The organism is Nonomuraea sp. NPDC005650 (genome assembly GCF_040605375.1).
GTDB lineage: Bacteria > Actinomycetota > Actinomycetes > Streptosporangiales > Streptosporangiaceae > Nonomuraea.
In genome coordinates, this window is record NZ_JBEXCR010000010.1 from 227,385 (window position 1) to 329,962 (window position 102,578).

A 102,578-nucleotide genomic window follows, 5' to 3' on the forward strand; every position below is an offset into this window, starting at 1 on the left:
TGGACGGCGGGCTGGGCGGGGCAGAGCGCGTAGGGGTAGGACTCGCCGTAGGCGTTCCTGACGGTCAGGTCGGGTGCTTCGCGGCCCAGCACCGAGGAGTGCGTGAGCACCATCCAGGCCTCGGCCCGCAGCCCGGCCCCCGCCAGCGCGGCCAGCGCCGTGCCGAACCTGTCCTCGTCCGGCACCCCCCAGCCCGGCGGGTACGGCCGCAGCCGCCCGCGCCAGCGGTCGGGGCGCAGCCGGAAGTAGGCCGCCGCGTGGTCGGCCTGCACGATGCGGTGGCTCGGATGCCATGGGGTGGTGGCCCGGACCGAGTGGTACGCGGCCTGCAGGGTCACCGTGCTCACGCCGAGCTCGGCGATGCGCTCGGCCGCCGCGGGGTCGCCCACCAGGTCCCAGGTGTAGGCGAACGCCCCGTGCCTCATCTCCAAACGGACTGTCACCCCTTCGTGGCGCCGGCCAGGCCGCGCGTGAAGTAGTTCTGGAAGAACAGGAAGATCATCAGCATCGGCAGGAACGAGATCGTCATCCCGGCGGCGAACCCGGTCCAGTCGGTGGCGTGCTCGCCCTGGAAGGACAGCATCCCGACGGCGAGGTTCTGCAGGTCGGGCTGGCCGAGCGTGAACACCAGCGGGATGTTGAACTCGTTCCAGCTGCTGATGAACTGGAAGATGACCACCACCGCGATGACCGGCTTGGCCAGCGGGAGGATGAGCCGGAACGTCTTGAGGAAGCCGGCCCCGTCGAGCTTGGCCGCCTCGAACAGGTCGCTCGGGACGCTGGAGAAGAACCCGACGAACAGCAGGACGTAGAGCGCGCCGGCGCCCCCGGACATGGCCAGGATGACGCCGGCCCGCGTGTTCAGCAGGCCGAGGTTCTCGAGCAGCACGAACTGCGGGACGATGATCGAGGCGACGGGGATGAACAGGGTCCCCACGATCATCCGGTAGAGCAGGGTGCGGCCGGGGAACTCGTACCTGGCCAGCACGTAGCCGCACAGGGCCGCCTTGACCAGCTCGATGAGGGTCGAGGCGACCGAGTAGAGCACCGTGTTGAAGAAGTATCCGGAGAACCCGGCGTTGACCCAGGCCCGCACGAAGTTGTCGAAGTTCAGCTGGTCGGGCATCAGGCTCGCGCCGCTGGTGAACATCCCGGCCTGGGTCTTGAACGCCGCCGAGATCGTCCACAGGAACGGATAGACCCACACGAGCCCGACGACCAGCAGGATCGGCAGGGCGATGAGGTTGGCCCGGACGGCATGGCTGCGCCGGGGGGGCTGGGTGGTCGTCGTCATCAGACGCCGTACTCCTTCCTGAGCCGCTGGGCCCGGCGGACGGCGACGCCCTGGGCGGTGACCAGGACGAAGGCGATGACGGAGAACAGCAGCGCGGCGGCCGAGGCGTAGCCGTAGGCGAACGGCACCGCGCCGAAGGCGTTCTGGTAGATGAAGTACGACACCACGTACGTGCTGGTGCCCGGCCCGCCCGCGGTGAGCGTGACGACGAGGCCGAAGACGTGCATGGCGTTCACGAGGCCGAGCAGGGTGATGATCACGGCGACCGGCTTGATCATCGGCAGCGTGATGCGGGTGAGCTTCTTCCACTCGCTCGCCCCGTCGATGGCGGCCGCCTCGTAGACCTCCTCCGGCACGTTCTGCAGCGCCGCGATCCAGTAGATCATGTACTGGCCGAAGATCTGCCAGACGGAGACCAGCACGAGCACGAGCAGCGCGCTCCACCGGTTGGCGAACACGTCGAACCCCTGGTCGACCAGGCCGAGGTCACGCAGGATCGCGTTCAGCGCGCCGTTGGACGGGTTGAGCAGGTAGGTGAAGACCAGGCCCGCCATGGCGACGGGGATGATGAGCGGCGCGAAGAACATGGTCCGGAAGAACCGCTTGCCGCGCAGCCACTTGCGGGTGAGCAGGATCGCCGCCACCAGCGAGATCGGGAGCTTGATGACGGTGGTCAGCAGGGCGAAGACCAGCGTGTTGGCGACCGAGACCCAGAACAGCGGGTCGACCAGGATCGAGCCGTAGTTGCCCGCCCCGACGAAGTTCTCGATGGGGCCGATGCCCGACCAGTCGAAGAAGGAGTAGTAGACCGTCGCGGCCAGCGGCCAGATGGTGAAGCCGAGGTAGAGCAGGAGGAAGGGGGCCAGGAAGACGAGCAGCCAGACCCGGTCGAGGCCGCGGACGCGCTCGCGGGAGTGATCGGCGCGTTCGGGCGCGCGCCCGGCGGGCGACCGGTCCCGGTCCGTCACCTTCTCCCTGCCCGGGGCTGGGGCGGGGGCGGTGGTTGTCATGGATGTCCTCACGCGGGAGAGTCAGCTCGGGTACATGTCCTTGGTGTAGTCCTTCGTGTAGTCCCAGTCCGGGAACGTGTAGCAGTCCATCGACACCTTCAGCCCGCTGGCCGCCTCCTGCTTGAGCCCTTCCTCCAGGGCGGCCTGCCGCTGCTTGACGATGGCGGCGCCCGTGGACGCCAGGGGCTGGCCGGTGACCAGCGCCTCGCCCATGGCCGCCCACTCCCCGTCGGGGTTCTTGGCCAGCGCGTTGACGTACGCCTTGGACTTGGCGATGTCGGGGCACTTGAGCAGCGGGACGGGAAGCTGGACCCGGTAGCCCGGCGACGCGCCGATCTTCATGATCTGCCGGAGGGCCGGGTCGGTGACCATCTTGTCGTTGTCGACGTAGGCCAGCGTGCCGAAGGCGCTCTTGTAGTACTGCTTGACGAAGTAGCCGTCGGGGTCGGTCATCCACTGGATGAACGTCCACATGGCGTCGGGGTTCTTGGTCTGCGAGCTGACCCAGTACTTGTTGGTGTCGTATCTGCGGCCGGCCGCGCCGGTCTGTCCCCCGTCGGGGTTGAGGCGCGGCGCCACCACGTACTTGTCGCTGGTGAAGCCCTGGCTGGCCCACACGCTCGGCAGCCAGGTGCCGTCGAACATGATGCCGGCCTGGTCGGCGGCGAACTGCTGGCGGGAGAAGTTCTTGTCGTTGGTGCCCGGCGCCAGGTATCCGGCCTTGTTGAGCTCCTGGATGAAGGCGAAGGCCTTCTGCTGCCCAGGTTCGGTCAGGTCGAACTTGCCCGTCTTGTAGTCGAAGAACTCATCCGTCGAGACGCTGCTGATCAGCCCGAACCAGATCCGCTGCATGTCCACGCCCTTGGTGGGCGCCGCGATGCACTGTGCCTTGGTCTTGGCCTTGATCTGCGCGCAGGTGTTCTTGAGGTCGGTCCAGGTCTTGGGCGGGTTGTTGACGTCCAGCCCGGCCTGCTGGAAGACCTGCTTGTTGAGGAACATGTAGCCGGAGCCCCAGTAGAGGTTCTCCGAGAACGGGAAGCCGTACGTCTTCCCGCCCTGCATGTTGATGCCTTCGAGGAAGGACCCGTCCGGCCAGCGCTTGGCGAAGTCCGCGGGGACTGTGCCGCCCGGGTTGAGCGGGCTGATCCACTTCTGGTCGAGCAACTGGGACAGCCCGGTCGCGTTCCAGTAGAACATGTCCGGCGCCTGGTTGCTCTGGAAGGCCAGAGGCAGGGTCTTCATGTACTCGGCCTGGGTGATCGAGCGCCAGTCGATCTTGATGTTCGGATGTTCCTTGGTGAACTGGGCGCCGATGTCCTTGTGGAAGTTCACCTGTTCGGCGGAGAAGTCCCAGATCTGCAGCGTGGTCTGCGAGCCGCCGCCACCACTGCTGCTGTTGGTCGATGTACCGCAGGCCGCCACGAGCAGTGACGCCAGGGCTGCGGTGATCACCGCGGGCCGATGGGGGTTCATGAAGCCCTCCCGAGAGACGGAGGCCAGAGGGGCGCTCGGGCACTTGGTAAGCGCTTGCCCGAAGGTGGGTCGAGAGTAACCCCGGTCACAGTCCGATTCAAGACTTGTGAGAAAGCGGTTTCAGATCGATGCTCGGTCATGGGGCTGTCCGCCGACGGCCCCTGCCGTCGATCTACTGCTCGTTTTACTGGCATTCTTCGACTCCAGCGCGCCGGCGATCGGCGCGCTGAAAGAATCCTTACAAGCGCTTTCTGACTTTGGGAGTACGTGTGCGCCTGCTCGCCTTCACCAAGCCCTTCGGCCCCATCGGCCCCGCCGCGCTGGCCGAGAACCTGGCCTCGCTGGGCGTCGACGGGGCGGACCTCGTCGTGCGCGAGGGGCAGACGGTCAGCCCCGCCGACCCCGGCGGCATCGCCGTCGTCGCCGCGGAGCTGAAGAGCCGCGGGCTCACCCTCGACGTCGTCACCACCGACCTGCTCGACGTCGGCAAAGACGCCGAACGGATCATCGCGGCCTGCGGCGAGAGCGGCGTCCCCCTCGTACGGGCGGGCTTCTACCGCTACGACCCCGCGGCCGGATACCGCCGTCAGCTGGAGGAGTCCAGGGCCGCGCTGTCGCGCCTGGCCGACCTCGCCGCCCGGCACGGCACGCGGCTGGCGGTCCAGTTGCATCACGGTACGATCCATCCATCCGCGTCGCTCGCCCTCGCGCTCGCCGGCGACCTGAACGACGTGCGCTTCTACGCCGACCCCGGCAACCAGGCCAAGGAGGGCAGCGAGGCATGGGCGCTCAACGTCGACCTGCTGGGCGATCGGATGGCCTGCATGGGAGTGAAGAACGCCGTCTGGCGCTCCACCGCCGACGGCTGGGTGTGCGAGTGGCAGCCGTTCGCGGACGGAGGCGTGGTCCCCTGGCCGGAGATCGTCCCCGGGCTGCGCGCCCGCGGCTACACCGGGTCGCTGTCGCTGCACGTCCACTACCCGACGGCCGACCCGACGGCGGCCGTGCGGCGGGATCTTGACCATCTACGCGGGCTGCTCGGCTGACGGGCGCTCCACGGGGGGAGGAGGAGCGGGTGCGTAATCTGCGGCAGGGCCGGCCGGCCCGGGTGACGATCAGCGACGTCGGGGCGGCGGCGGGGGTGTCGCCCTCGACGGTCTCCCGCGTGCTCAACGGCACGGCCAAGGTCGACCCCTCGCTGGCGGCGCGCGTCCACGACGCGGTCAGGCAGCTCGGCTACCGGCCCAACGCCGCGGCGCAGGGCCTGGCCCGCGGGGAGTGGGGCACGGTCGGCGTGCTGGTCCCCAACCTGGCCAACCCCTATTTTCCCGACGTGCTCAAGGCGGTCTCGGCCGTCGCCCGCTCCCACGGGCGCCGCGTCATGGTCATGGAGTCGGACGACGACCCCGCGATCGAGCAGGACCTGGTCGAGGACCTGATGCGCAGCTGCGACGGGGTGCTGCTCTGCTCCTCCCGCATGGAGCGCGCCGACCTGGTCGTGCTGACCGCCCGGGACCACCCGCTCGTCCTGCTCGACCGGATCGTCCCCGGCCTGGCCGCGCCCGCCGTCTCCGCCGACTTCTTCGGCGGGATGATGCTGATCTGCGGCCACCTGGCGCAGCTCGGCCACCGCCGGGTCGCCTACCTGAGCGGGCCCGAGGTGTCCTGGGCCAACTCCGAGCGGATCAGGGCGCTGGAGGCGGCCAAGGCGTTCGGCATCTCCGTCACGATCCTGCCGTGCGGGTCCACCAGCCGCAGCGGGTACGAGGCCGCCGCCGAGGTGGCCGGCACCGGCGCCACCGCGCTCACCACCTACAACGACCTGGTGGCCCTGGGGGCGGTGACCCGGATGCGCGAGCTCGGGGTGCGGGTGCCCGAGGACCTGTCGGTGGTCGGGTTCGACGACATCGCGCTGGACCACGTGGCGCACACGAGCCTGACCACGGTGTCGGTGCCCCGCGGGCAGCTCGGCGAGCAGGCGGCCGAGCTCCTGGAGGCCCTCATGACCGAGGGGCACGACGGGGAGCCGGTCTACCTGCCGATGGAGCTGCACGTGCGCGACAGCACGGCACCGCCACGTGATCGCACGGTTGACAAGTGAGGGCGGCGGCGGGAAACCTGTCTCTGAAAGCGCTTTCCAGCGGAGAAGAGGGAGCCCGTGGACACCGACGACCGCGCAGGACGGCCTGGCAGCGACCGAGACGACCTCCGGCGTCAGGTTCTTGACCTGGTCGAACCGCTGCTCACCCGGTTCAGTCCGGGCGGTGGGCGGCTGCGGCTGGGGTTCAACACGGCGCACTACGACCAGGCGTCCTCCGAGCTGGAGGCGTTCGCCCGCCCGCTGTGGGGGCTGGCCCCGCTGGCGGCCGGCGGCGGGACATTCGACCACTGGGAGCTCTGGCGCGCCGGGCTCGCCGCCGGGACCGACCCTGAGCACCCCGACCACTGGGGCGCGGCCTTCGACCGGAACCAGCGGCTGGTCGAGACCGCCGCCATCGGCCTGGCGCTCGCCCTGACCCCCGAGCAGATCTGGGACCCGCTGACCGGCCGGCAGCGCGACACGGTCGCCGCCTGGCTGCGGCACTCGGTCACCGTGGAGCCGAACAACAACAACTGGCTGTTCTTCCCGGTCATGGTGGGGCTCGGGCTCGACCGCGTCGGGGTCTCCTACGACCGCGACGCCAACACGGCCAGGCTCGACCGGCTGGAGCAGTTCGACCTCGGACGCGGGTGGTACTCCGACGGGCCCACGTGGCAGCGCGACTACTACATCCCGTTCGCCATGCACTACTACGGCCTCATCTACGCGGCGCTCGGCGACGACCGGGCCAGGGCCGAGCGCTTCCGCGCGCGGGCGGCGGCGTACGCGCACGACTTCCAGCACTGGTTCACCAGCGAGGGGGTCGCCGTGCCGTTCGGCAGGAGCCTGACCTACCGCTTCGCGCAGTCGGCGTTCTGGGGGGCGCTGGCCTTCGCCGGGGTCGAGGCGCTGCCCTGGGAGGTGACCAAGGGGCACCTGCTGCGGAACCTGCGCTGGTGGGGCCGTCAGCCCGTCCGCGACACCTCGGGGCTGCTCACCATCGGCTACGGCTACCCGCAGCCGCACATGGCCGAGCAGTACAACGCGCCCGGCTCGCCCTACTGGGCCATGAAGGCGTTCCTGCCGCTCGCCCTGCCGGCCGAGCACCCGTTCTGGGCGGCCAAGGAGGCCGACGCGCCCCCGCTGCCCGAGGTCAGCACCCAGCCGGAGGCGGCCGCGGCGCTGATGCGCTGCGAGGAGGGGCGGCACGTGGTGATGCTGAGCGCGGGGCAGCGCAACCCGTGGGCGCGGCACGGCGCGGCCAAGTACGCCAAGTTCGCCTACTCCACGCGGTTCGGCTTCAGCGTGCCCGCCGGGACGTACGGGCTCGAACAGGGCGCCTTCGACAGCACGCTGGCGCTCAGCGAGGACGGCGAGCACTGGCGGCCGTGCGAGCTGCCGGACCACGTCTCCGCCGCCGACGGCGTGCTGCACTCGCGCTGGACGCCCTGGGACGACGTGGAGATCGAGACCTGGCTGGTGGCGCGGGCGCCGTGGCACGTACGGGTGCACCGGATCAGGACCGGGCGGGCGCTGCGCACGGCCGAAGGCGCCTTCGCGGTCGACCGGGACCGGCCGCCCACCCGCGTCGACGCCGGTCCCGGGTGGGCCAGGCTCGACTCGCCGGACGGCCTGTGCGTGATCGAGGACCTGTCAGGGCGGCGGGAGGGAGCCCTCGTCACGGCCCTGCCCGGCACCAACGTGCTGGTCCCGCACACCACGATCCCCACCCTGAAGGGCGACCTGCAGCCCGGCGAGCACCTGCTGGCCTGCGCGGTCCTCGGTCTGGAGGCGGGCTCGACTGCGGCGGGCTCGACCGCGGCGGGCGAGGGCGGGTGGCCCGAGCCTCCAGCGTGGGAGTCCATCGAGCCGCTCCTCGGCCCGGCCTGAGGCCCGCCGCCCCGGGCGCGCGGGGGTGGCAGCGCGATGAGGGCGCGCGGAGGTGGCGGCGGTCATACGGCGACGGGGAGGTCCGCGCGCTGGTGCAGGGACTCGGCGGCGTTGATGAGCATGTTCGTCGCGTGGGCGAGCAGGGGGTTGGGGTCGGTGGCGCGGCACACGGTGAAGACCCTGCGGACCTGGGAGGGGTCGCCGAGCCGGAACACGCACACGTCACGTGACTCGATCATCGCCAGCTCCGGCACGATCGCCACCCCCAGCCCCTTGCGTACGAGCTCGAAGGGCAGGTTGTAGTCGTTGGTGCGGAACAGCACGTCGGGGTCGAAGCCGCTGGCCGCGCAGATGTGCGACAGGTTGAGCGCGGCGTCCATGCCCTCGGTGTAGGAGATCCATCGTTCGGCCGACAGCTCGCCGAACTGGATGCGCTTTCGGGTGGCCAGCCGATGCCCGGTCGGCACGAGCACGTAGAGCGGCTCTTCCATGATCAACGTCATGGTCAGGTCCTTGGGCCGGGTGTGCGGCACCATGCCGTATTCGAAGACCACGGCCAGGTCGAGCCGGCCGTCGTTCACGGCGGGAATGGTCCTGTGCGGATCGCCCTCCTCGTAGCGGATGTCCACGTTGGGACGGTCGCGCAGGAACTCGGCCAGCACGGCGGGCACCAGCCGGAACCCGGCGGACCAGAAGCTGCCGAGCCGCAGCCTGCCCCGGTGGGCAGTGGCGAAGGAGCGCATCTCCTCCTCCGCCGCCTCGAGATCGGCCAGCAGCCGGGTGGCCTTGCGGGCCAGCTCGGCCCCCGCCGCCGTGGGCCGGATGCTGCGCGGCAGGCGCTCGAACAGCTGGACGCCCAGGGTCCGCTCCAGCGAGGAGACCTGCTGCGAGATGGCCGACGGGGTGAATCCGAGGCGCTTGGCGGCGGTCCTGAGCGAGCCGGTGGCGACCACCTCACGGATCGCCTGCAACTGGGCCGGGGTAAGCATCGGCCCAACTTAACAGTCCGGCCCTGAGCATCACCAGACCGCGAGCCTCATGAGGCGGCACGACCGATCACCGAGGTCGGCGAGCTGGGGAGGCCGGAAAAGAGGATAAGGAAGACTGAACAGGATGTGCACCAATGCGCATGCTCGCTGGCCTTGTCGTATCTAAACGGACCCCCAATATTGGTCTCTACGAAACGCAGCACCAAGCGCGAGAGGGGGTGTCCTGCGCGATGCGGTTCACCCGAACAGCCGCCGCATTCGGCCTGGCGGGACTCCTGTCCCTGACAGCCTGCTCCGGAGGGGACGCTTCCCAGGCGGCCGCCCCGGCACAGCAGAAGAGTCAGGAACTGAACGGCCTTCTGCCCGACAAGATCAAGAAGAGTGGCACGCTCAACGTGGCGGCGGGTCACAACTACCCGCCGCTGGTCTTCCTCGACACCGACAACAAGACCGTCATCGGCCTGGAACCCGAGCTGATGAAGGCCATCGGCCAGGTGCTCGGCGTCGAGGTGACGTTCAACCAGGCCAGCTTCGACAGCCTCATCGCCGGCGTGCAGGCACGCCGCTACGACCTGGCCATCCAGGCGATGCTGGACAAGCCGGAACGCCGCGAGAAGGTCACGTTCGTCGACTACTTCAAGACCAGCAGCTCGCTGCTGGTCCAGGACAAGGACGCGCAGGCGATCCGGTCGCTGGACGATCTCTGCGGGAAGACGGCGGCCGTCGAGCAGGGCACCGCCCAGGCCGACGACGCCGAGCAGCAGAAGAAGAAGTGCACGGACGCGGGCAAGCCGGCGGTCCAGGTGCTGGTGTTCCCCGACACGGTCGGCTGTCTGCAGGCCGTCTCCACCGGCCGGGCCAACGCCTTCATCGGCGGCACCCCCACCATCACCTACCAGGCCGCCCAGTCCGGCGGCCGGATGAAGCAGGTGGGCGAGCCCTACCGCTACCTGCCGTACGGGATCCTCGTCAACAAGGAGGACCAGAACCTGGCCAAGGCCGTGCAGCAGGCGCTGCAGAAGCTGATGGAGAACGGCTCCTACGCCAAGATCCTCGCCAAGTGGCAGATGTCGACGGGCGCCCTCGACAAGGCCGTGATCAACGGCGGCGAGTCGTGACCACGACCGGGCAGACCGCTCCTGCGGCGTCGCAGGAGCGGATCCAGGCCGTCCCGCTCCGCCATCCGGGGCGTTGGGTGAGCGCGGCCGTCCTCGGTTTCGTGGTGATCTTCCTGCTGCAGGGGTGGCTGGCCAACCCGCGCATGGAGTGGAAGGTGGTCGGCGAGTACCTCTTCTCCCCCGCGGTCCTGAGCGGGCTCGGCACCACGCTGCTGCTCACGGTGCTCGCCATGGTCGTCGGCGTCGCGGGCGGCGTCGTGCTGGCCGTGCTGCGGATGTCGCCCAACCCCCTGCTGTCGGCGCTGAGCGGGTTCTACATCTGGGTCTTCCGCGGCACGCCGCTGCTGGTGCAGCTGCTGTTCTGGTACTTCCTGTCCGCGGTGGTGCCGAAGATCGGGCTCGGCGTGCCCTGGGGGCCGACGTTCCTGGAGTTCGACACCAACCTGATCATCACCCAGCTCACCGCGGCGGTGCTGGGTCTCGGCCTGCACGAGGCGGCCTACATGGCCGAGATCGTGCGCGCCGGCATCACCTCCGTCGACCACGGCCAGACCGAGGCGGCCCACGCCCTGGGCCTGACCCGCTTCCAGACCCTGCGGAAGATCATTCTTCCCCAGGCCATGCGGGTCATCATCCCGCCGACCGGCAACCAGGTGGTCTCCATGCTGAAGACCACCTCCCTCGTCTTCGCCATCGCCGTGCCGGAGCTCCTGACCTCGATCCAAGGCATCTACTCCCGGAACTTCCAGCAGGTCCCGCTGCTCACCGTGGCGTGCTTCTGGTACCTCGTGGCCACGACCGTCCTGAACGCCGGGCAGCACTACATCGAACGCAGGTTCAGCAGATGACGGCCCTCGTCCGCGCGGAAGGCGTGCACAAGCGTTACGGGACGCTCGACGTGCTCAAAGGCATCGACCTGGAGGTCGCGGAGGGAGAAGTGCTGGCCCTGATCGGCCCGTCGGGGTCCGGCAAGTCGACCTTCCTGCGCTGCATCAACCACCTCGAACGCATCGACGCCGGCCGCCTCTACTTCCGCGACCGCCTGATCGGCTACGAGGAGCGCGACGGGAAGGTCTACGAGCTGCCGGACAAGGCGATCGCCGCCCGGCGGGTGGACATCGGGATGGTCTTCCAGCGCTTCAACCTCTTCCCGCACATGACCGCGCTCGAGAACATCTCGATGGCGCCGATCATGGTCAGGAAGGAGCCGAAGGCCGAGGTACGCGAGCGCGCCCACGCCCTGCTGGCCAGGGTGGGGCTGGCCGGCAAGGCGCACAGCCGCCCCGACGAGCTGTCCGGCGGCCAGCAGCAGCGCGTCGCCATCGCCCGCGCCCTGGCGATGCGGCCCGATCTCATGCTGTTCGACGAGCCGACCTCGGCCCTCGACCCGGAGCTCGTGGGCGAGGTCCTGGACGCCATGCGCGACCTCGTACGCGAGGACGGCATGACGATGATCATCGTCACCCACGAGATGGGATTCGCCCGCGAGGTGTGCGACACGATCGTCTTCATGGACGACGGGATCGTCGTCGAATCCGGGCCGCCCGGCGCCGTGCTCGGCGAGCCCCGCCACGAGCGCACCCGGGCGTTCCTCAGCAAGGTCCTCTGACCCCCGAAAGAAAGATCTCCACGTGTCCCGCGTCATCGTTCTCGGCGCCGGAGTGCTCGGCGCCTCCGTCGCGTACCACCTGGCCGTCGCAGGGGCTCAGGTCGTCGTCATCGAAGCCGGCGGCCCCGCCGCGGGAACCTCCAGCGCGACCTTCTCCATGGACGTCACCCATCTGAAGACCCCGCGCGCCTACTACGAGCTGAACCGCGCCAGCGCCGCCCTGCACGCCACGCTGGCCGAGGAGTTCGGGGGCCCGTCGTGGCGGCACCCCATGCCCGCCATCCAGTGGGGCGACAGCGAGGAGAGCCGGCGGGGGCTCAGGGAGCGGGCCGTCCGCCTCAGGTCGTGGGGCCACCCCTGCCGCATCGCCGACCCGTCCGAGCTGCGCGAACTCGCCCCCGCCGTCGACCCGGCGGCGTGCACGGCGAGCGAGCTCGTGGTCCACGACCAGAGCGCCTGGTACGACGCGCCGCTCTTCGTCCAGCGCCTGCTCGACCGCGCCGCCACGCTCGGCGCCGACATCCGGTACGGCCTGCGGGCGCACGCGCTGATCCGCAGCGGCGACGCCGTCATCGGTGTCGAGACCGGCACGCGGCGCTGGGAGGCCGACTGGGTGGTCAACTGCACCGGCCCGGACGCCGACCGCGTCGCGGCGCTCGCCGGCACCGTCCTGCCCATGACGCGGATCCCCGGGCTGGTGGGTGAGAGCACCCCCGTGCCCGGCCTGCGGCTCGACGCCATCCTGGCCACACCCGAGGTGGACCTGCGCCCCGCCCCCGGGGACCGGATCTGCTCCATCTCCTGGCCCGTCGACGCGCTGCTGCCCGGCCAGGGCGACGACGCCCTGGCCGAACGCCTGCACGCCGGCGGCCAGCGCGTCCTCCCCGCGCTGCGCACCGCCCGGCTGGCCGGCGTCCGCCTCGGCGTACGGCCGGTGCCCGCGGACGGCCTCCCGCTGGCCGGCACCCACCCCGGCGCCCCCGGCCTGTACCACCTCGTCACCCACAGCGGCGTCAACCTGGCACCCGAGCTCGGCCGCCTCGCCGCTCAGGAGATCATCGGCGGTGACGGCCCCGACCTCGCCGACTACCGCATCACCCGCGGGATCGCCACATCCGTGCAGGACGAAAGCCTGACCCTCATGACCACCCGCTAGCCTGCCCCGCCCAGACCGCCCCCGAGGTCACATACGCAGCGTGCGGCCTTGGGGGCATCCCCGCGGGCGGGCGGACGCGGGAGGCACCCAGGGATTTCCTCAGGAACCCCGGCCATGTTCCGGTCGTTGATCGGCCTGACGATCCCTCCGGACAGAATGAGGAACCTTGTCAGCGCTCAGATCGCGATTAGCCTTCCTGGTTCCGGCCGCCTCCTTGATTGCCGGATGCACGAGTGCCACCACGACCACGACTCCCAGCTCTGCCCCCAGCCAGGTGGCCGTCATGCCGCCGCCCCAGGAGACGGCAGAGGAAAAGGGGTTCGTCGAGATCTGTGTCGTCAAGAAGACGCGGGTGCGGGCCGACTATCGCGCCTGCGATGACGCCGAACCGGGCTACTCCTGGTACTTCCTGGCGATGGACGCGCGAGTTCCCGCCACCGGATCAAAAGCGAAGAAGGGCTCGTTCAAAAAACCCGCCGGTGGCTGGTACAGGGCGCCCGCGAAAGGCGGCCTGGCCTCAGACGTGCGGACCGAGGACGTCGAGGACCGCGTAGAGGTGTGCGTGTCGCAACGAACGCGCATCCGAGTGTCGGACATCAGATGCGACGACGACGAAAAAGGCTACGCGTGGTACTACATCCGCATCGACGGATATGTTCCGGCGGTCGGGAAGAAAGGCGAGGAGGGTTCTTTCAGGGCACCGTACTCGGACGCGTACCGCGCTCGCAGGAAGGGCGGCGACGCCGTCGAGGCGGCAATAGATTACGAGGATCCCGACGCGCCCGAGGAGGAAGAGGAAGAGGAGGAATACTGCACCACGACCATCAATGACGAGTGTGTGGAGACCAATCGCTGCACGGAGACCGTCAACAGCATTTGCACCAAGACCGAGGACGGCCCTCTGGGATCGTTCTCCAACAGATGTCGTAACGTCTTTGCGAACAAGCGCTGGACACAGCGCTGCTGAGCATCCCGCGGACCACCTCCGACAGGACACTCATCAATCCATGGGGCTCGCCGTGAAATGTGCGTGGGTGCCGCGGTCGCCCAGGTGGTCGAGGGCGGCCAGCCAGCTCGCTCCCGCCGCGCCGTCCCGGGCGGTGGCCACCTCACGGTCGCCCAGCAGCCCCAGAACCGCCGTACGGACCGGGCCGTCCGCGGTCAGCACGCCGCCCGCCAGCACGATCGGGCCCTCTCCGGCCACCCGGCCCGCCGTCGCCACCAGCCGCCGGGCGGCCTCGTCGACGATCTCCGCCGCGCGCCCGTCCCCGGCCGTCGCCGCCTCGGCCACGAGCGGGCAGGCGGCCGCTACCAGCGTCCGGTCGGCCTGCGCCAGCCGGACGATGCGGTCGGCGCGCCCCCGCGGCTCGCCCGTCACGCCGAAATGGGCGCAGACCAGGTCCATCAGCGGCCCGTACGGCAGACCGCGATCGAGCGCGTGGACGACCGCGCGTACCCCGGCCCGGCCGATCCAGAACCCTCCGCCCTCGTCGCCGAGCAGCCATCCGAGACCGTCGGCGACGGCGACCACCCTGCGGTCGGCGAAGCGGGCGGCGGCGGCCCCCGTTCCGGCGAGCAGCAGCGTGCCGGAGGGCGCCGGCGTGCCGGACGCGTAGGCGATGACCACGTCGCCCACCAGCCTGGGCGGCGCCGCGATGCCGCACGCGGCCCAGACGCGGCGCAGCACCTCGGCAAAGCCGTCGTCCGCGCCCGCGACCCCCGCCACCGAGGCGGCCACCCGTGAGGGGTCCTGGCCGTCGAGCGCGCGGCGCAGGGCCTGCTCGATGGCCGCCCCGGCCGCCGGGGCGCCGTACGCGGCCGGGTTGCCCGGGCCGGCGGTGCCGTACCCGAGCCTGGTCCCGTCCGCCGCGTGCAGGGCGGCGCGGGTGGCGGTGCCACCGGCGTCGACCCCGGCGAAGAGGGTCATCGGACCAGGCGCGCGGCGCCGGGCGCGAGGGTGAAGGCCGGGCCGCAGGGCTCGTAGGAGCCGGTGGCCGGGTCGAACGCCTCGGTGATCCCGCCGAGCGCGACCTCGACCGGCTCGTCGAAGCGGGCGTTGCAGACGAACCGCAGCCGCTCGCCGTAGCGGCCCACCAGGACGTCGCCGGCCCGCTGCCCGACGCGGTCGACCGACGTCCAGCCGGACAGCTCCGCCGCCACCGGGCGCAGCCAGCGGGTGTTGAGGTCGCGCACGATGCCGAAGCGCTCGGTCGGCACGCCGTCCCCGTCGATGAGCGCCGGCTGGAAGCTCTCGCCGCGCGCCGGGTCGGGCGTCCAGTAGGTGAAGTACTGGATGCCGGTGTAGCCGTAGGCCAGCGCGGTGTTGACCTGCCAGGCCAGCTCGGCGGCCGACGGCTCGCGGTGCCCCTCGTAGGCCAAGGTCTGCACGTACATCCAGGCGGGCAGGCCGGCTCGGCGCGCGTGCTCGCGCACCGTCGCGAGGTCGGCGAAGTAGCCCTCGTCGGAGCCTTCGGAAAGGAAGGGGTAGCGGTCGAAGGAGAGCACGTCGGGGCGGACGAATTCAGCGAACTCCCCCACGTACGCGTCGTAGGGGCCGGTGGCGTGGCTCGGGAGGAGGTTGGCGTAGGCGAAGACGCCGGCCGCGCGCACGGCGGCGACCCCAGCCGCCACCCTGGGGAACTGCTCGGCGTGCGGCTCGTCCATGAGGCTGAGGCCGCGGAAGGAGCGGTACGCGCGGTAGTCGTCGACCACCCGGCCGAGCAGCGGCGTGGGGTCCACGTCCAGGTCGCGCATCAGCACGTCCACGCGCGGGTCCGAGGCGACCAGCACGCCGAGCCCCGCCTCCTCGGCGCAGGTCAGCGCGTGCCGCAGGATGACGCGGTCGTTGAGGTAGTTGCCGGTGATGACCAGGTCGATGCCGGCCTCGGCGATCTCCCGGTAGCGGGCGACCGTCGTCTCGTGGGGAGGCGGCGGCCAGAAGGCGGCGATCGTCAGGCTCACAGCGCCCCGACCCTGATCCGCCCGGCGTAACGGGTCACGAGGGCGTCGTTGTGCGCGTCGGCGTCGGGGATGTTGGCCGACAGGTAGACCGGCGGGACCGTTCCCTCGGCCAGGAGCAGGCCGATCGCCTCGGCGACCATCAGCTGCACGATCAGCGCCGAGGTGATCGAGGAGATTCCGCAGACCGGGCCGTGCTCGGTCGGCAGGACGGCGTCGCCGTACGGGGCGAGGTTGTCGATCACGATGTCCGCCAGCTCGAACAGCCGCTCCCCGGACGGATGCCGGGAGGTGATGGCTCCGGAGTGGGCCAGGGAGGTGATCGCGATCAGCGGCAGGCCGCGCTCCTTGACCAGCCGGGCCATCTCCACGGTTGAGCCGTTGCCGCCCGAGTTGGAGGCGATGATGAAGGTGTCGGACTCCTCGATCGTGTGCAGGGCCAGCACCTGGTGCGCGGTGTAGGGGTCACGTTCGGCCAGCGGGTCGAACAGACCGGGGTCCGCCGCCCCCAGCACCACCGGGTCGCGCAAGGTGAGCCGGTTCGTCGGGATCAAACCGCCCGCCCGGCCCGCCACTTCCAGCGCCACCGCCTCGGAGTGCCCAGTCCCGTACGCGTGCACGACGCCGTCGGCGCGCACGGTGGCGGCGATGAGCGCTCCCGCCTGCCTGATGACGGGCAACTGGTCGGCCAGCAGCCCGTCCAGGCGGGAACGTGCCTCGTCGGCGAAGGCCATCACAAGATCCATAGATTGTTTCCTCAACGGTTCATGCCGGCGGTCAGCCCGGCGACGATCTGGCGCGTGGCCAGCACGAAGAGCACGACCAGCGGGATCGTCGTCATCACCAGGCCGGCGAAGAGCGTCCCCCAATCGTTCTGGAACTGGCCGAAGAAGTGGGTGAGGCCGACCGGCAGGGTCAGCTTGCTCTCGTCCCGCATCAGGACCAGCGGATAGAAGAAGTCATTCCAGATCGGCACGAACTGGAAGACCACCACCGTCGCGAGCGCGGGCCGGACCAGCGGCAGCATCACGTGCCAGAAGGTCGCGAACGGCCCGGCGCCGTCCAGGGACGCGGCCTCGTCCAGCTCGTGCGGCAGCTGGCGGAAGAAGGCGGTCAGCACGAAGACGTTGAAGGGCACCGAACCGGCCGCGTAGACCAGCACCAGCCCGGCCAGCGAGTCCACCAGCCCCATGCTCTCCAGCAGGTAGAACAGCGGCAGCACGCCCAGGTGGGCGGGCAACGTCATGCCGGAGATGAAGTAGGCGGCGAACAGGCCGCGCCCCCGGAACTCCCTGCGGCCCAGCGGGTACGCGGCCAGCAGCGAGACCACCGCGCCCAGCAGCACGGCGCAGACCACGACGACCGCCGAGTTGACCACGTAGGTGGAGAAGGAGGCGTCCGTCCACGCCTTGGCGTAGTTGCCGAACCCGGTGGGCGGGCCGAGCGGCCGGTCGAAGATCTCGCTGGTGGGCCGGAACGAGCTGAGCACCATGACGAGCAGGGGCGCCATGGAGAAGGCCGCGTAGCCCCAGAGCAGGATCTTGATCCCCAGAGCCCTCACGTCTTCCTCCTCAGGACCCGTTCGAGCAGCAGCGTCGACCCGAAGATGAAGGTGAACATGAAGACCGCCAGCGCCGAGGACGTGCCCAGCGCGTTGACGTCGCCCGAGGCGAACGCGGTCCGGTAGAACAGCAGGCCGAGCACGTCCGTCGCGCCCGCCGGAGAGCCGTTGGAGCCGCCGAGCGCGTAGACCAGGGCGAAGGTGCCCATGCTGCCGATGAAGCTGAGAATGGTGACGGTCGCCATGGCCGGCCTGAGCAGCGGCAGCGTGATGCGCCAGAACACCTGCCAGGAGCTGGCGCCGTCGGTCCTGGCGGCCTCGCCGTACTCCTGGGGGATGCCGGCGAGAGCGGCGCTGAACAGCAACATCGGGAAGCCCACCCACTGCCAGGTGGTGATCACGATGACGGTCGGCAGCGCGGTGTCCGGGTCGCCCAGCCACGGCATCGCCAGGCCGAGCGGCTTGAGGAACGCGTTGACCGGGCCGAAGGCGGGGCTGAGCAGCAGCGTCCACAGGTAGCCGATGACCAGGGGATTGACGAGGTACGGCAGGGCGAACGCGGTCTGCAGCGCCCGCTTGCCGCGCCGCACGCGGGACAGCGCGAGCGCGAAGGCCAGGCCCAGCGTGTTCTGCACCAGCATGGTGCCGGCGAAGAGCAGGAAGTTGTGCCCCAGCGCCGGCAGCAGCTGGTCGAGGAAGGTGCCCGACAGCAGGCCGGCGTAGTTGTCCAGCCCGGCGAAACCGCCGCGCAGCGTGCCCTTCCAGGAGAAGAAGCTGTAGGTCAGGCCGGTGAACAGCGGGTAGACCACGAACGCCGAATAGAGGAGGAAGGCGGGGATCAGGAACACATACGATGATCCCCGCCGCGAGCCTAGAGCCATGTGGACACGCTCTTGTCGAGCTGCTCCGCCGCCTCCTTGGCGGTGATGCGGCCCAGCAGCATCTCCTGCAGCGCCTTGGAGAACACCGCGGCCGAGGACGGGTTGCCGTAGGCGAACTCGTTCATGAAGTAGGTCGCGCCGTGCTGGTCGAAGGCGGTGGCCACCTCGCCGAGCAGGGGCTCCTTGGGCGTGACGCCGGGTACGGCCGAGAAGGTGCGCACGGTGTCGGTGTAGAGCTGGCCGTAGTCCTTGGAGGCCAGCCAGGCGGCGAACTTCAGCGCCTCGGCCTTGTGCTTGGTCTTGACGTTGATGCCGTAGGAGCCGTCGGTGAAGCCGGGCATGAGGCCCTGGCCCTCCGGCACGGGCGGGGTGAAGACGCCCAGCTCGACGCCCTTGGCGTTCTCGGCGAAGAAGTTCAGCTCCCACAGGCCGCCGGGGAACATGGCCGCCTTGCCGGAGGAGAACAGGATCTGCGCGTCGGTGTAGGAGACGCCGGCGACGTTCTCGGGGAAGTACGGCTTGAGCTTGTTGAGCTGGTCGATGCCCTCGACGAAGCGCGGGTCGGCGAACTTCTTCCGCTTGGCCTTGACCTCGGCGATGAACTCGTCGCCACCCCAGTGGGCGGTGCCGAAGATGCTCGCCACGATCGGCAGCATCCAGTCGTCCTTGCCGCCGAAGGCGAACGGGATGATGCCCTTGGCCTTGAGCTTCTGGGCAGCGGAGATCATCTCGTCATAGGTCTTCGGCGGGGTGACGCCGTTGTCGGCGAAGATCTTCTTGTTGTAGATCACCTGCAGGGTCTGCACGGCGAACGGCACGCCGTACACCTTGCCGTCCTTGTCGCCCTTGGCGGCGCGCAGGACGCCCTCGTCGAAGCTCGCCAGGCCGGGCACGTCCTTGGTGTCGAGCGGGAGCAGCCGGCCCGCCTCGACGAGCGGCTGCAGCTGGGCGCCCGCTCGCAGCCAGGCCAGGTCGGGCCCGCTGTCGCCGGCCAGGCCGGTGGACAGGATCGTGTCGTACTCGGTGGCGGTGGTGAAGGAGCGGGCGTCGACGTCGACGCCGGGGTTGCTTTTCTCGTACTCGGCGAACATCTTGTCGTAGTTGGCCTCGGGACCCCATCCCCAGACCGAGAGGGTGATCTTGCCTTCGCTGGCACGGGGGGTGGTCGAGGGGGAACAGGCGGTGACGGCTGTCACCAGGGCGACAGCGGCGACAGCGGCGGCGATGCGCATGAGTGGCTCCTAGCGCGGGGGCAGGCGGTGCTTGGCGACCGCGCCGGTGGCGGCGGTCAGGAGTTGGTTGCTGGTCTCGTGGGTGCGCTGGACGACGCCGATGTAGAGGCAGTCCAGGACGAGCATCTGGGTGTGGCGCGCGGCCACCCCGCCCGCGCGGAAGGGGGTGTCCTGCGCGGCGGTGGTGAGGACGATGTCGGCGGCCTCGGCCAGCGGGCTGCGGGGGAAGTTGGTGACCGCGATCGTGGTGGCGCCTCGTTCCTTGGCGATGGTCAGCGGCTCGACGACCTCGGCCGTGGTGCCCGAGTGGGAGATGCCGAGCGCCACGTCGCGGTTGTCGCGCGCGTTGGCGCTGCAGACGGCGCTGTGCACGTCGGTCCACAGCGCGCAGGGCCGGCCGATGGTGTGCAGGCGCAGGTGCAGGTCCATGGCCACACCAGCGCTGCCGGAGACCGCGAAGAAGTCGATGAACCTGGCGTTGACCAGGACGGAGACCGCCTGGTCCACCGCCTCAAGGTCGAGCTGGGCCGCCGTCTCCTCCATCGCGCGCATGTCGCTGGCCAGCAGGCTGCGCAGCACCAGGCTCACGGGGTCGTCCGGGGAGAAGGCGATCAGGCTCTGCTCGCGCGGGGTGGCGTCGTTGCGTCCGAGGTCGGCCGCCAGCGCCAGCCTGAGCTCGGGGTAGCCGGCCAGGCCCAGCTCGCGGCAGAAGCGGGTGATCGTGGTGAGCGAGGTGCCGCACCGCTCCGCCAGTTCGCCGATGGTCGAGGCGGCCACGGCTGCGGGCTCGGCGAGGATCGCCTCGGCGATGCGCCGGTGGGTCGCGGTGAGGGTGGGCTCGACCCCCCGGATTCTGGCCAGGATCGGTGACATGCGACGAACCCTGCCGCTTTCCCCCATGGATGTCAATAGTTCACATTAGGCGGACGATGTTAGAAAATTTCACCCTTGTGTGACCCGTTGGGAGTATGTCACCTTCGTGACCATGCGCAACCTCCTCGTGGCGCTGGTGCTCGGGAGCACCAGCCTGCTGCCCGCCCGTGCCGACACGGTGGACATCCAGTTACTGGCCTTCAACGACTTCCACTCCGGTTTCCCGACCAGCTTCGGCATGACACCGTCCGGGCCGGTCCCGGCGGGCGGCGCCGAATACCTGGCCGCCCACATGGACCGGCTCCAGCGCGACAACCCCAACGGCACGCTGCGGCTCGCGGCCGGCGACAACATCTCCTCCAGCACCATGAACGCCACCGCCCTGCACGACGAGCCGGCCATCCAGGCGCTCAACCTGATGCGCCTGGACGCCTCCAGCGTCGGCAACCACGAGTTCGACGAGGGCCTGGCCGAGTTCCGGCGGATGGAGAACGGCGGCTGCCACCCGATCGACGGGTGCGCGCTCCCGAACTTCAAGGGCGCCGACTTCCCGTACCTGGGCGCGAACATCGTCGACACCACCACCGGCAAGCCCGCGGTGACGCCCTACATCGTCAAGCAGGTCAAGGGCGTCAAGGTCGGCATCATCGGCGTCAGCCTCAAGAACACCCTGAACGAGGCCCCCGGCCCCACCAAGCCGCTGGAGGGACGCGACGAGGCCGAGGCGGTCAACACCTACACGGCCGAGCTCAAGGCCAAGGGCGTGCACACCGTCGTGGTCCTGATCCACCAGGGCGGCGGCCAGACCGGCGGCGGCCTGCCCAACGAGTGCAACAACCTGGCCGGGCCGATCAAGGACATCGTGCAGAAGTTCGACCCCGAGGTCGACGCCGTGATCTCCGGGCACACGCACAACGCGTACAACTGCGTGATCAACGGCATCCCCGTCACCCAGACCTCGGGCCACACGCGCGAGCTCACCAAGATCGTTCTGACCGTCGACCGGGCGAGCGGCAACCCGACCGCCTCGAAGGCCGAGAACATCACCGTCACCCACGACATCAAGCCGGACGGCCAGATCGCCGCCCTGCGCCGCAAGACCGACGAGCAGGGGCAGAAGCTGCTGGACCGGCCCGTCGGCCTGCTCGGCCGCGACCTCACCGCCGTGCGCAACGCCGCCGGTGAGTCCACCGTCGGCCACGCCCTGGCCGACGCCCGGCTCTTCGCCACGTCCACCCCGGAGACCGGCGGCGCCCAGATCGCGATCCAGCCGCCCTACGGCGGCGGCATCGGCGGCGACCTGATCGTCAACCCCACCGGCAACGAGATGGCGAACCTGGTCACGCACGGCAAGGCGCTGCGCGTGCAGCCGTTCAGCAACATGCTCGTCACCATGACGCTCACCGGCACCCAGTTGGAGCGGCTGCTGGAGCAGCAGTGGTGCGGCCAGAGCACCGCCCGCGTGCTCGGCATCTCCCAGGGGCTCACCTACACCTACGACAACGCCAAGCCCTCCTGCGACAAGATCGACCCGGCGACCATCAAGCTCAACGGGGCCGTCGTCGACCCGGCCGCCCAGTACCGCCTGACCGCCAACTCCTTCATCGCGACCGGCGGCGACGGCTTCTCCGTGCTGACCGAGGGCACGGACCGGGTGGAGAAGGTACGCGACATCGAAGCCTTCGAGTCCTACATCCGGGCGAAGACCCCGCTGCAGGCCCCGGCCCTGGGCCGCGTCACCCGCGTGAACTGAGGTCTGCGCCGGCAGGGGCGACGCCGCCCCGGCCGGCGCAGTAGCCTGACCGCGTAGATCACGGTGCCGGGGAGAAGGACGATTGCTGCCGATCGGGGAGTTGCTGCGGGTGCTGGACGCGCTGGACGCCGCGGACTGCGAGGTCTGGGTGTGCGGCGGCTGGGGCATCGACGTCCTGGTGGGGCACGTCACCCGGGAGCACCACGACCTCGACCTGCTCCACCGGGCCGAGCAGGAGCCGGAGGTGATCGGCGCGCTGGAGTCGCTCGGGTACGCCGAGCGGCCCGGCGCCGTCCCCGGGCGACCGGCCAGGTTCGTCATGACCGATGACCGGGGGCACGAGCTCGATCTGCACCCTCTGCACTTCGCCGCGGACAGCTCGGCCGTGCAGCACATGGACGACCGCGGCGGGACGCTCTTCTACCCGGCCGCGGCCTTCGTCACGGGCACCATCGAGGGAGCGCGCGTGCGCTGCCTGTCCGCCGGCCTGCAGATCGCGTTCCACCAGGGCTACGAGCCCAGGGAACGCGACCTGCACGACATGGCCCGCCTGCGCGAGACGTTCGGCCTGACCACGCACTTCTGACGCATCCCATTGCTTTCGTCCGGGACGCCTGTCACAGCTCGTCGGGCTGTCCTGTCTGAGGAGTTGACCTGCACCCCGCCGTGAACGGCGAGGATCCCCGTCCCGCCTTCGGCGGGAACCCGCAGCGCAGACGCCACGAGTTGTGGAACGGGGCGCTTGGCGTTTCACAGACCCGACCACCGTCTGGAGGTCTCCACGCCCTGAGACGACCGGCCCGGCCGCCTTGCGATTTCGTTCCGTACAGGCTTGGTTATCGCCCGTGTTCAAAATAGCAAAGGTTCCGGGTCCGCGCATCGGGGTGGCGTCTTCCTGACCGCCGCGCTGATGGCGCTGCTGACCGCCGCCTGGCTCTGCGGCGCCCCCTCCCGCCGCGCGGAGACCGGGCATCACCTCCAGGATTTCGTGATCATGCCTATCCTCCTGGTGCTGACGGCGATCGGCGGGCCCTCCCTCACCGGCGCTCCGTCCGGGCACACGCATGGAGGCGGTTCGACAGCCGCGCTGGCCCTGGTCATCGGGCTGGCCTGGACCTGCGCCCGGATCATCCGCGTGCTGCCCCCGCGGAACGCGGACGGACGGGTGCGCGGCCAGGACATGTGCTCGGCCGGAATGGCGGCCTGCATGACCTTCATGGCCGCCCTGGCCCTCTGAGCTTTACGAGCGTTGTCACATATCGGGGTGCTGTCTGGTCTGAGCTGGTACACGGCCGGATCGAGCCGGCCACTTCCCTGGAAGGAAGCCTGATGAGCACCGACCACGCTCACGCGCACCACCTTGAGAACCCCGACAAGAGCGGCCCGCCGCCGAAGATCGACGTGATCGCCGCCGTCCCGGGGGCGCCGCCCGCGCCGGAGGGGGCCGAGGCGATGACGATCCTGGTCACGTTGCCGCCGAACAGCCCCGGCGCGCCGCCGCACCGGCACTCCGGGCCCGCGTACGGGTACGTGGTCAAGGGGGCCGTCAACTTCGAGCTCGAAGGCGACCCCGTGCGGGTCGTCAAGGCCGGCGAGGCGTTCTGGGAGCCCGGCGGGGACGTGATCCATTACCAGGACGGCAACCACCTCGCGGACGAGGAGTCGGCGTTCGTGGTGACGATGTTCTGCGCGCCCGGACAGCCGATGTTGATCCCGGTCAGCCCTGAAGAGCTGGAGGCTCGGCGGGACCGTCGCGCGCCGCAGCCGTGACCAGGGTCGCATTGCCGGTCATGCCCGAACGCCGCCACCGGGTGGAGGCCGTGCGGGACAGCGCCACCGCGCGCTGAAGACGAAGAGGGCGGGAACCGGGCTCGGTTCCCGCCCTCTTCGTGGCCGGACCACGGTGCGGCGGGGGGTCGCCAGCCCCGCGGGGCCGATGCCTGGTGTTCACCGTCCAGATCGTCTACGGCACCATGGACGAGGAGGTCAAGCAGCTCCTGCTGGCCGAACCGCGCGTCGAAGTGCGCGTCCTTGGCAACGGCAGCGCGCTGCCCGGCCGCGTGCACTCCAAGTACCTGCTGATCGAAGGCTCCTACGACGGCGACCGCGACGCCCACCGGGTGTTCACCGGCAGCCACAACTACAACGAGACCTCGCTGCGCCGCAACGACGAGACACTGCTCAGGCTCAACAACAAGGCGATCTACCGCCAGTACGTGGCCAACTTCGAGCGCATGCGCGCCGTCGCGCCCCTGGCCGGCTGATCCGGGCGGTTGCCGCCGCGGCGCGGTCAGCTCAGTCGCTCGTGTTCCTCGAAGCTGAGCGCGCCGCCGAGCTGGGCGCCCACCTCCAGCTGGTCGTAGTAGATGCGGTGGCTGACGATGAGCTCGTCCTCCACGACCGAGACGCTGCACGCGCGCACGAGGATGGGGCGGCCGGTCGCCTCGGCCACGCCCCCTCCCGGCATCAGGTAGGCGCCCTTGTGCGTGCCGCTCAGGGTGTACTCCGCCACCATGGTGTCGCCCGCGATCGTGAGCGCCCAAGGGGTGCATTTCGCGTCCGGGAACGCCTCGATGAACGCGCCGTAGTACGAGGCGACCTCGTCCCTGCCCTGGCCCACGCCGTCCGGTGCGACGAGGACCGCGGCGGGGGCGAAGGAGTCCGCGAGGCCGTCCAGGTCGTGGCGGTTGAAGGCCTTCCGCAACAGTTCCAGGGGGCGTCGAGGATCAGACATCGAGCTGGGCCCTTCACGAGAGACGACTCACGCCCAGCCGGGTAACACTGGGCGAAATAGCATGATTTTTCATGCTATTGGCCCTACAGGTAATCATTGGGTCAATCTTCGGCACAGAAGCCGCATCCCTCATGGCTTTGACCTCGGCCATGAATTTCCTCGAACAAGGGCGGATGCCGGAACATCCGCCCTTGCTCCGCCCCTCAGGGCACCAGAGCGGCGAACAGCCCGTACTCGATGGCCGTCGCGGCGTTGGCGGGCCCGGCGACGGTGCCGGCGAACAGCGCCGGCGCCGATACTGCCAGGACGAGCAGGAGGGAGATTCGTCGAACCATGAGCACCTCCGGTCGGGTTTCTGCCGCGCATTCGAGGACCGGACCGGCGCGGATTTCAGCGGGAGGCACCCGTGACGATGACGTTACCTTCCCGGCCCGTCAAGGCCCGCTCCGTGCGTCCGCCTACCGGATCTCGTAGATGGCGGTGGTGCCGCTCACCTCGTTGCCCACGATCAGCAGGGGCTTACGGGTCGGGCTGTCCCCCGCGGACACGAAGAAGACGCCCTCCGGGCCGACGTCACCGGCGGTCCCGTCCTCGACGGATCCGGCGAAGTCGCGCGTGTTGAGGTAGTCGACGAGGGCCGGGCGCCGGGGGTCGGTCACGTCGTAGACGACCACGCCGCTGACCCGCTCAAGCCCGGCGAACGCGTACGTCCTGCCCCGCACCTGACCCACCGTGACGCCCTCGGGCTCCGGGCCCTTGTTGTCGCTGCGGCTGTCGAAGGAGCCGTTCTCCTCGTTGTCGGCGTTGAACTCCTTGGGCAGCTCCCGGGCGATCAGCCGCTCGAGCTCGTCCCCCGAGTCCCAGACCAGCGCACCCGTGGCGGAGCGTACGGAGATCGAGCGACCGCCGAAGGCGTGCAGCTCCCGGTAGGCGCCGGAGGCGTCCTTCGGCGAGTCCGCGGCCACCGTCAGGCGGCCCAGCTCCGCGTCCTTCTTCAGCGCGGCGGCGTTCGGGAACGCCGCCGCCGACAGGGTCAGGTCCTTCACCCGCACCTCGTCCGTGTAGCAGTCCCAATCACGGCCGTCGCCCTCATTGGCGGTGACCAGGTACGTCTGCCCCCTCGAACGGAAGTGCGCGATCGAGTCGGGCATGTACATCCCCTTGACCCCGGCCCGGGGACGGATGTCGATCTTCCCGTCCTTGTCGGAGGCGTCCATACCCACCGCGCCGAAGTCCTTCAACCCGAGCGGCACGATCCGCTGCACCTTGGCGCGGTCGAGATCGACGATCGCCACCGCGTTGTTCTCCTGCAACGTCACCCATGCCGTGTCACCGTCCACGGTGATGTACTCCGGCTCCAGGTCCTGGGCCACCGTCGCGCCCGGACCGGAGATCCGCACGCCCGCGGCCCGGAGCTCGTCGGCCCGATCGTTGAACGCCCGGAAGTCGGCAGTGCGTACGGTGCCGCGCTTCACGTCGATGACGCTCACCGACCCCTCCGGGTCGTCGACCGCGTCCGCGCAGTACGACTCCGGCTCGCCTTCGTTGGCGACGACCAGCCGGCGACCGTCCTCGGTGAAGGTCACCATGTCGGGAAGCGCCCCCGCGGGGAACTCCTTGAGCTTCTTGCCGGAACGGGCCTGGAAGAGGGTCACCTTGCCCTGGCCGGTCTTGGTCGCCGCCTGCTGGGCGACGGCCACCAGGCCGCCCTTCACGGCGACGCTGTTCGCTCCGGGAGCCGCCAGAGAGGTGACCCGCTTCGGGTTGCGCGGGTCGCGGATGTCGAGGACGTCCACCGTTCCCGCCTGCGCGTTCACCACGAAAACGCGCTTGGTGGCGGGGTCGTACGAGGTGATCTCCGAGGCGCCGGTGCCGACCGACCCCGTCGAGAACCGGCCGAGGAACGCCAGGCTGACGCCCTTGTCGTCCGGCGAAATCGTCGCCTGGGCGGGGACGGCGAGCAAGGCGAGTGAGAGAGCGGCGCCGGCGGCGGCCGCGGTCAGCTGGAAGGCATGTGAGCGGTGCATTCGCCGATCGTGACGATATCCAGTGACCATTTGAGCGCCAAAGGATGTATTTGCAGTGAATTGCACCTGGGAAGACCCAGCTCAGGCCGTATGAAGGCCACCCTGCCCCGCCGTCGTGACAGCGGCTGCTCGCCTCGGTGTCACCGATCGCCTCTCCTGGTGCGGACGTGACCCTCGCGAGCGTACTCGCGCGGGCCGGGCCGTCCCGGTCTTGATTGCTTGCGGAGGTTTGGCGGGCACCTGACGGAACGCGCAGCATGCTGCGGGAAGGTGCAGCTCATGAGGGGTGTGGTGAAACGCGACGCGTGATCCGGCCCGCCCATCGGGTCGTCCCGAACGCGCTGCGCGCGCGGAGTTCATGAAAGGCATCGTCATGGCACAGGCCAGCCTCTACCAGCAGATCCTCGACCCCGCCGGCCGCGCGAACCCGTACCCGCTGTACGCCGAGCTGCGCAAGACCCCGGTGACGAGGGAAGCCGACGGCACGTACGTGATCAGCACCTACGACGGGATCGTCGCGCTGCTGCACGATCCGCGGGTCAGCTCCGACCCCCGCAGCCGCCCCGGCATGGCCGAGGCCGCGTTCGCTTCCGAGGAGAGCCTGCTCCTGCCCTTCATCAACCTCGACCCGCCCGACCACGACCGGCTGCGTGAACTGGCGATGCGCCCGTTCGGGCCGCCTCAGTCGCCGGGGCGCGTCGACGCCCTGCGCCCCTGGCTCGCGGAGGTCACCGACGGCCTGATCGACGGGTTCGCGGGGAAGAACCGCATCGACGCCGTCGACGAGTTCGCCTACCCGCTGCCTGTGGCCGCGATCTGCCACCTGCTCGGCGTGCCGCGCGAGGACGAGCCGCGCTTCCATCACCTGGCCGACGCCACCGTCGAGGCGTTCGACCCGACCACCGGAACGTTCGAGGAGCGGCAGCGCAGGAGAAGCGAGATCACCCGCGAGCTGGGCGAATACCTCAACACGCTCGCCGACGCCCGCGTACGCCGGCCGGGCGACGACCTGATCTCCGGCCTGCTCACCGACGCGGGCCCGCACGGGCCGATGTCCCGTACCGACCTGCTCAACACCGCCGGGCTGCTGCTGGTCGCCGGCCACGAGACCACCGTCAACCTCGTCGCCAACGGCCTGCTCACCCTGCTGCGGCACCCCGACGTGCTGGAACGGCTGCGCCACGAACCCGAGCTGAGCACGCGCCTGGTCGAGGAGCTGCTGCGCTACGAACCGCCGGTGCACATGCTGACCGGCCGCAGCGCCCTGGCCGACATCGACCTCGCCGGCACCACCATCCCGAAGGGCTCGCCCCTCGCGCTCGTCCTGGCCGCCGGCAGCCGCGACCCCGGGCGCTTCGCCGACCCGGACCGATTCGACCCCGACCGCGCCGACAACGCGCACCTCGGCTTCGGCAGCGGCATCCACTACTGCTTCGGCGCGCCGCTGGCCCGGACCGAGACGCAGGTGGCGCTGTCCGCGCTGGCCCGCCGGCTGGTCAATCCCCGGCTGGTCACCGACCCGCCGCCGTACCGGCCCAACCCGGTGTTGCGCGGCCCCCGCCACCTCGTGATCGAGTTCGATGCCGTCGCGCCGGCATAGCCGGTCGCGACCTCAGAGGATCTGCTGCTCCTCCAGGTCGAGCCTGCGCTGCAGGGCCTGGTGAGCGGCGTCGCCGATCTCACCGCGCCGCCACATGCGCACCGCCTCCTCGCGCTCCACCCGCAGCAGCTCCCTGCGTGCCTCGGCGTAGGTCGCCGCGGCGGTCACGGCCCCTTCGACCAGCTCAGGCAGGTGCTCGTCGTCCGCGCCGGGCCCCAGCAGGGCGTGCGCCTTGCGGGCCCGCTCCTCCAGGTCCCTGCGCAGGCGCAGCTCCACGTCGCCGGGCAGCGCGCCCTCGGCCACGATCTGGTCCAGGCGCATCAGGGCCAGCCTGGCCGTGGTGTGCTCCGCGCTCGCCTGCTCCAGCGCGGGCAGGTCGTCGTCCATGCCCGCGATGCGCAGGCGGCGGCTGACCCACGGCAAGGTCAGTCCCTGCAGCACCAGCGTCACCACGATCACCGCGAAGGTCAGGAACAGGATCAGGTTGCGTTCAGGGAACGGCGCTCCGCCCGCGGTCAGCGGGATGGCGAACGCGGCGGCCAGCGACACCACGCCGCGCAGCCCCGCCCAGGACACGATGGCGGCCGCCTGCCACGGCGGATACGGATCACGGGCGCGAATGCGCGGGAAGAGCAGCCGCGGCAGGTACACGGTCGGGAACACCCACGCGACCCGTACGACGATCAGCGTGAGGGTCACCGCGCCCGCGTACAGCGCGAGTTCGGCGGCGGAGTAGCCGTGCAGCCCCTCCAGGATCTGCCGCAGTTGCAGTCCGATGAGCGCGAAGACGACGCTCTGCAGCAGGTACGCGATCATCTCCCAGACCGCCTGGCCCTGCAGCCGCGTGGTGCTGGACACGATCAGCGGCGCCGCCCGCGCCACGACCAGCCCGGTCACCACCACAGCGAGCACCCCCGAGCCGTGCAGCGTCTCCGCGCCCAGGTAGGCCGCGAACGGGGTGACCAGCGACACGGTGTTCTCCGTCAGCGGGTCCTCGATCCGGCGTCGCACGTGCACGACGAGGAACCCCACCGCCAGCCCGAACCCGACCCCGATCACGCTGACCAGCAGGAACCCGAGCACCGCCGCGCCGTAGGAGAAGAGGCCGGTGGCCACGGCGGCGATCGCGATCCGGTACGCCACCAGGGCGGTGGCGTCGTTGAGCAGGCTCTCGCCCTCCAGGACGGTGACCACCCGGCGGGGCAGCCCCACCCGGTTCGCGATCGCGGCCGCCGCGAGCGCGTCCGGCGGCGCGACGATCGCGCCGAGCACGAACCCGGCCGCCAGCGGCAACCCGGGCACGAGCGCGTGCGCCAGGTAGCCGACCGCGATCGTGCTGGCCAGCACCAGGCCGACCGACAGCAGCGTGATCGAGCGCAGGTTGGCCCGCAGGTCCCGCAGGCTCGTGTCGAGCGCCTCGGCGTACAGCAGCGGCGGCAGGAACCCGAACAGCACCAGCTCCGGATCCAGCTGGTAGCCGGGCAGGCCGGGCACCAGGCTGGCCAGCAGCCCGGCGATCACCAGCGCGATCGGCGGTGGCACGCCCATCCGCCTGGCCAGCGCCGACACGACCGTGGCGCCGACCACGAGGATCAGCATGAGTGCCACCACGTTCTCTCCGCCTCCCTCGTCTCAGTGTGTCAGCACGCCGGATGCTGTGTTCCGCCTGCCGGCGGGCCCTCGGAGGCCGAGTGTATTCTTGCTGGTTAGAGGGGTTATTCGGGTCCGGCGCCGGCGATGACCGAAGCCATGGAGCTTCAGGACCAGACCGCGCTGGTGACCGGCGGCGGTTCGGGCATCGGCCGGGCGACCGCGCTGCTGCTCGCCCGTGAGGGCGCCTTCGTCATCGTCGCCGGTCGCGATGCCGGCCACCTCGCCGAGACGGTCGCGGAGATCGAGGCCGCCGGTGGCGGGGCCCGCGCCGTCCCCACGGATCTCGGCGACCTGGACGCGCTGCGGCGGCTCGCCGACGCGGCCGGTGACGTCGACATCCTGGTCAACAACGCGGGCGTCTACCCCTTCATGCCGACGCCGAAGCAGGATCTGAAGTCGTTCATGCAGGTGTTCGACACCAACGTACGGGGGCCGTTCTTCCTGACCGCCGCCATCGCGCCGGCGATGGGGGCCAAGGGGTCCGGCAGCATCGTCAACGTCAGCTCGATCGCCGCCCTCCAGGGCATCCCGGACGCCGCCGCCTACGGGGCGACGAAGGCCGCTCTCGACGCCCTCACCCGCTCCTGGGCCGCCGAGTTCGGCGGTCTCGGAGTCCGGGTCAACTCCGTCGCCCCCGGCAACACCAGGACCGACAACGTGGTGAAGGCCCTCGGCGAGGAGAAGTTCGAGGAGTGGGGCCGTACGGGCAACCCGCTCGGCCGCCTCGGCCGCCCCGAGGAGGTCGCCGAGGCGATCCTCTTCCTCGCCTCCCCGCGGGCCAGCTACATCACCGGAGTCACCCTGCCCGTCGACGGCGGCTACGTGGCGCACGGCTGAGCCTGTTGTGGAAGGTGCGCCACCTGGTCGGCCCGCCGGTGGCCGGCGTTCCGGCGAGGACGCGATGATGGCGGGCATGGTGGAAGAGGTCCCGGTCCCGACGTGGACGACGTCATGCAGGACGCGATGCTCGCCGCGCTGCGCCGCATCGGTGACGCCCGGCTCCGGACCGTGCTCGCTCCCGCAGCGCGCGGGCGGTCTCAGGCGCGGGCGGGTGTGCGGAAGACCTGGCGGCTGTGCCAGCTGATGTGTTCCCGTTCGACCGCGTCCAGGCCGGGCTGGGGATTTCGGGCGGGCCGGCCGGTCAGGGAGAGCACCATGTCGCGGGACGCCTGCGACCGGCCCACGAACCTGGCCGAGACGGCGATGGTGTGCTCCGTGGTCAGTCCGAGGACGCCCTTGTCGAACAGTTTGTGGTGGATCGCGCACAGGCACAGGCCGTTCGCCACGTCGTCGGGCCCGTCGAAGGCCCACCAGCGCACGTGTGCCGCGTCCAGGCCCACCGCCATGCCGTCCAGCCAGCCGTCGTAGGAGCAGAACGCGCAGCAGTACTCGTACGCCATGAGCACCCGGTCACGAAAGCCCGGATCACGGCGTACGACCTTTTTGATCTCGCCAGCGGTTTCGAGCGTCTCCAGGTCGAGGCCGGTCAGCAGGCACAGGTCCGGGTGCAGGGACGGGGCGAAGTTGGCGTCCAGGAGGTAGCGGGCGATCCGGCTCAGCAGGCCGGGCTCCTCCGACAGCGCGCGGGCCAGGTCGGGATGGAGGCGGCCGGTGGCCTGGCTGTCGCGCAGGCGGCCCAGTTCCGGACCCGGGCTGCCCGGGCCGTGGCGGGTGTCGACCAGCCAGAGGCCGTCGTTCGTCAGATGGTGGAACGGGTAGCCGGGGCTGGTGTCGCGGGGCGGGCCGTATTCCTTGAGCAGTTTCTTCAGCTCGGCCTCGGCGGCGCTGAACGGGATGGGCCGGTTGCCGTGCCGCTGGAAACGGCCCAGGGCGTACAGGAGGAGAAGCGGCTTGTGCGGTGCGCGCTCGCCGCCCCTGGTCCAGCGCCGGATCTCGGCGACCCGCTCGATCCAGTCCACGGTCGGCCAGTGTAACGACGCCGTACGGCTGGCGCGGCAGGTGGAGATCGTCAACCGGGTCACCGGCCTCATCGGCGACCTGGTGCCCGAGGCCGCCTCGCCCGCCGCTACCTGGCGGACGCATCTCCTGATCAGGCGGTCCAAACGTGACGAAGGGCTGGGCGCTCCGCCGTACACCTATGCGGGCCCCACGAGGGCGAGCGGCCCGTCCGCTTCGTGTGGCGCCTGGACCACCCGCTCCCACCTGAGGTGTTCCACTACGCCAAGGTCACCGCGGGCTGAGCCGTCCTGGGGTCCCACGAGCAATGAGCGAGCATAAAGACGACCATGCAAAGGTAGGGATGGGGTATGAGGCTTCCCCGATTCCACCGATTGCCGCAACGCGTATCGTGGCCCAGGCGTTCCCTCGGGCGGTGGATCGTGGTCGCGCTCGGTCTGGGTGTGCTCGCGGCGGCGCTCGTCGGCGCCGCCGGCCCGTATCGGCAGACCCGGGAGTTCCGCGAGACCGTGGCGTGCGACCGGAGCGTCGGCGACTGTTTCGGCAGCGAGGCGGGCTCCATCGCCGGCCGGCGCACCTACACCACGACCTCGACGACGACGTACACCGACGCCAGCGGCCAGACGCACTCGGACACCACCACGACCACCCACTACGAGGTCACCTGGCAGCGGGCCAACGGGTCCCGGCAGGCCCGCGACGTGTCGTCGAGCTTCTACACCAAGGCCAAGGAGGGACAGCCGGCCACGCTGCGGCTCTGGCGCGGGGAGGTCGTCGGCGTGGAGGTGATGGGTGACGCGCAGTGGTTCCTGCCGGAGTCGGGCGCGACGCTCAACGGCTGGCTGTACCTGGCCTACTTCGGCCTCGGGGTGCTGCTGTGGGGGCTGCTGTTCGGCTGGTGGGACGGGTTCTTCATGCTCGCCTTCCGGACGTTCGCCTGGATGTTCATGAGTTTCCTGCCGGTGGGCCTGGTGACGGATGCCTTGGCCTACGGCCTGGACATGGGGGCCGGTCTCGCCGTGGAGATCGTGTTCATCCTGTTCTTCACCGGGATCGGTGCCAGCTTGCTGATCGGCTCGCTCGACCGCTGGTGACCGGCTCCTGGGCCCCCTCGCCGTCACGAGCAGCGCCGCACACCAGGCGTAGACGTCGATATCATCGATACCAGTATATCGATTCCAGCGCTAATACCAGTGATACGCTCTTCGCGTTTCCATCGGAACGGACCACTGGAGTGCGACATGATCATCGTGACCGGCGCCACCGGACAGCTCGGACGCCAGATCGTCGAGCGGCTGCTGACCCGCGTCCCGGCGGGCCGGATCGGTCTCAGCGTCCGCGACCCCGACAAGGCTCGGGTGTTCGCCGACCAGGGGGTTCGGGTGCGGCACGGCGACTTCACCGACCCCGGCGGCCTCGCCCACGCCTTCGAGGACGCCACCCAGGTGCTGATCGTCTCGATCGACAAGCTGGGCGAAGAGGCCGTACGGCCGCACCGTCTCGCGATCGGCGCGGCCGTCGCGGCGGGCGCCCGCCGCGTCGTCTACACCAGCCACATGGGCGCCGGCGCCTCCTCGCGCTTCCAGGCCTGCCGCGACCACGCCGCGACCGAGGAGGCACTGCGAGCGTGCGGCGTGCCGTTCACCTCACTGCGCAACGGCTTCTACGCCGCCAGCGCCGTGCAGTTCCTCAGCCGGGCCATGCGGTCCGACCAGATCGCGCTCCCCGCGGACGGGCCGGTCAGCTGGACCTGCCACGAGGATCTCGCCGAGGCGGCCGCCGTCGTCCTGGCCGACGAGGGCCGCTTCGACGGCCCCACCGCCCCGCTCACCGCGGCCCAGGCGCTCACCTTCGACGACGTCGCCCGCATCGCCGGCGACGTGACCGGCCGCACCATCACCAGGACCGTCGCGCCCGACGACCGGTTCCGGCGGCAGCTGATGGACCACGGCGTCCCTGCCGCGTACGCGGACCAGCTGCTCGACGTCTTCGTCGCGAGCCGGGCCGGCGAGTTCGCCGCCGTCGATCCGACCCTGGCCACCCTGCTGGGACACGAGCCCACCCCGCTGAGCACCGTCCTGCGTAAGCAACTGCCCGGCACCTGATCCAACCGCTACGACGCGGCGAGGCGGTCGAGCCACTCGCCGAGGAGGTGCTGCTCCGCCTCGCTCAGCGTGGTCTGCTGGGGCAGTGCGGCGCGGAGTGCTCGGGCGGCGCCGGCGGGGCCCGGGTCCTGTACGGCGGGCCTGTCGGTGGTGACGGCGGTGACCATGGACTCGCGCATGGTGCTCAGCAGGGCCGGGTCGCGCCGGTCCTCGGGCAGCGACAGCCAGGTGAGCACGGCACCGCGGGCCGTGGCGTGGATGAGGGCGGCGGCGAGCGGTTCGTCGACGCGTAGCCTGCCCGCGGCGGCGAGGCGGCGGATGCGCCCGAGGAGGATCTCCATGCCCGTCCTGAACGCGGCCGAGTCCGTGCCGCGCCGGGGCTCGCCGTACATCATCGCGTAGAGGGCGGGGTTGGCGAGCCCGAATTCGACGGCGAGGTCCCAGCCCGCGCGCAGATCCTCGACCGGGTCGTCAGGGGCGGGGACGGCGCGTTTGGCCGCGAGGAACCTGGCGTAGCCGTGCTCGGCCACCGCGTCCAGCAGCCCGTCCATGTCGTCGAAGTGCCGGTAGATCGCGGGGGGCTGCACCCCGGCCGCGGCCGCGACCGCGCGGGTGGTGACCGCGTCGCGCCCCTCCCGCGTCAGGAGGTCGGCCGCGGCCTCGATCACCCGCCGACGGGTCAGCTCCCGCCCGCCGGCCGCTCCCTCCGCCACGGAGCCGGAGGAGTCGACCGCCCTTGTTCTCCCAGGCATGCGGGCAATGATACTGCCGGCGTCATATCGCTGTGAGTATCAGTGATATCGCGCTTACCAGGGCAAACGTCGAAGTAGCCCCCCGTGGGGCCGTCGGGGCCGACCTGGGCCATGCGGACGATGATCTCGGCTCCCTGTTCGACCGTCTGGACGCCGGCAGTCCGTACTGGTGAAGCCGGGCCTGGGACCAGCGCCGCGCGGGTTGGTTCAACGTTCCGCGTCCACCAGACCGAGGTCGCGCAGGCTCCCGGCCGTCTGCACGATCGTCGTCTCGGCGGGCCGCGGACGCCAGCCGAGCTCGCCGCGAGCCCGGTCGTTGTGGATGATCGGCCGGGGCGGGTCCTCCCCCGGCGCCTCCTGCGTGGGTACGCGTGCGCCCGCCGGGCCGAGCCGTCGGCGCAGGATCTCGGCCACCTCCAGGAAGCTCAGCGTCGGGCCGTCGGCGACGGCCAGGAAGCGCTTGCCCGCGGCCTTGGGCTCCGCCATGGCGCGGAGGTGCAGGTCGGCCACGTCGCGTACGTCGACGACGCCGAAGCGCTGACGGGGCGCGACGCTCATCGTCCCGTCCAGCATGGCCTTGATCAGCTGCGTCGAGGAGCGCAGGTCGGCCGTGAGGGCCGGGCCGAAGATGGCCGTCGGGTTGACCACGACGAGTTCGGTGTCGCCGCCGTCGCGCGTCATCAGGTCCCATGCGGCGCGCTCGGCGATCGCCTTGGAACGCGGGTATGGCGCCAGGCCCGGCGTGTCGGGGTCGGTCCAGTCGTCCTCGGTGAACTCGGCGCCCGGTTTGGGGGTGTATCCGACCGCGGCGAAGGACGAGGTGAGCACGACGCGCCGGGCGCCCGCGTCACGCGCGGCACACAGCACCCGCAGCGTGCCCTCTCTGGCGGGGACGATCAGCTCGTCGGGGTTCTCGGGCTGGGTGACCGGGATGGGCGAGGCGACGTGATGAACCTCCTCGCACCCGGCCACCGCGGCGGTCCAGCCGTCGTCGGCCATCAGGTCGGCGACGACGACCCGCAGGCCGGCGTCGTCGGCCTCGCCGCGGCGCACCGCCGCGCGCAGATCGGCCTCCTGAGCCGTCGAGCGCACCGTGGCGCGCACCGCTCTCCCGGCCCGCAGCAGTGCGGCGATCAACCGCGTCCCCACGTAGCCGGACCCGCCGGTGACCAGGACCTCGCTCATCACAGCACCCCCAAGCGACCGGCCGCCTCGATGGACCGCCGCGTCGCCTCGGCCTCCGCGGCCGTGTCGCCGCGGTCGCGGGCGTCCCACAACCCCGCCTTCTCCCGCAGATAGGCCAGCCGGGCACGCTGGGCGGCGATCTCGGCCTCGACGCGTTCCGCGTGACGCAGCAGCAGATCGCGCTGTTCGGCCGCCGCCACCCGCCCGCGGGTGCGGTTGACCAGGTAGGTACGCATGTCCTCGATGCTCACGCCGACCGCGCGAAGACAGGCCAGCGTCTCGATCACGTGCAGATCCGCGTCGCCGTAGCGCCGGTGCCCGCTGCTCCCGTCACGGTCGATCGGGCCGACCAGCCCGACCTCCTCGTAGTAGCGCAGGGTCGGCTCGCTCAGCCCGCTGCGCCGGGACACCTCATGGATGGTCAAAGCTGCCATACGGCCAGCGAAACACACCTCAAGCGCTTGAGGTCAAACACGGTCGTCCACCGGTCTCGCCCGCTTCGCCGTCCTGAGCGGAGATCAATCGGCTCACGCGGTCCCGGCACGGGTCAGGTCGCCGATGGCGGCGAGACCTTCGCGTTGCAGTTCGAGCAGATCGCGGGTCTCATCGGGCGCGATCCACCGGGTGAAGGCCGTCTTGAACACCAGGACGCCCAGCTCACCGGCCAGGCCGGCGTCCATCTGGCCGACGCCGCGTGCGACGAGCGCGGCGGTCACGGCGTGGGAGAGCTTGGCCAGCTTGAGCAGCTCGCGCTCCAGCAACTGCTCGTTCGCCGTGATGATCCCGTTCCGCACGCGGGCGAACTCCCGGCCCCGTGCGTCCTGGAGGACCCGGCCCCCGGCATCGAGCGCGGCGACGAGCAGGCCGGCCACGGCCGCGTCCGGCGGGGCGTCGGCGATCGCGTCCACGAAGACGGCCTCCAACCGCTCCTCGCCGGCGAACAGCACCTCGCGCTTGTCCGCGAAATGCCGGAAGAACGTCCGCTCGGTCACCCCGGCCCGCCCGGCGATCCCGGCGACGGTCGTCGCCTCGAAACCGTCCTCGGCGAACAGCTCCATCGCCGCCCGCTGCAGCCGATCCGACGCTCCAGGTTCCCAACGTGCCATGTGCGGATCGTAGCCGGAACCAAGGTGATGACATAGCCTGACATCAGGGCTATGCTGACTGATGTCAGTCTCTGACATCACAATGGGAAGCGAGCCCACCATGCACGTCTTCGTCACCGGCGCGTCCGGATTCATCGGCCGCGCCGTCGTCGCCGAGCTCATCGCCGCAGGTCACGAGGTGACCGGCCTGGCCCGCTCCGAGGCGTCGGCATCCGTCGTCAAGGGCCTCGGGGCGAACGTCCGCCGCGGCGACCTCGACGACCTCGACCAGATCCGCCAGGGCGCCGACGCGGCCGACGGCGTCGTCCACCTGGCGAACAAGCACGACTGGGTCCACATCGAGGTCTCCAACCACGCCGAGCGGACCTCGGTCCAGGCCATCGCCGACACGCTCGCCGGGTCCGACCGGCCGTTCGCGCTCGCGTCCGGCCTCGCTCTGCCCGGCCTCGGACGCGCGTCGACGGAGCGGGACCCCAATCCCGCCGTCGGCCCCGACTCACCGCGCGGCGGCGCCGAGAACCTCGCCCTGACCTACGCCGACCGCGGCGTACGCGTCATGCCCGTCCGCTTCGCCCCGACCGTCCACGGCGAAGACGACCACGGCTTCATCTCCATCATCGCCCAGGCCGCCCGGCGCCGCGGCGCCTCCGTCTACCCCGGCGAGGGGCTCAACCGCTGGCCCGCCGTCCACCGCTCCGACGCCGCCCGCCTGGTCCGGCTCGGGCTCGAGAACGCCCCCGCCGGCTCGATCCTGCACGCCGCCGCCGAAGAGGGCGTGCCCGTACGGGGGATCGCCGAAGCGCTCGCCGACCGCCTCGGCGTGCCGGCGAAGTCCGCCCCGGCGGAGCAGGTCGCCGACGAGATCCCGTTCATCGGCGGGTTCCTGGCCGCCGACTTCCCTACCACGAGCAAGATCACGCGCGACCTGCTCGGCTGGCGGCCCACCGGCCCCACCCTCCTGGAGGACATCGCCGCGGGCCACTACGACCAGCCCTGAACGAGGCACCCACGTTCTGAACATCGCCCGCGATCGCCGTCAGGAGTCGAAGCGGTGGCGGGAGGACTCAATGTGACCGAAGTACTGGTGGGTCCAACCGCAGATCAGGTCGACCGTCGCGCGCAGGGCCTGGCCCGGCTCGGTGAGGGTGTACTCGACCCGCGGCGGCACGGTGGGATGCACCTTCCGCTCGGCCAGGCCGTTGCGCTCCAGCATGCGCAGGTTCTGGGTGAGCATCTTGTGGCTGATGCCCTCGACCTCGTCCCGGAGCTCGCTGAAGCGCAGGGTGCGCTCACCGAGGGCCTCGATGATCAGCAACGCCCACTTGTTGGCGACATCCGAGAAGATCTCCCGAGCCAGGGAGTCCGCGCGCCTCAGATCCGCTTCGTCGGACGAGCCTATGAACTGCTTGGTCACCATGAGGTTCCCCAGTCACTGAAAAGTGCGTTCTTCCACGTCAGCGACCACTCTCCTATGGTTTCTGAGTAACCGCAAGAGAGCACATACTCAGACGAAAGACCAACAAGGAGATCTCATGGCTGTTTCGCTCATCAACCCTGAAGGGCATGTCCGGGTACCGGTCTACCACCACGTCGCCGTGGCGACGGGCAGCAGGCAGGTCCACATCGCGGGGCAGGTCGCCTGGGACGAGAACGGCGACCTCGTGGCACCGGGCGACCTCGCCGGACAGGTCGCCCAGGTCTACCGCAATGTCGCCAAGGCGCTCGACGCGGCGGGCGCGACGTTCCACGACGTCGTCCGCTTCACCTGGTACGCCGCGGGCTGGAAGAGGGAGATGTACGACGCCTTCAACGCGGGCATCGAACAGGCGGCCCGCGAGTTCGATCTCGCCACGCCGCCGGCCGCGCTGATCGGCGTCGACGTCCTCTTCGAGCCCGGCATCCTCATCGAGGCGGAGGTCACGGCGGTCATCGACTAGCGTGCCCTGGGCACCGAGTCGAGCAGCAGCCTGGTGTAGGGGTGCTCGGGCTCGGCCAGCACCCGCGCCACCGGCCCCCGTTCGACGACCACCCCTCTGTGCAGCACCAGCGTGTCCTCGCACAGGTGGCGAACGACGGCCAGGTCATGGCTGACGAACAGCAGCGCGACGCCGGAGTCGGCACGCACCCGGCTGAGCAGTTCGAGGATCTGCGCCTGGATGGAGACGTCCAGGGCGGCCACCGCCTCGTCGAGCACGAGCACCGACGGCTCCACGGCCAGCGCCCTGGCGATGGCCAGGCGCTGCCGCTGCCCGCCGCTGAGCTGGTGCGGCCGGGCTCCGGCCTCGCGAGTGCCCAGCCCGACCTGGTCGAGCAGGTCGGGGACGCGCGAGCGGTCCCCGCCGTGCAGCCGGAGCGCCACGTGCAGGCATTCGGCGGCGGTGAGCCGCGGGTCGAGCGACAGATAGGGGTCCTGGAACACCATCTGGATCTCGCGGGCCCGCCGGAGCCGCGCCGCCCGGCCGCGTTCCCTGGCCGAACGCGCCCGACCGTCCACGGTGATCGTGCCGGAGTCGGGGGTGACGAGGCCGACGAGCATGCGCGCGATCGTCGTCTTCCCCGATCCGGACTCCCCGACCAGGCCCAGCGAGCCGCCCCGCGGCAGCTCGAAGGACACCTGGTCGGCGGCCACCGAGCCGTGGAAGGACTTGCACAGATCATGTACGCCGAGCATCACGCCTCCACCAGGCGGCAGGCGGCGGAGCCGCCGGACACGGTCACGGGTCGCGGCGACCACTCCTCGCAGGCGTCCTCGGCCCGCGGGCACCGCGGCGCGAACGGGCAGCCGGCGAACGTGTCGTCCAGCGAGGGCGGGCGGCCGGGGATGGGCCGGAGGGGACGTGGATCGTCCAGCTCCGGGGTGCAGGCCAGCAACCCGGCCGTGTAGGGGTGCCGCGGGTCCGCGAACAGCTCCTTGGCCGGTCGCGACTCGACCACCGTGCCCGCGTACAGCACGTGCACCCGGTCGCAGAAGGACGCCGCGAGGTGCAGGTCGTGCGTGATGAACAGCATGCCGAGCTCCCGCTCCGCCTGGACCTCGCGCAGCAGGGCGAGCGTCTCGGCCTGGGTGGTGACGTCGAGCGCGCTCGTCGCCTCGTCGGCCAGCAGCAGCACCGGGTCGGCGGCCAGCGCCGCGGCGACGACCACCCGTTGCAGCATGCCGCCGGACAGCTCGTGCGGATATTGCCGCAGGCGCAGCTCGGGATCGCGCAGGCCGACGGCGGCCAGCAGCTCCAGCGCCCGGGTGCGGGCCTCGGCCTTGGAGCGGCCCAGCGTGTGCACCATGCGCTCGGTCAGGAAGTCGCCGACCCGGCGGACCGGGTTGAGCGAGGAGCGCGGGTCCTGGTAGATCATCGACACCTTCGAGGCCCGCACGTTCCTGAGCGCGCCCGGGTCCATCGCGAGCACGTCCTCGCCCGAGACCAGCACCCTGCCGGAGACCGCCGCCCCGGCGGGCAGCAGCCGCAGCACCGCCCGGGCCAGCGTGGACTTGCCCGAGCCCGACTCGCCGACCAGGCCCACGATCTCGCCCTTGCCGACGGCCAGCGACACCTCGCGCAGGATCGGCCGCCGGCCGCCCGCCTCGATCGTCAGCCCTTCCACGGAGAGCAGCATCAGGTCCCCCTCACGCCCATGCGATCGGCCAGGCGTACGCCGATCACGTTGAACGACACGACCACCAGCGCGATGGCCGCGCCCGGCACCAGCACCGGCAGGAACGCGCCCTGCACGATCGCCGGTTGCCCTTCCTTGACCATGAGCCCCCAGTCGGACGACGGCGGCTGCGCCCCGAACCCGAGGAAGCTCAGCGTGGCCAGGCTCATCAGCCCCTCGCCGAACAGCACGACGAGGTAGCCCACGATCGAGCGCGCCATGTTGGGCACCAGGTGCCGCACGCAGATCGCGAACCCGCCCATGCCCTGGACCCGATAGGCGTCGATGTACGGCTTGCCGCACTCGCCCAGCGCCACGCTCCTGGTGTAGCGGGCGATCGTCGGCGTGTACGCCAGCCCGAGCGCGACCACGGCCGTGGTCATCCCGTTGCCGAACACCGCGACGACCAGGACCACGAACAGCAGCCCGGGGAAGGCGTACATGACGTCGGTCAGCCTGGACACGACGGCGTCCACCCAGCCGCGGTGCCAGGCGGCCAGCGTGCCGAGCGCGACGCCGAGCACGGAGGCGATGGCCAGCAGCGCCAGTGGGCCGATCAGGGAGGTGCGGGCGCCGTACAGGACCCTGGTGAGCAGGTCGCGGCCCGACTGGTCGGCGCCGAGCAGGTGCTCGGGCGACATCGGCGCGAGCGTGGCGGCGAAGTCGACCGCGTCCGGCTCGTACGGGGCCACCAGCGGCGCGAACACCGCCGCCACCACGACCAGCACCAGGAAGGCGCCGGCCAGCCGGTAGCCGAGCGGCCGGGCGGCCTTCGGCGAGAGAGTGGCGACCATCGTGGTCATGCGCGCCTCCGCACCCTGGGGTCGATCAGCGGCTGGGCGAGATCGACGAGCGTGGTCACGAGGATGTACGCGGCCACCATGAGCAACATCACCGCCTGGGTCACCGGGAAGTCGTGCGTGTTGATCGCGTTGACCAGCAGCGAGCCGACGCCGTTGAGCCCGAACGCGGTCTCCACGGTCACCGTGCCGGCCAGCATGCCCGCCGTGACCAGCCCGCACATGGTCACGATCGGCCCCAGCGCGCCCCTGAGCACGTGTCTGACCACGATCAGCCGCTCGGACAGCCCGGACGCGCGGGCCACGGTCACGTGGTCGAGCTCGCGCTGCTCCACCATGGACTGCCGGGTCACCCGGCTGATGATGGCCAGCGCGCCGAGCGCCAGGGTCACGGCGGGCAGCGTCAGGTGCCACAACGACCCGCCGCCCATGACGGGGAACCAGCCGAGCTGCACGCCGAACAGCGAGATCAGCACCGTGGCCACCACGAAGGACGGCACCGAGGTGGCGAACGTCGTGCCCGCCACCACCGCCGAGTCGGTGCGCCCGCCGCGCACCGCCGCCAGCACCCCGAGCGCGACCCCGAACACCACGAACAGCACCGCGGCGTACGCGACCAGCCCGAGGGTGCTCGGCAGCCGTGCCATCAGCAGGTCGAAGACCTGGTCGTTGTACTGGGTCGACCGCCCGAGATCGCCGGTCACCGCGTCGCCGAGCCACCGTGCGTACTGCACCAGGAACGGGTCGTCGAGGTGGTACTGGGCCCGGATGGCGGCCAGGTATTCGGGCGTGAGGTTCTCCTTGCCGCCCGCCAGGAACGTGACCGGGTCGCCGGGCGCCGCGTAGGACGCACCGAAGATCACGAACGAGGTGGCGAGCAGCGTGACGAGCAGCCCGGCCAGCTTGCGCACCATGGGGTCAGCCCTTGGCCCCGAGGTCGGCGGCCCACGGGTAGCCCATGTTCACCTGCGAGGCCGGGGGCCCGGTCACCTTGCTGCCGAGCACGACCGCGTTGGGCACCTCGACCAGCGAGATCCACACCATGTCGGCGGTGAAGCGGCGCTGCAGCTCGATGACGTCCTTGGCGCGGGCCGCGTCGTCGGTGGCGCTCAGCGCCTTGGCGACGAGCGCGTCGTACTCGGGCGAGCTGAACTTGACCCAGTTGTTCGACGAGCCGGTCAGGCCGTTGTCGTAGAAGCCGATCGGGTCGGACTTGGTGATGTACCAGTCGTCGGGCACCAGGTCGACCTGCGCGCGCAGCGACTTGTCGGTGTAGAAGCTGCCGAACTCCGAGGCCGGGACGGTCTTGATCTGCGCGGTCAGCCCGATCTTCTTGGCCGCGTCGACCACCGCGTTGGCGATCACCGTACGGGACTGCTCGCCGTTGGTCGCCACGATGATCGGCTCCTTCGGCGCCCCGGCCTCCTGCACGAGCTTCTTTGCCTCCTCCAGCTGCGGCGACTCCGGCGCCCCCTGCAGCTCGTCGTAGGCCGCCTGGAACTCTTCCTTCCGGTAGGACCACGCCCCCGCCCCGACCGGCACCTTCCACGGCCTGGCCAGCCCCGCGAACCCGGACTTGGCGATGCCCGCCCGGTCCACCGCCAGCGACAGCGCCCGCCGGATCCGCGCGTCCTTCATCACGCCGCGGTCGGTCGGCAGCAGCACGTACACGCGCGTGGTCGCGCCGTAGGCCACGCTCACCGCCTGGTTGCTCTGCAGCGCGACCGCGGGCCCGGTGTCCGACAGGTACGCCCCCTGCGCCGCCCCCGTGACCAGGCTGTTGACCAGCGCCGTGTCCTCGGCCCACTGGAAGGTGACGGTCTTGGTGAGCGGCTTGACGTCCTTGTTCCAGTACGCGTCATAGCGCTCGATCGTCAACTGGCTGCCGGACTTCCACTCCTTGAGCCGGTAGGGCCCGCCGCAGGCGTCCTCGTGCCCGGGCGTGCCGAAGTCCTTGCCGAGCTCGTCCACGACCTTCTTGTTCAGCACGATGCCCGCGCCGCCCGCGAGAGCCTGCACGAACAGCGCGTTGGGCCGCTTGAACGCGATCGTGACCTCGTGGTCGCCGGTCTTGGTGACCGACTGCACGTCCTCGAACTCGTCGGACTCGTCCTTGCCCTCGCCCGAGTGCCGTTCGAGGCTCCACACGACGTCGTCGGCGGTGACCGGCGAGCCGTCGTGGAAGGTGGCGTCCTGGCGCAGCGTGAGGACCATGGTCTTGGGGTCGGGTTGCCCGGCCTTCTCGGCCAGCCACGGTTTGACCGTCATGTCGGGCTGGGTCTGCATGAGGCGCTCGCAGACGTTGGCCATGACCGTGCGGTTGTCGGTGCCGCCGTCGAGGTCGAGGTCGAGGGTGCCGGGCTCCTGGCTGAGCAGCCAGACGGCGTTGTCGAGCGGGCCTGCCGCCTTCGGCGTGCGGTCGACCAGCGTGAGCGTGGCCGGGTCGGGCGCCTTGGTGGTGGCGGCCGGTCCGCCGCAGGCCGCGGTGAGGGCGGCGAGCCCGAGCAGGGCGAATGTCTTCTTCACGGGGTCACTTCTCCATGCGGTCCGTCGTAGAGGTTCCAGGGCACGCGCTCGTACTCGTGGTCACAGGGCGTGCCGGCCGCGATCAGGTAGTCGCCCGTGGTGAGGTCGACGCAGCTCGACAGCAGGGTCGCCCACCGTTTGACGGCGGGCTGGGTCTCGTCGGGGTGGGTGCAGAGGGACTCGGGGTAGCCCAGGTGGTCGGACATGGCCAGCCTGATGCGCTTGCGGGCCTCGTCGGTGCCGGACGCCTCGGCCACGGTACGCAGCCCGCCCTCGGCCCTGGGCACCCGGAACAGCGAGTCGGCCGAGCCGGGCCGGTAGGTCGCGGCCAGTTGCGGCGGCACGAACGCCTGGTAGTGGTTGCCGTGCACGAGCAGCCCGTTAGTCGGGTACATCCAGCCGATCGCGCCGGGCGTGGTCTCCAGGTCGATGGCGAACCCGTCGCGATGGGTGACCAGCGCGTTGCTGGCGATGTGGGCCCGCGACTTGGTCAGCGCCTCCAGCGCGGTGTTGAGGTTGCCGCTGTCGAGCACCTTGCGCCTGATCAGCGTCTGCGGCACGCCCACCGAGTCGTCGAAGCGACCCCCGAGCCCGTTGGCGTTGAGCGCGATGCCCGCCGAGTTGGCCCCCTGCCGCCCGACCTGCCCCGCCTCCACGTGCATGATGACCGTCGGCCGGCCCGGCTGCACCACCCTCAGCACCATGACCGTGTCGGAGACGCCGTCGCGCCAGTCCCAGTTCTGGCCGGCGTAGACGTGGCCGTCGCCGGAGGCCTCCGGCATCAGCGCGAACGACGTGCACCCGTCGGGCTCCATGGAGCCGAAGGTGGTGTCGTAGATGATCTCGCCGCGGGCGTTGAGCGCCAGGACGTCGAGGAAGCCGACGCCGGCGCCCTCGGCGATGCCCTCCATCTCCTCGACCAGCTCCGGCGCGAACTCCTTGCTGGGCTCGACCCAGCGTGCCGCGCGCGCCACGACCTGCTCCCATGACAGGCCGCTGGAGTGCGCGAACGCCTCGGCGTAGTAGGCCAGCGCGCGGTGCACCCGCTCGCGGGCCTGCTCGCCGTACTGGCGGCCGCGCTCGCGCGGGGCGCCGGAGATCTCGACGAGGGGCAGGGATGTGAGGCTCAATGGTGCTCCTTGGACCGGCCGGCGTCCTGTAACGTTCATTTCAAGGGGCGGCAAGTCTGTAGCGGTCGTTTCCAAGAAAGAGTAATGAGCGCTACACGGGAGTCAAGAGTCGTAATGGAAAATACACACAGCCCAATCGAGCAGCTCAGGGCCATGGTCAGGCAGCTGTGGGACGAGCTGTCACCGGCCGAGCGGGCCGTGTGCCACTATCTGATCTCGGCCTCGCCCGAGCAGATCCTCTTCGCCAGCGCCCAGGAGCTGGGCAGCGCGACCGGCACCAGCAACGCCACCGTGGTGCGCACCATGCAGCGGCTGGGCTTCGGCGGCCTGCCCGGGCTCAAGCGGGCGCTGGCGGCCGAGTTCACCTCGTCCGTGGCGCCCGACGTCCGGCTCAAGCGGCGCATCGGCCACGTGGGCCAGGACCTGTCGGCCATCTGGGAGCGGGTCTTCGACGAGGCCCGCGAACGCATCGACCACTGCCGCCGCCTGCTCGACCCCGAGGCGTACAAGAAGGCCGTCGAGCTGCTGGTCAACGCGCCGGGAGTGCTCGTCTACGGCGCCGGCGCGTCCGACCCGGCCGCCCGCCACCTGGCGCTCAAGCTGGGCCGCCGGGGCCACCGCGCCCGCGCCACCTCGGCGACCGGCTTCGCGCTCGCCGACGACCTGCTGGCGCTGGCCCACGGCGAGGTGCTCGTCATCTTCCAGCCCGGCCGCCGGCTCAAGGAGATCACCGTGCTGATCGAGCGGGCCCACGCGGTGGGCGCGGGCATCGTGCTGATCTCCGACGAGCTCGGCGGCGAGTTCGCCGAGCGCGTCGACGCGGTGCTGGCCGCGCCGCACACCCCCACCGGCATCACCGGCGAGCCGCTGGCCGGCATCCTCGTGGCCGACGCGCTGCTGCTGGCGCTCGACTCGCTCGACGAGCCGCGATCCGTCGAGCATTCCCACCAGCTCAACGCGCTGCGCGAGCAGCTGCTCGGCCCCCGTTTCCGCTAGCCCCGCCGGAGGCCGGGGCTCCGCTTGAGCCCGAGGAGGCCGAGCAGGTCGTCGATCATGTGCTCGAACAGCGGCTGCGGGTCGTCGAAGGCGAATTTGTGGTGCCCGTAGACGGCCATGCAGACCAGCCCGTAGATCTGCCGCCAGCAGACGACCATGAGGAACACGACCCCGATGGGAAACGCCAGCCCGACCTCCGAGCGGTAGGTGCGCAGCTGTGACGCCAGGGCGGGGTCGATCTCCTCGTCCGCCGGGCAGACCAGCCGCCCCTCGTCCCACAGCCGGGCGAACAGCTGCCCGAACAGGCCGCCCAGCTCGCGCGCGATGACCACCGGGATGCCCTCCTCCGACTCGGCGATCTTGGCGAAGCCGGCGCCCATGAGCAGGTCGAACTCGACCTTGTTGGCCAGCGACCAGTCGAGCACGGCCTGGGTGCCCGCGTGCAGCTGGGCGCTGACGTCGTCAGGGTCCTGGCGCCCCACGGCCCGGGCCACGGTGTCGATGAACTCCGCGGTGATGTCGTCGTAGATGGCGCGGACGAGGCCCGCCCGGCCGCTGAAGTAGCGGTAGAGGGCCGGGGGCGTCACGCCGACGCCGCGGGCCACGGCGGCGAGGGTGAGCCCCTCGATGCCCTCCTCCGCCGCGATCCTGCGGGCGACCGCCCTGGCGTCACGTTCGAGCTCGGCCCGCAGTCGTTCCCGTCGCGTCAACGCTGTCACCCGACCATCTTCTCCGGTCTCGCCTGCCACGGCCACTTGCAGTGAAGGGGCGACACATGGTTAATGGTATTCACTCTTTTATGGATCATCACCGAAGGCGTGAAGGAGATCTTGGATGAGTCCCCGTAGAGGCCGCCGATCGGCGGCGGCGATCGCGGTCCTCCTGGCGGCCACCGGCTGTTCGGCGCTCTCCGGCCCCGTCGCCGTGCCGCAGCCGAGCCCGCGCGCCTCCGTCACCCCGGACACCAGGAAGGCGGCGCTGGCCGAGGCGGCGAAGAGCCTGCCGGCCGTGCTCGCCGCCCAAGGGCCGGTCGCCTGCTCGTGGAACGACGGCGAGTGGCGGGCCACGGCCTACGACGACGCCTTCCGTACCCGGGTCGCGAGTTTCTCCAGCGTGACGCTGGCGCCGCTGCTGACCGAGATCGCCGCGAAGGCGGGCGGGGAGAAGGCCGTCGTCGGCAGCCCGTGCGGCGAGGAGGGAGATCCCGGCGTCAGCCCGGTCTCGCCGGACGGCCGCCGGGTCGCCGTCCAGGTGGACTTCCCCTCCAGCGGCGACCCGACGCACGTCGGCTGGCTCGACCTCGGCACCGGGACGTTCGTGGACCTCACCGCCAGGTCGAACAAGACGGGGTACGTCAAGGAGACGTTCTCCGACAAGCATCCCGGGTTCGGGCCCGACGGGTCGTTGTGGTTCCTGCGCGACTCCCAGCAGTACTTCTCGGCGGACCCGGACGGCCGGCTGACCCCGCGCAAGCTCAGCCTGGCCTGTTTCAGCAACAGCGAGGAGGACACCTTCTACCGCGTTGTGGGATCGGTGGCCGTGATGTGCCCGGGCACCGTCCATCCCTCCGGGAGGTTCGCGGCCGACCCCGGCCGGGTGGCCGTGGGGATCAACGTGGTCCAGGGGGCCGAGCTGTCCATCCTCGGGAACACCGTCGACCGCTACGGGGACGCCCCGCTCCAGTTGCCGTTCGGCATGGAGATCGTCGTGCGCGACGACGGCGCCCTGCGCAACTGCGACCCGCTCGCCTGGATCGGCGCCGCCGAACTGCTGTGCGCGGGCGGGAGCAACGACTTCTACACCGCGCGGGTCAACGCCGCGCTCGCCCGGGACGACGTCGACTACGTGCAGCACACCGAGGTGAAGGTGAAGAACGAGATCGCCCCGGCGACCGAGTCGTCGATCATCACGGTGGCCGTCTCCCGGGACCGCCGCTCCCTGATCATCGCGGCCGACGAGAACGGCGATCCCGCCACGGCCAAGCTCTACCGCGCCAGCCTGGTCTCCCCCTCCGCGCCGGTGGAGCTCGGCCCGATCCCGGCGGAGTCGAGGGAGCACTTCACCCTCCTGAGCAACTACCAGCAGCCGGTACGCGCCGGCGGCACCTCACACTGACCGGCCACCCGGTCGAACCCGCGCCCGCGAAAGGCGCGACGGCGCACCGGATCGGGCAGACCAAGGGCGGCGCCATCCAGCCGCACACCCAGGAGCTGCTCGAACTGCGCGGTGACGGCGGTGGAGCAGGCGGACGCCGGCGTGGTCGTGACGGCCGGCCCGTCCTGCTCGACCTGCCCCTCCTGACGTAGCGCCGCCCGCCCGTCGGACAGGCGGCTCCGCCTGGGCTGCCCCGCCCGCCTCGCCGAGGGCCGCCGAGCCTACTGCTCGCTCTGGGACAGGTGGGTCTTGGCGTCGTCGTAGGAGGCGTCGTCGCCGGCGCCGGCAGGCCGGTAGACCAGGTACAGCACGCCCGTCGTGAACGTCTCGGACTTGATCAGCTCCAGGGGGATGGAGCTCTCCCCCTCGTCGAACAGCCGCTCGCCCTTGCGGACGGCGATCGGGTGCACCAGCAGGTGCAGTTCGTCCAGCAGCCCGGCGGCCAGCAGCTGGCGGACCACCGAGACCGAGCCGCTCACGGCGATGCGGCCGCCCTGCTCCTTCTTCAACGCGGTCACGGCCTCGACCAGGTCGCCCTGGAGCAGCTCGGAGTTGCGCCAGGTGAACTCCAGGGGCTGGCGCGACACGACGATCTTCCGCGCGTCGCCGAGCGTCTTGGCGAAGCCGGCGTCCTCGCCGCCCTCGGCCTCCCGCTCCGGCCACGCTCCGGCGAAGCTGTCGTACGTCTTGCGCCCCAGGAGCAGGGTGTCGGCCATCTGCGCCGTCACGGCGGCGCCCATCTCGTCGTTGAAGTACGGGAAGTGCCACTGCGCAGGCTCGTCGATGACCCCGTCGAGCGAGATGAACAGGCTTGCGGCAATCGTCCTCATGGCGGTCCTCCAGGGAAGGGGCGGGGCCGTCCGGCCCGTCGCTCTGATGTACCTGTAGCCTCGCGGACCGACCTTACGGATCTCTTAAGGTCTCCCTTCGGGACGAGCGACGGCAAGACGTCACGAACCCGAAGGCACGCGCTACCCGGACGCCACGACCTCGCCGACCGTGACCTGCGGAGGGTTCGGAAACAAGGAGGCGAGGCTCTCCCGCACGAAGTCCGCGGCCTTTCTGGTCGATTCTTCGGCTCCGGCCCGATCTTCGAAGACGGTGGTGGACACCATCACCCCGTCCCCGGCGTCAACCCAGAAGTAGGACACGAACCCGGGGATCGGGCGGATGAGCGGCACGAATCCCTCGCTCACCCGGCGCGCGGCCTCGGCGGAATCGGTTACTCCCTCGTATCGCCGCATCGTTGCGTACATAGCCGGCTTCCTCCTTGGCTCAAGACCGCCCTGTCCGGGAGGACGTACCCGTGCCATGGGCCCGATGAAGCCAAGAGCCGGCAATGGTCAGCTCGTGGGCGTCGTGTCCGGGGAGAGCCCACCGACGTCCGAAGCCTGTCGCGCGCTGATCGTCATCACGACGAGGCCGGCCAGGACGATGGCGGCGCCGGCGTACAGCGGGGCGGTGTAGCCGAGGCCGGCGCTGATGGTCAGGCCGCCGAGCCAGGCGCCCAGGGCGTTCCCGACGTTGGAGGCCGACACGTTGGCGCTGGCGGCCAGCGGGACCCCGCCGGCGTGGTCGGTGACGCGGGTGATCAGGCCGGGCACGCTCGCGAACCCGAACAGGCCCAGCAGGAAGATCAGGACCACCGACGCGACCGGGCTGGCGGCCAGCAGCCCGAACGCGGTGAGCGTCGCGGCGAGGCCGGCCAGGGAGAGGATCAGCGTGCGGTCCCGGTTGACGTCCGCGGCCCGCCCGCCGGCCAGGTTCCCGATCACCAGGCCGGTGCCGTACACGACGAGCAGCCAGGCCACGTCGGCGCTGGAGAAGCCGGTGATCCGGGTGAAGGTGTAGGCGATGTAGCTGAACGCGCCGAACATCCCGCCGTACCCGAGCGCGGTGGCCGCCAGCGTCAGCCAGACCTGCGCGGAGCGGAACGCGCGGAGCTGGACCCGCAGCCCGTTCAGGCCGGACGCCGCCGAGGGGTGCGCGCGGTCCACCGCGCCGGCCCAGCCCGGCACCAGCGCCGCGATGGCGACCAGGGCGATCACGCCGATCACGGTGATCGCCCAGAACGTGGCGCGCCAGCCCCAGCGTTCGCCGACGAGGGCGCCGAACGGCACGCCCAGGACGTTCGCGAGGGTCAGCCCGGCGAACATCACCGCCACCGCCCTCGACGCCCGCTCCGCGGGAACCATGCGCCGGGCGACGAGCGAGCCGATGCCGAAGAACGAACCGTGACACAGGGCGGCGACGACGCGTCCGAGCAACATCATCGGATAGCCGGACGCGACGGCGGACAGGAGATTGCCGGCGACGAACAGCGCCACCAGCCCGACGAGGACCGGCTTGCGGGGCAGTCCACCGGTGGCGGCGGTCACCACGATCGCGCCGACCGCGACGCTCAGCGCGTATCCGGAGATCAGCCACCCCGCCGCGGCTTCGGACACGGCCAGGCTCAGGCTCACCTGCGGAAGCAGGCCCGCGATCACGAACTCGGTCAGGCCGATCCCGAAGCTGCCGAGGGTCAGTGCGATGAGCCCGACGGGCATCCGCCGAGTGCCGTTTGCCGGAATTGTCACCCGAACATCATCCACCAGGCGCAAGAGCCGATCCGATCACGCCGGCACACCGCCTCACAGCTCGTCCTTCAGCAGCGGCGCGAGCTTCTCCTCGCACGGCGCGTGTCCGATCTGCCGGCACAGCCGCAGAGCCTGTCCGGCCCGGTAGGCCGCCGCCTCGCGGTCGCCGCGCCGCCGTTCCAGCCTGGCCAGCTCCGTCAGCGCGGCCAGCTCCGGCAGCCGGTACGTGTTCTCGGACGCCGCGGCGTGCCCCCGCAGCGCATGGCGGACGGCGCCCTCGTGGTCGCCACAGGCGTCCAGCAGCCGGGCACGGGCCAGCGAGCCGTAGGCCAGATGCCAGTTCAGGCCGCCCGCGTCGATGAGGTCGCCGGCCAGGTCCAGGCTGTCCGCGGCCTCCTCGGTCAGGCCGAGGCGGACGCCGGCGTCGGCCAGGGCGATCAGCGCCGCCGCCTCCACCAGCCGGTCGCCCTGGCCGCGGCACACGTCCAGGGCCTCCAGCGCCTCCTCCCGCGATTGCGCCCACCGGCCGTTCTCCCAGTGCAGCCGGCTGATCCAGACCTGCGTCGTGGCCGCGCCGTGGCCGCCGATCGAGGTGATGAGGGCGACCGACTGCCGAAGGCACGTCTCCGCCTCGCCGTACCTGCCCTGGTCGAGGAGCACGGCGCCCAGTTGCCGCAGATCGGCGCCCTCGGCGTAGGGCAGGTTGTGGCGGCGGCTCAGCGCGAGTGCCTTCCTGCAGTATTCCTCGGCCAGGTCGAGCCGGCCCAGGTGGTGATACTGGTTGCCGAGCGCGTGCAGTGCCCGGACGTGCCCGGGCACCGAGCCGAGCTCGCCGAAGAGCTGCTCGGCCCGTACGTTCTCGGCCATCGCCTCGGCGAGGTCGCCCGTCCACGCGCGCGCGAAGCTCAGCCCCATCCTGGCCGCCGCCTCGCCCTCCCGCTCGCCGCTCTCGCGGGCGATGCGGACGGCCTGCTCCAGATGCCGGACGGCCTCCTCCCGGCGGCCGACGCGGAAGAGGCCGTCGCCCATGCCGGTGTGCAGCATGGCGGTCACGGCCGGCACGTCGTGGGCGGAGGCGGCCTCCAGCAGGGTCGGCGCGATCTCCATCCACTCCCCGATGCGTCCGGTACGGGCGCAGACGGCGCGGACCATGTCGGCCAGGCGCCAGGCGGCCGGGCCGGGATCCCGCTCGATCGCGCGCATCAGCGCGGCCATCAGATTGATGACGTCGGCCGCCTCGGGGGACGACGGCTCACGGACGTCCGCGTGCGGGCCGGGGAGCAGGAACTCGCCGGGCGCGCACCGGGCGGCGATGGCGGCGCCCAGCTCCAGGTAGTGGCCGAACAGGCGATGCCAGGCCGGCTCACGCTCGGGGTCGCGCCCGGCCTCGGCCACCGCGTAGAGCCGGACCAGGTCGTGGAAGCGGTACCGATCGGTGACGTGGTGTTCGAGCAGGTGCGCCGCGGCCAGGGACTGGAGTGAGGCACGCGCCGCGGCCAGGGGGAGGCCGGTGGCCGCCGCCGTGTCGGCCACGGTGACGTCGGGGCCGGGCACGAGCCCGAGCAGGCGGAAGACCCGCTGCTCCGCCGGGGCGAGCACGCGGTAGGAGGCGGAGAAGGCGACGGTGACGGTGTTGTGCTTGGCGCCGTCCACGGTGAGCCCGGCCAGCGGGTTGCCGGCGGCCAGCTCCGCCGCGACCGCCGCGGTGCCGTCCGCGGGCCGGGCGGCGGCGTTCGCGGCGGCGATGCGCAGCGCGAGCGGCAGCCCGCCGCACACGCGCACCAGCTCGCCGCGCGCGTCCGACTCGGCCGGACCGCCCGCCGGCCCGAGCACGCCGTCCAGCAGCGCCCGGCCGTCCTCGGCGGAGAGCGGGCCGAGCGAGTGCTGCCTGGCGCCCGCGAACGCCACCAGCTCGCCCAGCCGGTGCCTGCTGGTCACCAGCGCCACGCCGTTCGGGGGCAGGAGCTGCTCGATCTGGGCCGCCGCGCGGGCGTTGTCCAGGACCAGCAGGTACGAGTGCCCCGCGAGCAGCGAACGATAGAGGCCGAGCTGGGTCTCGAACCCGCCCGGCACCCGTTCGGGATCGACGCCGAGCGAGACCAGCAGCCGGGTCAGGGCCGCCGTCGTGGTCAGCGGCTCGTGGTCCGCGTCGTAGCCGCGCAGGTCGATGTAGAGCTGGCCGTCGGGGAAGCGGTCCTTGGCCCGGTGCGCCCAGTGCAGCGCGAGGGCCGTCTTGCCCATGCCGGCCGTGCCGCTCAGCACGCACACGCCGTCGCCGCCGCCCAGGCACTCGTTCAGCCACGCCAGCTCCGCTTCGCGGGCGGCGAACTCGGGCACGTCCCTGGGTAACTCGGCCGGCCGCGCGGCGAAAGGCGCGAGTGGCGTGCCCTGCCCCGAGGAGTCAGGTTCGTCGTCCTGCAGGAGCCGCTGGTGCAGCTGGCGGAGGGGGCGGCCGGGTTCGATGCCCAGCTCGTCGACCAGCCGCCGTCTCGCGTCCCGGTACACGGCCAGCGCTTCCGCGCGGCGCTCGCACCGGTGCAGGGCCAGCATGAGCTGTCCCAGCAGCCGCTCGCGCAGCGGGTGGTCGGCCACCGCCGTGTGCAGTTCGCCGACGATCTCGGCGTGCCGGCCGGCCGCCAGCTCCGCGTCGTACAGCTCCTCCAGGGCGCAGACCCGCCGGTCCTCAAGGCCCGGGCGTTCCTGGTGGATCAGCGCGGCACCGGTCCCCGCCAGGGCGGGCCCCCGCCACAGCCCTGCCGCCGCCCGTAAGCGCGCCACGGCCTCGGTGTGGCGCCCCTCCTCGGCGTCGGCGCGCGCGGTGGTCCTGTACCGCTCGAACAGGTGCAGGTCGAGCTCGTCCACCCCGGCGTGGATGCGGTAGCCGGCGCCGACCCGGCTGATGCGCTCCTTGCCGACCAGGGCCCGCAGCTCGTGGATGTAGACCTGCAGGCGCGCGACAGCCGTACGCGGCGCCCGCTCGCCCCAGATCAGGTCGACGAGCCGGTCGTTCGACACCGTACGGTTCGCGTCGAGCAGCAGGGCGGCCAGCACGGTCCGCTGCTTCGGCGAGCCCAGCGTGATCGGCCCGTCGGGCCCGTCGACCGACACCGGCCCGAGAAGCGCGAACCGTACCTCCGCTACCATGTGTCCCCTTCACGTCACGGTTCCCCCGCTGTGATGCTAGCGAGTGATGATCGTGCCGCAGAGCGGACTGGAAAAGCCCGTCGGAAGGGGATCTGGTGGGTTACTTCAGGACCCAGAGCGCCCAGAACGGGCTGTCCCAGTGGCAGTCCCAGTATTCGTGGTCCCCGGAGTACTTGTAGCCGGCCTTCTCGCACTCCGCGAGGGTCCGGTGGGTGCTCTTGATGTAGCCGACGCCGGCGCTCGCGGGCGCGCTGGCACCGATTGCCGCGGCCATCGCCAGGGCGGTCGCCGGGACCAGCACTCTCAAGATCTTGTTTCGCATGAGAACCTGCCTTCGCTCGATTACGCGAGAAGCGTCGCAGCGCAGGCTTCCGAAATTCTTCTCCTTCACTCCCCGCCCTCGCGGATCCAGACGGTCATGTCGGAGAGTCCGCGGTTGGCCCAGGAGAAGTAGGGCACGGCGGTCAGCATGACGCTCCGCCGGGCCGGCGGACGGTCGCCGTACAGCCGGTCGTCGCCGGCGGCCTCAGCGGTGGCGTCGGCGCGCAGGGTCGCGACGCCGGTCCGCTCGTCCGGGACCACGTGGACGGGGGTGTCGCGGGCGAGGGCGAGGCCGTGCACGGCGCCGTCGTGGTCGACGCCCTCCAGGCAGAACACGATGGGACCGCGTTCGAGGGCGACCTTGCCGGCGGTGGCGGCGACGGCGGGATGCGCCCAGGTGCGGCGGACCTCCATGCCGAGGTCGATCTCGACCACGTCGCCGGCCCGCCAGCGGCGGGAGACCGTGCAGTAGCCGTCGCGCAGGACGGGCTGGTGGACGGGCTCGCCGTTGACGGTGACGGTGAGCCGGCGGCTCCAGCCGGGGATGCGGACGGCCAGGGCGAACTCCATCTCGTCGTCGTCGGCGTGGGTGACGGTGACGGCGAGGCTGCCTTCCCGGGGGTAGGCGGTGTCCTGGCGGAGGGTGACCGCACCGCCGGCGAGGGTGAAGCGGGCGGTGCCGGCCACGTACAGGTTGACGACGGCTTCGCCGGGTCCCTGGGCGTAGACGTAGCGGCCGAGCTCGCTGAGCAGCCGGGCGAGGTTGGGCGGGCAGCAGGCGCAGTCGAACCAGTCCTGCCGGGCGACGGTGCCGTCGCTCGCGAGGGGGTTGCCGTAGAAGTAGCGGGTGCCGTCGGCGGAGGCGCCGCTGAGGACGCCGTTGTACAGGGCGCGTTCGAGGGCGTCGACGTAGTGGCCGTGGCCGGTGAGGTTGCTCATCCGCCGCGCCCACTGGACGAGGCCGATCGCGGCGCAGGTTTCGGCGTAGCCGTGGGCGTCGGGCAGGTCGTAGCCGGGGCCGAAGCCTTCGATGCGGGGGTCGGAGCCGATCCCGCCGGTGATGTACAGCTTCCTGGTGGTGACGTCGGTCCACAGCCGCCGCACGGCCTGGAGCAGCCGGTCGTCGTCGTACTCGCCGGCCAGGTCGGTCATCGCGCTGTACATGTACATGGCGCGTACCGAGTGGCCGACGGCCTCGGCCTGGTCGGCCACCGGCAGGTGGCTCTGGTTGTACTCCCGGAACCGCCGCAGGTCCGCGGGCCGCTCGGGGAGCCTGGTGCCGAAGTAGCCGGGGGTGCCGCGGCGCTCCAGCTCGGCCTCGAAATAGTACGGCTGCTCCCCGCGCCGGTCGATGAGCCGCCGGCTGAGGTCGAGGTAACGGGGCTCACCGGTCACGCGGTAGAGCTTGACCAGCGCGAGCTCGATCTCCTGGTGCCCGTCGTAGCCGCCGGCGCAGGGGCCTTCTGGGCCGAAGACGGTGTCGATCAGGTCGGCGTAGCGGCGCACGATGTCGAGCAGCCGGGTCTTGCCGGTCGCCTCGAAGTGGGCGACGCCCGCCTCGATGAGGTGGCCGGCGCAGTACAGCTCGTGGGCGTCACGCAGGTCGGTGAACCGCTCCCCCGGCTTGACGACGGTGAAGTACACGTTGAGGTAGCCGTCGTCCTGCTGCGCCCCGGCCAGCAGCTCGATCGCCTCGTCCACGGCCCGGTCGAGCTCGGGGTCGTCGGTGGTGGCCAGGCAGTGGCTGGCGGCCTCGATCCACTTGGCGACGTCGCTCTCCCAGAAGATGTGCGGCTCGTCCGGGTCCCCCGGCAGCCAGGACAGGCCCAGCGCGTCGAACTGCTTTCCCGGCCGGCGCAGCTGGCCTTCCTGGTGCCGCAGCGTCCGGGTACGGATCAGCTCACGGCGCGGCGCCCAGAACTCGTCGTCGATGGTGACCGCGGTCAGCGGCAGCGGCTCGCGACGCAGGGCGGCGGCAGAGGTCATGGTCATGGTGTTCCCAACGAGGTTTCGTGAGATGAGCCCGGGGCCCTGGGGAGGACCGCGGTGCCCCAGACGTAGGCGAAGGAGGCGAAGGCCGGTACGGCGACGCCGAAGACCGGCACCAGCCCCGGGACGAGGTAGTACGCGCAGAGGATCACGCCGACCACGAGCAGCGTGACGAGCGCCTGGAGCGGGCGGGCGAGGACGAGGATCGCGCTGCGGCGGACGAGCGCGAGCGGCCCTTCGGCGAAATGGGCGGCGAGGATCCAGATGTTCACGGTCATGCACGACACGAACAGCGTGGTCAGCCAGAGCAGCGCGCCGAGCAACGGCTCGACGACGCCCAGGTCGGTGCTTTCCAGCAGCCGCCGGTCCAGCAGGAGCACCGCCCAGGCCGCCGCGAAGACGTAGCCCACCGCGTTGGCGGTGCGGAACTCCTGCCGCCAGAGCCGGCGGAACTCGCGAGGCGAGCCGAGCAGCTCGCCGCGGACGACGCCGTACACGGCGGCCGTCGCGGGGAAGGCGCCGAGCACGATGCCGCCGGCCAGGCTCCACACGACCCACAGCAGGTGCAGCTTGACCAGCAGCAGGCCCACCTCGCCCGCCCGCGTGTGCCAGGTGAGGACGCGTCTCATCAGCCTTTCACCGACCCGATGAGGACGCCCTTCTCGAAGTAGCGCTGCAGGAACGGGTAGAGCACCAGGACGGGGAGGCTGGAGACGACGATCACGCCGTACTTGATCTGGTCGGCGTACTGCTGGTCGTAGGAGGTGCCGCTGCCTCCGGAGGCTCCGACGCCGCCGGCGAACGCCTGATTGGACAGCAGGATGTCACGCAGCACGATCTGCAGCGGTTGCAGCGCGTTGTCCCGGACGAACACCATGCCGGTGAAGAAGTCGTTCCAGTGCTGGACCAGGTAGTACAGGCCGATGACCGAGACGATCGCCTTCGACAGCGGCAGCGCGATCCTGGCGAAATACTGCAGGTAGGACACACCGTCGATCAACGCCGCCTCGAACAGCTCCTTCGGCAGCGAGTGCTCGAAGAACGCGCGGGCGATGATGAGGTTGTAGACGTTCACCGCCGACGGCAGGACGAACACCAGCCAGTTGTCCAGCAGGCCGAGATCGCGATAGAGCAGGTACGTCGGGATCAGGCCGCCGTTGAAGAACATCGTGAACACGAAGAACAACATGAGGATCCGCCGCGGACGGAACTCCGGCCGGGACAGCGCGTACGCCGCGGGGATGGTCACGACGAGGTTCAGCGCGGTCCCGGCCACGCTGTAGAGCAGCGTGTTGCGGTAGCCCGTCCAGATCCGCTCGTCGTTGAAGATCTCCCGGTAGCCGAAGAGGTTCACGCCCTTCGGCCACAGCCACACCTCGCCGGTGGAGATCAGCGACGGGTTGCTCACGGACGCGATCACCACGAAGTAGACCGGATAGACCACCGCGAACAGGACCGCGACGCAGATCGCGCCGAGCGCCAGCGTGAAAAGGACGTCGGCCGGGGTCCTGTTGCGGATCTTGGCGCTCACCACAGGCTCCAGTTCGACACGCGGCGGGCGATCGCGTTGGCGGCGATCAGGAACACGAAGTTGATGACCGTGTTGAACAGGCCGATCGCGGTGGCGTAGCTGAACTGCGTGCTGAAGATGCCGATCTTGTAGACGTATGTCGCGATGACCTCGGAGACCGGCAGGTTCAGGTTGTTCTGCATCAGCCACACCTTCTCGAAGCCGGTGTTCAGCACGCCGCCCATGGTGAGGATGAGCAGGATCACCATGGTCGGCACGATGCTCGGGACGTCGACGTGCCGGATGAGCTGCAGCCGGTTCGCGCCGTCCACCCTGGCCGCCTCGTACAGCTGGGGGTCGACCCGCGACAGCGCGGCGAGGTAGATGATGCTGTTCCAGCCGCAGTGCTGCCACACGTCGGAGATCACGTACACCGGTACGAAGGCGGCGGTGTCGCCGAGGAAGTTCACCCCGTCCAGGCCGAAGACGGCGAGGACCCGGGTGAGCAGTCCGGTGGTCGGGTTGAGGAATGCCTGCAACATGCCGACGATGACCACGATCGAGATGAAGTGCGGCAGGTACGTCGCCGTCTGCATGACCTTCCTGCGCCGCCCGCCGGCGATCTGGTTGATCATCAGTGCCAGCAGGACCGGCGCGACGAACCCCACCACGAGCGTGGTGAAGGCGATGACGAACGTGTTCTGCAGCAGCGGCCAGAACAGCGGGCTGTCGAAGAACTGCCGGAAGTACTTCAGGCCGACCCATTCGCCGCCGGTGAGGCCGGCGGCGAAGTCGAACTCCCGGAAGGCCAGCTGGATCCCGTACATCGGGACGTACATGAACAGGCCCACGAACCCCATGGCCGGCAGGACCATGAGCCACAGCTGCCAGTAGCGCCTGACATGCTGCTTGGGAGCCACGACGAGCGATCGCGCCATCAGCGGGTCTTCACGTACTCGTCGTAGTAGCGCTGGTAGATGTCGATGTTCTTCTGCAGGCCGGCGTTCTGGACCTGCTGGACGTACTGGCCCCACTGATCCTCGACGCCGCCCTTGGTGACCCACTCGGCGAACTTCGTCATCGCCGTGTTGAGCATCGTGGTGTTGTTCAGCCCCAGCTGGTTCGTGTCGTCCGGCTTCATCTGGATGAACTGGAACGGGTAGACGTCCTTGTCCGGGTCCATGTTCGCCAGCGCCTTCTGCAGCGGCTTGGTCTGCTCGACGGCCTCGTCCAGGTCGGCCGGCAGCTTCACCTCGATGTCGTCGCGGATCCAGACGGGGCCGTTGTCCGCGATGGTGACCGTCCACTTCCAGGTCGACGGGTCGACCTTGGGGTCGGCCGGCGGGAGCACCTCGTACTCGGTGTCGCTGACCTTCTTGACGTACTTGCCGAGGTCGCCCCACAGCACCTGCAGCGACATCTCCTTGTCGTAGAAGGCGTTGACGATCTTGAGCGCGGCCTGCTTGTTGCCCGTCCTGGCGGACACGACGATCTGGTTCGACGGGAAGTTCTCGCCGTTGGAGTCGTACGTCCACGTCACCGGGGTCGTCTGGCCGGCCTCCGCGAGCAGCGGCGGCATCGCGACGTACTGGTCGGCCAGCTCGGCGCCGAACCGGTCGCTGGCCGTCCAGCCCCAGCTGAAACCGACCTTGGCCACCTTCCCGGAGCCGCGCCCGACCGCCTGGTAGGCCGAGTAGTCCTGCGTCATGACGTTCTTGCTGATCAGGCCCGCCGCGTAGCAGCGGTGGAGGAACTCGATCACCCGCTTGTAGCGGTCGTCGACGAGGAAGTTGCCGACCTTGCCGTCCTCCAGGAAATAGCCCTGGCCGCCGCCGCCCGCGATCGGCAGACCGACGCTGCCGAGCAGCGCGCTGGGCTGGAAGTACCCGAAGCCGCCCGTGCCGACCGGCGACCAGTCCATCGGGATCTCGTCGTCCTTGTCACCGTTGCCGTTCGCGTCCTGCTCCTTGAACGCGACGAGCACGGTGTACAGCTCGTCCCAGGTGGTCGGGACCTTCAGGCCGAGCCGGTCGAGCCACTGCTTGTTGATGTACTGGTGGGTGACGGTCGTCGGCCAGAACCGCTTGTAGCCCGGGATCGAGTAGATCTCCCCCGTGGTCAGCGTGGCCATCGACTTCAGCTGCGGCTTCGCCGCGAACAACGCCTTCACGTTCGGCAGCGCGTCCAGGTCGTCGGCCAGGTTCTCGAACAGCGTCCGATACGTGCCCAGGTCGGCGTTCGTGATCGCGTTCGTGCCGATGATCAGGTCCGGCACGTCGCCCGCCGCCAGCATGGTGGACTTCTTCTGGTCCCAGTCGGCCGAGATCTCCTGCCACTGGATCTTCACGCCCGCGATCTTCTCCAGCTGTTTGGGCCACTCCATCGTGCTCAACGGCTTGGTCAACGGATGCTTGCTCACCGCGATCCGCAGCGTGTTCGGATCGCCCGTGGAGCTCTTGCCGGAGCAGCCCGCCAGCGCGGTGAGGCCGGCCGCGACGACAAAGGTCCGGCGGGACAGGCCGGGTGAGGTGGCCATGCGGTCCTCCTGAGGGGGGGACGGAGGGTGTGACCGAGATCTCGGTAAATGTTTCAGCGATGTTAGGGGCGGCCATTCAGCGTTGTCAATGACAAGACAATCAACGGCGCGACAGACCGGCCCAAGGGGTGGAGAGCGGGTCAGACCTGCGCGGACGAGTCGCGAATGAGCAGGTGCACGCCGGTGTGCACCTGCCGGGCCGCGCCGTCGTAGCCGTCGAGGCGCTCGATGAGCAGGTGGACGGCGGCGGCCACCATCTCGCCCTGGTCAGGGCTCACCGACGACAGCGACGGGATGGTGAACTCCCCCTCGTCCGTGTCGTCGAAGCCGGTGACCGCGACGTCCTCGGGGACGCGGATCTCGTGCGCGCGCAGGGCTTTCAGCACGCCCACGGCGATCGTGTCGTTGACGCAGACCGCCGCGTCGAACCTGGGGCCGGAGCGGCGCAACAGCCCCACCATCGCCTCGTAACCCGAGGCCCTGCGGTCCCAGTCGGAGCTGTAGGCGACGAGCGAGGGGTCGTGCTCGATGCCGTACTCTTCCAGAGCGGCGACGAACCCGGAATATCGGTCGCCGGTCGGAACTGCGCCTGCCGGACCGTTCCACACGAACGCCGGTCGGCGCCGCCCGGCGGCCAGCAGATGCCGGGTGATCGCCAGGAAGCCCGCGTGCTCCCCCATCAGCACGCAGTCGAGCGTCTCGGTCGGCGCGCCGCCGAGGGCCACCACCGGGCGCCGCGGCGCGGCATCGGCGAGCAGCTCGTCCGACAGGTGGTGCGGGCAGATGATGACGCCGTCGACGTCGGCGGTCGTCACGCCGAGCACCGCGTCGCGCTCCCTGGCCCCGCCGTGGGCGATCCGCAGCGTGCTGGTGAACCCGCACTCGGCCAGGGCGAGGATGAGCCGCTCGGCGTTCTCCGCGAAGTACGGCTGGTAGAGGTTCGGCACCACGACGGCGATCCGGCCGGTCCGGCCGGAGGCGAGCCCGCGTCCGGCCTGGCTCGTGACGTGTCCCGCCTCGTAGCCGACCTCCTCGACCGCGGCCCGCACCCTGGCCCGGGTGGCGGCCGAGACGTGCGGCCGGCCGAGAAGGACGTTGGACACGGTCTTGGCCGAGACCCCGGCCAGCGCGGCGACGTCCGCGAGCGTCGGGCGCTTCATCGGGCGTCCCGGCCGAGCGTGGACTCACGCCGGATCAGCTCGACCGGCGACACGACCGCCCGCGGCTGTCGCGGCGCCGTGCCGGCCAGCCGATCGGCGAGCAGCTCCAGCGCGCTGCGCGCCAGCCGGGCCGGCCCGGGGTCGATCGTGGTGAGCGACGGCGTCGAGAACCGTCCGTCCTCCAGGTTGCCGTAACCGGCGACCGCCACCCGCCCAGGAACGTCCACTCCGTGCTTGACCAGCGCCGCGAGGGCCCCGAGCGCCACCTCGTCGTTGACGCACAGCAGCGCGTCGACGTCGGGGTGCCGCTCCAGCACCTGTACGGCGGCCCGCGCGCCCGCGCGCCGGTCGGCCACCTCGCCGAGCTCCGCGCAAGGCACGGCCTCCGGGCCGGATGCGGCGAGAGCGGCGCGCAGCTCGTCCTGGTGCGCGCCGAGCAGGGCCGGGCGGGACCGGCCCATGACGGCGAGGTGGCGGGCCATCAGGGCCGCCGCCTCCGCGACGTCCTCCCCGACGCGATCCACCTCGATGCGATCCACCTCGGCGGCGCCGCCCTGCACGACGACCACCGGGCGATCGTCCAGCCCGTCGCCGACCGGCACCACCGGCCCGCCCGGCAAGGCGGGACCGACCGGCACCGTGGGCCCGGCCGGCCCGATCAGCGCCGCCGGACCGATCAGCACCACGCCGTCGAACGTCTTGCCCCGGGCGGCGAGGACCGCCGCCAGCCTGGCCGGATCGCCGTGCGTCGGCTCGACCGCGGCGAGCAGGCCCCAGCGATCCGCCTCGGTGACGAGCGCTTCGACGAGACCCGCGAGATACGGGCGGCGCAGCTCGGTGACGGCGATGCCGACCACCCCGACCAGCCCGGTCCTGAGCGCCCTGGCGGCCCGGTTGGGGACCCAGCCGAGCTCGTCGATCGCCGCGTGCACCCGCCGCACCTTCTCCGGCCGGATGTGCGGCTCACCGTTCACGACACGCGAGACGGTCTTGATCGAGACGCCGGCCCGATCGGCCACCTCCCGCATCGTCACGCGCATGCGTACAGCGTAGGTCACGGTAGGACCTGTCAGCATTCGATATCCGACCTGCCCCTCAGCAGGACAGCGGGGCCGAGCCGAGGGCCACGTCGTCGTACCAGAGGGTGTCCTGGTCGTTGCCGTAGCTCTCCCAGCCCAGCCGCAGCGTGGCCGGGCGCGGCGCGGTGGTGCGGCGCAGCCACTGGGAGTCGACATCCTGGGTCGGGGTGCCGTCCACGCGCAGGCCGGCGACCTCCTGATCGTCCAGGTACGTCCGCATCGACTGCTTGGTGGTGTCGATCTCGTAGCGGAGGCAGACCCAGCGGTTGACGGGCAGCGCGACGCTGAGGGCGACCCCCGCCGGGCTCTGCTCGGGCAGGGTGGCGTCGTCGGATTCGCGGTTCCACTGCAGGGCGCCGTTCTGGCCGCCGATGCGCAGGTCGCGGTTGCCGTCGCCGGCGTCCGCCATGGTGATCATGCTGACGTGCGTCGCGGGCAGGGCGGCCGTGTGCCGGACCCACATCCTGGCGTAGACCACCGGGCCGACGCGGGAGACGTCGCGGGTGGTGCCGACGAAGAGGTGGTTGCAGTAGCCGCCGCCCCCGTTGACCCGCAGGGACTTGCCGCCGCTGTGCGCGACCGCGGTGTCGATCACGGCCGTGCCGGTGCCGGCGCAGTTGGGGGTGACGACCTGCCAGTCGCCGGACGGGCTGCCCGCCTGGTCCTCGAACCCCGAGCAGACCGCCGCCCCCGAGCAGCCGGGCGGCACGGTCGGGGTGACGGTCGGGGTGACCGTGGGTGTGACGGTGGGGGTCTGGCTCGGGGTGGTGGTGCCGTTGCAGGTCACGTCGTTGAGCGTGAAGTCGGTGGGCGCGGGGTTGGCCGCCGACCAGGTGGCCTGCAGGCCGAACTCGGCGCTGGAGCCGGTGGCCAGCGCGCCGTTCCAGGCCACGTTGGCCGCCGTCACCACCCTGTCGGTCTGCTGCACCTGCGCGTTCCACGCGCTCGTCACCCGCTGGTCCCCCGTGTACGTCCACCGCAGCCGCCACCCGGTGAGCGCCGTCCCCAGGTTCGTCACCTTCACCTGCGCGGTGAAGCCGCCCTGCCACGAGTTGACGGTGTAGTCCACCTTGCAGCCGGTGTCCGCCGAGGCGGGGACGGTCACGGCGATGCCACCGATCGCCAGGGCTACGCAGGCGATGACCGCCCAGAGCCGGGCAGGCAGCGTGAGGGGAACGGACATGACATCGCTCGCCTTCGGGACTCGACGGGGCGCCTATGGGAGCGCTCCCAAACCGTCTCTTGACGACGATGTTTCGCGGGATCCCGCCGAAGTGTCAACGCCGGCCCCTCCCCCGCGCCTACGACCGCACCCGCCACCCGCACGCCTGACCAGGCAGCTCACCGCTCCACCGGCCGGCACCCGCGGCTGAATCTTTCATCGCCGCCCGTTCGCGGCGAGGGCGGACAGGATGGAGTCGGCGATGACCCGATGTCCGGCGGCGTTGGGGTGATCACCGTCGGCGGCCAGCAGCGGGGTGTCGTCCCGGGAGCCGTCGCCCTTGAAAGGGCCGTAGACGTCGACGTACCGCGCGCCCTTCGCCGCGGCCGTCTCGGCGAGGGTCCGGTTCACCGCGCGCGTGAGGGCGTCGCTGCCGGACACGTACGTCGCCCCCTTGGCCCGGGCGCTGTCGCCGTCCAGGAACACGTTCCAGTAGCCAGTGACGACGATCCGGCTGCGCGGGCGGGTCTGCAGCGCGCGAACCCTGCCGAGGATGCCGTCCACGTTGGCGCGCAGTCGCGCGAGGTCGTTCTTGTAGCAGGCCAGGCCCGCGCAGTCGTCGTCCCCGAGCGAGGTGCTGTCGAAGTCGTTGGCGCCGATGGTGATGATCACCAGGTCGGCTTTCCCGATGGCGTCCGTCGCCGATCCGCCGTCCACCTGGTCGAGCAGCCCCTGCGTGGTGAGCCCTCCGGTGGCCAGGTTGTCGGCGGCCACGGCGGTGCCCTGCCGCGTCGCCAGGGCTTGCCTGATCAGCGAGACGAAGGTGTCACAGTCGCACGCGGAGCCCGCCGGCACCGAATCGCCCAGCCCCACGATGGAGCTCACCTCTTCGGGCACCTCTTCCGGCACCTTGGCGGGCGCCTTCGCGGGGGCGACGGTGTCACCGGCTCGCGCGTTCCCCGTCACCCGCACGACCGGGGCGGCCTCGATCACGACGCTCCAGACCACGGCGAAGATCGCGACCGCCGCGAACCCTCTGACCCGCGACAGGCGCGCCACACCGGAGCCGCGGCGGCCCGCACGCGTGGCGCCTTCCTGGTGCACGCAATCACCCCCCTGCGTCGCGCCGCCTCACCGGGCACGCCAAGGGTCCAAAGCCTACGCCGGACAATGCACACAAATCCCCGTGACCACAACGTCCGTCGCAGCCGGTCGCCGCGGTGACCGGACAGGCCCGCGCCCCGAGCGACCCTCCCGGCCGAGACCTCGGCCACCGCACGACCGTCCCCCGAACGCGCACCGCTCCGGATGCCCGGCATGGACGCGGGCACGAAAACCGTCCGGCTTCCGGCCGAAAACCGTTTGCCTCGGCATGGCGGGCTCAGGGAACGTGATGTCCATGATGCTCTGACGGACAGCACCCGCTACCCCAGATGCCACGGCGCCGACTCGCGCCGTAATGCCGCCCGCCCGTAGTCCGCTCAGCGAAGAGAGCGTCTTTGTCTCAGCAACACTCCCTGCCGCCGTCCACCCCGGCCACCGTCACCGTGTTCGCCTCCCCCGCCAGCTGGATCGAGTCCGACGCCCTCGATCAGTGCCGCCAGGTGGCCGCCCTCGACGGCATGACGCACGTCGCCGCCATGCCGGACCTGCACCCCGGCAAGGGCGCACCCATCGGCGCCGCCATGGCTTCGACCGTCCTCTACCCGTTCCTGGTGGGCTCCGACATCGGCTGCGGCATCGCCGTGTTCCCCGTCAAGCTCAAGCGCGCCGCACCCGAGAAGCTCGCCGCCCGCTTCCCCGATCTCGATCGACCGCTCGACCCCGAGCAGGATGCCGACGACCCGGCCTGGGCCGTGGTCAAGGGCGACATTCCCGCAGGTCACGTCGAGGGCCTCGGGACGGTCGGCCGGGGCAACCACTTCGTCGAGCTGGCGCGGATCGGGACCGTCTTCGAGCCGGACCACGCGAGCCGTCTCGGACTCGCCGCCGGCGACCTGGTTCTCATCGTCCACAGCGGTTCCCGGGGGCTGGGCGAACGGATCCTGCGGGCGCACACCGAGGTCCACGGCGCGGGCCCCGCCCCCGATCCCGGCGCCTACCTGGCGATGCACGACGACGCCGTACGCTGGGGATCCCTCAACCGGCGGCTGCTGGCCGCCCGGGTCGCCCACGCGCTGGGGTTCGAGCCCACCGAGCCGATCGTCGACCAGTGTCACAACCTGGTCGAGGTCCGCGACGGCAGCTACCTGCACCGCAAGGGGGCCGCGCCGGGTGACGGCCGCGACGTGCTCATCGCCGGTACGCGAGGCACCCCCTCCTACCTCGTGGCCGCCCACGCCGGGCCGGACGCCGGCCATTCCGTGGCGCACGGCGCGGGCCGCAAGATGTCGCGTACCGACGCCCTGCGCCGGGGCAAGGCCAAGCACACGGTCGAGGAGCTGCGCCGCACCCCGATGGGGTCGCTGGTGGTGTGCGGCGACCGCCAACTGCTCTTCGAGGAGGCACCGACGGCCTACAAGCACATCGAGCAGGTCATCGCCGACCTCGTCGAGCATGACCTGGCCACGCCCGTGGCCACCACGATCCCCCTCGTCACCTACAAGACGCCCGACCTCGGGTCCGCGCCCCAGAGGGACCGCCGCCGCAAGCGAGCCCGGTCGTGAGCGTCCACCTGCTCCTGTCGGCCGGGCGTGGCCCGCAGGAGTGCGCCTGGGCGCTGGCCCAGCTGCTGCACCGCCTGGAGGCCGACGCCACCCGGCAGAACCTGGAGACCCACCGGGCCCAGACCGTTCCCGGCGACCGGCCCGGCACCTACCGGTCGGTCCTCGTCCAGATCGCCGGAGCCGGCGCCGAGGCGTTCGCCGCCTCGTGGACCGGGACCCTGTGCTGGCAGGCCCCCAGCCCCTACCGGGCCAGTACCGGCCGAAAGAACTGGTACGTCATCGCCCAACCGTGCCAGGTCGACACCCCGCACACGGCGTTCGCGGAAGCGGACGTCGACATCGTCGCCTGCCGCACCGGCGGCCCAGGCGGCCAACATCGCAACAAGGCCAGCACGGCGGTACGGGCGACCCACCGGCCCACGGGGATCGTCGTCGTGGTCGACACCGAGCGGCAGTTCAGCCTCAACCGCCGCATCGCCATGCGGCTGCTGCGACAGCGCATCGAGCACGGCGACGAGGCGGCCGGGCTCGCCGCGACCACCGCCCGCTGGCGCATCCACGATGAGCTCGTACGCGGCAACCCCACCCGGATCGAACGCCCGGAAAAGCCGGACCGGTGAGCCTACGGCGGTGAGGACGCCGCAGGGGGGATGAGCTCGTAGTCCGGGATCGTGGCGCTCAGCCGCTGGTACGCCTGCTCGTCCGCCTCCCCCGCGACGGCTTCTGGGATCTCGACGCTGCCCAGGTAAGGCCCCTTCAGGCAGTGGTCACACCAGAAGTGGGCCTCACCGATGAGCAGGCGAGGGATCCTGAGCCGGTACACCAGGCGGAGGCAGGCCCGTCCGCAGTTCGGGCAGTGCCCGGAGATCGGTCCGGGCAGCTCGTCACGGGCCTGCTCGTAAGCGTGCAGCCAGCTCTCCCATCGGAGCGCCTCGTCATGGGTGTTCGGCAACGGGTCCGCCTCGGTGCTCGCTGCTGCTGTCTTCACCGTTAGATATACCGTCACTGGTTACGTGGATGGTTGTCCCACCACTCGTCCTCGTAGGCGTAGGCCCGGTCCTCCCACGGGCGCGCTTCTTCGGCGGTCCTCGGATAGGAGCCGCCCTTGCGCAGGTCCTCCACGTGGTACCGCTCGTGGGCGAGGGTGCGGGCCAGCAGTTCCTCGCTGCGGAAGGCCGCTCGCCGGAGCAGGACCGTCTGATCGGGATAGGTCACCCCGGCCAGCCCGTCCATCCTCTTGTCGATCTTGATGGTCAGGTCGTCGATCCTGATGCTCCAGTCCTGGGCCACCCGCCGGACCGTGTCCATGTTCATCGGGAGTCTGGCGTTCCAGCGCGGCCGGTCTCCGGCGCGTCCCAGCGTGACGAAGTCGTCGGCGGCCGCGCCGGCGAGCGGCCCGCCCGCCCCGGCGCCGGCGCCGCCGGAGCCCGCGTTCCCCAGCGGCCCGGGCGTGGAGAGGCAGGCGGAGCCGGCACCCGTAACGCCGCGGCAGGGGTCCAGCTGCACCATCGGGTCCGGCGGGACGGCCGGGCCGGGATCGACGCGGCAGTCCTGCATCGCGTCCGCGCCGAACACCCCGGAGCACTGGCCGACGACGTGCGGGGCCGGGTCGAACCCGCCGTTGGGCTGCCCGTCACCCGCCCCGGCCTCGGCCGGCGTGAAGGCCACGCCGACCTTGTCCAGGATCTTGTCGATGGCGTTGTCGACTCTGTGCGTGAGCCCCTTGTCGAGCGCGTCGGCCAGCGAGGTGCCCGCCGGGCCGGGCAGCCGGTCGTGGTCGATGGGGCCCGGCCTGGTCGCGCGCGTCTTCGCGGCGATGTCGGCGAGCTCCTGAGGCGTGGGCGGCGGGGGCGGCGGAGGGGGAGTCACCTTGGGCGTCTTGCCGTTCTTGCCCGGGTCGGGGGTCGTGTCCCCGTCCGGGTCGCCGGACGTGCCGCCCTTGCCGGGCGAGCTGCCGCCGCCCGGGTATTCGATGTACGGCCCGCTGCCGTCCGGCCACCCCTTCCACCAGTTGTTCTGCCACCACTTGCCCCCCAGGTAGCCGAGGCCGGCGCCGACGCCGACCGCCGCGAGGCAGTAGAGCCAGGCCGGGCCGCAGGCCCGTGAGCCGCGCGCGGCCGCGCCGGCCTCCCCGCCACCGGTGAGGACGAAGTCGGCCGCGGTCAGGATCGGCTTGGCGATGTCCACCTTGACGACCCTGATCACGTCCTTGGCGGTGCCGCACACGAAGGCGGGGCAGCCGAAGTGGCCGGTCGGGTCCATCCGGTTGATCGGGTCGCCGTCCGCGTAGGTGAAGCGGTTGCCCCTCACCGACGGCACCGGATCCACTTCGAGCGTGTCCCTGCTGGGGAACGCGCCGGTTCCCGGGTCGTACCAGCGGGCGGCCATGTTGACCTTGCCGCTGGCCGGGTCGGTCCAGCCGCCCTGGTAGCCGATGCCCCGCCTGGTGCCCGAGCTGGCCACGACCTTCCCGTACGGGTCGTAGGCCACAGAGTCGGCCGGCGCGCCCGCGCCGGTGAAGGTGGCGGTGAGGTCGCCGTGCCGGTCGGTGTAGGCGTACAGGCCCGCGACGGAAACGACGTCGCCCGCCGGGTCCCTGCCGTAGAGCTCGGCACCCGCCGCGGCCGGAGTGTTGCCCATCCCGGAGTAGCTGAACGCGACGCCCGCGGCGGACGTGAGCCTGTCCAGCCCGTCGTAGGCGTAGGTCGTGGCACCGTCGCTGATCATCCGGTCGAACGCGTCGTAGCTCGTCGCGCTCGCGCTCCCGCCGGTCGGCGTCCTGGATCTCAGGGTGCCGCGCGCCGAGTAGGAGTAGCCGGCCGATCCGTCGGAGACCAGTTGGTTGCGCGCGTCGTAGACGGCGGCGGCCGGGCCGGCCTTGGTCCGGTTGCCCGCGTCGTCGTACTCGTAGGCGACCGAGTTCCACGACGTCAGCCTGCCCGCCAGGTCGTAGCCGTAGGTGTTGGCCCCGGCTCCTGCCGTACCGGTCGTGGTCTTGCTGGTGAGCCGGTCGGCGTCGTCGTAGCCGTAGGCGATGGCGGCCAGCGTCGCGCCCGCGCCGGTCTTGAGCGTGTCGGAGGTGGGCCGGTGCAGCGCGTCGTACTCGAAGGAGCGCTTGGCGCCGCCGTAGTCCACCCCCTTGAGCTGATCCATCGAGTCGTAGGAGTAGGTCGAGGTCCCGCCGGTGAGCGGGTCACGGACCGTGGTGAGGCGGCTTCCCGCGTCGTAGTCGTAGGCGGCCGTGCCCGCCTTGTCGGTACGGGTCTTCATCCGGCCGTCGGCGTCGTAGGTGAAGGACGCCGCGCCGGACGGCCCCGCCGTGCTGACGAGGTGATCGCGATCGTCGTAGCCGAAGGTGTTGCCCCCGGCCGAGGTCAGCCGGCCGATGGCGTCGTAGCCGAAGCTGTGGGCGGTCGTGCCGGTCTCGGCGCCCGCGCCGGTCTCCGCGGTGAGCCGGTCCAGCGCGTCGAAGGTGCGGCCGAGGGTGACCCCGCCCGGCTTGGTGACCTGGACGGGGCGGCCGGCCGCGTCGTAGTCGGTGATCGTCCGGCGGTCGGTGACCGCGGTGTAGGTCGTGGTCGCCGGGACGAGCATCGTCGTCTGGAGGTTCCACGGGTTGTAGGCGAACGTGGTCGCGTTGCCGTTGCCGTCGGTGAAGCGGGTGCGGTTGCCCACCGCGTCGTAGCCGAACGTCGTGTTGACGGTGCGCGTGGACGTGGTCTTCTCGTGCTGGCCGGTCAGCCGGTTCAGCGCGTCGTAGTCGTAGGTGGTGACCCCGCCGCCGGGCCTGCTGACGGTGACCGGGTTGCTCCCCGCGTCGTAGCCGAGCGTCATCGACCGCAGCGAGTTGCCCGAAGCGTCGAGATCGGCCATCGCGGTCGCCCGGCCGGCGCCGTCGTACGTGAGCGCGCTGCTGGTGCCGTCCGGGTTGAGGGCCTTGGTCACCCGGCCGGCGTGGTCGCGGGTGTACCAGCGGGCCTGGTTCAGCGGGTTGACGTCGGCCACGACCTCGCCCGCCGCGTTGTAGCCGAACTGGCTGCGCGCGCCCGACGGGGTGGTGACGTAGGTCAGGTTGCCCGCGTCGTCGTACTCGTAGGCCGTGGTGAACCCGGCCGCGGCCGGTGTGCGCTCGACGGCGGTGGTGGAGATCCGGCGGCCGAGGTCGTCGTACGTGGCCCCGCTCACCCGGCCCGCCTGGTCCCGCGTCCAGAGCCATTCGCCGGCCGCGTCGAAGCCCGACCGCGACCGGTTGCCCGCCGCGTCCGTGGTGGCGACCACGTTGCCGAGCTGGTTGTAGGTGTAGGCGTCGCCGTGGCCGAGCGCGTCCGCGACGCTCGTCACGCGGCCCAGCGCGTCGTACGTCCTGGTGGAGCTCCCGGTCACCGTGGCACCGGCGCCGAGCTGCGTGTACGGGGGCAGGGTGAGGACGAGCGGCCGGCTCATGGCGTCGTAGGTGATCGTGGTCCGGTAGCCCTCGGCGTCCTCGCTCGTCACGACGTCGCCGAAGCTGTTGTAGCCGGCCCGCGTCGTCGGCCTGACGTTGTACGGCGAGCTGCCCAGGTGCTCGATGGCCACCGTCGGCGCCTTGGTCGTGGTCAGCCGGCCCACCTCGTCGTAGGTGTAGTCGGTCACCCCGCCACGCGGGTCGGTCATCGTCCGCTCGAAGCCCCGCTGGTCCCTGGTCCAGGCGGTCGTGAGCCATTCGTCGCCGTCCCAGACCTTCTGGGAGAGGGGCCGGCCCAGCGCGTCGTGCTCGAACGTGGTCCACGTGAAGGCGCCGTTCTGCGCCTGGACCAGGGAGATCAGGCGGTCGTCATCGTCGTAGCCGTACGTGGTCTTGCGCTTGATGCCGGAGGGGTCGAGCAGGGCCTCGGTGGTCCGGTTGGCGGCGTCCACGGTGTACGCGGTCGTGCTCTTGCCGTTGCCGGTGACGCGCTGGATGAGGTTGCCCGCGCTGTCGTAGGTGTTCTGCTGGAGCGGGATGTCCCGGGTGGTCCCGTCGGCGTTGCGGAAGCCCTCTGCCCAGACCGATTCGAGCAGGTTGTCGTCGTAGTAGCGGTAGCGGGTGGTACGGCCCATGGCGTCGGTGACCGTGGCCAGGCGCCCCGCCGGGTCGTAGGCGCGGGATTCGAGGACCAGCTCCTTGGCGGCGTCGTTGTCCAGCGGGTCGCCCACCCAGTTGGCGAGGCTGGTGGTCAGCAGCAGGCCGGTCGGCCCGTAGGTGCGCCGGTAGTCGGCGCCGGTGGCGTCCACGGTGCCGGCGAGGTTGCCGTAGGAGTCGTATTTGTAGGTGGTGACGCTGCCCGCGGCGTCCTTGACGGACGAGACGCGCGCCGCCGAGTCGTAGGTGTAGTCGGTGGCGCGGGTGACGTCCTTGCCGGTGGGGTCCATCCGCTCGACCTTGGTGACGTTGCCGTCGACGTCGTAGGTGTAGATGACCCACGGGAGGTGCTTGACCCCGCTGATCGCGTCCGTGGTCGCGGGGCCGACGGTCGCGGTCAGGTGGTTGAGTGCGTCGTACCCCATCGAGGTGACGACGCCGTTCGGGAACGTGTCGGAGATCTCGGTCACGGCGGTGGGCCGGCCGGCGCTGTCGTAGTCGTACTTGGTGGTGAGCCCGGCCGGGTCCACCACCTGGGCGAGGTCGCCGTTCTGGCGGTAGCCGTACCGGGTGACCTTGCCGCCGGGGGTGGTCACGGAGGCGAGCAGCCCGTCCGGGGAGGTGCCGCCGCCGACGGCGGCCTCGGTGCCGTCGGTGTAGGCGTATCTGGTGCTGCGGCCACCGGAGGATCCGCCCACGGGAGGCGTGGTGACGCTGAGCAGGTCGCCCGAGATGTCGTAGGTGTAGCTGGTGCGGTGCGCCGTGTCGTTCCCGGCGCTGGCCCGGGCGTCGTACGCGCCGGTGAGCCGGTCGTTGCGGGGGTTCAGCGGGTCGCCGGAGTCCAGGTAATAGGTGAAGTAGGAGGTCTGGCAGGAGCGCGGCCCCCGGCAGGTCACCTTCATGACCGGGTTGCCCCGGCTGTCGTTGAACAGCTGGGTGGTGTGCCCGTCCGGGTCGGTCACCGAGGCCAGGTTGCCGTTGAGGTCGTAGCCGTATCGCGTGGTGCCGCCCGAGGCGTCGTACAGCGAGGTCGGGCGGCCGCCGTGCAGGGGGTCGAAGCTGTAGACCATCGGCTTGTTGCCCGGGTCGGCGGCGAGCACGGTGGTGGCGGGGATGCCGAACGTCGCGACGTCCTTGTAGTGCGCCTCGATCGCGTCCGTGCTCAGGCTGCTCCAGTAGATCGCCACCTCGTCGATGGTGCCGGTGAAGTGGCCCAGGGTGTCCGACGGCTTGGCGGGCCAGTTGCCGGCGATGAAGCCGGCGCCGACGTAGACGTGGTTCTGCGCGACCGTGGACACCGGCCCCTTGGACCTGGTCCCGACCACGGAGCCGTCCAGCCAGAGCCACTGGGTGCCGCCGGAGGCCGTCAGCACGACGTGGTGCCAGCTCTCGTCGGTCACGGTCTTGCTCGTGGTGATCGGCGCGACCGCGGCGCCGTCCCAGAACTGGCCGCGCAGCTTGCCGTCCGTCCCGACGTACAGCGCGGGCGTGTAGCCGGCCTGCGGCCCGGCCGGGTCGGTGATGGCCTGGGCCTGGTAGGCGAGCAGGACGCCGGGCTTGGCGGTCTTGAACCACAGCTCGGCCGAGAGGTCGCCGCCGCCCTTGATCTCGCCGTCGGGCAGCTCCAGGTAGGAGGTGGAGCCGTTGAACCCGGCGGCCGTGTCGCCGCCGGTGGCCAGGAAGATGGGCGCGGTCTGGTTCAGGGAGACGTTGTGGTAGGTCGCGTCGGTGTCGCGCCCGTCGCCGTACGCCGCGCTGGCCGCCCGGGTGCCGGAGTACTCGGCGAGGCGGTAGTACTCGCGCGGCCGGGCGCCCAGGACCGCGCTCGGGTAGTACTCGGTGCTGGCCTGCGTCTGGGCGGGGAAGACCTTCCACTGCCCGCCGCCCGCGTCGATCACCGAGGCGACGCGGTCGGTCTGGGTGTCGTACGCGAGCGTGGCCTGCAGCTTGCCCGAGGGCAGCTTGGCCGTCTCCAGCACGCCGGTGTACTGGCCGGCCGCGTACTGGGCGGCGACGGCCGTGGAGCCGAGCGGGTGGGTGTAGAAGGCGGGGTCGTCGATCTGGCCGGTGAAGTGGCCGCGCGCGTCGGCGGGCGCGGCGGGGCACCAGCCCGAGGTGGTCGTGTAGCCCGCCCCGATGCTGGCGTACGGCAGCTTGGTCGCCTTGACCTGCTTGGTGCGGCTGGCCACCATCGACCCGTCCACGTACAGGCTCTGCCAGGTTCCGCTGGAGGTCAGCACCACGTGGTGCCAGGCCCCGTCGTTCACCGCCGCGGTCGACGCCATCGATCCGCAGCTGCCGTCGTCGGCCAGCTGGCCGTGCAGCTTCCCGTCGGTCCCGACGTAGAGCATCGGCAGGAAGCCCCAGGGCAGCGGGCCCCGGGAGTCCTCCAGCGTGTTCGACTGCGCGCCGTACAGCACGCCGGCCTTGGTCGTCTTGAACCACATGCCGACCGCCGCGTAGGTGGTCTCGTCGGTGACGCTGTACGGCATGCGCACGTAGGAGCTCGTGCCGTTGAACGTCGCCGAGCCGTCCGCGGTCCCGGCCGGGGCGCCCGCCGCGCCGTAGGACAGGTTGACCGCCTCCGCGTCGTCCTGGCCGACGAACAGCCGGGCCTCGTTGGTCGTGCTCTGGTGGAGCCGGTAGTACATCGCGGGGGCGGCGTCCATGACGGCCGTCCGGTAGTGCGACACCATCTTGTAGGTGTATTTCGTGCAGGCCGTCGTCGTGCCCGGCGGGCAGACCTGGGCGAGCAGGCCGTAGCCGTAGCCGTAGGTCCACGCGGGCGCTCCCTGGGCGGGGTCGGTGGCGACCGAGGTCACCAGCCCGCTGTTCCAGGTGAAGTAGAGGCCGCGACCGCTGACCTTGTTCACGACCTTGGCGAGGGTGCCGTCGCCGTTGTAGGTGAGGTACTCGCCGTGCTGGTCGTCGTCGTAGATCGCGGTCAACCGGCCGTTCGGGTCGAACACGTACGCGCCGCCGGACTTGTCGCGCAGGAACCAGGCCAGATCGGTCTTCACCAAGCTCACCGACCGGCCCTCGGGCGGCGCGTACGTGCCGTCGGGGTTGCGGCCGAAGCGCGCCTGCCGCCCGTCGGGGTAGGTGACCACGACGTTGCCGGTGAAGTCGTTGTCAGTGACGATCTTCATGTCGTAGGCCGTGGTCCAACCCACGCCGAACATCCCCGAGCGGGAGTTCAGGCTGCTGTACGAGCGGGTGACCGCCAGCGCGGGACCGGCGGTGGTGAGGCTCGCGTCCGTGGTGGTGGCCGCGTACTGGCCGGTCAGCGGGTCGATGCCCTTGACGGCGGCCGTGCCCGCGCTGTCGGAGACGTGGGAGGAGACCAGCGGCTGCGGCACGACCGTGCGGAACGTGCTCCATCCGGACGCCGGGCTGGAGTCCTTGCCGTCGGTGACCAGGACGCGCCACATGTACTGCTCGCCCCACTTGAGCTTGCCCTGCGGCACCGCCCAGCTCGCGCTCTGGGCACCGGTGTTGGAGTCGCCCGTGACCAGACCGGCCGCGGGGCACGTGTTGGGATCGGAGACCAGGCAGACGTTGAAGATGAAGTTCAGCTCACCGCCGGGCCACTCGTCCCCGTCATGGCCGGAGGCCGTGAACTCCGGCGTCAGCGTGGACTCCACGTACCCGTTGCCCGGCCACATCGAGTCGACCTGGGGCGGCAGGTTCACCACGGTCAGGCTCACGCACCAGACGGGTACGCCCCAGTCCGAGAAGAACTGCCCGTTCGCCACCATGTCCCAGCAGATCTGGTACGAGCCCGGGTTGAGCGGGTCGATCGTGGCGCTCACCTTCGCCGAGCCGTTGTTGGCGACCGTGCCGGGCAGCCCGGCGGCCGCGGTGGAGCTGCCCACGAAGGTGCCGCCGGTGGTGTACACCTTGTAGCCCAGCTTGACCGTGCCTGGCGACCAGGAGTTCATCCCGTTGTTGATCACCGTGACGGGGAGCCGGCCGGCGCTGTTGGCCGTCACCGGCGGGTCGATCGTGGCACCGGAGTCGATCGCGTACAGCGCCCGCCAGGGGCTGTAGTCCACCTGCAGGTAGGGCGGGTTGGCCGAGTTGGCGCTGGCGAACTCCTTGAAGCTGTCGGCGGTCAGCGCCAGGCCGTTGTTGCCCGCGCCGTTGGTCCAGTCCGACAGGGCGGACAGGCCCGCGCTGTTGATCCCGATCCACGCCCAGCCGGCGCCGCCGCAGGTGACGCCGCCGGTGAAGCTGGCCGACCCCCAGGTGTCGCCGAGGGTCACGCCGGGATAGGAGGCGATCGTGCCGACGTTCCAGCTGCTGTTGATCGCCTTCACCGTGACGGGGTTGGCCGAGCAGGAGTTCGACAGGGTGTTGTACAGGAAGAGCGCGGCGCCGGTCACGTAGGCGTGGGGGATCTGGGAGGCGAGGTTGAAGTTGATGTAGGCGTTGTTGCGCTTGGTGCCGTCCTGGGAGCCGACCAGGAGCTGATCGCTGCCGGAGTGGTTCGCGCCGGAGTGGTTGTCGACGTACGTGTCGGAGGCGGCGCCGCTGGTGATGCGCACGTAGGAGGAGGGGTCGACGACCACCGGGAACGCGCGGTCCTCGGCCCGCAGCCACTTCTGGTCGGCACTGACCCGCAGGACGTCGCCGACGAGGGTGTAGCGGACCGCGTCGGAGCGGGCGCCCTTGGCGTCGATCATGAATCCGGCGGGGACGGTGATGCGGACGGCGCCATGCTCGTCGACGAACTCCACGCCCTGCGACGAGCTTCGCGGCGTCAGCCCCTTGGCCTGGAAGGGGAAGTCCCAGGGGCCGGTCGCGGCCTGGCGCGAGGTCAGGACCAGCGACTCCTTGATACCGTCCCAGGTGGCCTCGACTTCGAGGTCCGTCTCAGGCAGCACCCCACGATATTTCGCGACATTTCGTGAAACAGAGGCTTTGGTGCTGGTTGCCCCTTGGAGGGCGAAGGACAGGCTGTGCTCCCCGTCCAAGGTGAGCGATTGGAGCCGCGGGTCGGCGGCGTCGTCGGCCACCTCGACCCCGACGTCGTTGGCCGCCTGCCGCCAGCGTCCGTCCGCGCCGGTCAGGTTGACGTCGATGTCCGCCCACTCCCCCGTGGCCGTCTGATAACGCACTGGCCTGGAGTACGTGCGTACGGTGTAGGTGTGGTCGGGGTTCTGGAAGACCTTCGACGTCGCGTCTCCCAGGGTGGGCACCACCCGGCTCTGCGCGGCGACGAACCCGTGGGCTTCGCTCTTGCCCGGCTTGCGAGTCGCCGCGCCCACCCGCTGCGGTGTGTTCGACAGCCGGGAGACAGGCTTGGGCGGCTCCGGGGCCTCCCTGGGCACGGTGCCCTTGGGCGGCTCGGGGGCGGGCCGCTCCGGCAGCTCGGCCTTCGCCCGGGTCGCCTCCACCGCCGCCTGGTGGGCGCGGTTCGCCGCCGAGCCCGGCCACTGCTCGGGGAGCGTGGGCTCCCTGGGAGCCGCGTGGGCTCCCTGACCTGCGACACCTATGACAAGGGTGGTCACTGTCAGTGCAGCGCAAAGACGCGTGGCCCAACGGTTCCTCATGCCGACCTCCGGCGGCGACCGTAATCGCGACCCGTCCGTCCCACATCCGTAGGGGTGACGTGGATCGAGCGCGCCTGAATGTTCCCGGTTAGGTATGAGATCCACTTCCAGTCCGGTACTCTCGCCTCGTGCTGCACGGGCGCGTCGCGGAGCAGGCCGGAATCACGCGGCTTCTCGCTGGTGAGAGCGGTTCCCTGATGGTCCGCGGGGAGGCCGGGTCGGGCAAGAGCGCGCTGCTCGCCTTCGCGGCCGAGAGCGCCGGTGATCAAATCGTGCTCCGGGCCTCCGGCAGCCCGGAGGAGTCGCACCTCCCGTACGGCGGCCTGCACATGCTGCTGGCGACCACCCGCCCGCGCTGGAAACACCTGCCCGCCCGGCAGCGCGACGTGCTCGACCGCCTGGGCGAGCAGGACGGCCCGCCGGAACCGCCGTACCTGCCGGTCTGGGACCTCCTGCGCCACCTGGCGGCAAGGCAGCCCGTGCTCTGCCTGATCGACGACGCGCACTGGCTGGACCGGGAGAGCCTGGCGGTCCTGTCCTTCTGCGTCCGCCGCCTCGCCGCGGCGCGCGTGGTGATCCTGGTGGCCGCCCAGGGCGAGCTGCCCGCGCTGCGGGGGATCGACGAGCTGGACCTGCCGGGCATCGACAGGCAGGCGGCGCTGAACATCGTCGCCGAGTGCCGGCCGGGCATCGTCCCGCAGGTGCGGGCACGGATCGTCGGGGACGCCCGCGGCAATCCGCTGGCCCTGCGCGAGCTGGCCGCGGGGATCAGCCCCGCGCAGGCCGAGGGCAGGCTGTCGCCGCTGGGGCTCCACACCGGCTGGCCGGGGCGTTCGAGGCGGGCCGACCAGCTGTACGGCGAGCGATTACGTACCCTGCCTGAGCGGACCCGCTCACTCCTCCTGCTGGCCGCCGCCGACCCCGCGGCCACCCTGTCCGAACTTCTCGCCGCGGCCGAGCTTCTCCCCGCGTCGGGGCTTCTCGCCGCGGCCGGGCCTCTCACGACCGGCCGGGTGACCCCGGCCGATCTGGCGCCCGCCGAGACCGCCCAGCTGGTCGAAGTGCGGCCGAGCGGGCTCACCCCTCGCCACCTGCTGATACCGGTCGCCGCCTACCAGTCCGCGCCGGTCTCGGCCCGTATCGCCGCGCACCGGGCCCTGGCCGAGGTGTCGCCCGAGCGGCGGGTCTGGCATCTCGCCGCCGCCGCGCTGGGGCCGGACGCGGAGATCGCGCGCGAGCTGGCGGCCGTCGGGACGTCGTCGGCGCTGGAGCGCGCGGCCGAGCTGACCACCGACCCCGAGCTGCGCGCCCGGCACCTCGCCGCCGCCGCGCTCGCCGCGTGCGACGCCGGGCAGCTGCGCCGCGCGGCGGACCTGGCGACCCGCGCGACCGAGCTGAGCGCCGAACCCTCGACGCTGGCCTCGGCCGCCCGCGTGCTGGCGACCGTGGAGACCGAGATCGGCTCGCCCGCCAAGGCCGCGCGGATGCTGCTGGACTCGGCGGCCAGGATCGGCGACGACGACCACGCCACGGCCATCGTCATGATCGCCGACGCGATCCGCCTGTTCGGCTACAGCGGCGACGAGGGGCTGGCCACCCAGATCGCCGCCGCCGTCTGGGCGGCGCCGGAGCTTTCGCGAGTCCCTTTCGCGCGATCGGAGGCCGAGCCCACCTGGTCCGTCCCGCTGGCCCGGTCGCTGCCGCCGCTGGCGAAGATCATGGCGGGTGGCCCGTTCAGCGGTTTCGCCGCCATCGGCGAGCTGGTCGAGCACACGCCCGCCCTGGCTACCCAGCAGGCCATCACCGCCACCTCGTTGGGCCTGATGGCCGCCGACGCCGGATCGGCGCTGCGCCTCACCTCCACGCTGGTGGCCGACTGCCGCGACCAGGACCTGATGGGGCTCCTGCCATACGCCCTGCAACTCCAGGCCCATGCCCTCATGCTGAGCGGCCGCAACGCCGACGCGCTCAGGCAGGCCACCGAGGGGCTGAAGCTCGCCGGCGACCTCGGCCAGACCCATCGGGTCGGGCACCTGAGCGGCGTGGTCGCGCTGATCGCCGCGATGAACGGCGACGAGAAGCGCTGCCGGGCCTACGCCGAGTCGAGCCTGGCCTACTGTGCCGAGCACGACGCGCCGGCCAGCGCCGCGCTGGCCACCTGGGCGCTGGGCCTGCTGGAGCTGGGGCTGGGCCGGGCGAGCGCCGCGGTGAACCACCTTGAACGCGTGGTCGCCGGCCCCGCGCATCACCCCGTGATCGCGGTCCGCTGCGCGGCCGACCTGGTGGACGCGGCGGTCCAGGCCGACCTGCCCGGCGCCGCCGTCGAGCCGCTCGCCCTGCTGGAGCAGTGGGCGAAGGACACGCGCCAGCGCTGGGTGGGCGCGGTGGCGCTCCGGTGCCGGGCGCTGGTCGCGCCGGACGGCGAGGCGGAGCCGCTCTTCGTCGGCGCGCTCGACCTGCACGGCCCGTCCCAGGCGTCCTTCCAGCGGGCCAGGACCGAGCTCGCCTACGGGCAGTGGCTCCGCCGTATCAGGCGCAGGTCCGAAGCCCGCTCTCACCTGCGGGCCGCGCGGGCCGCGTTCGAGCAGCTGGGCGGGATGCCCTGGGCGGAGCGGGCCGCGACCGAGCTGAGCGCGGCGGGAGAGCCGAGCCCGGCGGAGCCGCTGCCGGAAGCGCTGCGCGGGCTGACGCCGCAGGAGCGGCACGTGGTGTCCCTCGCCGCGCAGGGGGCCTCCAACCGGGAGATCGCCGCCCGGCTCTTCCTCAGCCCGCGGACCGTCGGCTACCACCTCTACCGCGCCTTCCCCAAGCTGGGCATCACCTCCCGTACCGAGCTGGCGAAGCTGCTGTGGTCCCCGGCGGGGCCGGCGAACAAGCTCGCTCCGCCATGGTGACTCGAAGGGCTCAGGTCACCAGGCCGTTGCGGTAGGCGTAGACGACCGCCTGCACGCGGTCGCGCAGGTCGAGCTTGGTCAGGATGCGGGACACGTACGTCTTGACGGTCTCCGGGCTGATCACCAGCGTCGCGGCGATCTCGCTGTTGGACCGGCCGTCGGCGATGAGGCGCAGCACCTCCAGCTCGCGCGGGGTCAGCGCGACGTCGTCCGGCGTGTCCTCGGCGGGGCGGATCCGGGACGCGTACCTGCCGACGAGCTGCCGCGTCACCTCGGGTGCCAGCAGCGAGGCGCCTGTCGCGACGGTGCGGATGCCGTGCAGCAGCTGCGCCGGCGGGGCGTCCTTGAGCAGGAACCCGCTCGCCCCCGCGCGCAGCGCCTCGTACACGTACTCGTCCAGGTTGAACGTCGTCACCACCAGCACCTTGACGGGGTCCGCCACCCCGGCGCCGGCCAGCAGGCGGGTCGCCCCGATGCCGTCGAGCACCGGCATCCGCACGTCCATCACCACGATGTCCGGGTTCAGGCGGCGGGCGAGGTCGACCGCGGCGCGGCCGTCACCGCACTCCCCCACCACCTCCAGGTCGGGCTGCGCGTCGATGATCGTCGCGAACCCGGTGCGGATCAGCGCCTGGTCGTCGCAGACCAGGACCCTGATCGGAGCGTTCACGACGGGCTCCCGGCAGGGATGCGGGCCCGAACGACGAAGCCGCCGTCCGCCTGCCGGTCGGCGCTGAACTCCCCGCCCAGGGCATCGACCCGATCGCGGAGCCCGGCCAGGCCGCGCCCGCTCCCGCCCGGTGAGCGGGTCCGCGAGCCGGAGCCGTCGGTGCTGACCTCCACGATGATCTCCTTCTCGCGATAGCGCACGCTGACCACGGTGCGGCTGCCGTGGGCGTATTTGAGGGCGTTCGTCAGGGCTTCCTGCACGACCCTATAGGCCACGAACTCGGCGCTGCCGGCCGATTCCGCAGGGTCGCCCCCCTCGGTGAACTCCACCGGCTGCCCGGCCCGGCGCGTCTGCTCGACGAGCGCGTGCAGGTCGCCGGCGGACGGCGTCCTGACGTCGGCGTCGTGCTCGGGGTTGAGCAGGTCGAGCAGGTGCCGCAGGTCGGCGATGGCCCGCCGGCCGGTGTCGGTGACGGCGCTCAGAGTCGTGTCGAGGCGTTCGGGCGCGGCGGTCAGGTAGCGTGCGGCCTCGGCCTGCACGACCATCGCCGTCACGTGGTGGGTCACGACGTCGTGCAGCTCGCGGGCGATGCGGGTGCGTTCGGCCGCGCGGGTGGCCTCGGCGAGGTGGCGGCGGCGTTCGGCCTCGGCGGCCCGGGTGGAGCGCAGCCAGGCTCCGATGCCCCACGCGAGGGCCAGCGCCAGGTAGAACAGCGCAAACTCTTCCGGCGGCTCGGTCCCGCCGAGCCGGTTGAGCGCGACCGCCAGCGCCAGGTACGCCGCGGACAGGAGCACCACGGTGCCGCGCCGGTGACGTCCGAGATGGGCGCCCGCGCTCATCAGCGCGACGGGCAGCGCGGTGCCCGCCGACGTGTGGTAGGCGAAGAGCTGGTCGAGGGCGAAGCCGAGCGGCACCAGGACGGCACAGACGGCCGGCCACCGTCGGCGCACGGCCAGCGGAAGGCATTCGAGGGCGATCACCAGGACGGCCGGCGCGTCGAAGGGGCGGGCCGGCAGCTCGCCCAACTGCGTCCCCCTGCTCTGGAGCGCCGGCAGGAACGACGCGACGGCCAGCAGCAGCGCGAGCGGAAAGTCCCGGACCGTGACGTCACACCGCTGCCATAGGTCCGAGACCCGTCGGAGCTCGATCACCGGGCAGCCCCGGCGGCCGCGAACTGCTCCAACAGCCGCATGACGACTCCCTTGCCAGATCCCGCGACCGGAGCGCCGCGGCTACGCCGAGAACGTTAGGGATCCGACGACCTGGAATCGTCACCGCACGGTGGACACTCGCGGGTAGCTCGCACGGGGGACCCGCACGCCACGATGGCCGATGAGCTCCGGACCGGCGACCGCCGCCGCCGCCCTGCCCGCGGAGGCGGTCGCCTGAGCGGCCCTAGGGGTAGCGCTCGGCCAGCTTGGCCTTGATCTTGGCGACGGTGCCGTCGAAGGGCATGAGCTGCGGGTCGCCGTGCCGGTAGTCGAGGAGTTGGACGGCGTACACGGCACGACCCTGGCGGACCAGGGCGACCCAGAAGTGGTACGTCAGCGTCGAGTACGGGTTGGTGGCGGCGGTGACCCGCAGGACCTCCACGCCGTCCGCCTCACCCGCGCCGGTGATGTCGTACACCACCGAGCCGGTCTCGCCCGGCCGATTGCGGTCGACGCAGGTCGCAAGGTCGGCCCGCCACTGCCGCTCGAAGGCCGCCGCGCCGTCCGCGTTCGGGAAGACCCAGACGTCGTTGTAGGAGTGGAACCACGTCGGCGTGGAGAACCTCGCGCTGACGCCCGCGCTCGCGCCGGTGTCGCGCCCGTACTCCCAGCAGGTCGGGCCGGTGACGCCGGGCTCGAAGTACGGGTTGACCCATGGCTCCCCGTACGACTCGCTGACCGGGGGCTGGTCCGCCTTGGTCAGCAGCACTGCGCGGTCGACCTCGGCCTGGGCGGTCGAGGCCGATGCGGCGGAGGCAGTGGCGGGGAGGGCGGTGAGGAGCATCGCGCAGACGACGGTGACGCCGCCCAGAGCGGCCCGGACTGCGGGTAAGTGCATGAGGTGTCCTCTCTCTGACCGAAGATTGACGTCATTGATCATCCGATGTCATGCGAGAGAGTCAAGGGTCTGGCGGAAAAATGTACAGGTGTTGAGATTTGTGATCCACTCTCCTAGCCTGAGGGCGACCGTCAACGCAGACGACAGGGGATCTCGGCATGATGAAAGTCATCGGCGCGGGGCTTCCGCGCACGGGCACCACGTCAATGAAGGCCGCCTTGGAGCGGCTGGGCTTCGCCCCCTGCTACCACATGGTCGAGGTGATGACCCATCCCGGCCACGTCGATCACTGGCTGGAGGCGTCCGCCGGGAAGATCCGGACCCGCGAGGACTGGGACCGGGTGTTCGAGGACGGCTACCAGGCGGAGGTGGACTGGCCCGCCAGCCACTACTGGCGGGAGCTGGCCGACGCCTATCCCGAGGCGAAAGTCATCCTCACCGTACGGGACCCGTACAAGTGGTACCCGAGCATCCGGATGCTGCTCTCCGGCCAGAACCGTCCGGCTCCTTCGGACGAGCTGCCCGAGCAGGTCCGCCAGCTCCTCGCGACCATGGAGCGAATGGGGCCGCTGCTGAACCAGATGGGGCGCGCCCATTTCGGCCCCGACTGGACCTTCGGGGCTGAAATGGGCGACGAGGAGGCGGTCGTGGCGGCCTTCAACCGGCACGTGGAGACGGTGAAGCAGAGCATTCCCGCGGAGCGGCTGCTCGTGTTCGACGTGCGCGAGGGGTGGGAGCCGCTGTGCGCCTTCCTCGGCGTGGACGTCCCGGCCGGCGAGCCGTTCCCGCATCTGAACGACGCCGAGTCGATGCGGCAGGCGTTCGAGCGGATGAAGTCGGGCGACATGTCGGGCTTCCCGCTCGACCGGCCCGGCGGGTGACGCGCCGGTAGTCGATAGCATCGGCCTGCGCAGGAAGAGGTGACCAGCAGTGACCGATGCCATCGAGCAGGCCGGCAGCGGCGAACGCAAGGGCGAGCGCACCCGCCGCCGCATCCTGGAGGCAGGGCGGCGGGTGTTCGGCGAGGTGGGCTACGACCGTGCCACCATCCGGGCCATCGCCGCCGAGGCGCAGGTGGACAAGTCCTCGGTGATCCAGTATTTCGGCACCAAAGAGCGGCTTTTCCGCGAGGCCCTCGACCTCCGCATCGATGTGGACTCGCTCACCGTGGACGGCGACCCGGCGGCCACGGCGGAAAGCTACCTGCGCGCCATGCTCGAACGCTGGGCCGCCACCCCCGACACCCCCATGGCCGTGCTCCTGCGCACCAGCCTGACCAGCGAGGAGGCCGCCGAGCAGCTGCGCAGGCACATCACCGCCGAGGCCATCGACCGCATCGCCTTCCACCTGGAGGGGCCGGATCCACGGCTGCGGGCGGCGCTGGCCGGGGCGGTCATGTTCGGCATCACGTTCCACCGTCACCTGCTGCGCACCCCGGATCTGGCCGGCGCTCCGATGGACGACGTCCTGCGCCTGGCCGTCCCGCTCATCCGCGAGCTGCTCGCGCCGCCGGCCGCGCCCTCCTGACGACCCCGCCCGCGCCGCCGGCCGCGCCCTCCTGACGGCCCCTCTCGCGTCGCTCAGCGGACGGCCGCGGTGGGCGGGGCGCCGCTGCCCTCCAGGCGGGTCGTGATCGCGATGCGGTTGTGCGCGTTGATCACCGTCGCCGCCCAGATCAGCGCCGCGAGCTGCGTCTCCTCGAACTGCCTCGCCGCCTCGGCGTACACCTCGTTCGGGACCTGTCCCGCGAAGACGAGGGTGATCGCCTCGGTCAGCGACAGCGCGGCCCGCTCCTTGGGGGTGTAGAACTTGCTGTTCCGCCAGGCCCGCACCTCTCGGATGCGCTGCTCGTCCTCCCCCATGGCCCGCGCGTCCTGGGTGTGCCGGGCGAGAGAGAGGGAGCAGCCGTTGATCTGGGACGCGCGAATCTTGATCAGCTGGAGCAGTCCCGGCGAGATGTCCGCCGCCTGCGCCGCGGCCAGAGCGGCCGCGTGCAGGGCGCTCATCGCGCTGGAGACTTCAGGGGTCACGTTCTTGATGGCAATCCGCGGGGCAACCGTGGCAACAAACATGTCGTGACTCTCATCTCGCTCGTTGAAGCTCTTTGAAGCAAGGACGGGCGCAGCGACGACGTGGCGATATGTCCCCCTTTCCGTCCCGCTCGAGAGCGCGTCGCCGGGACCGGGTCCCACGCGCCCTCCGTACTGCATGGGATACGCGACACCGCCCGCCCCGGTTCGCGCCAAAGATCTCCCCGAGGACGCGATCGATCTGGCTGGGATCAGCCGCACGCCTTCGCGGTGCCGCCGGAGCCGGTCCGGATGTTGCGGCCGAAGCCCCAATGCACCTCGACTCTGCCCCAGGCGCAGACCCTGTCGGCTCGGAGCATGTTGCCCCAATGACGGCCGTTGTTGCCGGGCTTGTAGTCGTACACGTCCCTCCTGCGGTCCGCCGTGTACAGGTAGATGGTGCCGCTCGCCTTGGAGTCGGTCCTGATCTCGACCCAGTTGGTCTTGCATCGGGGCGACCACCAGAGGTGGATCCGCCCGGCGGCGGAGTGGCCCTGATGTCTCGCGAGTGTGCCGGTCCGCACCACCTGGGCGGAGTTCCAGCAGCCCGACTCGGCCGGGTCCCGGTGGTCGTACGCATCGGCCCGCGCGGGAGAGCCCGTCAGCAGGACCGCCGTCATGGCGGCCACGGCGATGGCCACGACTCGAAGCTGCATGTGAAGTCCACTCCTCATTTCGAACGACAACCGTCGGTCACACACCATAACAGAGCGCGTGCTCCATAATCGGCTCGGTTCTCATGGAGTTCTCAGGTGGAGTTTGTGGCGCTTTCCGCTGACTTTTATGACTATGGGGCGATGGAGCGCGTGCCGCAGGAGGCCGTTGCGGCCGAGGCTCAGGGAGCCGGGGCCGGGAGGGTTCGGCGGTTTGCCGTCGCGGGCGGCGTGCTCGTCGTCGTGGCGGTGCTGGCGTACTGGCTGGGGAGCAGCGGCGGGAACGACGAAGGGGCCGCACCCAGGCCGAGCCCGACGCCGACGCCCAGCGCGACGCTCACGACGGCCGAGGTCTTCGAGCGGGTCGGGCCGTCGGTGGTGGTCATCCAGGCCGGGAAGTCGCTCGGAACCGGGGTGATCGCGGCCGAGGACGGGACGATTCTGACGGCACACCACGTCGTCAAGAGCTCCAAGGACGTCACCGTGATCTTCGCCGACGGCACCAAGACGAAGGCCGTCGTCGCGTCGTCGAATCCCAAGCACGACGTCGCGGCCCTCAGGCCCGCGAAGCTGCCGGAGATCGTCGTCCCGGCGACGCTCGGCGGCGCCGTGGCCGTGGGCGCGCCGGTGGTGGCGATCGGCAACCCGCTGGGCCTGACCTACAGCGTCTCCACCGGCGTCGTGTCGGGCCTGAACCGGAACACCGAAGAAGGGGATCGCGACCTGGGCGGGCTCATCCAGTTCGACGCCTCCGTCAACCCGGGCAGCTCCGGAGGCCCCCTCCTGGACGCCCGCGGCCTGGTCATCGGGATCGTCGTCTCGATCGCCGACCCGGGAGGCGACGAGGCGTTCGCCGGCATCGCGTTCGCGGTGCCGATCGGCGTGGCCCTGGGTGGTGGTGACGAGGGTGACGGCCCGCCGGGGCTCCGGATCTGACCGAAGCATCACGCGAAGGGACACCATATGACCTCGACCAGGTCCCCCGAGTCCGCTCATCCGCTCGAACAGGTGCTGTTCGAGGTCAAACGCACGATCGTCGGGCAGGACGTGCTGCTGGAGCGCATGGCCGTCGCGCTGATCGCCGACGGCCACCTGCTGGTGGAGGGCGTGCCGGGCCTGGCCAAGACGCTCGCGGTGCGGTCGCTGGCCGCCGCGATCGCCGGAAGCTTCCAGCGCGTCCAGTTCACCCCCGACCTGGTGCCCGCCGACCTCGTGGGTACGCGGGTCTACCACCAGCACTCCGGGGAGTTCAAGACCGAGCTCGGCCCGGTGTTCGCGAACCTGCTGCTGGCCGACGAGATCAACCGCGCCCCCGCCAAGGTGCAGAGCGCCCTGCTGGAGGTGATGCAGGAGCATCAGGTGACGATCGGGCGGGAGACGTTCCGGGTGCCCGAGCCGTTCCTGGTCATGGCGACGGAGAACCCGATCGAGTCGGAGGGCACGTACCCGCTGCCCGAGGCGCAGGTCGACCGTTTCATGATGAAGGTGGTCGTCGACTATCCGACTCAGCCCGAAGAGCAGGCGATCGTCGAACGGGCGCTGCGTCCGCCCGAGCCGCCGCAGCCGATGGTGACGGCCGAGGACCTGATCGCGATGCGGGCCCGCGCTCAGCAGGTGTACGTCGATCCGGCGATCATCGACTACGCGGTGCGGCTGGTCGCCGTGACGCGCTCCGCCGCGACGGCCGGGCTCGGCGAGCTGGAACGGTACGTCACCTACGGGGCGAGCCCGCGGGCGTCCATCGCGCTCGTCACGGGCGCCCGGGCGCTGGCGTTCCTGCGCGGCCGCGAGTACGTCCTGCCGCACGACCTGTCCGAGCTCGCACTCGACGTGCTGCGCCACCGCCTCGTGCTGTCGTACGAGGCCCTCGCGGACGACGTCGACGCCGACACGATCATCACCAGGGTGCTCGGAGCCGTCCGGGCGCCCGACGTCGTCCTGCAGAACCGCTGAGCCGATGGCCACCGCCCCAGAAAAGCTCCTGCTCCGCCTGGAGTGGAAGGTCGTCCGCAGGTTGGACGGCCGGCTCCAGGGCGCGCACCGCACCGCGCACCGCGGCTCCGGGATCGACTTCACCGGGTTGCGCCCCTACACCGACGCCGACGACGCCCGGCACATCGACTGGAACGTGACCGCGCGGCTGGACGAGCCGCACCTGCGGGTGTTCACCGAGGACCGGGAGCTGACGGTGTGGCTCGTGCTCGACCGGTCGGCGTCGATGGCGGCCGGCCTGCCGGGACGCGGCAAGCACGATGTGCTCGCCGAGCTCGCGCTCGTCCTGGCCCGGCTGTTCGGCCGGGGCGGCAACCGCGTCGGCGCCCTGCTGTTCGACACCGGGATGCTGCGCGTCGTGCCGCCCGGCACCTCCCGGCGGCACACGCTGCGGATCGGCGCCGAGCTGGAACGCACCTCCGAGTCGGCGGGCGGCGCCACCACCGACCTGGCGGAGATGCTCGACGCGGCCGGACGGCTCGCGCGCCGCCGCGCGCTCGTCGTCGTGCTGTCGGACTTCATCGGCGAGGGCGACTGGGAACGCTCGCTCCAGCGCCTGGCCCGGCGGCACGAGGTCGTCGCCCTGCGGATCGTCGACACCGCCGACGATGTGCTGCCCGAAGCCGGGCTGATCGTGGTCGAGGACGCCGAGACCGGCGAGCAGCTCGTCGTCGATTCCGCCGACCCGCTGCTCCGGGTCCGCTTCCGCGAGGCCGTCGACGCCCGCGACGCCCGGCTCACGGCGGGCATGCGCCGGGCCGGGGTGCCCGTACACCGCATCGACACCGACCGCGACTTGGCCGAGGCGCTCGTCGAGGTCGTCGCCCGAACCCGGGACCGGTCGCCATGACCGAGGTCGCCCAGGTTCGCCGTCCGAACCCGGGACCGGTCGCCATGACCGAGGTCGCCCAGGTTCGCCGCCCGAGCTCGGGACCGGTCGCCAGGACCGGGCTCGTCGAGGTGAGGCCGACGGAGGAGGCCCCATGACCCTGTCGTCGCCGCTGCTGCTGGCCGTCGGGCTGATGGTCACGGCGGCGCTCGCCTGGGCGGCCGTCGTCTCGGCGCGCCGCCGGACGGCCGCGCTCGCCGCGGCCGGCGTCGTCGTGGCGGGCGGCCGCCGGGCGTACCTCGGCAGCGGCCTGACGATCGCCGGCGTCGCCGTACTCGCGATCGCCACCGCCGGACCGGCGGCCATGGTGCCGGTCCCGCGCACCGCGGGCACCGTCATCCTCGCCATGGACGTCTCCAACAGCATGGGCGCCGACGACGTCGCGCCCACCCGGCTGGCCGCCGCGCAGCGGGCGGCCCGCGCGTTCGTGGCGGCGCAGCCCGACAGCGTCGACATCGGCGTCGTCGCCTTCGAACGGGGCGCGCTCACCACCGCACGGCCCGACGCCGACCACTCCATCGTGCTCAAGGCCATCGACCGGCTGAAGATCACCGGCGGCACCTCGCTGGGGACGGCCATCACGGCCTCGCTGACGGCGATCACCGGCAAGCAGGTGGCCATCGGCCGCGACGGCACCGCACCCGACATCGGCTACTGGCCGTCGGCGACGATCGTGATGTTCTCCGACGGCCAGAACCAGGGCGGGGCCGCCGAACCGGCCGTCGAACAGGCCGCCGCCGTGGCCCAGAAGGCCGGCGTCCACATCCACACCGTCGGGGTCGGCACCACGGCCGGGGCGACGGTGCAGGTCGACGGCTACCGCCTGCAGACCTCGCTGGAGGAGGACACCCTCACCTCGATCGCGCAGACCACCGGCGGCGCCTACCATCCCGCCTCCGACGCCGCGCGCCTGGACCAGATCGCCGACACGATCGATCTGCGGCTCACCGTCTCCGACGAGCCGCTGCCCCTCGCCGGCGCCCTGATCGGGCTCGCCCTCGCGCTGCTCACCGCCGGAGCGGCGCTCACCGTGCTCCGGTCAGGACGGGTGATCTGAATGACGTTCTCATGGCCGTGGGCGCTGCTGTCCATCCTGATCATCCCGCTGATCTTCGCCATCCGCTGGTGGGCGCGGCGCCGCCGCCGGCGCTCCGCCGTGCGGGTCACCTCGATCGCGCTCGTACGCAGCGCCCTGCCCGACCGTACGCGCTGGACGCGGAAGATCCCCGCGGCCCTGTTCATCGCCGGACTCGCGCTGCTCGCGGTCGGAGCCGCCAGGCCGCAGGCGTCCGTACCGGTGCCGAGGACGTCGGCGACGATCCTGCTCGCGCTCGACACCTCCGGCTCCATGTGCTCCACGGATGTCGACCCCAACCGCATCACCGCCGCGAGGAAGGCCGCCGCCGACTTCATCGAGTCGCAGCGGGGCGGGCCGCGCATCGGCCTGGTCACCTTCGCGGGCAACGCGGGGCTGCTCGTGCCGCCCACCGACGACACCGACTCGCTGATCAAGGCGCTGGACAACCTCACCGTGGCCCGCGGCACCGCGATCGGGCAGGCCATGCTCACCTCGATCGACGCGATCGCGGAGGTCGACCCGTCGGTCGCCCCCACCGGCGCGAACCCCGGCGACGGCACCGGCGGCGGCTACGCCGGTGCCGCGATCGTCGTGCTCACCGACGGCGCCAACACCCAGGGCGTCGACCCGCAGACCGCCGCCCAGGAGGCGGCCCTGCGCCGCGTCCGCGTCTTCACCATCGGCTTCGGCACCACGAACCCGGCCCCGATGGTCTGCGACAACTCGCAGTTCGACGGCCGCGGCTTCGGCGGCTGGGGCGGCGGCTTCGGCGGTCGCGGCGGCTTCGACCGCGGCCGCAACGTCCGCATGATCGACGAGCCCGCGCTCAAGCAGATCGCCCAGACCACCGGCGGCTCCTACCACCGCGCCGAGAACGCCGACCAGCTCACGAGCGCCCTCGACGCCCTCCCCGGCAGCTTCACCGTCATCCGCCAGCGGGTCGACACCGCCGCCGCCTTCGCCGCCGGCGGCGCCCTCCTCATCGCCGCGGCCCTGGCCCTGTCCCTCTGGTGGAACCGACCCCGGACCCCGGCCCGCTGACCGCACACGCCCGCCGCCGAAAACGCCTCAGTGGCTCCCGCTCAGGCGACGCGGTGGTCGTCGAGGGCATCGGGGTCCCAGTCGATCCCGATGCCGGGGACGTCGGGCGGCGTCACGTGGCCGTCCTCGATCAGCAGGGAGCTCCGGGTGATCGCCTGCAACTGCGGGATGTGCTCGACGTACATCCCGTTCGGCACGGCGGCGGCCAGGCTGACGTGCAGTTCCATGAGGAAGTGCGGGCTCACCGCGACGTTGAACGCCTCGGCGGCGTGGGCCACCTTCAGCCATGGGGTGATCCCGCCGATGCGGGCCACATCGACCTGCACGATGCCGACCGCGCCCGCGGCCAGGTAGTCGCCGAACCGCTGGACGGAGTAGAGGGATTCGCCGACCGCCACCGGCACCGAGGTAGCGGCGGCCAGTCTTCGGTGTCCGTGCAGGTCGTCGGCCGGCAGCGGCTCCTCGAACCAGGCGATGCCGAGCGGCTCGTAGGTCCGGGCGCGCCGGATCGCCTCCGCGGAGGTGAACGCCTGGTTGGCGTCGACCATGACCTCGAAGGCCGGTCCCACCGCCTCGCGGACGGCCGCGAGGCGCTCGGCGTCCTCGGCGAGCGACGGCCGGCCCACCTTGATCTTCACCCCGCACATCCCGGCCGTGGCCGCCCGCTTCGCGCCGTCCACCAGCTCCTCGACGGGCAGGTGCAGCCAGCCGCCCTCGGTGTCGTACACGGGCAGCCGCTCGTGCGCGCCGCCCGCCATCCGCCACAGCGACTCACCGGTACGCCGGCCGCGCAGGTCCCAGAGCGCGGTGTCGACGGCGGCGAACGCCAGCGACGTGATGGCCCCGACGGTGGTCGCGCGGGTCTGGTCGAGCATGTGCCGCCACAGCGCCTCGACCGGCCGGGCGTCCCGGCCCAGAAGCGCCGGGACCAGGTGGTCGGTGAGGAGGGATACGACGGCCCGCCCGCCGGTCCCGATCGTGTAGGAGTACCCGGTACCGGACAGCCCGTCGGAGGTGTGCACGGTGACGAGCACCGTCTCCTGCTTGACGAAGGACTGCATCGCGTCGACGCGGACGGCCGCCGGCTGCAGGTCGACCAACTGGACGTCGATTCGTTCGATTCGGGTCATGTCATATGCCTTCCTCACTTGAGCGCACCCAGGGTGATGCCGCTCGTGACGTAGCGCTGGAAGATCAGGAAGAGGATGACGATCGGGAACGTCGCGATGACGAGGCCGGCGAAGAAGGCCCCCTGGTCGCTGACGAACTGGCCCTGGAAGGAGAGCAGGCCGACCGACAGCGTGCGGTCCTGCGGGCGGGTCAGCAGGACCACTCCGAACTGGACCTCGCTCCACACGAAGATGAGCCCGAGCAGCGTGACCGAGACGAACCCGCCCTTGCTGATCGGCAGGACCACGCGGAGCAGCGCGGCCAGCTCCCCGTAACCGTCGATCTTGGCTGCCTCCAGCAGCTCCCGCGGCACGGCGGCGAACACCGACCGCATGATGAGGGCGATGGTGGGCGTCATGAAGGCCGCGTAGACCAGCGAGATGCCCGCCACGCTGTTGAGCAGCTGATACCTGCCCAGCAGCTCGAACGTCGGGATCAGCGCGACGACCAGCGGGACGCTCAGGGCGAGGATCATGACGCGGCTGACCGCGTTCGACAGGCCCCTGGTCGCGCGGGCCAGGCCGTAGCCGGCGAGGCTGCCGCAGGTCACGCCGACGGCCAGGCTGCAGAGTGCCACCAGCACGCTGTTGATGATGTACGTCGACAGCGGCGCGCCGCCGACCACGCCCCGCCAGGCGTCGGCGTAGTTCGACAGCACCCACTTGCCGCCCAGCCCCAGCGGGTGGGCGTAGATGTCGCTGGTCGGGTGCAGCGACAGCAGCAGCATCGACACGAACGGCACGACCGTGATCGCCGTCCAGACCAGCAGGAGCGCGTAGCCGACGTACCAGAGGGGGCCGCGCCGCCAGGCGGATCGCCGCCGTACGGCCGCCGGGCCGCCGACGCGCCGGGCCCCGCGCGGGGTCCGCGGCGCCGTCATCGCGCGTCCAGGGTCTGCTGGCGGAAGATCCGCAGGACCATGATCCCGATGACGGCGACGATCAGCGTCGTGATGACCGCGGTGGCCGAGCCGTAGCCGTAGTCCTGGTCGACGAAGGACTGCTTGTAGACCAGCACCGGGAGGATGCTCGTGGAGTTGCCCGGGCCGCCCCTGGTCATCGCGTAGATGACGCCGAACGCGTTGAACGAGAACACCGAGGTCAACGTCGTGATCGTGCCCAGCATCGGCACGATGTTCGGCAGGGTGATCCGGAACAGCCGTCCGGCCGCTCCGACGCCGTCGATCGTGGCCGCCTCGTGCACCTCCGTGGGGATGGCCTCCATCGCGCCCAGCAGGATCAGCATCGCGTACCCGGTCTGCGTCCACACCGCGACGAAGATCGCCGCGTACAGCGCCGTCGAGGACGACGCCAGCCAGGCGTGCCCGTCTCCGAGCCCGGCCAGGCCGAGCAGTGAGTTCACCACCCCGGTCGTGGGCTGGAACGCGTTCGACCAGAAGATGCCCGCGATGCTGACCGGGATGATCACCGGCAGGAACCAGACGACCTTGAAGATCCGGGCGCCGGGGACCTTCCGGCTGATCGCGTTGGCCAGGAGACAGCCCAAGGTCACCGTGAACACCACGGTCCCGACGAAGAACTGCAGGCTGGTGCCGATGGACTGCCAGACCAGCGAGTCCTGCAGCAGCCGCCGGTAGTTGTCCAGGCCGTGGTAGGCGATCGCGCCGACGCCGTCCCAGGAACCCAGGCTGATGCGCACGGATCCGGCGATCGGGTAGGCGACGAGCCCCAGCAGTAGCACCAGGGCCGGGGCCATCACCGCGATCGGGAAGATCCGTGCCCTCCGGCGGGGCGGCCGCGCCGTGGCGGCCGTCGCCAGAGCGACTTTGTCGGCGGTCATCAGTCGGACGCCCCCGACACCTTGCCGGACTGCAGGTCCTCCAGCGCCGACTGGTACTGCTGCGCCGCCTGCTGCGGGGTCAGCTTGCCCGCCACGAGCTTCTGCAGCACCGGCACCGAGAACGCCTGCCCGAGGGTGGAGGGCACGGTGGAGTCCCAGATGTTGACCAGTCCGACGGACTGCGACAGCTCGAACTGCTGCTGCACCAGGTCACCGAGGTTCGACAGGCTCGACGCGGGGATCGAGGTGAACACCGGGAGCGACCCGGTGGCGGCGACGACGCTGACCTGGTACTTGTCGGTCATGAAGAACTGAAGGAACTTCTTGGCCAGCTCCGGGTTCGCCGCCTTGGCCGGGACCACCAGGGTGTCACCGTTGAAGGCGTTGAACGGCGTCTTCCGGCCCGGGGTGAGCGGGGGCAGCAGGAACCAGCCCATCTCGAACGACGGCTTGGCCTCCTTCAGGCTCGCGTAGGAGTAGTTGCCGCCCTGCAGCATCGCGAGCTTCCCGCTGGTGAACAGCCCCTGGGCCTGGTCGGTGTCCATGCCGAGCATCCCGTTCTGGTAGACGCCCTTCTTCTGCCAGTCCTGGATCGTCTGGAGCACCTTCACGAAGCCGGGGTCGGTGTACTTGACGTCCGTGGGGGATCCGGGCTTGAAGTTGGTGAGCAGGGCGTCGTAGTCGTCGGCCGACACCGCGGTGGGCAGCAGCGCGTCCAGCGTGTGCCCCAGGTCGTACGGGCTCGAACCGCCCACGCCGAATCCCTCGTAACCGGCGGCCTTGACCTTGCCCACCATGGACTCGAAGTCGGCGACGGAGGCGACCTGGTGGTCGGGCGGGTCGGGGATGCCGGCCTTGGCGAAAGCCGCCTTGTTGTAGTAGACGGGGTTGATCAGCAGTTGCTCGTAGAGGACGCCGTAGTGGTGCCCGTCGGTCGTGTAGTACTCGACCTGGCTCTTGGAGTACTTGTCCGCCAGGCCCGCGGCCTTCCAGACGTCGTCCAGCGGGGTGAGCTGCTTGTTCTTCAGCAGCGCGGACCAGACACCCGTGCTGCGCTGGAGGTAGCCGATGTCCGGGGTGCCGGTCGAGCTGAGCAGGGCCACGTTGGGGCCGCGGGAGCTGCCGGAGTCGACGCCCTCGAAGGTGACCGTCGTGCCCGGGTTGGCCTTCTCGAAGTCCTTGCCGACCTGCTGCATGGCGCTGGCCAGCGGACCGGTGGGGATCTGGATCCGCAGCGACTTGCCGTCGCCGCCGCCCGGTCCGGTGCCGGTGCCGCACGCGATGGCGGCGGCCGCGAGCAGGGCGCCCGCGAGGGCCGCCCTGAGAGTTCTAGAGAGTGGCACTGGATTCGTCCTTCCAGGGAGCTGACAGCTCTATGGCGATGACGTCGATGAGCGCGCCGGTCGGTGGCGGCACGGTGATGAACAGCTCGCCGAGCGGCTCGTCGTCCGCGCCGTTCGCCTTGTGCACTTCCTCGTTGACGCTGTACTGCAGCGGTTGCTCGGTGCCGAGCAGGCGGACGCCGACGACCGAGCCGATGGGAACGTTCCTGACGACCAGCACGTCCTGCGGTCGCAGGACCAGGTGGAGGTAGATGTTGTTTCCGCGCCGCGTGGCCGGGCCGTGGAAGTCGAGGCGCTCCGGCGCGGGCGCGGCCCCGACGATGCTCTCGCCGTGGCCGGCGAGCCAGCCGCCGAGCTGCTTGAGCGTGGCGACCTCGGCCGGCACCAGCGACCCGTCACCCCGCGGCCCGATGTTGAGCAGGAGGTTGCCGCCCCGGGAGACGACCTCGCTCAGGTAGGAGGCGAGCAGCCGGGGGCTCTTGTAGTCGAGGTCGTCGGGCCGGTAGGCCCAGCTCTCGCTCATGGTGAGGCACAGCTCCCACGGCCCGTCCGGCGGCCGGCGCGGCATGCCCTGTTCGGGGGTCGCGTAGTCGCCCTGGCCCGGCAGCCGGTCATTGATGATCACGTCCGGCTGCAGGGATTTGATCAGCTCGCGGAGCTCGGCGGCGTGCCACTCCTCCGCGGTGCGCTCCCACTCCCCGTCGAACCACAGCAGGTCGATCGTCCCGTACTCGGTGAGCAGCTCGGTGAGCTGCCCCTTGACGTAGTCGAGGTATCGCGCCCACCGGTCGGGCGAGGGCCGCCGGTAGCGGTCGTGCGGGTAGGGACGATCGGCGTCGGTGAACGCCGGGTAGTCGGGATGGTTCCAGTCGAGCAGCGAGTAGTAGACCCCGACGCGCAGGCCCTCGGCGCGCAGCGCGTCGAAGAACTCCCGGGTGATGTCACGTCCGTACGGCGAGGCCGCGATGGAGAAGTCCGACTGCCGCGTGTGGTACATCGAGTACCCGGCGTGATGGCGGACAGTGAAGACCACGTAGCGGGCACCCGCGTCGCGGGCGAGCCGCGCGACGCCTCGCGGATCCCAGCGCCGGGGGTCGAACGTGGCCGCGCTCGACTGGTACTGCGTGATCGTCATGTCGGCTTCGGGTTCTGTCCTGCCCGGCAGGATCGAATGGCCGACCAGGGGCCAGCCGATCTCCACGCCTTGCTGACTCGCATGGTCCCAGTGCACGAACAGGCCGAAACCCGCGTCGCCGAACCAGTCGGGAATGGTCACGAGCTCATCCTTCTGCGGTGGGCGGGATTGCCCGGATCGGATACGATACGATTTGCATGAGGATGCAGGGCGTTTCGGGCATGTGTCAACCACGAGTGGCGAAGATTTCCGCGGCGGACTCAGATGGAGGGGCGATGAGTGACTCGGCGCCGGCGACAGGCACGTCCGGCGGCTCAGGCTCCGGCGGCTCCGGCGGCTCAGGCTCCGGCGGCTCGGGCTCCGACGAGCCGGCCAAGGTCAGCGTCCGCGAGTCGGTCTTCCAGGCGCTGAAGGCCCGGCTCATGGATCACGACCTGGAGCCCGGGACGAAGTTGTCGATCGACGGGCTCTCCCGCGAGCTCGACGTGTCGCAGACGCCGATCCGCGAGGCGCTCGCGCGCTGCGAGTCTGAGGGGCTGGTCGTCCGCCGGCCGAACGCCGGCTATCTGGTGGCTCCCCTGCTCGACCGGGCCGCCCTCGACGACCTCTACGACGTCCGCCTGCTCCTCGAACCGTCCGCCGCCGCGCGGGCCGCCAGGTACGCCACGGCCGCCGAGGTGACCGCCATGCGGGAGTCGCTGGAGCAGATGATGTCACCGCTGGTCGGCGACACCTACGAGGCCTACCGCGGCTTCGCGGAACTGGACGCGCTGTTTCACAACGCGATCGCCGAGGCCAGTCGCAGCCCGCTCATCGCCGACACGCTGCGCAGGTTCCGCGCGCACACCCATGGTTACCGCCTCTACTTCCGCCACGGGATCGCCAGTTACGCCGCCGATGAGCACCGCGCGGTGTTCGACGCCATCTGCCGCAATGACCCCGAGGCGGCGGCGGGCGCCATGACCGCCCACCTTGAGGCGTCGCGGTCACGCCTGACGAGCGCCTACGAAGCCTGACCCTCCGCAGCTCTACCATCTAAATGGGTTTGAGTAGTAGCATCGTTCTATGGACGTGTCCGAGCTGCCGCTGGTGGGCGGTCACCCGGCCCTCGATCTGGTCAACACCGTGGAGCGGGGCGTCCCGGCCCCCGGCTCGGAGCCGCGCGACCACGTGGCGGAGCCGGCCGCGCTGCTGCTCTGGGCGGGTCGCGCCGGGTTGATCGACGATTCGGACGCCCGGTCGGTCGCCGAGGCGTGGGACCGCGACCCCGGCGCGGCGGCCGCCGCGCTGGACGCCGTCAGGGACATCCGGGAGTCGCTGCACACCGCCGTCCTGGCGGCGATCGACGGCGCGAGCCCCGGCGCCGCGCTCGATCGGCTGCACGGCCGGTGGCTCGCCGCGGTGGGCCGGTCCAGGCTGACGCCCGACCCCGGGGGCATGTCCGCGGTCCGGCTGGTCGTCGGGATCGTCCCGGCCTCGCTCGTGCCGGACCGCGCCGTGCACGCCGCGCTCGACCTCCTGCGCACCGCCGACCTCACCCGCGTACGCCGCTGCCCGACCGAGAGCGGCGGCTGCGGGTGGATCTTCCTCGACCGCAGCCGCAACGGCTCGCGGAGATGGTGCCGGATGGCCGACTGCGGGACGGAGGTCAAGTCGCGCCGCCTCACCGAACGCCGCCGGGCCGCCCGGCGGAGCACCACGGTTCCCTAGCGTATCCGCTACCGGCAAAAGCCGATACAGGAGAAGCAGGATGGATAGACCCAGCACCGCACGATCGATCGGCGCGCTGGCCGCGCTGTCGGTGTCGACCTTCATCTACGTCACCACGGAAACGCTCCCCATCGGCCTCCTCCCGCTGATCTCGGCCGACCTGTCCGTCTCGGCCTCGGCCGTCGGCCTGCTGGTGACCGGCTACGGGCTGATGGTCGTCTTCGCCACCGTTCCGCTGACCCGGTTGACGTACCGGCTGCCGCGCCGGCTCCTCCTGACGAGCCTGCTCGTCGTGTTCGTCACGGCCAACGCGCTCTCGGCCGCCGCGACGACCTACGGCGTCCTCCTCGGCGCCCGGGTGGTCATCGCGCTCAGCCAGGCCCTGTTCTGGGCCATCGTCGTCTCCACCGCCACCGGCCTGTTCCCGTCACGCGTGCACGGCCGCGTGGTCGCCGTGGTCTTCGCGGGAAACTCGCTCGCCGCCGTGCTGGGCGTGCCCGCCGGGACGTGGCTCGGCCAGCAGGCCGGCTGGCGGGCGTCCTTCCTCGCGCTCAGCGCGGTCGGACTGCTCACTCTGGTCGCGATCGCGCTGCTGTTACCGGCCGCCCCGCCCGGGGCCGACCCCGTCACCAAGGGCACCGCTCCCGACTCCCGGGCGTACTGGAGGCTGATGGCGGTGTCCGCCCTCGCGGTCACCGGGGCGTTCGCCGGGTACACCTACGTCACCCCGTTCCTGACCGACGTGAGCGGCTTCCCCGACCCGGCGATCGGGCCGCTCCTCCTGGTGCGGGGCATCGCGAGCCTGCTGGGCGTCGCCGTCGGCGGGCACCTGGCCGACCGCGACGCCCGCGCGGCGATGGTCGTCCCCGTGGCGGCGCAGAGCGCGGCGCTGCTCGGGTTATACGCACTCGGTCACGTGCCGATCGTGGCGGTCGTGCTGGTCGCGCTGGCCGGGCTGTCGTTCTCCGCCATGTGCACCGCCCTGGCCAGCCGGATCCTGCAGGTCGCCCCCGGCAGCGTGGAGCTCGCCTCGGCGGGCGTGAGCACCGCGTTCAACGTCGGGATCACCGCCGGGGCGTTCGTCGGCAGCGTCCTGCTGCCCGGCTTCGGCGTCCGGAGCACCGCGCTGGCAGGCGGGCTGCTGAGCCTGGCCGCGCTCGCCCTGACGATCACGAAGTCCTCAGGCGGGCGCGGTCCGCGGCTGCCCGATCACGGTGCGGCCGGAGAGCGTGATGCGGTGCCATGACCGCGGGCCCGCCCCGGACGCGGTGTCGCGTCAGCGCTGCGACGGCGCGCGTCGTTCACGAAGCGAGCGTGATCTCGGCCAGCTCACGCCAATCCTGCTGCCGCCCCGCACGGGTCGCCTCGGCGAACCCGGCTTCGCCGAGGTGATCGCGCGTGTCCTCGGCGATCCGGGAAACGTCCGGCTGCGAACGATCCGGGGTGCCGCGCACGCCGTCGCTTGCCGCGAGCAGGCGCGCCGCCTGCTCGTGCTGTCCCTGGCGCAGCGCGAGGTCCGCGATTCCGACCAGCGTCTCGGCGATCAGCGGTGGATACGGCATCTCCATGGCCGCGTGGAGCGCCTCGGTCCGATGCGCGCGGGCCTGCTCGAGATCCTCGGCGAGGTAGCCGTACAGGTTCATGACCTCGGCGCGGACCATGCCGGTCTGTTCCTCATCGGTCAGCAATGTCCCCACCGAGGCCAGCTGCCGGTGCGCCTCGTCCGGCTCGCCTCGCAGGCGCGCCAGCTCCGCCTTCGCGATCGCCAGCCCGGCGAGCGTGTACGGCCAGGCGATCCCCTCCGCGCACCGCTGCGCCTCGGCCATGGCGTACGTGCTGGATCGCTCGTCGCCGAGCAGCCAGTACAGCTGAGCCTGCCGCGTCCGCAGGTCGATCGCGTCCTCGGTCGCGCCCACCTCGGTCAGCGCCACACACGCCTCTTCGTAGTATTCGCACGCGCGGGCGAGCTCACCGCGCATGGCGAGCCGATCGGCGAGGAAGGTCAGCGCCCACGAGATCCCCCACCGGTCACCCAGCGTGCGGAACTCGGCGAGCGCGGTCTCGGCGTCGACGTCCACGTCGGTCTCGTCGCCGCCGAGCGTGAGCCGCAGCCGGCCACGAGTGAGCCTGGCCTGCGCGCGCACCCACGTATCGTCGCCGGCGATGAGCGGCTCGAACGCGGGCAGGAAGTCCGTCGGCTCCTGCAACATCCGCTCCAGCGGCGCGACAAACCCGAGCAGCGGGTTGCGATATCCGCTGCGCTGGATGAACCGGTGCGCCTCGTGGATCCACTCTTGCGCCTGATATTGATCGCGGCCGGGCCCGGAGGTCACGAATATCGTCACGATGGTGTACGCCAGCGCCCGCACCTCGTCGGACACCTCACCTTGCAGCGAGGCCGCCGCGACGCTCAACTCGACGCCCTCGGTCCGGTGCCCGCTCAGGAAGTAGTACCAGCCCGCGGCCCCGGCCAGCCGCATCGCCTCCGGGGCCCATCCCTCGGAGATCGCCTCGCGCAGGGCCGTAGTGATGTTGTCGTGCTCGGCCTCGAGCGTGGACAGCCATTCCAGCTGCTCGGCCCGGCGCAGGTACGGATCGGCCGTCTCGGCCAGCTCGGTGAAGTGGGCGAGGTGCGCCCGGCGGGCCGACTCGGTCTCCCCGGCTTCGGCGAGCCGGTGCGCCGCGTATTCCCTGATGGTGCCGAGCATCCGGTAGCGGGGCGCATCCTCGCCGTCGGCGAGCAGCAGCGACTTCTCGATCAACGCGGTGAGCACGTCGAGCACCGGCTCCCCCGCAAACGTCTCGCCCCCGCACACCCGTTCGGCCGCTTCCAGGCTCACCCCGCCGGAGAACACCGAGAGCCGCCGCAGCACGCCACGCTCGGCCTCGGTCAGCAGATCCCAGCTCCAGTCCACGACCGCACGCAGCGTCTTGTGCCGGGGAAGCGCCGTACGGCTGCCGCTGGTCAACAGCCGGAATCGGTCATCGAGCCGACGTGCCAGCTGATCGAGGGACATGGTGCGCAGCCGTGCCGCGGCCAGCTCGATCGCCAGCGGCATGCCGTCGAGCGCCCGGCAGATCCGCGCCATGGTCGCCAGGGTGTGCGCGTCGGAGCCGATGTCCTTGCGCACCAGCTCCGCGCGGTCCCGCAGCAGCCGCACCGCGGGTGAGGCCCCGGCCTCGGCGGGGTCCGCCCCCTGCTCGGGCAGCGCGAGCGGCTCGACCTGCCACAGCACCTCCCCGGTGATGCCGAGCGGCTCCCTGCTCGTGGCCACGATCCGCAGCCTGCGGCACTCCCCCAGAAGCCGATCCGCGAAGGCCGCGGCCGCCTCGATCATGTGCTCGCAGTTGTCCAGGATCAGCAGGATCGCGCGCTCCCGGACCGCGGCGATGAGCCGATCCATCGGTTCCCCGGCCCGCGCGTCGCCGAGCAGTGCCTGGTCACGCAGGCCGATCGCGGTCAGGGCGGCCTGCGCCAGCTCGCCACCCGCCCGCAGCGCGGCGAGCTCGACCAGCCACGCCCCGTCCGGCACCTCGGTGAGCATCGTCCGCGCGGTCTCCGTGGCCAGCCTCGTCTTGCCGGCGCCACCCGCCCCCGTCAAGGTGACCAGCCGGTGCCCGATGGACAGAACGGCGATCGCCGAGATGTCATTGTCCTTGCCGACGAAGCTCGTCAGCTCGGCGCGCAGGTTCGTCCTGCGGTGCTCCGACCGCTCGCCCAGCTCGCCGCGCAGCAACGCGGTGTGCATCGCGGAGAGCTCGGCCGACGGATCGGCGCCCAGCTCCTCGGCGAGCCGCTCGCGCGTCCGCTGGTAGACGGTCAACGCCTCGTTCCCGCGCCCCGCCTCGGCGAGCGCGCGCATCAACGCCGCCACGAACCCCTCCCGCAGCGGATACGTGGCGACCAGGTCGGTCAGCTCGGAGACCAGCTCCGAGCCCCGGCCGAGGCGGATATCCGCGTCCACCCGGTCCCCCAGCGCGGCGACGTGGAGCTCGTCCAGCCGCGCGACCGCGGCGTCGAACGCCTCGCTGTCCTGCATGGCGATGTCCGCCATGGGCGCGCCGCGCCACAGTGCCAGGGCCGAGCGCAGCAGGTCCGCCCGCGCCGCGGGCTCGGCGGCCCGCGCCTGACCGACCAGGTGCTCGAACCGGCTCACGTCCACGGCATCAGGCGCCACGGCCAGCCGGTAGCCGCCGGAGTCCGCCTCGACCACACCGTCCGGCAGCACCCTGCGCAGCCTGGACACCAGCGCCTGCAAGGCGTTCACCTCGTCCGCGGGCGGCTGTTCCCCCCAGATCCAGTCCACCAGCCTCGCACGCGAGACGATCCGGCCGGGTTCGAGGGCGAGCGCGGCCAGCAACGCGCGCAGCCGGACCCCCGGAACCTCCACCACAGCCCCATCAGGGTTTCGGACCTCGAAGGGTCCGAGCAATCCGACTCGCACATCACCAATTGTGCCGAACCGCGCGACCGACGTCGCCAGTGTCCGCGTACCGCGAACACCGCTGACCTTCATCATCGCAGGTCAGGCGCATGTAGAGGACTTTCGGCGGATGCTGACCTGCGGCGATCAGGTATCTGACGCGGTGTCGTGTCAGGGGCCATGTCAGCTCGGCGACGGCCCGGTATCAGGACGGTCGGCGATGGTGGCTGTCATGAACGGTTCGGGGCCCGCCCGCCGCGCTCGAACCGCACCGTCAGACGAGAGGAATGACCGTGGAACACACCCTCACCGCCATGCCGACGGCGCGTCAGGCCGGCTGTCCCTTCGACCCGCCCAAGGAGCTGATCGAGGCCCGCGAGCACAGCCCGATCAGCCACTTCCCCTTCCCCGACGGGCACCAGGGCTGGCTGGTCACCGGATACGACCTGGCCCGGGCGGTCCTGGCCGACCCTCGGTTCAGCTCGCGCAAGGAGCTCATGCGCCACCACCCGCTGATCGACTACAGCGAGTACGGCGACGTCGAGCTCCCGCCGGCGCCGCCCGGTGAGTTCCTGCTCATGGACGATCCGCAGCACAGCCGCTACCGCAAGCCGCTGGTGGGCAAGTTCACCGTCCGGCGGATGCG

90 protein-coding genes and 1 pseudogene (1 of these 91 only partly in view) are annotated in these 102,578 nt (G+C 71.1%); 35 read left to right on the forward strand and 56 right to left on the reverse strand.

Annotated elements, in window-relative coordinates; all coding sequences use genetic code 11:
* The 4 genes in view from ABZS69_RS19470 to ABZS69_RS19485 are tightly spaced (at most 21 nt apart) and all read right to left on the reverse strand, a layout consistent with a single transcriptional unit that may run on beyond the window.
* A protein-coding gene (locus tag ABZS69_RS19470; protein WP_355374196.1) for a hypothetical protein crosses the window boundary here: on the reverse strand, positions 1-425 show its beginning. It extends 730 nt beyond the left edge of the window; the window shows 425 of its 1,155 coding nt (coding positions 1-425); the start codon lies at positions 423-425; its stop codon lies beyond the left edge, outside the window.
* 14 nt (positions 426-439) lie between these two features.
* A complete protein-coding gene (locus ABZS69_RS19475; protein WP_355373934.1) occupies positions 440-1,294 on the reverse strand; it encodes a carbohydrate ABC transporter permease in 855 nt (284 codons plus the stop codon).
* Entirely contained in the window at positions 1,294-2,304 is a 1,011-nt protein-coding gene (locus ABZS69_RS19480; RefSeq protein ID WP_355373937.1) for a sugar ABC transporter permease, read from the reverse strand. The genes ABZS69_RS19475 and ABZS69_RS19480 overlap by 1 nt, the downstream gene beginning before the upstream one ends.
* A 21-nt stretch (positions 2,305-2,325) precedes the next feature.
* The gene (locus tag ABZS69_RS19485; protein ID WP_355373939.1) at positions 2,326-3,777 is read right to left on the reverse strand and encodes an extracellular solute-binding protein; all 1,452 of its coding nucleotides are present in this window, start codon (positions 3,775-3,777) and stop codon (positions 2,326-2,328) included.
* A 269-nt stretch (positions 3,778-4,046) separates the two neighbouring features.
* Here ABZS69_RS19485 and ABZS69_RS19490 point away from each other — a divergent pair, with 269 nt between their 5' ends.
* The 3 genes from ABZS69_RS19490 to ABZS69_RS19500 are packed head-to-tail and all read left to right on the forward strand — an operon-like array spanning position 4,047 to position 7,747.
* Positions 4,047-4,823, forward strand: a complete 777-nt coding sequence (locus ABZS69_RS19490) for a sugar phosphate isomerase/epimerase (RefSeq protein ID WP_355373941.1) — start codon at positions 4,047-4,049, stop codon at positions 4,821-4,823.
* Positions 4,824-4,852: 29 nt separating this feature from the next.
* Positions 4,853-5,878, forward strand: coding sequence for a LacI family DNA-binding transcriptional regulator (locus tag ABZS69_RS19495; protein WP_355373944.1), 1,026 nt, complete (start codon positions 4,853-4,855; stop codon positions 5,876-5,878).
* 57 nt (positions 5,879-5,935) lie between these two features.
* The gene (locus tag ABZS69_RS19500) at positions 5,936-7,747 is read left to right on the forward strand and encodes a DUF2264 domain-containing protein (protein ID WP_355373946.1); all 1,812 of its coding nucleotides are present in this window, start codon (positions 5,936-5,938) and stop codon (positions 7,745-7,747) included.
* A gap of 62 nt (positions 7,748-7,809) precedes the next feature.
* Here ABZS69_RS19500 and ABZS69_RS19505 read toward each other — a convergent pair whose 3' ends face one another.
* On the reverse strand, positions 7,810-8,736 hold the full coding sequence (locus tag ABZS69_RS19505) for a LysR family transcriptional regulator (RefSeq protein ID WP_355373949.1): 927 nt from the start codon (positions 8,734-8,736) through the stop codon (positions 7,810-7,812).
* Positions 8,737-8,966: 230 nt separating this feature from the next.
* Here ABZS69_RS19505 and ABZS69_RS19510 point away from each other — a divergent pair, with 230 nt between their 5' ends.
* The 5 genes from ABZS69_RS19510 (at position 8,967) to ABZS69_RS19530 (ending at position 13,586) form a co-directional block, all read left to right on the forward strand.
* Positions 8,967-9,854, forward strand: a complete 888-nt coding sequence (locus tag ABZS69_RS19510) for an ABC transporter substrate-binding protein (protein WP_355373952.1) — start codon at positions 8,967-8,969, stop codon at positions 9,852-9,854.
* On the forward strand, positions 9,851-10,702 hold the full coding sequence (locus ABZS69_RS19515; RefSeq protein ID WP_355373954.1) for an amino acid ABC transporter permease: 852 nt from the start codon (positions 9,851-9,853) through the stop codon (positions 10,700-10,702). Before ABZS69_RS19510 ends, ABZS69_RS19515 begins: the two co-directional genes overlap by 4 nt.
* On the forward strand, positions 10,699-11,463 hold the full coding sequence (locus ABZS69_RS19520; RefSeq protein WP_355373957.1) for an amino acid ABC transporter ATP-binding protein: 765 nt from the start codon (positions 10,699-10,701) through the stop codon (positions 11,461-11,463). Before ABZS69_RS19515 ends, ABZS69_RS19520 begins: the two co-directional genes overlap by 4 nt.
* Positions 11,464-11,485: 22 nt before the next feature.
* On the forward strand, positions 11,486-12,619 hold the full coding sequence (locus ABZS69_RS19525; RefSeq protein ID WP_355373960.1) for an FAD-binding oxidoreductase: 1,134 nt from the start codon (positions 11,486-11,488) through the stop codon (positions 12,617-12,619).
* A 283-nt stretch (positions 12,620-12,902) separates the two neighbouring features.
* Complete coding sequence (locus ABZS69_RS19530) at positions 12,903-13,586, forward strand: hypothetical protein (RefSeq protein ID WP_355373962.1); 684 nt, start codon at positions 12,903-12,905, stop codon at positions 13,584-13,586.
* 33 nt (positions 13,587-13,619) lie between these two features.
* Here the strand turns inward: ABZS69_RS19530 and ABZS69_RS19535 are convergent, their stop codons facing one another.
* Genes ABZS69_RS19535 through ABZS69_RS19565 form a run of 7 tightly spaced genes read right to left on the reverse strand, consistent with a single transcriptional unit; the run spans position 13,620 to position 20,124 of the window.
* Positions 13,620-14,546 carry a BadF/BadG/BcrA/BcrD ATPase family protein gene (locus ABZS69_RS19535; RefSeq protein ID WP_355373965.1) on the reverse strand — a complete coding sequence of 309 codons (927 nt, stop codon included), beginning with the start codon at positions 14,544-14,546 and terminating at the stop codon, positions 13,620-13,622.
* Positions 14,543-15,580, reverse strand: a complete 1,038-nt coding sequence (locus ABZS69_RS19540) for a hypothetical protein (RefSeq protein ID WP_355373967.1) — start codon at positions 15,578-15,580, stop codon at positions 14,543-14,545. The genes ABZS69_RS19535 and ABZS69_RS19540 overlap by 4 nt, the downstream gene beginning before the upstream one ends.
* Positions 15,577-16,323 carry an SIS domain-containing protein gene (locus ABZS69_RS19545; RefSeq protein WP_355373970.1) on the reverse strand — a complete coding sequence of 249 codons (747 nt, stop codon included), beginning with the start codon at positions 16,321-16,323 and terminating at the stop codon, positions 15,577-15,579. Before ABZS69_RS19545 ends, ABZS69_RS19540 begins: the two co-directional genes overlap by 4 nt.
* An 11-nt stretch (positions 16,324-16,334) precedes the next feature.
* A complete protein-coding gene (locus ABZS69_RS19550) occupies positions 16,335-17,138 on the reverse strand; it encodes a carbohydrate ABC transporter permease (RefSeq protein WP_355373972.1) in 804 nt (267 codons plus the stop codon).
* Positions 17,135-17,986 (reverse strand): sugar ABC transporter permease, encoded by an 852-nt coding sequence (locus ABZS69_RS19555; protein WP_355373975.1) that lies wholly within the window; start codon positions 17,984-17,986, stop codon positions 17,135-17,137. The genes ABZS69_RS19550 and ABZS69_RS19555 overlap by 4 nt, the downstream gene beginning before the upstream one ends.
* A 23-nt stretch (positions 17,987-18,009) precedes the next feature.
* The gene (locus tag ABZS69_RS19560; RefSeq protein ID WP_355373977.1) at positions 18,010-19,251 is read right to left on the reverse strand and encodes an extracellular solute-binding protein; all 1,242 of its coding nucleotides are present in this window, start codon (positions 19,249-19,251) and stop codon (positions 18,010-18,012) included.
* A gap of 9 nt (positions 19,252-19,260) precedes the next feature.
* Entirely contained in the window at positions 19,261-20,124 is an 864-nt protein-coding gene (locus ABZS69_RS19565; RefSeq protein ID WP_355373980.1) for a MurR/RpiR family transcriptional regulator, read from the reverse strand.
* A 112-nt stretch (positions 20,125-20,236) separates the two neighbouring features.
* Between ABZS69_RS19565 and ABZS69_RS19570 the strand changes: the two genes are divergently transcribed.
* The 5 genes from ABZS69_RS19570 (at position 20,237) to ABZS69_RS19590 (ending at position 24,141) form a co-directional block, all read left to right on the forward strand.
* A complete protein-coding gene (locus tag ABZS69_RS19570) occupies positions 20,237-21,877 on the forward strand; it encodes a bifunctional metallophosphatase/5'-nucleotidase (protein WP_355373983.1) in 1,641 nt (546 codons plus the stop codon).
* A gap of 82 nt (positions 21,878-21,959) precedes the next feature.
* The gene (locus ABZS69_RS19575) at positions 21,960-22,463 is read left to right on the forward strand and encodes a hypothetical protein (protein ID WP_355373986.1); all 504 of its coding nucleotides are present in this window, start codon (positions 21,960-21,962) and stop codon (positions 22,461-22,463) included.
* A 324-nt stretch (positions 22,464-22,787) separates the two neighbouring features.
* A complete protein-coding gene (locus ABZS69_RS19580; protein ID WP_355373989.1) occupies positions 22,788-23,114 on the forward strand; it encodes a hypothetical protein in 327 nt (108 codons plus the stop codon).
* Positions 23,115-23,206: 92 nt separating this feature from the next.
* A complete protein-coding gene (locus ABZS69_RS19585; protein ID WP_355373992.1) occupies positions 23,207-23,647 on the forward strand; it encodes a cupin domain-containing protein in 441 nt (146 codons plus the stop codon).
* A gap of 173 nt (positions 23,648-23,820) precedes the next feature.
* Positions 23,821-24,141 carry a phospholipase D-like domain-containing protein gene (locus ABZS69_RS19590; RefSeq protein ID WP_355373994.1) on the forward strand — a complete coding sequence of 107 codons (321 nt, stop codon included), beginning with the start codon at positions 23,821-23,823 and terminating at the stop codon, positions 24,139-24,141.
* Between the two features lie 26 nt (positions 24,142-24,167).
* Here the strand turns inward: ABZS69_RS19590 and ABZS69_RS19595 are convergent, their stop codons facing one another.
* From ABZS69_RS19595 to ABZS69_RS19605, 3 genes are all read right to left on the reverse strand, one after another.
* Complete coding sequence (locus ABZS69_RS19595; RefSeq protein WP_355373997.1) at positions 24,168-24,611, reverse strand: ester cyclase; 444 nt, start codon at positions 24,609-24,611, stop codon at positions 24,168-24,170.
* A gap of 203 nt (positions 24,612-24,814) precedes the next feature.
* Positions 24,815-24,946 carry a hypothetical protein gene (locus ABZS69_RS19600; RefSeq protein WP_355374000.1) on the reverse strand — a complete coding sequence of 44 codons (132 nt, stop codon included), beginning with the start codon at positions 24,944-24,946 and terminating at the stop codon, positions 24,815-24,817.
* Between the two features lie 123 nt (positions 24,947-25,069).
* Positions 25,070-26,638: a choice-of-anchor I family protein gene (locus tag ABZS69_RS19605; protein ID WP_355374002.1), complete on the reverse strand. Its 1,569-nt coding sequence runs from the start codon at positions 26,636-26,638 to the stop codon at positions 25,070-25,072.
* A 358-nt stretch (positions 26,639-26,996) separates the two neighbouring features.
* On the opposite strand from ABZS69_RS19605, the gene ABZS69_RS19610 reads away from it, so the two are divergent.
* On the forward strand, positions 26,997-28,238 hold the full coding sequence (locus ABZS69_RS19610) for a cytochrome P450 (RefSeq protein ID WP_355374005.1): 1,242 nt from the start codon (positions 26,997-26,999) through the stop codon (positions 28,236-28,238).
* Positions 28,239-28,250: 12 nt separating this feature from the next.
* On the opposite strand, the gene ABZS69_RS19615 is transcribed toward ABZS69_RS19610, so the two are convergent.
* On the reverse strand, positions 28,251-29,837 hold the full coding sequence (locus ABZS69_RS19615; protein WP_355374007.1) for a Na+/H+ antiporter: 1,587 nt from the start codon (positions 29,835-29,837) through the stop codon (positions 28,251-28,253).
* Positions 29,838-29,987: 150 nt separating this feature from the next.
* On the opposite strand from ABZS69_RS19615, the gene ABZS69_RS19620 reads away from it, so the two are divergent.
* Positions 29,988-30,728, forward strand: a complete 741-nt coding sequence (locus tag ABZS69_RS19620) for an SDR family oxidoreductase (protein ID WP_355374010.1) — start codon at positions 29,988-29,990, stop codon at positions 30,726-30,728.
* 200 nt (positions 30,729-30,928) lie between these two features.
* On the opposite strand, the gene ABZS69_RS19625 is transcribed toward ABZS69_RS19620, so the two are convergent.
* The gene (locus ABZS69_RS19625) at positions 30,929-31,810 is read right to left on the reverse strand and encodes a phosphorothioated DNA-binding restriction endonuclease (protein WP_355374012.1); all 882 of its coding nucleotides are present in this window, start codon (positions 31,808-31,810) and stop codon (positions 30,929-30,931) included.
* A gap of 348 nt (positions 31,811-32,158) precedes the next feature.
* Here ABZS69_RS19625 and ABZS69_RS19630 point away from each other — a divergent pair, with 348 nt between their 5' ends.
* A complete protein-coding gene (locus tag ABZS69_RS19630; RefSeq protein ID WP_355374015.1) occupies positions 32,159-32,902 on the forward strand; it encodes a hypothetical protein in 744 nt (247 codons plus the stop codon).
* A gap of 147 nt (positions 32,903-33,049) precedes the next feature.
* Positions 33,050-33,913, forward strand: coding sequence for an NAD(P)H-binding protein (locus tag ABZS69_RS19635; RefSeq protein ID WP_355374018.1), 864 nt, complete (start codon positions 33,050-33,052; stop codon positions 33,911-33,913).
* An 8-nt stretch (positions 33,914-33,921) separates the two neighbouring features.
* Here ABZS69_RS19635 and ABZS69_RS19640 read toward each other — a convergent pair whose 3' ends face one another.
* The 4 genes from ABZS69_RS19640 to ABZS69_RS19655 form a co-directional block, all read right to left on the reverse strand.
* Entirely contained in the window at positions 33,922-34,665 is a 744-nt protein-coding gene (locus tag ABZS69_RS19640) for a TetR/AcrR family transcriptional regulator (RefSeq protein WP_355374021.1), read from the reverse strand.
* Positions 34,666-34,872: 207 nt separating this feature from the next.
* Positions 34,873-35,850, reverse strand: coding sequence for an NAD-dependent epimerase/dehydratase family protein (locus ABZS69_RS19645; RefSeq protein ID WP_355374024.1), 978 nt, complete (start codon positions 35,848-35,850; stop codon positions 34,873-34,875).
* Positions 35,850-36,284: a MerR family transcriptional regulator gene (locus tag ABZS69_RS19650; RefSeq protein WP_355374026.1), complete on the reverse strand. Its 435-nt coding sequence runs from the start codon at positions 36,282-36,284 to the stop codon at positions 35,850-35,852. The genes ABZS69_RS19645 and ABZS69_RS19650 overlap by 1 nt, the downstream gene beginning before the upstream one ends.
* Positions 36,285-36,377: 93 nt before the next feature.
* Positions 36,378-36,956 carry a helix-turn-helix domain-containing protein gene (locus ABZS69_RS19655; RefSeq protein ID WP_355374029.1) on the reverse strand — a complete coding sequence of 193 codons (579 nt, stop codon included), beginning with the start codon at positions 36,954-36,956 and terminating at the stop codon, positions 36,378-36,380.
* Between the two features lie 100 nt (positions 36,957-37,056).
* On the opposite strand from ABZS69_RS19655, the gene ABZS69_RS19660 reads away from it, so the two are divergent.
* Positions 37,057-37,953 carry an SDR family oxidoreductase gene (locus ABZS69_RS19660; RefSeq protein WP_355374032.1) on the forward strand — a complete coding sequence of 299 codons (897 nt, stop codon included), beginning with the start codon at positions 37,057-37,059 and terminating at the stop codon, positions 37,951-37,953.
* Positions 37,954-37,992: 39 nt separating this feature from the next.
* Here ABZS69_RS19660 and ABZS69_RS19665 read toward each other — a convergent pair whose 3' ends face one another.
* Positions 37,993-38,373: a helix-turn-helix domain-containing protein gene (locus ABZS69_RS19665; protein ID WP_355374035.1), complete on the reverse strand. Its 381-nt coding sequence runs from the start codon at positions 38,371-38,373 to the stop codon at positions 37,993-37,995.
* Positions 38,374-38,488: 115 nt separating this feature from the next.
* Here ABZS69_RS19665 and ABZS69_RS19670 point away from each other — a divergent pair, with 115 nt between their 5' ends.
* On the forward strand, positions 38,489-38,893 hold the full coding sequence (locus ABZS69_RS19670) for a RidA family protein (RefSeq protein ID WP_355374038.1): 405 nt from the start codon (positions 38,489-38,491) through the stop codon (positions 38,891-38,893).
* Here ABZS69_RS19670 and ABZS69_RS19675 read toward each other — a convergent pair.
* The 6 genes from ABZS69_RS19675 to ABZS69_RS19700 are packed head-to-tail and all read right to left on the reverse strand — an operon-like array spanning position 38,890 to position 45,063.
* A complete protein-coding gene (locus ABZS69_RS19675) occupies positions 38,890-39,627 on the reverse strand; it encodes an ATP-binding cassette domain-containing protein (RefSeq protein ID WP_355374041.1) in 738 nt (245 codons plus the stop codon). The genes ABZS69_RS19670 and ABZS69_RS19675 overlap by 4 nt on opposite strands.
* Positions 39,627-40,568, reverse strand: a complete 942-nt coding sequence (locus ABZS69_RS19680) for an ABC transporter ATP-binding protein (RefSeq protein ID WP_355374044.1) — start codon at positions 40,566-40,568, stop codon at positions 39,627-39,629. Before ABZS69_RS19680 ends, ABZS69_RS19675 begins: the two co-directional genes overlap by 1 nt.
* Positions 40,568-41,410, reverse strand: a complete 843-nt coding sequence (locus ABZS69_RS19685) for an ABC transporter permease (RefSeq protein WP_355374046.1) — start codon at positions 41,408-41,410, stop codon at positions 40,568-40,570. The genes ABZS69_RS19680 and ABZS69_RS19685 overlap by 1 nt, the downstream gene beginning before the upstream one ends.
* Positions 41,407-42,321, reverse strand: coding sequence for an ABC transporter permease (locus ABZS69_RS19690; protein WP_355374048.1), 915 nt, complete (start codon positions 42,319-42,321; stop codon positions 41,407-41,409). Before ABZS69_RS19690 ends, ABZS69_RS19685 begins: the two co-directional genes overlap by 4 nt.
* 4 nt (positions 42,322-42,325) lie before the next feature.
* Complete coding sequence (locus tag ABZS69_RS19695) at positions 42,326-43,933, reverse strand: ABC transporter substrate-binding protein (RefSeq protein WP_355374051.1); 1,608 nt, start codon at positions 43,931-43,933, stop codon at positions 42,326-42,328.
* Positions 43,930-45,063 (reverse strand): C45 family peptidase, encoded by a 1,134-nt coding sequence (locus ABZS69_RS19700; protein WP_355374053.1) that lies wholly within the window; start codon positions 45,061-45,063, stop codon positions 43,930-43,932. The genes ABZS69_RS19695 and ABZS69_RS19700 overlap by 4 nt, the downstream gene beginning before the upstream one ends.
* 153 nt (positions 45,064-45,216) lie before the next feature.
* Here ABZS69_RS19700 and ABZS69_RS19705 point away from each other — a divergent pair, with 153 nt between their 5' ends.
* Positions 45,217-46,059 (forward strand): MurR/RpiR family transcriptional regulator, encoded by an 843-nt coding sequence (locus ABZS69_RS19705; RefSeq protein ID WP_355374056.1) that lies wholly within the window; start codon positions 45,217-45,219, stop codon positions 46,057-46,059.
* Here the strand turns inward: ABZS69_RS19705 and ABZS69_RS19710 are convergent.
* The gene (locus tag ABZS69_RS19710) at positions 46,056-46,778 is read right to left on the reverse strand and encodes a TetR/AcrR family transcriptional regulator (protein ID WP_355374058.1); all 723 of its coding nucleotides are present in this window, start codon (positions 46,776-46,778) and stop codon (positions 46,056-46,058) included. The genes ABZS69_RS19705 and ABZS69_RS19710 overlap by 4 nt on opposite strands.
* Positions 46,779-46,893: 115 nt before the next feature.
* On the opposite strand from ABZS69_RS19710, the gene ABZS69_RS19715 reads away from it, so the two are divergent.
* Positions 46,894-48,174: a hypothetical protein gene (locus ABZS69_RS19715; RefSeq protein WP_355374061.1), complete on the forward strand. Its 1,281-nt coding sequence runs from the start codon at positions 46,894-46,896 to the stop codon at positions 48,172-48,174.
* Between the two features lie 260 nt (positions 48,175-48,434).
* On the opposite strand, the gene ABZS69_RS19720 is transcribed toward ABZS69_RS19715, so the two are convergent.
* The 14 genes from ABZS69_RS19720 to ABZS69_RS19785 form a co-directional block, all read right to left on the reverse strand.
* On the reverse strand, positions 48,435-49,043 hold the full coding sequence (locus ABZS69_RS19720; RefSeq protein WP_355374063.1) for a dihydrofolate reductase family protein: 609 nt from the start codon (positions 49,041-49,043) through the stop codon (positions 48,435-48,437).
* Positions 49,044-49,184: 141 nt separating this feature from the next.
* Positions 49,185-49,469 carry a hypothetical protein gene (locus ABZS69_RS19725; protein WP_355374065.1) on the reverse strand — a complete coding sequence of 95 codons (285 nt, stop codon included), beginning with the start codon at positions 49,467-49,469 and terminating at the stop codon, positions 49,185-49,187.
* Positions 49,470-49,556: 87 nt separating this feature from the next.
* On the reverse strand, positions 49,557-50,792 hold the full coding sequence (locus ABZS69_RS19730) for an MFS transporter (protein ID WP_355374068.1): 1,236 nt from the start codon (positions 50,790-50,792) through the stop codon (positions 49,557-49,559).
* A 54-nt stretch (positions 50,793-50,846) separates the two neighbouring features.
* Positions 50,847-53,936: a BTAD domain-containing putative transcriptional regulator gene (locus ABZS69_RS19735; protein ID WP_355374070.1), complete on the reverse strand. Its 3,090-nt coding sequence runs from the start codon at positions 53,934-53,936 to the stop codon at positions 50,847-50,849.
* A 100-nt stretch (positions 53,937-54,036) separates the two neighbouring features.
* Positions 54,037-54,258 carry a hypothetical protein gene (locus ABZS69_RS19740; RefSeq protein WP_355374073.1) on the reverse strand — a complete coding sequence of 74 codons (222 nt, stop codon included), beginning with the start codon at positions 54,256-54,258 and terminating at the stop codon, positions 54,037-54,039.
* 65 nt (positions 54,259-54,323) lie between these two features.
* Positions 54,324-56,249: a beta-L-arabinofuranosidase domain-containing protein gene (locus tag ABZS69_RS19745; protein WP_355374075.1), complete on the reverse strand. Its 1,926-nt coding sequence runs from the start codon at positions 56,247-56,249 to the stop codon at positions 54,324-54,326.
* Positions 56,246-56,875: a DUF624 domain-containing protein gene (locus tag ABZS69_RS19750; RefSeq protein WP_355374078.1), complete on the reverse strand. Its 630-nt coding sequence runs from the start codon at positions 56,873-56,875 to the stop codon at positions 56,246-56,248. The genes ABZS69_RS19745 and ABZS69_RS19750 overlap by 4 nt, the downstream gene beginning before the upstream one ends.
* Entirely contained in the window at positions 56,875-57,777 is a 903-nt protein-coding gene (locus tag ABZS69_RS19755; protein ID WP_355374081.1) for a carbohydrate ABC transporter permease, read from the reverse strand. The genes ABZS69_RS19750 and ABZS69_RS19755 overlap by 1 nt, the downstream gene beginning before the upstream one ends.
* Positions 57,774-58,694, reverse strand: a complete 921-nt coding sequence (locus tag ABZS69_RS19760; protein ID WP_355374083.1) for an ABC transporter permease subunit — start codon at positions 58,692-58,694, stop codon at positions 57,774-57,776. Before ABZS69_RS19760 ends, ABZS69_RS19755 begins: the two co-directional genes overlap by 4 nt.
* A complete protein-coding gene (locus ABZS69_RS19765) occupies positions 58,694-60,292 on the reverse strand; it encodes a hypothetical protein (RefSeq protein WP_355374085.1) in 1,599 nt (532 codons plus the stop codon). Before ABZS69_RS19765 ends, ABZS69_RS19760 begins: the two co-directional genes overlap by 1 nt.
* A 140-nt stretch (positions 60,293-60,432) precedes the next feature.
* Complete coding sequence (locus ABZS69_RS19770) at positions 60,433-61,452, reverse strand: LacI family DNA-binding transcriptional regulator (RefSeq protein WP_355374087.1); 1,020 nt, start codon at positions 61,450-61,452, stop codon at positions 60,433-60,435.
* The gene (locus ABZS69_RS19775; protein WP_355374090.1) at positions 61,449-62,492 is read right to left on the reverse strand and encodes a LacI family DNA-binding transcriptional regulator; all 1,044 of its coding nucleotides are present in this window, start codon (positions 62,490-62,492) and stop codon (positions 61,449-61,451) included. The genes ABZS69_RS19770 and ABZS69_RS19775 overlap by 4 nt, the downstream gene beginning before the upstream one ends.
* A gap of 55 nt (positions 62,493-62,547) precedes the next feature.
* Positions 62,548-63,714 (reverse strand): cellulose-binding domain-containing protein, encoded by a 1,167-nt coding sequence (locus ABZS69_RS19780; RefSeq protein ID WP_355374093.1) that lies wholly within the window; start codon positions 63,712-63,714, stop codon positions 62,548-62,550.
* A gap of 195 nt (positions 63,715-63,909) precedes the next feature.
* Positions 63,910-64,797 carry an SGNH/GDSL hydrolase family protein gene (locus tag ABZS69_RS19785; RefSeq protein ID WP_355374096.1) on the reverse strand — a complete coding sequence of 296 codons (888 nt, stop codon included), beginning with the start codon at positions 64,795-64,797 and terminating at the stop codon, positions 63,910-63,912.
* A gap of 395 nt (positions 64,798-65,192) precedes the next feature.
* On the opposite strand from ABZS69_RS19785, the gene ABZS69_RS19790 reads away from it, so the two are divergent.
* The gene (locus tag ABZS69_RS19790; RefSeq protein ID WP_355374098.1) at positions 65,193-66,359 is read left to right on the forward strand and encodes an RNA ligase RtcB family protein; all 1,167 of its coding nucleotides are present in this window, start codon (positions 65,193-65,195) and stop codon (positions 66,357-66,359) included.
* Entirely contained in the window at positions 66,356-66,979 is a 624-nt protein-coding gene (gene prfH / locus ABZS69_RS19795) for a peptide chain release factor H (protein ID WP_355374101.1), read from the forward strand. The genes ABZS69_RS19790 and prfH overlap by 4 nt, the downstream gene beginning before the upstream one ends.
* Before the next feature lie 2 nt (positions 66,980-66,981).
* On the opposite strand, the gene ABZS69_RS19800 is transcribed toward prfH, so the two are convergent.
* Both ABZS69_RS19800 and ABZS69_RS19805 read right to left on the reverse strand, forming a co-directional pair.
* Entirely contained in the window at positions 66,982-67,347 is a 366-nt protein-coding gene (locus ABZS69_RS19800) for a hypothetical protein (RefSeq protein WP_355374104.1), read from the reverse strand.
* A gap of 14 nt (positions 67,348-67,361) precedes the next feature.
* On the reverse strand, positions 67,362-76,973 hold the full coding sequence (locus ABZS69_RS19805) for a LamG-like jellyroll fold domain-containing protein (protein ID WP_355374107.1): 9,612 nt from the start codon (positions 76,971-76,973) through the stop codon (positions 67,362-67,364).
* A 170-nt stretch (positions 76,974-77,143) separates the two neighbouring features.
* Between ABZS69_RS19805 and ABZS69_RS19810 the strand changes: the two genes are divergently transcribed.
* Positions 77,144-79,909 carry a LuxR family transcriptional regulator gene (locus ABZS69_RS19810; protein WP_355374110.1) on the forward strand — a complete coding sequence of 922 codons (2,766 nt, stop codon included), beginning with the start codon at positions 77,144-77,146 and terminating at the stop codon, positions 79,907-79,909.
* 10 nt (positions 79,910-79,919) lie between these two features.
* On the opposite strand, the gene ABZS69_RS19815 is transcribed toward ABZS69_RS19810, so the two are convergent.
* The 3 genes from ABZS69_RS19815 to ABZS69_RS19825 form a co-directional block, all read right to left on the reverse strand.
* Positions 79,920-80,579 (reverse strand): response regulator transcription factor, encoded by a 660-nt coding sequence (locus ABZS69_RS19815; protein WP_355374113.1) that lies wholly within the window; start codon positions 80,577-80,579, stop codon positions 79,920-79,922.
* The gene (locus tag ABZS69_RS19820) at positions 80,576-81,730 is read right to left on the reverse strand and encodes a histidine kinase (RefSeq protein ID WP_355374117.1); all 1,155 of its coding nucleotides are present in this window, start codon (positions 81,728-81,730) and stop codon (positions 80,576-80,578) included. Before ABZS69_RS19820 ends, ABZS69_RS19815 begins: the two co-directional genes overlap by 4 nt.
* Before the next feature lie 244 nt (positions 81,731-81,974).
* Positions 81,975-82,628, reverse strand: coding sequence for a hypothetical protein (locus ABZS69_RS19825; RefSeq protein ID WP_355374119.1), 654 nt, complete (start codon positions 82,626-82,628; stop codon positions 81,975-81,977).
* A 158-nt stretch (positions 82,629-82,786) separates the two neighbouring features.
* Here ABZS69_RS19825 and ABZS69_RS19830 point away from each other — a divergent pair, with 158 nt between their 5' ends.
* Positions 82,787-83,509, forward strand: a complete 723-nt coding sequence (locus ABZS69_RS19830; protein WP_355374121.1) for a sulfotransferase family protein — start codon at positions 82,787-82,789, stop codon at positions 83,507-83,509.
* A 49-nt stretch (positions 83,510-83,558) separates the two neighbouring features.
* Complete coding sequence (locus ABZS69_RS19835; RefSeq protein WP_355374124.1) at positions 83,559-84,155, forward strand: TetR family transcriptional regulator; 597 nt, start codon at positions 83,559-83,561, stop codon at positions 84,153-84,155.
* 53 nt (positions 84,156-84,208) lie between these two features.
* Here the strand turns inward: ABZS69_RS19835 and ABZS69_RS19840 are convergent, their stop codons facing one another.
* Positions 84,209-84,658: a carboxymuconolactone decarboxylase family protein gene (locus ABZS69_RS19840; RefSeq protein WP_355374126.1), complete on the reverse strand. Its 450-nt coding sequence runs from the start codon at positions 84,656-84,658 to the stop codon at positions 84,209-84,211.
* A gap of 251 nt (positions 84,659-84,909) precedes the next feature.
* Positions 84,910-85,353 (reverse strand): hypothetical protein, encoded by a 444-nt coding sequence (locus ABZS69_RS19845; RefSeq protein ID WP_355374129.1) that lies wholly within the window; start codon positions 85,351-85,353, stop codon positions 84,910-84,912.
* A 141-nt stretch (positions 85,354-85,494) separates the two neighbouring features.
* On the opposite strand from ABZS69_RS19845, the gene ABZS69_RS19850 reads away from it, so the two are divergent.
* From ABZS69_RS19850 to ABZS69_RS19870, 5 genes are all read left to right on the forward strand, one after another.
* Positions 85,495-86,286 carry a trypsin-like peptidase domain-containing protein gene (locus ABZS69_RS19850; protein WP_355374131.1) on the forward strand — a complete coding sequence of 264 codons (792 nt, stop codon included), beginning with the start codon at positions 85,495-85,497 and terminating at the stop codon, positions 86,284-86,286.
* Positions 86,287-86,313: 27 nt separating this feature from the next.
* Positions 86,314-87,303 carry a MoxR family ATPase gene (locus tag ABZS69_RS19855; protein ID WP_355374134.1) on the forward strand — a complete coding sequence of 330 codons (990 nt, stop codon included), beginning with the start codon at positions 86,314-86,316 and terminating at the stop codon, positions 87,301-87,303.
* 4 nt (positions 87,304-87,307) lie between these two features.
* Positions 87,308-88,192, forward strand: a complete 885-nt coding sequence (locus tag ABZS69_RS19860; RefSeq protein WP_355374138.1) for a DUF58 domain-containing protein — start codon at positions 87,308-87,310, stop codon at positions 88,190-88,192.
* A 133-nt stretch (positions 88,193-88,325) separates the two neighbouring features.
* Positions 88,326-89,288: a VWA domain-containing protein gene (locus tag ABZS69_RS19865; RefSeq protein ID WP_355374141.1), complete on the forward strand. Its 963-nt coding sequence runs from the start codon at positions 88,326-88,328 to the stop codon at positions 89,286-89,288.
* A complete protein-coding gene (locus ABZS69_RS19870) occupies positions 89,289-90,350 on the forward strand; it encodes a VWA domain-containing protein (protein ID WP_355374144.1) in 1,062 nt (353 codons plus the stop codon).
* A gap of 41 nt (positions 90,351-90,391) precedes the next feature.
* On the opposite strand, the gene ABZS69_RS19875 is transcribed toward ABZS69_RS19870, so the two are convergent.
* From ABZS69_RS19875 to ABZS69_RS19895, 5 genes are read right to left on the reverse strand one after another with little or no spacing between them, the layout of a single operon-like run.
* The gene (locus ABZS69_RS19875; protein ID WP_355374146.1) at positions 90,392-91,480 is read right to left on the reverse strand and encodes a mandelate racemase/muconate lactonizing enzyme family protein; all 1,089 of its coding nucleotides are present in this window, start codon (positions 91,478-91,480) and stop codon (positions 90,392-90,394) included.
* A 14-nt stretch (positions 91,481-91,494) separates the two neighbouring features.
* A complete protein-coding gene (locus ABZS69_RS19880) occupies positions 91,495-92,400 on the reverse strand; it encodes a carbohydrate ABC transporter permease (RefSeq protein WP_355374149.1) in 906 nt (301 codons plus the stop codon).
* Positions 92,397-93,320, reverse strand: a complete 924-nt coding sequence (locus tag ABZS69_RS19885; protein WP_355374152.1) for a sugar ABC transporter permease — start codon at positions 93,318-93,320, stop codon at positions 92,397-92,399. The genes ABZS69_RS19880 and ABZS69_RS19885 overlap by 4 nt, the downstream gene beginning before the upstream one ends.
* Positions 93,320-94,663, reverse strand: coding sequence for an extracellular solute-binding protein (locus ABZS69_RS19890; protein ID WP_355374154.1), 1,344 nt, complete (start codon positions 94,661-94,663; stop codon positions 93,320-93,322). Before ABZS69_RS19890 ends, ABZS69_RS19885 begins: the two co-directional genes overlap by 1 nt.
* Positions 94,650-95,939 carry an alpha-L-fucosidase gene (locus ABZS69_RS19895; protein WP_355374157.1) on the reverse strand — a complete coding sequence of 430 codons (1,290 nt, stop codon included), beginning with the start codon at positions 95,937-95,939 and terminating at the stop codon, positions 94,650-94,652. Before ABZS69_RS19895 ends, ABZS69_RS19890 begins: the two co-directional genes overlap by 14 nt.
* A gap of 134 nt (positions 95,940-96,073) precedes the next feature.
* On the opposite strand from ABZS69_RS19895, the gene ABZS69_RS19900 reads away from it, so the two are divergent.
* The 3 genes from ABZS69_RS19900 to ABZS69_RS19910 are packed head-to-tail and all read left to right on the forward strand — an operon-like array spanning position 96,074 to position 98,754.
* On the forward strand, positions 96,074-96,814 hold the full coding sequence (locus ABZS69_RS19900) for a GntR family transcriptional regulator (protein WP_355374160.1): 741 nt from the start codon (positions 96,074-96,076) through the stop codon (positions 96,812-96,814).
* A gap of 49 nt (positions 96,815-96,863) precedes the next feature.
* Positions 96,864-97,508, forward strand: a complete 645-nt coding sequence (locus tag ABZS69_RS19905) for a CGNR zinc finger domain-containing protein (RefSeq protein WP_355374163.1) — start codon at positions 96,864-96,866, stop codon at positions 97,506-97,508.
* Positions 97,509-97,548: 40 nt separating this feature from the next.
* Complete coding sequence (locus tag ABZS69_RS19910; RefSeq protein ID WP_355374166.1) at positions 97,549-98,754, forward strand: MFS transporter; 1,206 nt, start codon at positions 97,549-97,551, stop codon at positions 98,752-98,754.
* Between the two features lie 55 nt (positions 98,755-98,809).
* On the opposite strand, the gene ABZS69_RS19915 is transcribed toward ABZS69_RS19910, so the two are convergent.
* Entirely contained in the window at positions 98,810-101,899 is a 3,090-nt protein-coding gene (locus ABZS69_RS19915) for a BTAD domain-containing putative transcriptional regulator (RefSeq protein WP_355374169.1), read from the reverse strand.
* Between the two features lie 320 nt (positions 101,900-102,219).
* On the opposite strand from ABZS69_RS19915, the pseudogene ABZS69_RS19920 reads away from it, so the two are divergent.
* Positions 102,220-102,578, forward strand: a pseudogene (locus ABZS69_RS19920) (cytochrome P450); the annotation flags it as partial.

Excerpts from the sequence above, each read along its gene's own strand:
- ABZS69_RS19635 (WP_355374018.1), top strand. The coding sequence starts at position 33,050 with ATGATCATCGTGACCGGCGCCACCGGACAGCTCGGACGCCAGATCGTC.
- ABZS69_RS19750 (WP_355374078.1), bottom strand. The coding sequence starts at position 56,875 with ATGAGACGCGTCCTCACCTGGCACACGCGGGCGGGCGAGGTGGGCCTG.
- ABZS69_RS19865 (WP_355374141.1), top strand. The coding sequence starts at position 88,326 with ATGACCCTGTCGTCGCCGCTGCTGCTGGCCGTCGGGCTGATGGTCACG.
- ABZS69_RS19650 (WP_355374026.1), bottom strand. The coding sequence starts at position 36,284 with ATGGCAGCTTTGACCATCCATGAGGTGTCCCGGCGCAGCGGGCTGAGC.
- ABZS69_RS19825 (WP_355374119.1), bottom strand. The coding sequence starts at position 82,628 with ATGCACTTACCCGCAGTCCGGGCCGCTCTGGGCGGCGTCACCGTCGTC.
- ABZS69_RS19685 (WP_355374046.1), bottom strand. The coding sequence starts at position 41,410 with ATGACCACGATGGTCGCCACTCTCTCGCCGAAGGCCGCCCGGCCGCTC.
- ABZS69_RS19740 (WP_355374073.1), bottom strand. The coding sequence starts at position 54,258 with ATGCGAAACAAGATCTTGAGAGTGCTGGTCCCGGCGACCGCCCTGGCG.
- ABZS69_RS19675 (WP_355374041.1), bottom strand. The coding sequence starts at position 39,627 with ATGCTCGGCGTACATGATCTGTGCAAGTCCTTCCACGGCTCGGTGGCC.
- ABZS69_RS19655 (WP_355374029.1), bottom strand. The coding sequence starts at position 36,956 with ATGGCACGTTGGGAACCTGGAGCGTCGGATCGGCTGCAGCGGGCGGCG.
- ABZS69_RS19660 (WP_355374032.1), top strand. The coding sequence starts at position 37,057 with ATGCACGTCTTCGTCACCGGCGCGTCCGGATTCATCGGCCGCGCCGTC.
- ABZS69_RS19510 (WP_355373952.1), top strand. The coding sequence starts at position 8,967 with ATGCGGTTCACCCGAACAGCCGCCGCATTCGGCCTGGCGGGACTCCTG.
- ABZS69_RS19885 (WP_355374152.1), bottom strand. The coding sequence starts at position 93,320 with ATGACCGCCGACAAAGTCGCTCTGGCGACGGCCGCCACGGCGCGGCCG.
- ABZS69_RS19690 (WP_355374048.1), bottom strand. The coding sequence starts at position 42,321 with ATGGTGCGCAAGCTGGCCGGGCTGCTCGTCACGCTGCTCGCCACCTCG.
- ABZS69_RS19900 (WP_355374160.1), top strand. The coding sequence starts at position 96,074 with ATGAGTGACTCGGCGCCGGCGACAGGCACGTCCGGCGGCTCAGGCTCC.
- ABZS69_RS19725 (WP_355374065.1), bottom strand. The coding sequence starts at position 49,469 with ATGTACGCAACGATGCGGCGATACGAGGGAGTAACCGATTCCGCCGAG.
- ABZS69_RS19735 (WP_355374070.1), bottom strand. The coding sequence starts at position 53,936 with ATGGTAGCGGAGGTACGGTTCGCGCTTCTCGGGCCGGTGTCGGTCGAC.
- ABZS69_RS19545 (WP_355373970.1), bottom strand. The coding sequence starts at position 16,323 with ATGGATCTTGTGATGGCCTTCGCCGACGAGGCACGTTCCCGCCTGGAC.
- ABZS69_RS19605 (WP_355374002.1), bottom strand. The coding sequence starts at position 26,638 with ATGCACCGCTCACATGCCTTCCAGCTGACCGCGGCCGCCGCCGGCGCC.
- ABZS69_RS19745 (WP_355374075.1), bottom strand. The coding sequence starts at position 56,249 with ATGACCATGACCTCTGCCGCCGCCCTGCGTCGCGAGCCGCTGCCGCTG.
- ABZS69_RS19875 (WP_355374146.1), bottom strand. The coding sequence starts at position 91,480 with ATGACCCGAATCGAACGAATCGACGTCCAGTTGGTCGACCTGCAGCCG.
- ABZS69_RS19560 (WP_355373977.1), bottom strand. The coding sequence starts at position 19,251 with ATGCGCATCGCCGCCGCTGTCGCCGCTGTCGCCCTGGTGACAGCCGTC.
- ABZS69_RS19905 (WP_355374163.1), top strand. The coding sequence starts at position 96,864 with ATGGACGTGTCCGAGCTGCCGCTGGTGGGCGGTCACCCGGCCCTCGAT.
- ABZS69_RS19505 (WP_355373949.1), bottom strand. The coding sequence starts at position 8,736 with ATGCTTACCCCGGCCCAGTTGCAGGCGATCCGTGAGGTGGTCGCCACC.
- ABZS69_RS19480 (WP_355373937.1), bottom strand. The coding sequence starts at position 2,304 with ATGACAACCACCGCCCCCGCCCCAGCCCCGGGCAGGGAGAAGGTGACG.
- ABZS69_RS19570 (WP_355373983.1), top strand. The coding sequence starts at position 20,237 with ATGCGCAACCTCCTCGTGGCGCTGGTGCTCGGGAGCACCAGCCTGCTG.
- ABZS69_RS19830 (WP_355374121.1), top strand. The coding sequence starts at position 82,787 with ATGATGAAAGTCATCGGCGCGGGGCTTCCGCGCACGGGCACCACGTCA.
- ABZS69_RS19775 (WP_355374090.1), bottom strand. The coding sequence starts at position 62,492 with ATGCGCGTGACGATGCGGGAGGTGGCCGATCGGGCCGGCGTCTCGATC.
- ABZS69_RS19705 (WP_355374056.1), top strand. The coding sequence starts at position 45,217 with ATGGTCAGGCAGCTGTGGGACGAGCTGTCACCGGCCGAGCGGGCCGTG.
- ABZS69_RS19910 (WP_355374166.1), top strand. The coding sequence starts at position 97,549 with ATGGATAGACCCAGCACCGCACGATCGATCGGCGCGCTGGCCGCGCTG.
- ABZS69_RS19765 (WP_355374085.1), bottom strand. The coding sequence starts at position 60,292 with ATGGCCACCTCACCCGGCCTGTCCCGCCGGACCTTTGTCGTCGCGGCC.
- ABZS69_RS19680 (WP_355374044.1), bottom strand. The coding sequence starts at position 40,568 with ATGCTGCTCTCCGTGGAAGGGCTGACGATCGAGGCGGGCGGCCGGCGG.
- ABZS69_RS19720 (WP_355374063.1), bottom strand. The coding sequence starts at position 49,043 with ATGAGGACGATTGCCGCAAGCCTGTTCATCTCGCTCGACGGGGTCATC.
- ABZS69_RS19530 (WP_355373962.1), top strand. The coding sequence starts at position 12,903 with ATGCCGCCGCCCCAGGAGACGGCAGAGGAAAAGGGGTTCGTCGAGATC.
- ABZS69_RS19760 (WP_355374083.1), bottom strand. The coding sequence starts at position 58,694 with ATGGCGCGATCGCTCGTCGTGGCTCCCAAGCAGCATGTCAGGCGCTAC.
- ABZS69_RS19770 (WP_355374087.1), bottom strand. The coding sequence starts at position 61,452 with ATGAAGCGCCCGACGCTCGCGGACGTCGCCGCGCTGGCCGGGGTCTCG.
- ABZS69_RS19585 (WP_355373992.1), top strand. The coding sequence starts at position 23,207 with ATGAGCACCGACCACGCTCACGCGCACCACCTTGAGAACCCCGACAAG.
- ABZS69_RS19535 (WP_355373965.1), bottom strand. The coding sequence starts at position 14,546 with ATGACCCTCTTCGCCGGGGTCGACGCCGGTGGCACCGCCACCCGCGCC.
- ABZS69_RS19850 (WP_355374131.1), top strand. The coding sequence starts at position 85,495 with ATGGAGCGCGTGCCGCAGGAGGCCGTTGCGGCCGAGGCTCAGGGAGCC.
- ABZS69_RS19665 (WP_355374035.1), bottom strand. The coding sequence starts at position 38,373 with ATGGTGACCAAGCAGTTCATAGGCTCGTCCGACGAAGCGGATCTGAGG.
- ABZS69_RS19845 (WP_355374129.1), bottom strand. The coding sequence starts at position 85,353 with ATGCAGCTTCGAGTCGTGGCCATCGCCGTGGCCGCCATGACGGCGGTC.
- ABZS69_RS19630 (WP_355374015.1), top strand. The coding sequence starts at position 32,159 with ATGAGGCTTCCCCGATTCCACCGATTGCCGCAACGCGTATCGTGGCCC.
- ABZS69_RS19860 (WP_355374138.1), top strand. The coding sequence starts at position 87,308 with ATGGCCACCGCCCCAGAAAAGCTCCTGCTCCGCCTGGAGTGGAAGGTC.
- ABZS69_RS19565 (WP_355373980.1), bottom strand. The coding sequence starts at position 20,124 with ATGTCACCGATCCTGGCCAGAATCCGGGGGGTCGAGCCCACCCTCACC.
- ABZS69_RS19520 (WP_355373957.1), top strand. The coding sequence starts at position 10,699 with ATGACGGCCCTCGTCCGCGCGGAAGGCGTGCACAAGCGTTACGGGACG.
- ABZS69_RS19780 (WP_355374093.1), bottom strand. The coding sequence starts at position 63,714 with ATGTCCGTTCCCCTCACGCTGCCTGCCCGGCTCTGGGCGGTCATCGCC.
- ABZS69_RS19610 (WP_355374005.1), top strand. The coding sequence starts at position 26,997 with ATGAAAGGCATCGTCATGGCACAGGCCAGCCTCTACCAGCAGATCCTC.
- ABZS69_RS19870 (WP_355374144.1), top strand. The coding sequence starts at position 89,289 with ATGACGTTCTCATGGCCGTGGGCGCTGCTGTCCATCCTGATCATCCCG.
- ABZS69_RS19615 (WP_355374007.1), bottom strand. The coding sequence starts at position 29,837 with ATGCTGATCCTCGTGGTCGGCGCCACGGTCGTGTCGGCGCTGGCCAGG.
- ABZS69_RS19715 (WP_355374061.1), top strand. The coding sequence starts at position 46,894 with ATGAGTCCCCGTAGAGGCCGCCGATCGGCGGCGGCGATCGCGGTCCTC.
- ABZS69_RS19670 (WP_355374038.1), top strand. The coding sequence starts at position 38,489 with ATGGCTGTTTCGCTCATCAACCCTGAAGGGCATGTCCGGGTACCGGTC.
- ABZS69_RS19485 (WP_355373939.1), bottom strand. The coding sequence starts at position 3,777 with ATGAACCCCCATCGGCCCGCGGTGATCACCGCAGCCCTGGCGTCACTG.
- ABZS69_RS19620 (WP_355374010.1), top strand. The coding sequence starts at position 29,988 with ATGGAGCTTCAGGACCAGACCGCGCTGGTGACCGGCGGCGGTTCGGGC.
- ABZS69_RS19475 (WP_355373934.1), bottom strand. The coding sequence starts at position 1,294 with ATGACGACGACCACCCAGCCCCCCCGGCGCAGCCATGCCGTCCGGGCC.
- ABZS69_RS19855 (WP_355374134.1), top strand. The coding sequence starts at position 86,314 with ATGACCTCGACCAGGTCCCCCGAGTCCGCTCATCCGCTCGAACAGGTG.
- ABZS69_RS19580 (WP_355373989.1), top strand. The coding sequence starts at position 22,788 with ATGGCGCTGCTGACCGCCGCCTGGCTCTGCGGCGCCCCCTCCCGCCGC.
- ABZS69_RS19880 (WP_355374149.1), bottom strand. The coding sequence starts at position 92,400 with ATGACGGCGCCGCGGACCCCGCGCGGGGCCCGGCGCGTCGGCGGCCCG.
- ABZS69_RS19595 (WP_355373997.1), bottom strand. The coding sequence starts at position 24,611 with ATGTCTGATCCTCGACGCCCCCTGGAACTGTTGCGGAAGGCCTTCAAC.
- ABZS69_RS19645 (WP_355374024.1), bottom strand. The coding sequence starts at position 35,850 with ATGAGCGAGGTCCTGGTCACCGGCGGGTCCGGCTACGTGGGGACGCGG.
- ABZS69_RS19640 (WP_355374021.1), bottom strand. The coding sequence starts at position 34,665 with ATGCCTGGGAGAACAAGGGCGGTCGACTCCTCCGGCTCCGTGGCGGAG.
- ABZS69_RS19600 (WP_355374000.1), bottom strand. The coding sequence starts at position 24,946 with ATGGTTCGACGAATCTCCCTCCTGCTCGTCCTGGCAGTATCGGCGCCG.